This is a genomic window from Luteibacter mycovicinus (assembly GCF_000745235.1).
Lineage (GTDB): Bacteria > Pseudomonadota > Gammaproteobacteria > Xanthomonadales > Rhodanobacteraceae > Luteibacter > Luteibacter mycovicinus.
In genome coordinates this window covers 3,314,847-3,427,921 of sequence record NZ_JQNL01000001.1, presented here as the reverse complement: position 1 = coordinate 3,427,921, position 113,075 = coordinate 3,314,847, and the positions used below count along the sequence as shown (strand labels likewise).

Genomic DNA, 113,075 nt, shown 5'->3' with positions numbered 1-113,075 from the left:
GCCACTGCGGCCGATCCGCAGCTGAAGTCGTATTTCTGTCGGATGGTGTTGCGGAACCGCGCTTCCTTGAGGCTCGTCAACCGGACCGGATACGACGTACCCTGCCCGGTCTGCACATCGGCCTTCATCGCGCTGACGGCGGGAGCCGGGAGCATGACGAGCAGGGCCAGCGCGCAGACGATCTTCATGGATTCATCCGCACGTTGACGATCGTGGCATTCTGGATCAACACATTGTTGCCGGAGTTCTGGATCACCGTGGGCAGGCCCGCCGCGTTGCCGAACGCGCTACCGGACACGATGTTTCCGCCGCTTACGGTGTCCCGTGCCTCCGTGTCACTCATCGTCCCGTTGAGGGTCTGCTGACTGACGTTGTTGGTGACGTTGCTGCCGCCACTCATCGCCTTCAGCGTGTCGGCGGGGACCGCCGCGCCAAAGCCCGGCGGTGGCGTTTTTTCCGCTGGCGGCGCGGCCATCGCCGCTCCGCTGGAAAACGCGATACTGATGAAACTCAGCACCGCGCACCTTCGATACCGGTATTGCTGCCACATGGGTGCTCTCCTGAAGGTCGTTCGATGTCCCTTCGGATCGCCACGGAGCGACACGCGCCCCGTGGCTCCCTTTGCCCACCCGATGCGTCAGGGCGACGAGCCCACGCTGAGATTGGCCTGAACGTTGACACCCTGCTGGATCAGCGACGCCGCGCCGCTGTTCTGCGCAAAGTTCGAGATGCCCGCCGCTGCCGCGCCCGCACTGCCCATGCTATTGGCCATGCTGAAGCTGCCCGCGTCCGCCATCGACGTACCGCCCGCGCCGCCCGCGCCACCGGTCGCGCCGGAACCCGCACCGCCCGTGCCGTCACCCGCCGCCGCGCCCGCACCTCCGGCGCCCGCGGCGGACGTCGCCGTGCCGCCCGCGCCGCCCGTTCCTGTCGATGCGCCACCCGCCGCCATGGCCGTGGCATCGCCCGACGTGCCCGCGCCACCGGTGCTCGCGCTCGCGCCACCCGTGCCGGCCGTGGAACCACCCGTCGGCGCACCGCCGCCCGCGCCGCGAGACCGCGCGGCACCGCCGTCACCGTTGGAGTTGCCGCCGTTGCCGGAGGCGTTCCCGCCTGCCGATGCGGTCAGGGAGCCCGCATCGCCACTGCTGGACGACGCACTGCCGTCGCCGCCGACCGCGCCGCGCGCACGCGCGTTGCCGCCGCTGCCGCCAGCTCCGCCGTCGCCGCCATATCCCGTGGCCCCGTAGCCGGCGCCGCCGGATCCGCCGCGTCCACCGGCTGCGGATCCGTAGTTATAGGCGTTGTTGCCGATGCCACTGACGGTGACGCCGCTGACACTCCCGTTGAGCGTGGTGTCGGAAATGGCATTCGTCGTGTTGTACGAACCCCAGGTGGTGTTCGTCGTCGTGTTGCTGTGAGTCGAGCTATCGGAATAGGTCGAGCTGTCCGAGTACTGATACGCCGTCGAGTTACGCTGGGCGGTGGCGCCCGCTGCTCCGGTCTGGCTGCTGTCCTGGGCAACGGCCGGCAGGGCGAATCCGAGAGCGAGGCAGATCGCCGTGGCAATGAAGGTCTTACGCATGGGAAAGTCTCCTGTGAGCGACGCGAAACCCCTGTTTCGTCGTGATCGCCGGGCGCCCTGCCAACGCGCCGGGTGATAAGGCGCAGCAAGTTGCGTGCCTTGTGTCGTCGCTTGCACGAGACCCTGTTCCGAGGCGGCTTCGGGCGCTTTTCGCACCTGGCCGGAAGACGCGATTTGTAACGGCCGCGATACACGCCGTAACGCCCATGGGTTAGCCCGGTCCTCGTCGGTCATTGCTGCGCCCGCCCTTGCTCCGCGCCCCCGATCCGGTAATCATTCGAACGATCGTTTGAACCGGATCCGACCGTGTCCTATCCCCACCTGCTCGCCCCGCTCGACCTCGGCTTCACCACCCTGCGCAACCGCGTGCTGATGGGCTCGATGCATACGGGCCTGGAGGACAAGGCGGCCGACTACGACAAGCTGGCGGCTTTTTTCGCCGAGCGTGCCCGTGGCGGCGTCGGCCTGATCGTCACCGGCGGCATCGCGCCCAACATCCAGGGCTGGCTGAAGCCGTTGTCGGGAACGATGTCGATGCCCTGGCACGTGGCGCGCCACCGCAAGGTCACCGCCGCCGTCCACGCGGAGGGCGGCAAGATCTGCATGCAGATTCTCCACGCCGGTCGCTACGCCTATCAGCCATTGTCCGTCGCGCCATCGAAGATCAAATCGCCGATCACGCCGTTCACGCCGAGGGCGCTCGGCACACGTGGCGTCGAGCGCACCATCGACGCCTTCGTCCGCAGTGCGAAGCTCGCCCGCGACGCTGGCTACGACGGCGTCGAGGTCATGGGCTCCGAGGGCTACCTCATCAACCAGTTCCTGACCGCGCGGACCAACAAGCGCACGGATCGCTGGGGTGGCTCGGCGGAGAATCGCATGCGCTTCCCTATTGAGATCGTTCGGCGTATGCGTGAGGCGGTAGGGAAGGACTTCATCATCATCTACCGGCTCTCGATGCTCGACCTCGTCGACGATGCGCAGCCGTGGGCGGATATCGTCACGCTCGGCAAGGCCATCGAAGCCGCCGGGGCGACCATCATCAACACGGGCATCGGCTGGCACGAGGCGCGCATCCCCACCATCGTGACCAGTGTGCCGCGTGGCGCCTTTTCATGGGTCACGCGCCGCATGAAAGGCGAAGTCGGCATTCCGCTGGTTACCACCAACCGCATCAACATGCCCGATGTCGCCGAACGGATTCTTGCCGACGGCGATGCGGACATGGTGTCGATGGCACGCCCCCTGCTCGCCGACCCGGAGTGGGTGAACAAGGCGCGCGCCTCACGCCCGCAGACCATCAACACCTGCATCGCCTGCAACCAGGCCTGCCTCGACCACGTGTTCGAGAATCGCCGCGCGTCGTGTCTGGTCAACCCGCGTGCCTGCCATGAAACCGAACTGAAGATTCTCCCCACCACCGCGAAAAAACGCGTCGCCGTGGTAGGCGCCGGTCCGGCGGGACTCGCCGCCGCTACGACACTGGCCGAGCGCGGACACGCCGTCACGCTGTTCGATCGGGCCCACGAGATCGGCGGTCAGTTCAACATGGCCAAACGCATTCCGGGCAAGGAAGAATTCCAGGAAACCCTGCGCTACTTCGATCACCGCCTGACGGAAACGGGCGTCACGCGCCAGCTTGGCGCCGATGCCAGCGTGGACACGCTGGCGGCCGGAGGATTCGACACCGTGATTCTCGCTACCGGCGTGTTGCCCCGCCCCTTGTCGATTCCCGGAGCCGATCATCGCAAGGTGCTCAGCTACCTCGACGTGCTTCACGGCAATGCGCCGGTCGGCGGCAAAGTGGCCGTGATCGGAGCCGGCGGTATCGGCTTCGATGTCTCCGAATTTCTCACCGAAGAAATCCCCTCCCCCACCACGGACATCGCGCGCTGGACGAAGGAGTGGGGCGTCGACATGACGATGGCGACGCCGGGAGGATTGATGCCGGCGTCGCCTGAGAAGCCCGAACGCGACGTGTGGCTGCTGCAGCGCAGTGCGGGACGCCCCGGCGCCCGTCTCAACAAGACCTCCGGCTGGGTGCACCGCGCGACGCTGAAGAACAAGCGCGTGAAGATGATCGGCGGCGTGACCTATGAACGCATCGACGATGCCGGACTGCACGTGATCATCGACGGACAGCCGCAGGTGCTCGAGGTGGACAACATCATCGTATGCGCAGGGCAGGAGCCGAACCGTGCCCTGCACGATGCGTTGCTGGAGCGCGGTATCGACGTGCGACTCGTCGGTGGCGCGGATGTCGCGGCCGAACTGGATGCCAAGCGGGCGATCGACCGGGCGACGCGGATGGCGGCGGAGATCTGAGGTTGTCCGCGGGGTAGCCGGGGCGCGGCGTCATCGCGCTGTCGGCCTTTCGCGCGCAGGGCGCGCTCCTACAATGCGGCTCTCGTAGGAGCGACAACGCGGCTTTGGTAGGAGCGCCCTGCGCGCGAATCAATAACGACGCGGCAATGCCGCCTCGATTCAGCGCTTCTCGATCGGCGTATACACCTGGTCTTCCGGCCCCGTGTAATTCGCGCTCGGACGAATGATCTTGCCGTCCTGACGCTGCTCGATCACGTGGGCGCTCCAGCCCGACGTACGCGCGATGACGAACAACGGCGTGAACATCGCCGTCGGCACACCCATCATGTGGTACGCCGACGCCGAGTACCAGTCGAGGTTGGGGAACATCTTTTTCAGATCCCACATCAGCTTCTCGATCTTCTCCGACACCTCGAACAGACGCGGATTGCCACCGTCGGTGCAGAGCTTGCGCGCGATTTCCTTGATGATTTCGTTGCGCGGATCGGACACGGTGTACACCGGATGCCCGAATCCGATGATGATCTCCTTCCGCTCCACGCGCGCACGGATATCGGCTTCCGCCTCACCGGCATCGCGGTAGCGCGCGATGATTTCCATCGCGACCTCGTTGGCACCGCCGTGCTTGGGACCGCGAAGCGCACCGATGGCGCCGGTGATGGCCGAATACATGTCCGAACCGGTGCCGGCGATGACACGCGCCGCGAACGTGCTGGCGTTGAACTCATGCTCGGCATACAGCACCAGCGAACGGTCGAGCGCGTGCGAGTGCAGATCGCTCGGCTTGCGACCGTGCAGCAGATGCAGGAAGTGCCCGGCGATCGAGTCGTCTTCGGTCTCCGTCTCGATGCGCTTGCCGTTGTGGCTGAAGTGGTACCAGTACAGCAGGATCGAACCGAAGCTCGCCATGAGACGATCGGCGATGTCGCGCGCGCCCGTCACATTGTGATCGTCCTTCTCCGGCAGCACGGTGCCGAGCACCGACGCACCGGTGCGCATCACGTCCATCGGGTGCGTGGCCGCCGGCAGCAGTTCCAGCGAGGCCTTGACGGGCGCAGGCAAACCGCGCAGGCGCTTCAGCTTGGCCCGATAGGCGTTGAGCTCCATCCAGTTCGGCAAGACGCCATGGACGAGAAGGTAGGCCACCTCTTCAAACGAGCCCTTCGCGGCGAGGTCATGGATATCGTAACCACGGTAGTGCAGGTCATTGCCGCTGCGGCCGACCGTGCACAGCGCGGTATTGCCGGCGGCGATGCCGGACAATGCGACGGATTTCTTCGGCTTCGGGCCGGTGGTGGTTGCGGTGTCGCTCATGAGTGACTCTCCTTAACCCTTCTTAGAGAACAGCGCGTCGAGGTGACGCTCGTAGTCGTGGTAGCCGATGCGGTCGTACAGTTCTTCGCGCGTCTGCATCGTGTCGATGACGTTGCGCTGGTGACCGTCGCGGCGGATGCTGGTGTACACGTTCTCGGCGGCCTTGTTCATGGCGCGGAACGCGGAAAGCGGATACAGGACGATGCCGACGCCGACACTCCCGAGCTCCTCGGTGCTGAACAGCGGCGTCTGGCCGAACTCCGTGATATTGGCCAGCACGGGCACGTTGACCGCATCGACGAAACGCTTGTACGTCGGCAGGTCGTAGGCGGCCTCGGCGAAGATCGCGTCGGCGCCCGCTTCCACGCAGGCGATGGCACGGTCGATGGCGGCATCCACGCCGAGCACGGCGATGGCATCGGTGCGCGCGATCAGGAAGAAGTCCGGATCGGTCTTCGCATCGGCGGCGGCCTTGACGCGATCGGCCATTTCCTCGGTCGTGACGATTTCCTTGCCGGGCCGGTGACCGCAGCGCTTCGCGCCGACCTGGTCTTCGATGTGGCAGGCCGCGGCGCCGAACTTGATCAGGCTTTTGACGGTGCGCGCGATATTGAACGCGCTCGGGCCGAACCCCGTGTCGATATCGACCATCAACGGCAGGTCGCACACGTCGGTGATGCGACGCACGTCGGTGAGTACGTCGTCCAGCGTGTTGATGCCCAGGTCGGGCAGGCCCAGCGAACCCGCCGCCACACCGCCGCCGGAAAGGTAGATAGCGCGAAACCCGGCGCGCTTCGCCAGCAACGCGTGGTTGGCGTTGATCGCGCCAATGACCTGCAGGGGCTGTTCCGCCGCAAGCGCGGCACGGAAGCGGCCGCCGGCCGAGGGAAGCTGCGCCATGAAACTCTCCGGGGCAAAGACCGGCATTTTAGCCCAGCCCGTGGTGAAGGCCTTGCTGCGTCGCGGCGTGACAGGCCTCAACCTCCGGGCTTGCCCTGCCCCGGCCGCGCTACCCCGTACATCTCCCAGGCGATCTTCTTCAGCAAGGCCTGTCGGTCATCCCCTTCGGTATAGAGGTCGAAATGCGTCTTTCCGGGCAGGAACCGGAAATCGCTCTTCGCGTGCAGGCCGTCGAGCGTGTCCTTGAGCAACTTCGCCGACCCATCGAGGTAGAACGTGTCGGCCGTGCCGACGATCAGATGGATCTTTCCGTCCAGGTCGGGCCTGAGCGACGGCCACTGTGTGCGCATGCGCTGGGCGATGTCGTAATGGTCGCGCCAGTACGCGACGACATTCGCATCGATCGCGCCGGTATCGCGATTGAACATCGGCTGCGGCCGTCCGTCGGCGCCGCGCGGCGAGAACACCCACTCGAACGATGCCAGCTGGCCACCATAGGCGCCGAGCACGCGCTCGAGATGCGCGAAGGTCTCGAACGTGGCGATCACCTTGCCCTTGTCGCGGATCAGGGGGTACGGCGTGCCATCGGCCGCTTTATAGGCGTTGGCGTGGGGCGCGTAGAGGTCGATGCCGGTGAAGTCGTGGAAATCGCTCGGATCCGGAGAGGTCGACCAGGTGCCGCCGAACACCTTCGGATAACGCGTCTGCAGCCACAGCGTGGCCCAGCCGCCGGACGAATGACCATTGAGGAAGCGACCGCTCACCCTGGCGTCCATCTTGTAGCGGGCCTCCAGCCACGGGATGTATTCCGTGGTCAGCGCCTGGCCCCACGGACCGTTGTTCACCGAATCGGCGAATTCGTGCGTACCCGTAGGACCGGATTCATCGAGCAGGACCCAGATCATCGGTGGCATCTGCTTGTTGGCCATGGCCGACCATACCGACGCGATGGTCCCCGTGAACCGGTCGAAGCCACCCCCGAAGCCGTGTGTCAGATAGACCGTGGGATAACGTGTCGAGGCTTTGGGGTCATAGCCGGGCGGCGTGAGGACCCAGGCACGGATCGACAGGGGGCGACCGGCGAAAGCCGTCAGAGCGGGACTCTCGAACACCTCCGCATGCGCATGCTTGCGCGCCTCGGGCAGCGCGTCGCGGATTGCCTGCGGTGCCGCCGGCGACAGGTTCCAGGGGTCCTTCGCGGGCACGGTGGTATCGAGAGTGAGCGTGGGCAGGCTATCGCCCGGCGTCAGCCTGACGGCCGTGACCGGGCTGATCAGATCGCCGGCATGGCGTCCGCTGTAGTTGTAGTCATGCCCCACGTCGAGCACGGCCTGGATAAGGTAATCGCCTGAAGGAAGGCTCGAAAAGCCCGCGGGGAACGCCTCGCCGTCCGTGTCGAGATCGACCGTCTGGCCGCCACCGATCCAGCCGACGTCCCTGGCCGCGACCGACACCGCGGTCGGCTGGAACGGGTTGGTGTCCACTTCTTCCGCCTTGCCGTCCTTCGCAGCCGAAGCGGGCATGGCGAACAGGATCAGGCGGCCGGAAGTGCCCTGGCTTGCCGCCGGCAGGCCGACGCGCACGATGCGATGCGCCAGCGGCGCGCCGTCGGCATGAACGGCGGAGGCAGCGCCCGCGAGAAGGGCCAGCGCGAGCACCGCGCGAGCCGACGAAACCTTCGACATGTTCATCCCCTTTTCGAGCCGCGAGGTCGCGGCGTGGCAACATGCCGATCCTGCCATGAGACGAGGAGTGATCGCAGTGCCATTGGATTGGATCAGCCGCCACGCCCTGTCGGTCTGGGCGCTCCTTCTGGTCGCCGCCCTGCTGGGCGCCGACGTGGCGTGGCGCCGCGCCGTACGGCGGCGAGAAGGACTGGACCCGGCGGCCCGCGCCTTCCTGCGCCCCACGACCGCCATGGTCGTCATCGTCGCCATGCTGGTGATCGCCACGGCGATCGCGGTGGAGGTTCGCGAGCAGGCAGGCCTGACCGTCTTCGACGCCAGCCTCGCCGCCGACCTGCGCGCCAACCTGCCCCTGCCCGTGCTGCGTGCGATCGCCTGGGTCACCCATACGGGCGATCCCGTCGTCGTCGGCGTGGCCACGGGCGTCGTCTTCCTCGCGCTGTTGCTTCGCCGGCACGTGCGCCTCGCCATCACCTGGATCGCCACGCTGGTCGGCACCGCCGCAATCAACAGTGCGCTCAAGGGCTGGTTCCAGCGCGAACGGCCGCTGCACGACCATGGCTTCATCGTCGAACACAGTTACAGCTTTCCCAGTGGCCATGCATCGGGATCGATGGTGTTCTACGGCATGCTCGCGTATGTCCTGCTGGTGCTTTGCCCACCTCGCTGGCACCGGCTCATCGTGATCGCTGCCGTGGCCATGATCACGGTGGTCGGTATCAGCCGCATCCTGCTCCAGGTGCATTACTTCAGCGACGTGATGGCGGGATACGCCACGGGCCTTGCCTGGGTCACGCTGTGTGTCGGCAGCGCGGAATACCTCCGCCTTCGCGAGGGCCGGCAGGCCAGGACGTAATTTCATGCGGCCGTAACGAGGCGAATGCTTCGATCCAGCGATGTCCAGTCCAGTCTCTTTCGCCATTGTCATGAATGCCGGCTCCGGCCGACAGGACGCCGCGGCGGCACGCGACGAGATCGCCTCGATTCTCGATGCCGCCGGACATCCTCATGCGTTTTTTCTCATCGACGACGAGCACGACATCGTCGACGTCGTCCGCGACGCCGCCGCTTACGCCAGCGAACAGGGTGGCGCGATCGTGGCCGCGGGCGGCGACGGCACCATCAACTGCGTTGCCGCCGCGGCGTGGCGCGAACAGCTGACCATGGGCATCCTGCCGCAAGGTACCTTCAACTTCGTCGGCCGGACGCACGGCATTCCGACGGACACCCGCGGCGCCGCCGAGGCGCTCGTGCGGTCTACGCCGATCAACGCGCAGATCGGCATGGTCAACGATCGCGTGTTCCTGGTGAATGCGAGCCTCGGTCTCTACCCGCAGGTGCTCGAAGACCGCGAGACGTGGAAACAGCGTTTCGGCCGGCACCGCATCGTAGCGTTGTGGTCGGGCCTGTCGACGCTGATGAAGGGTTTCCGGCCGCTTCGCGTCGAAGTGACCGACGGCACGCGGTCGCGTCAGCTGCGCACGCCGACACTGTTCGTCGGTAACAATGCGCTGCAGCTGGAGAAAATCGGTCTGCCCGAGGCGGTGGACGTGCATCGCAACGATGGCACGCTGGCCGGACTCGTGCTCAAGCCCATCGGCAAGCTCACCATGCTCCGCCTCATACTCAGCGGCGCCCTGGGCAAGCTCGGCGAAGCGGACGACGTCGTCAGCTTTCCGTTTCGCGAGATCACCGTCAAACCGAAACACCACCGGGCGAAGATCAAGGTGGCCGTCGACGGCGAGATCGTCTGGCTCGATCCGCCTATCGTCTTCCGCGCCGCGCCGCGCCCGCTCGTGCTGCTTACCCATGGTGAACGCCAGCCAGGGGAGGATCCGGGTTGAGCACGCTGGTACAGATTTCCGATACGCACTTCGGCACCGAGCGTCCCGACGTGGTGTCGGCACTGAGCGAACTGATCATCTCGATGCGGCCGGATCTCGTCATACTTTCCGGTGACGTGACGCAGCGCGCGCGGCGCAGCCAGTTCGATGCCGCCCGCCGTTTCATCGACGGCTACGGGCGCCCTACCCTTGTGATTCCTGGAAACCACGACGTCCCGCTACTGAACGTCTTCGCGCGCGTCTTCGATCCGTTCGGTGGTTTCCGCCGCGTCTTCGGGGCAAACCTGGAGCCCGGGCACACGGACGACGCGTTGCTCGTCATCGGCGTCAACACCGTCCGGGCGCACCGGCACAAGAACGGCGAGGTATCCGATGCGCAGATCGAACGCGTCAGCCAGCGGCTACGCGAGGCCACCGCCGATCAGTTGCGCGTCGTCGTAACGCACCAGCCAGTCCATGTGATACGAGAGAAGGATGTCGAGAACCTTCTGATCAACCACGAGCGCGCGATCGCCGCCTGGGCCGCCGCCGGCGCCGACCTTGTGCTCGGCGGACACATCCACCTGCCTTATGTCAGGCCGCTCAATACCGAACAGCGTGCACTGTCCAGTGAGTTGTGGTCGGTACAGGCGGGCACGGCGTTGTCGACGCGCATTCGCGAGGGAATCAGCAACTCTTTCAATGTCATTCGCCACGACCCGACCACCGATCGCTCGACATGCGTGGTCGAGCAATGGGATTACAACGAGGCCAACGGGCGCTTCGATCCCGGCGGGAAGACGACCGTGCCTCTTCAGCGGTACAGCGGCATCCCATCGTCGGCAGGGCTTCAGACGTAATGCATCTTCCGCGCAACCCCACCGTCGACGGTGAAGTTCTCGCCGGTGATGAACCCCGCCTGCGACGACAGCAGGAATACCGCCAGCGCACCGATGTCCGGCGGGATACCCGCCCGCCCGACCGGGTGCTGCGCATGATCCGCCGCTGACAGCTTCGGCTTATGGCGCGCCGATGGCTTCTTCCAGTCATCCACCACGATCCACCCCGGATTGATCGCATTGACGCGAACCGGTCCCACACTGATCGCGAGCGCGTGCGTCAACGCGACGATGCCGCCCTTGCTCGCCGCATAGGCTTCCGTGTCAGGCTCGGACTGGTGCGCGCGCGACGAGGAAATATTGACGATGGCGCCGTTGCTCTTTTTCAACGCCGGCAAGGCGTGCTTGCTGCAGAGAAAGGTCCCACCGAGGTTCGTATCGATGCGCCGCTTCCATTCGGTCCAGTCGAGCTTCTCGATCGGACCGTTCACAGGGTTGGCGATGCCTGCGTTATTGACCAGGCCATCGATGCGACCGAAGCGTCGCAATGACGAGGCCACGAAACGCCTGACACTCGCTTCCTTCGCGACATCCAGCACGAGAAACGCGGCGCGCTCGCCCGCGTCCCATTCGTCGATACAGGCCTTGCCGGCTTCGGCATCCAGATCGCCGATGACCACGGAGCCACCGGCGGCCAGTACCGCTTCCGCGATGCCCTTGCCCACACCTTGCGCACCGCCCGTCACAAGTACGACCTTGCCGGGCCACTCACTCGTCGCGGCGGAGGGTATAGGCGCGGCTTTCTTTGCTGCCACCATGGGTCATGTCTCTTCAGGGAGTTCGCCGCCGATGCTCTGCGTCGCCCCGTGCAGGGAACGTCACGCTGAGCAACGATCAGAGGCGACAGAAAACCGCGAATTCCTGAACGAAACGCTCAGGCGGCTCGCGCTACGCTTGCTGCCAGGACTACCTCAGGAACGACTATGCAACCGATTCCCACCGGCCTCATCGGCTATGGCACAGCAGGTGCCTTCTTCCATGCGCCACTGATCGCCGCGGCGGAAGGCCTTCGTCTCGCCGCCATCGGCAGTCGCCGTGCGGAACAGATCGCCCGCGACTTTCCCGAGGCCACGGCGTATGAACATCCTCACGACCTGATCGCGGACCCGTCGCTCGAGCTGATCGTGATCGCTTCGCCCAACGAGAGCCATGCGCCACTGGCGCGTGCCGCGCTGGAAGCAGGCAAGCATGTCGTGGTGGACAAGCCGTTCACGCTGAACGCCGCCGAGGCCGATGCCCTGATCGCGCTGGCCGACCGCGTGGACCGCCGCCTTTCCGTCTTCCAGAACCGTCGCTGGGACAACGATTTCCTGACCGTTCGTCGCCTCGTCGACGACGGCCGCCTCGGCGAGGTCGTCTACTTCGAGGCGCACTTCGATCGCTTCCGCCCCGAGATCAAGCAGGGGTGGCGCGAGACCGAAGTCGCGGGATCCGGCCTGCTCTATGACCTTGGCGCGCACCTGATCGACCAGGCCCTGGTGTTGTTCGGCCCGCCTCAGGCGATCACCGCGGATGTCGCGCGCCAGCGCGCAGCCGCAAAGGTGGATGACTACTTCCATCTCGTGCTCGATTACGGCCATCGGCGCGCGGTGTTGCATGCGTCGGTCATGGTCCGCGACCCGGGCCCGCGCTATCTCGTCCACGGCGATGGCGGCAGCTTCGTGAAGTACGGCATCGACGGCCAGGAAGCCGCGCTTCGTGAGGGCCGCCGCCCGGGCGGCGCGAACTGGGGCGAGGACGAGCCGGCGTCGTTCGGCCGGTTCACCGATGCCGATGGCAGCACCACGGTGATCGATACGCTGCCCGGCCGTTACACGGCGTATTACGAAGGTGTGGCCGCGGCGATTCGCCAGGGTGCGACCTTGCCGGTCGTCGCACGCGAGGCCCGCGATGTCATCCGGGTGATCGAGGCGGCGCAGCTGAGTGCACGCGAGCGGCGGACGGTGTCGCTCTGACCCATCGCCGGCGAGGAGCGGACGTCAGCCCTCGCCGGTCGCCACACCGCGCGACCGGTCGCTCACCCAGCCACTCCACGACGGCGCATACAGACGCGATCCGCACAGCCCCGCGTACTCCATGGCCAGCAGGTTATGGCATGCGGTCACGCCGGAGCCGCACATGTGTACGACGTCTTCCGCCGGATGGGGTCCGATCACCCCTTCGAACGCGCGACGAAGGTCCTCCGGCGAGCGAAACCGGCCCTGCGCGTCGAGGTTGTCCGTAAACGGCCGGTTGCGCGCTCCCGGTACGTGCCCCGCCACGGGATCGAGCGGTTCGACGTCGCCCCGGTATCGCGGCGCCGCACGCGCATCCAGCAGAACGAAGCGCCCGCTGGCGACACCATCGGCGAGTTCATCCGCACCGACCGTGCCCGCGTCGTCGAAGGCCGCGTGTACCGCCGTCGCATCACGCGAAGCCACCCTCGCATCGATGGGAAGCCTGGCCGCCTCCCAGGCGGCCCAGCCTCCGTCGAGCACCGCGACATTGTCGAGGCCGGCCAGACGCGCCAGCCACCACAGACGTGCCGCCGCCAGTGCGCCGCCTGCCGCGTCGTAAACGACGACCTGCAAATCGGGGCGCCACCCCGCGCGCGACAGCCACGCCGCGAACGACGCCGCGGACGGCAACGGATGTCGCCCCCGGCCGTTCGCCGGCGTGGCCATGTCGGCGAGGTCACGATCGAGGTCGGCACGCACCGCGCCAGGCACGTGCGCCTGTGCGTAGTCCTCATTCCCCTTCGACGGCTGCGCCAGGTCGAAACGCGCATCGACGAAAAGCACGTCCTGCGCCGGCAGATGGGAAGCGGTGATGGCGTCTATCAGCGTGCGCGAGATCAACATGGGTGATGTCCCATTCGCTTGAGCAGGTTGAGAAGAATGGCCGCCGTGACACCCCAGATGCGGTAACCCGCGTGGAGAAATTCGACCATGTCGCGGCGGTGTCCACGGAAATCCATCGTATAGCGGCGGAGGTTTGCCGGCTCGAGAAAGAAGGCGAAAGGGACCTCGAAGACCTCGGCCACCTCGCCGGGATCGGGCGTCAGTGTCGCCTCGGCCGCGATACGCGCGACCACCGGCGTGACGGAGTAACCGCTGATCGTCTCGAAGGATTCCAGGAACCCCAACGGCGTTACCATGCGCGCATCGAGCCCGATTTCCTCGTGACTTTCGCGCAAGGCCGTGGCGACCGCGTCCTCGTCGTGATCCTCCACCCGGCCGCCGGGAAAGGCGACCTGACCCGCATGCTGCTGCAACGTGTCCGTGCGTACGGTGAGCACCACACGCTGCTCACGGTCGTCACGAATACCGATCAGCACCGCGGCGGCGCGCCTCGGTGCATCGCCGATGAGCTCGGCCATGTCCTCGTGGTTCCAGCCGCGCGGTCCCGGGGGCGCCTCCAGGGGAAGCAGCGCGCCGTGCAGCCGGGCGAGCAGGTCATCCATCAGGCGTCCTGCCTGCCTGGCAGGATCCGGTCCATCAACCAGAGTTTCTGCTCGTCGTCCATCGTGGACCAGCGGGCGATCTCGTCACCCGTGCGCAGACAGCCCTCACAGAGGCCGCGCGCGTCTAGCCGGCACACACCGGTGCAGGGAGTCAGGGGCAGCGAGGAGGAAGAGACGATGGCCATACCGTCGGCCATTCTAGCGCGACGGTCAGGGCTTGACGTCGATGAGCTCGAGGTCGAACAACAACGCCTCGTTAGGCCCGATGCGCGGCAGTTCACCGCGCTCGCCATAGGCCAGCGCCGGTGGAATCACCACTTTCCACTTGTCACCGACATGCATGCGCGGAATGACGTCCTGCCAACCGGGTATGACGCGGTTGACCGTGAAGGTCACGGGTTTGCCGTGCGCGTACGAGCTGTCGAACTCCGTACCGTCGATCAGCGCCCCGCGGTAATTCACCACGACTGTGCTCGTAACCTGCGCCTGTGCGCCGTTGCCCTTGGCGAGCACGGCGTACTGGATGCCGGAGGGCAACGTGGTCACGCCGGGGCGGGTGCGATTGCGGGCGAGGAAATCCGCGCTGCGCTTCGCATTGGCGGTGGCGACACGACGGAATTCGACCGCCGAGTCGCGCTGGACCTTGGCATCGAAGTTGACGAGCTGCTGCTGCATCACGTCGATCGGAACGCCTGGCGCACGCTTGGCATAACCATCCTGCAGTGCCTTGACCAGCACGGCGATGTCCACGTCGGGCTGCGCGCTGTTGGCGAACTGCGTGCCGATCTGATAGCCGATCGCATACGACAGCTTCGTCTTGTCGATGACCGGAGCACCGGACGCAGGCGCCGTCGACGGTGCCTGTGCCAACGCCGGGAGGGCGGGCAGGCACAGCAGTGCGGCGATCGTGACCAGCAAACGCGAGGATGGCATCCCGTTCTCCATGAACCCGGAACCCTGGGCGTGCGTGGAGGATAATCCATCGGTCGCCGCCCCGTCCGTACGCCATAAGACGCCGCGCAGGGGGTAAAGGTTCCCCTGCTACCATCCGCCTCCTCGCCCAACCGCCAGGAACCGCCATGGCCTTTCGTACGCTTACCACCGCCGACCGCGGCGCCGTGCGCCACATCACGGTCAACCGCCCCGACAAGCTCAACGCGCTCAACCGCGAGACCATCGGCGAGCTGACGCTCGCCTTCCGCCAGGCCGCCCAGGACGATGCCGTCCGTGTGGTGGTCCTCGCCGGCGCTGGCGACAAAGCCTTCGTCGCCGGTGCGGACATCTCGGAGATGACCGCCTGGTCTCCGGTGAAGGCGCAGGCCGCTTCACGGGCCGGGCAGGACCTCATGCTGACCGTCGAACGACTCGGCAAGCCGGTGATCGCCAAGATCCAGGGCTACGCGCTGGGAGGCGGCATGGAACTGGCCATGGCTTGCCACTTGCGCGTCGCCAGCGACATGGCGCGCTTCGGTCAGCCGGAAATCGGCCTCGGCCTGATCCCCGGCTTTGGCGGCACGCAGCGTCTCACCCGCCTCGCCGGTCGCGGCATCGCACTGGAGCTGTGTCTGCTCGGCCAGCAGATCGACGCCGCGCGTGCCGAACGCGTCGGGGTCGTCACCCGCGTCGTGGCGGCCGATGAACTGGATGCCGCCGTGGATGCCATGGCCGAACAGCTTGCCGCCGCCGCGCCGCTCGCGCTGAAGGGAATTCTGGAAGCCGTGATCGAGGGTGGTGAGTGCGCGATCGATCAGGGACTGGCTTTCGAGACCCAGGGCTTCGCCATCGCCTTCTCGACGGAAGACATGCAGGAAGGCACCAGCGCGTTCCTGGAGCGGCGCAAGCCGACCTTCAAGGGTGCCTGAGCGCATCCGACGCTGACGCTGGCCTGCCCGTGCGTGGGTGAGCCTGGTGTCAGCCGTGGCCGCCCGCGTACTTCTTCTCGCCCGCCGTCACCCGGACATCCAACCGGTTTTCGGGCGGTGCCAGTGGGCAGGTGGCGTACGGCGTGAACGCACAGGGCGGATTGCGGGCTTCGTTGAAATCGAGCACGAGCTTGCCGTCCTTCGCCAACGGGGTATCGAGGAAGCGTGCCGCGCCGTACGTCTCCTTACCGCTGGTGCGATCGGCGAAGACGAAGAACAGCGAGTCGGGTTCTTCCTGGATCGGGAAGAGCTCGTAGGTGTGCCCGTCGCGCGTGAACACCGCTTTGCCCGGTACCTTTTCCTTGTCGATCGTGCCAAGCACCGAGCCGATCTCGATCTCATGCGGAGGATCGAACGGTACCCACTCCGCTTCGACGCGCCACGACGGATCGACGGGGAAATAGTCGAGGCCGACGAAGTGCGTGCGGGTCTCCGCCTTTTCGTCCTTTACGCGCAGCGCCTTCTTGCCGTCGCGCGCGATGACGAAGAAATTGGCGGAGCCGAAGCGCACTTCGGTCGCCTTGCCACCGTTGCCGCCGTCGTCCACCAGGGTCGCCCGCTGCACCTCGCGACCGTCGACGAGGACACCGCTGCCCCTGGCGACTTCCAGCGTGACGTTGCCGGTGTCGTCCAGCGTGACGACGCCGAGGTGTGCCGGGCCGGCCTTGAGCACGATGTCATTGTCCGCGGCGCTGCCGACGCGATTCGCTCCCGGCTGCAGCCATTCCAGACCGATCAGGCTGAGCCATCCGGCCGGCGCCTTGAGGGTTTCGAGGCGCGACGCGCGGACTTTTTCCACGGCGGCGGTATAGGCATCGCCGGCAATGACACTGCCGGACGTGACCGCCACGACGGAGGCGAAGGCAAACGAACGGATCATGGCGATACCCCGGTTTGGACGTCTATCCGTCCAGCATACACGGATTCAGCGACCGCGCAGAAACAGCCTGTCCAGCTCCCCCAGCGACAACTGCACCCAGGTCGGCCGGCCGTGATTGCACTGACCGGAGCGCTCGGTGGCTTCCATCTCGCGAAGCAAAGCGTTCATTTCAGGAATGCCCAGGCGTCGGCCAGCCCGTACCGAGCCGTGACACGCCATCGTCGAAAGCAACTCGTTTTCGAGCTCCTCGAGACGACGTGAGCTGCCGTGCTGGGCGAGTTCCGCGAGCACGTCGCGGGTCAGCTGCGCCACATCGGCACCTTCCAGCAGCGAGGGGATACGCCGCACCACGACGCCCGACGGGCCACTGCGCGACAGCTCCAGGCCCCATTCACCCAGTGCGTCCGCATGCTCTTCGGCAGCGGCGGCTTCGCGCGCGCTGACCGCGATCGACAACGGCACCAGTAGCATCTGCGAGCGCAGGTTGGCGGTGACGCGACCGTTCTTGAGCTTCTCGTAAGTGATTCGCTCGTGCGCCGCGTGCATGTCGACCAGCACCATCCCGTGCTCGTTCTCGGCGAGTACGTAGATGTTCTTCAGCTGCGCGATCGCATACCCCAGCGGCGGGACGTCGCCACCCGACTCCGGCTCGTTGCCGGCTGGCGGCGTCCACGACGTCGAGGGGCGCGGCGCCGATGCGGTGCTGCCGAACAACGTGGCATAGCCGGCGAGCGGCTCGTCGCGGACGCCGAGTGTCAGGCGCGACTGACTGCCCGCCTGCGGCCAGGCGGCCATCGGAGGAGCCGACGACTGGGTGGCGGTAAAGCCGGGCTGCACGAAGCCCGAGCCCACCGTGCCCACCATGGCCACGGAGCCTTCGCCCGCCGCTGCGGCGACACCGGCGCGTGTCTGCGCGAGCGCCTCGTGCAAAGTCCGGAAAAGAAAATCGTGGATGAGTCGCTGTTCGCGAAAGCGCACTTCACTCTTGGCCGGATGCACGTTTACATCGACGCCGACCGGATCCAGCGTAAGGAACAGCACGAAGACCGGATGACGACCATGAAACAGCACGTCGGCATACGCCTGGCGTACGGCATGCGCGACGATGCGATCGCGGACGAGGCGCCCGTTGACGTAGAAATATTGCTGGTCGGCCTGGGAACGGGATGCCGTGGGCAACCCTACCCAGCCGGACAGGCGCAGACCGGCCGCCTCGTGATCGACCCGCAGCGACTGGCCCGGAAATTCCGGACCGAGGACCTCGGCGACACGGGCCAGCGCGGCATGTTCGTCGCGGGCCGGCTTCAGCAGCCGCACCGGCTTGCCATTGTGCGACAGGCGGATATCGACGCCTTCGCGCGCCAGTGCCAGCGATTTCAGCAGGTCGTCGATGTGAGCGAACTCGGTCCGCTCGGCGCGGAGAAACTTGCGTCGGGCCGGCACGTTGTAGAACAGGTCGCGCACCTCGATCGTGGTACCCGGCGGATGCTGCGCGGGACGCGCTTCCTGCAGGCGACCACCATCCACCTCGATACGCCAGGCAGCGTCTTCACCGGTCGAACGGGACGTCAGCGCGAACCGCGCCACCGATGACACGGAGGCCAGGGCTTCACCGCGGAAACCCATGCTGGCGACGCGCTCGAGGTCGTCGAAGCTGCCGATCTTGCTCGTGGCATGCGAGGCCACGGCCAGGGCAAGTTCGTCGCGAGGAATGCCGCCGCCGTCGTCGCGCACGCGGATCAGGCGGGAGCCGCCCTGCTCGATATCGACCTCGATGCGGCGGGCGCCTGCGTCGATGCTGTTCTCGACGAGCTCTTTGACCACCGAGGCGGGCCGCTCGATGACTTCGCCGGCCGCGATCTGGTTGATCAGCTCGGGCGGCAGGGGGCGAATGGGCATGGCTTACGACCTGACTGCGTTCAGGTCGAAAGGATAGCCCAAGGCGACTCCGTCAGCTTGACGGAATAACCATCACCGACCCGATGCGGACGTTGTTGTCGTTCATCTTGTTGGCGCTCTTGAGCGCCCCGACCGATACGCCGTACTGCTGGGCGATACCGGTCAGCGTCTCACCGCGGTTGACGCGGTGCAGGTCGCGCACGTTGTCATCGGCGCGACCGGCGGGCGCCGCGGGCTTCGGCGGGGCGTCGACGGTCTGCACGACGATGGCGTCGGATGGCGGACGTTTGGCCCCGCCCTTGAGGAGTTCGGGTTCTGGTCGGGATGCGGGCGTCGGTGCCCGGCTGGCGGGCGCTTTCGCGACAGGCTCACGACTGGCGACCACCCGGGTCGTCGCCGCCTTGACCGCGTCGGATGCCACGGCACCGGCGTCCGAGGCCACGGCCGGCGCGGCGGGCGCACTCGCCGCAGTCGAAGCCAGCGACGTGCCGTTGCGCCGCGCGGCCTGCGCGGCAAACCACGTGCCCGGGGGCGGCATGGACTCGAAATAGTTGCGCACGCCGCCGAGCACCGCGGTCGCCAGCTCACGACGGTGACCGTCGTCGCGCAGGCGCTTTTCTTCGGTGGGATTCGTGATGAAGGCCGTCTCCACCAGGATCGAGGGGACGTCCGGCGAACGCAGCACCACGAAGTTGGCGCGCTCGACGTAGCCGCGATGGGTCGGGCCCAGGCGGCCTAGGGCCTTCAGCACGTTGCCGGCAATGGATTCGCTGGCCTGCATCGCGTAGCCCTGCTGGAGATCCAGCAGCACGGCGGCGAGGGAATCGTCCTTGTCGTCCAGCGAGACGCCGCCGACCAGGTCGGCGCGGTTTTCACGGTCGGCCAGCCAGCGCGAGGCCTCCGACGTCTTCCCGCGAGGGGAAAGCACCCAGACCGACGAACCCTTGGCGTCGCCGTTCTTGAACGCATCCGCGTGAATCGACACGAACATGTCCGCGTTGTGCTCGCGAGCGATCTGGTAGCGGCGCTTCAGCGGAATGAAGTAATCGCCGTTTCGGGTCAGGACGGCCTGCATGCCGGGCTGGCGGTTGATCTGGTCCGCGAGCTCGCGCGCCACCTGCAGCGTGACGTCCTTCTCGCGCAGACCTGTGGCGCCCCTGGCACCGGGATCTTCACCGCCGTGGCCCGCATCGATCGCGACGACGACCTTGCGCTCACCGGTCAGCATCGGCGGCGAGCCGGCTGAAATCGTCTTTGCCGTCTTTCCAGCCCTGCCGCGTTTTCCGCCGGAGGGCGCAACCGTCGGCGCATCCGCGGCGGCTTCCGCATCGGCCTGCGCGGCAGCCTTCGCAATCGCGGGCGTGTCGTTGTCCGTTGGACTGTTATCGCCGGGGTCGCTCTGCCCGCCCGGGTAAAGGTCGAGCACCAGCCGGTACCCGTAGTCCCCGGCCGGCTTCAGCAGAAAACTCTTCGGCTTCGCCCTTGCATCGACGCTGGCGACCAGGCGGGCGCCGCCGCCCTGCCTGCCCGTCGTCATCGACTTGAACAGGCCCTGCGCGCCTGGCGCGGAGAAATCCCCCGTCACCGAGCTGCCGGCGATATCCAGCACCACGCTGCCCGGGGTGTCTCCCTGGGACATCTTGTAGGTCGCCGGACCGGAGAGATCGAAAACGACCCGGGTGTATTCCGGGCCCGCCCAGACGCGGGCTGCCTTCACGTCGGCCGCATTCGAGGCGGCAGGAGCCAACGTCGCGACGGCGGTCACGCACGCAAGCAGGCCTAATTTGTTAGTGATTCCCCTCATATGGCCCGGATTGAACTCCATGCGCCCGACGAATGCAATATCTTTTCCCTTGATAATCCATAACCTGCGAAACCTTCGTCAACGCGCGTACAGGAATGCGCTCCAAACAGCGACAGGAAGGTCAGTCGTCGAGGGCTTCCAGAAGTCGCCGACCCGTGGGAGTCCGCGCCTCGAGCCGAACGGCGCGACCGCCGTCGGCATGCCGGAAGTACAGCTCCAGATCGACCGGCGGTAACGCCCCAGCGCCGCGCTCAGGCCATTCCACGAGGACGATGGCGCCGGGCTCGGCCAGGCTGTCGAGGCCCAGCCATTCGAGTTCGCCGGGATCCGCGATGCGATACAGATCGAGATGAAAGGCACGACGATCGCCGATGTCGTAACCCTCGACGAGGCTGTACGTCGGGCTCTTTACGCGCTCGCCGACACCGAGCGCGCGAAGAAACGCTCTGGCGAACGTCGTTTTCCCCGCGCCGAGATCGCCATGCAGGAAGGCGACCAGACCGCCGGGAAACGCCCCAGCCACACTGCGGCCGAGGGTGAGGGTTGCTTCCTCGTCAGGGAGAATCCGCTCGGCGCCGCTCATGCGGGTAACCCGTTGACGAGCCGGCGAAGCGGCTCGAGCAGGTCGCCGGCGAGCAGGCCACGTTCGCCGACACGCGCCGCCACATCCGCGGCGCGCGCATGCAGCCCCACACCGAGGCAAGCGGCTTCATAAGGTTTACTTCCTTGCCCCAGCAAGCCAGCGATGATACCGGTCAGGGTGTCGCCCATGCCGCCGCTCGCCATGCCCGGGTTCCCCCACCGGCACACGGCGACCTCGCCCTCGGGCGAAGCGATCAGGCTGCCATTGCCCTTCAGAACGACGACGGCGCGGTAGCGCCGGGCCAGCTCGCGGACCGCCGCGAATCGATCGGCCTGAATCGCCGCGGTGTCGACGCCGAGCAGGCGTGCCGCTTCCCCGGGGTGCGGGGTCAGGACAATGTGTTCCGGAAGTGCGCGCGGCTCGGCGTGAAGCAGATTGAGCCCATCGGCATCCAGCACCGTGGGCAAGCCGGCGTCCAGCGCGGTGGTCCAGAGAGCGTGCCCCCAGGCCGCCTGGCCGAGTCCGGGACCGAGGGCCACCACCGATGCCTTGTCGAGCATGGGCTGCAACGCCTGCGGGCCGTTGACGCCATGTGCCATCAACTCCGGGCGCGCGGCATTCATCGCCAGCACGTTCTCCTCGCGGGTGGCCACACTGACCAGTCCCGCGCCCGTTCGGAGCGCAGCCTCGGCAGCCATGCGCACGGCACCGCCGGTACCGTGGTCGCCGCCGATCGCGAGGATATGGCCGTTACTGCCCTTGTGCGAATCCCTCGGACGACGCGGCAACGAGGCTTCGATGAGCAGGCACGCGTCCGGCGACTCCAGCGCGCTGTCCGGCAGGTCGAGTGAATGGAGCTCGATATCGCCCGCCACCTCGGCCCGATGCGTATGCAAGCCGCGTTTGTGCACGATGAAGGTCGCCGTGGCGTCGGCGCGGACGACCACACCCGGACAGTCGCCCGTGTCTGCGTTCAGTCCCGAGGGCACGTCCAGCGCGAACACGGCAACCTTCGCGGCATTGAGCGCTTCGATCGCCTTGCAGGCCTCGCCCTCCGGTGCGCGATTGAGTCCCGTCCCGTAGATCGCATCCACGATCAGTTCGGCGGCCGGCAGCGAGGGCCACGCCTCGAAGGCCTCAACGCGGCCGCCCACGGCCTCGAAGGCCTGCCGTGCCTGAGAGGCGTCCGCGCCACTGGGTACGCCGAGTGCCAGGAGGTCGACGGCCAGACCATCCCGCAGCGCATCGCGCGCGACCAGATAGCCGTCGCCACCGTTATTTCCCGGGCCGCACACCACTCTGAGTCGCCGGACCTGCGGCCAGCGCAGCCGGAGCATCCGATAGGCGGCCGCCGCGGCACGCGTCATCAGTTCGAAGCCCGGGATGCCGAGTTCGTCGATCGCGCGCCGGTCGATGGCACGGGCCTGCCCGGACGTGAAGAGGGCGATATCGAGGTTGGGTGCGGTCATCGGAGGATTATAGGAGGGCCAAGTAGAATGCACGTATGCCCGCCACCACCGACACCGACTACGCCGCACTCGCCACCGACATCAAACGTTGGGCGCGCGAGCTCGGCTTCGCGGATGTCGGCATCGCGGGCACGGACCTCGGTCACGACGAGGCATATCTCGAACGCTGGCTGGCCGATGGCCATCACGGGGAGATGGACTACATGGCGCGCCACGGCACACGCCGCAGCCGCCCGGCTGAACTCGAGCCCGGCACCTTACGCGTGGTGTCCGTGCGCATGGACTACATACCGCCCGGCACGTCGAACGCCTGGGACGTGGTCAACGATGGCGAAAAGGCCTACATCGCCCGCTACGCGCTGGGGCGCGACTATCACAAGGTCATGCGCAACCGCCTGCAGAAACTGGCGGCAAAGATTGGCGAACACATCGGCGACTTCGGCTACCGGGCCTATGTGGATTCGGCACCGGTACTCGAGAAAGCGCTGGCCCGTAATGCGGGGCTCGGCTGGATCGGCAAGCACACGGTCCTGATCAACAAGCGCGCGGGCTCGTATTTTTTCCTCGGTGAGCTGTACACCGATCTGCCCCTGCCCGTCGACGAACCCGCGAGCGCGCATTGCGGCAGCTGTCGCCGGTGCATCGATATCTGCCCGACCCAGGCGATCGTGGCGCCGTATCGACTCGACGCTCGTAAGTGCATTTCATACCTGACGATCGAGCTCAAGGGCAGCATTCCCGAGGAGCTGCGCGCACCGATCGGCAATCGTGTGTTCGGCTGCGATGACTGTCAGTTGATCTGCCCGTGGAACAAGTTTGCACAGGAGGCGACGGAGCCTGATTTCGCGCCAAGGCACAGCCTCGACGGCCCCAGGCTGGTCGACCTGTTCGCCTGGAGCGAATCCGAGTTTCTATCGCGCACCGAAGGCATGGCCATCCGCCGCACGGGTTATGAAGGCTGGCTGCGTAATCTGGCCGTCGGCCTGGGCAATGCGCCTACGTCCCGGGAGGTCGTCGAGGCACTCGAGGCGCGTGCCGACGATACCTCGGCGATCGTCCGCGAGCATGTTGCCTGGGCGCGCAAACGTCATTCACCGGCGCGGTAACGAAAAAAGGCTCCGTTCCCGGAGCCTTTTTCACTGAAGTCAGGCCATGCCGCCCGACTTCCTCACGATCAACATCGCCAGCTCGAGCGACTGTTCGTAATTCAGCCGTGGATCGACCATCGACTTGTAAGCGCGATCGAGGTCCGTCTCGACCAGACCGCGCGCGCCACCGAGACACTCCGTGACGTTTTCGCCGGTGAGTTCGAGATGGACACCGCCAAGACGCGTGCCGGCGGCCGCATGGATGTCGAACGCCTGGTCGAGCTCGCCCGCGATATTGGTGAAACGACGCGTCTTGTAGCCGTTGCTGGTGCTTTCGGTGTTGCCATGCATCGGATCGGCGACCCAGAGGACGCGCCGGCCTTCGCGCTTGACCGCCTCGAGCAACGGCTGCAGCTGCGTACCGATCTTGTCGTTCCCCATTCGATGAATCAGGGTCAGACGGCCCGGCTCCTCCGTCGGATTCAGCACATCGATCAGCCGGATGAGTTCGTCCGGCTGAACCGTGGGGCCGACTTTCACGGCGATCGGGTTGCGGATGCCGCGGAAGTACTCCGTGTGAGCGCCGTCGAGTGCCGCGGTGCGCATACCGATCCACGGGTAGTGCGTCGACAGGTTGAACCAGCCGTCCTGACGCGGCACCTGGCGAGTCAGAGCTTCCTCGTAATGCAGGAGCAGCGCTTCATGCGAGGTGTAGAAGTCCACACGCGAGTAACTGGAGATCGACTGACCGGCCAGCGTTTCCATGAAACGCAGCGAGTCGCCGATGGTCGCGACCATGCGCTTGTATTCGGCAGCCAGCGGCGAGTGGTCGACCCAGGCGAGATCCCAGTATTCCGGGTGATGCAGGTCGGCAAAACCGCCGTCGATCAGGGCGCGGACGAAATTCATCGTCATCGCCGAACGCGCGTGCGCCTTGATGAAGCGCTGCGGATCCGGGCGACGCGCCTCCGGGGTGAACTCCGGGCTGTTGACCAGGTCGCCACGGAACGCCGGCAGCGTGACGCCGTCACGGGTTTCCGTGTCCGCCGAGCGCGGCTTGGCATACTGACCCGCAAAACGCCCCACCCGGAGCACCGGCTTCTTCATGCCGTGCACGAGCACGAGGCTCATCTGCAGCAGCACCTTCAGGCGGTTGGAGATGATCGGGCTGTTGCAGTCGGCGAAGCTCTCGGCGCAGTCGCCACCCTGAAGCAGGAATCGCTCGCCGTCCTGCGCCTCGGCAATGCGCTGCTTCAGCGTGAGGATTTCCCACGACGTGACCAGCGGCGGCAGTTCACCCAGCTGACCCAGGGCACGATTGAGCTCCGCCTGATCTTCATAGGTGGGCTGCTGGAGGGCGGTCCTCGACCGCCACGACCCCGGCGTCCATTCGGCGGACGGGGGAACTACGGCTTTGAGGGAGTGCTGCATGACGGCGGTGCCTTCGTAATGGCGCCTTGGCGGCGCGAGAAAATCAGCGAACGGTGCGGCGGATGGCAAGGAGAGCCCAGACGATCAGAATCACGAACCAGAGCAGGGTCCAGCCCGGCATGGGGATGCCCAGGATAGGTTCGATCCTGGCGCACTCACCCGAGCCGGTGAACGCGAGCTTGAGCATCTTCGTGAACGGAAATGCGTCGAACAGATAGCCCAGGCCGGGACCGCACGCGGGGATCTGATCGGCCGGCAGGGATTGCAGCCAGAGATGTCGGCCCGCCGTAGCGATGCCCCAGAGTCCACCCAGCGTGATGAGCGTCGCATAGACGACACGGCCTGATCGGCTCTTCGGCGAATGAAGGCCACCGATGAGGAAGAACAGACCCATCGTGCAGACGGCGATGCGCTGAAAGATGCACAGCGGGCACGGATCGAGATGCATGACGTACTGTGCGTAGAGCGCGAAGGCCATGAGGCCGGCACACACGACGAAACCCAGCAGGAAACGCGAACGGAGCGACAAGGTAGAGAGGGCCATGGGGGGTTGGTGCGTTGCGGGACACCCACGTTAACCCGATGTGCATGCCCTTGTCAGTAGGCGCGTGAAGTTTCTTTTGTAACCATAGATCAAGCACTTGCGTAGCTGACAGCCCACCGGGCATAAAAAAAGCCCCGGCAGGTTACCCGGCCGGGGCTTCTTCACTTTCAGCCGCGAGGCTTACTCGGCGTCGGCAGCCGAAGCGGCGGCCGGGCGATCCACCAGCTCGACGTACGCCATCGGAGCGTTGTCGCCCGGGCGGAAGCCGCACTTGAGGATGCGCAGGTAGCCACCGGGACGCTGCAGGTAGCGGGGACCGAGCTCGACGAACAGCTTACCGACGGCCTCTTTGTCGCGCAGACGCGCAAACGCGAGACGACGGTTGGCAACGCCATCGGTCTTGGAGAGCGTGATGAGCGGCTCAGCAATACGACGGAGTTCCTTGGCCTTGGGAAGCGTGGTGCGGATAAGCTCGTGCTTGATCAGCGACGCGGCCATGTTCTTGAACATGGCTTCGCGGTGGCTGCTCGTGCGGTTGAGCTTGCGACCGGATTTCTGGTGACGCATGGCGATAACTCTCTATGTCTGTTGTTATGAAAAGCCGGCCAGGATGAGCCGACTTCCCGCGGTTACCCGCTGATGCGAGGCTGTCATAACGCCTCGCTGTAAGAGCACGGCCTCTTTGGACCGCTTTGAAGATCCGGAGGAAGTGCGCGACGGCATCCACCGGATGGAGCAAAGAATCGGGGCGATCGAAATGCGATCGCCCCGTTTGAATCAGCCCAGCTGCATACCGTGCGACAAGCCCGGCGGCGGCCAGTTTTCGAGCTTCATGCCCAGAGCGAGACCACGCCCGCCCAGGACATCCTTGATTTCCGTCAGCGACTTCTTGCCAAGGTTCGGCGTCTTTAACAGCTCGACTTCGGTCTTCTGGACCAGGTCGCCGATGTAGTAGATGCTTTCGGCCTTGAGGCAGTTCGCGGAACGGACCGTCAGTTCGAGGTCGTCGATCGGACGCAGCAGAAGCGGGTCGAAACCGCCCTTCTCCGCCTTGGTCGAATCGCTCTCGCGGCGCGAGAAGTCGCCGAAAACCGACAGCTGATCGTTGATGATTTCAGCCGCCTTGCGGACAGCGTCTTCAGCACCGATCGTGCCGTTCGTTTCGATATCGAGCACGAGCTTATCGAGGTTGGTGCGCTGCTCGACACGAGCGGCGTCCACTTCGTAAGCGACGCGCAGGACCGGCGCGAACGACGCGTCGAGCTGCAGACGGCCGATCGGCCGCGTCTCGTCATCCGGGTGCTGGCGGGCGCTGGCCGGCTGGTAGCCGACACCGCGACGCACCTTCAGACGCATGTTCAGTGCCACATCCTTGGTGAGGTGGCAGATCACGTGATCCGGATTGACGATTTCAACGGAGTGGTCGACGGCGATATCGCCTGCCGTGACCACGCCCTTGCCCTTCTTCGACAGCGTCAGGGTGACTTCGTCACCGCTGTGCTGACGGATGGCGACATCCTTGAGGTTCAGCAGGACTTCGATCACGTCCTCCTGCAGGCCTTCCAGAGTGGTGTACTCGTGCAGTACGCCGTCGATTTCGACCTCGACGATCGCGCTGCCCGGAATCGAAGAGAGCAGCACGCGACGCAGCGCGTTGCCCAGGGTGTGACCAAAGCCACGCTCGAGCGGCTCGACCACCACCTTAGCGCGGTTCGCTCCAAGCTGCTCGACGCTGAGGCCACGAGGCCGCAGCACACTAGTTGACGAAACTGCCATGCAAGGCTCCGGTGAAGATTACTTCGAGTAAAGCTCGACGATCAGGGCTTCGTTGATGTCGGCCGGCAGATCACCGCGATCCGGCACAGCCTTGAACGTGCCTGCGAACTTCTTGCTGTCGACCTCGACCCAGGACGGACGAAGGTCCATCGTGTCGAAAACCGTCGCTGCTTCCTGGACTCGCAGCTGAGTGCGAGCCTTTTCGGTCAGCGAGACTTCGTCGCCCGGACGGACGTGGAAGGAAGGCACGTTGACCTTCTTACCATTGACCGTCACGGCCTTGTGGGCCACGAGCTGACGAGCCTGGGCGCGGGTGACCGCGAAACCCATACGGAACACGACGTTGTCGAGACGGCTTTCCAGGAGGCGCAGCAGGTTTTCACCCGTATTGCCCTTCTGGGTCGAAGCCTTGGTGTAGTAGTTGCTGAACTGACGCTCAAGCACACCATAGATGCGCTTGACCTTCTGCTTCTCACGCAGCTGGACTGCGTAATCGGAAAGACGGGCGCGCTTGTTGGCGCCATGCTGACCGGGTTTGTTTTCGAGCTTGCACTTGGAATCAAGCGCGCGGGCCGGGCTCTTAAGACCGAGGTCGGCACCTTCACGACGCGCAAGTTTGCAGGTAGCTCCACGATAACGGGCCATGGGTATGCTCCTTAGACGCGACGCTTCTTGGGGGGACGGCAGCCGTTATGCGGAATCGGCGTGACATCGATAATGTTGAGCACTTTGTAGCCCAACGCATTCAGTGAACGCACGGCCGACTCACGGCCCGGGCCGGGGCCCTTGATGCGAACTTCCACAGTTTTCACACCGTAGTCGCCTGCAGCGCGGCCGGCCTTTTCGGCGGCAACCTGGGCAGCGAACGGGGTCGACTTACGGGAGCCGCGGAAACCCGCGCCGCCTGCAGTCGCCCACGACAGGGCGTTGCCCTGACGATCGGTGATCGTGACGATGGTGTTGTTGAAAGAAGCCTGCACGTGTGCCACGGCATCCGTGACGACGCGCTTGATCTTCTTCTTGGTTTTAACCGGCTTAGCCATAATCGGTATCCGTTACTTCTTGATCGGACGACGCGGACCCTTACGGGTACGGGCGTTGGTACGCGTGCGCTGGCCGCGCACCGGCAGGCCACGACGGTGGCGCAGGCCACGGTAGCAACCCAGGTCCATCAGGCGCTTGACCGCCATGCCGACTTCGCGGCGGAGGTCACCTTCGACCGTGTACTTAGCGATTTCAGCTCGGATCTTTTCGACCTCGCCTTCGCTAAGCGACTTGATGGGCGTGGTCGGAACCACGCCTGCATCCACACAAACCTGCTTCGCCCGCGAACGGCCGATTCCGAAAATGCTCTGCAGGCCGACCCAGACATGCTTCTGGACTGGCAAATTGACACCCGCGATGCGCGCCATGATGTACTGTCTCCGATGCGTTTCGTGCGCGGTAAACGCGCAATTTTAACCTGAATTAACCTAAACGGGAAGTCCTGCGGCGCTGGGCGCCAAGGCCTCCCCTACTTGGGGGCTTATCGTCCAATCTCAGCCACGGCGGAGATTGGACTTCTTGAGCAGACTCTCGTACTGGTGGCTGACGAGATGGGCCTGGACCTGAGCCGTGAAGTCCATCACCACCACCACCACGATCAGCAGCGAAGTGCCGCCGAAATAGAACGGTACGTGCCAGGCGTTCTGCATGAACGTGGGCACCAGGCAGACCAGCACGATGTAAATCGCGCCAACACCGGTAAGCCGGGTCATGACGCCATCGATGTAGTCAGCCGTCGCGCGACCCGGACGAATACCCGGAATCAACGCGCCCGAACGCTTGAGGTTATCCGCCGTTTCCTGCGAGTTGAACACGATCGCCGTATAGAAGAAGGCGAATCCGATCACCAGCACCGCGAACACGATGTCGTGGACCGGCTCACCCGGGCTCAGCGCCGTGGTCAGCCACTGCAACCAGCGCGACTGATTGGCTGAGCCAAACCAGGTCGCGGCGGTTGCCGGAAAAAGCAGAAGGCTCGTCGCGAAGATCGGCGGAATGACGCCCGCCATGTTGATCTTCAGCGGCAGGTGCGAGGTCTGGCGCTGGAACTGGCGCTGGCTGCCCTGCTTCGCGTAGTTCACGGTGATGCGCCGCTGGGCGCGCTCCATGAACACCACGAACGCAGTCACCGCCAGGATCAGTGCCGTCACCATGAGCAACTTCAGAACCGACAGCTCACCGTTGTTCGCCATGGTCAGCGTGTGCGCGATGGCACCCGGCAGACCCGCGACGATACCGGCGAAGATCAGCATCGAGATACCGTTGCCGATACCGCGTTCCGTGATCTGCTCACCCAGCCACATCAGGAACATCGTGCCGGCGGTGAGGCCGACAACCGATGCCATGACGAAGCCGGCACCCGGCATGTAGACGACCGGACCGCTGGCGCCGACCTGCTTCTGCAGGGCGACCGCGATACCGAAAGCCTGAAATGCCGCCAGACCGACCGTGCCGAAACGCGTGTACATAGTCATCTTGCGACGACCCGACTCGCCTTCCTTACGCAGAGCCATGAGCGACGGAATGACCGAGCCCATCATCTGCACCACGATCGATGCCGAGATATACGGCACCACACCGAGCGCGAACACCGAGAAACGCGACAGCGAACCACCGGAGAACATGTTGACCATGTTCAACAGGCCGCCGCCGCCTTCCACCAGGCTCGTCATCGCCTCAGGATTCACGCCCGGAACCGGGATGAACGAACCGAGGCGGAAGACGATCAGCGCACCGATCAGGAAGAAGATGCGCTGACGCAGTTCCGTCAGTTTGCCCAGCGAGCCGAGCGTTGTGCCCTGCGCTGCAGCCACCTGATTACTCCACGCTGCCGCCGGCGGCTTCGATAGCCGCCTTGGCGCCGGCTGTCGCAAGCACGCCCGAGAGCTTGATCGCGCGATTGATTTCACCCTTCAGGACAATCTTGACCTTCTTCGCGCGGCTGGTCACGAGACCGGCGGCGTGGAGAGCGATCAGATCGATCGTGTCGGCTTCGATGACGGCGAGCTGGTACAGCATGACCTGCTGCGTGTCGGCCTTCTTCAGCGAGCGGAAGCCCACCTTCGGAAGACGACGCTGCAGCGGCATCTGGCCGCCTTCGAAACCCACGCGGTGCGTGTTACCCGCACGGGCGTGCTGACCCTTGTGACCACGGCCGGCCGTCTTGCCGAGGCCGGAGCCGATACCGCGAGCGACGCGGGTACGGGTCTTGCGAGCGCCCTTACCGGGCCTGAGATCGTTAAGACGCATGACTTACTCCTCGACCCGAACCAGGTAGTAGACCTTGTTGATAAGGCCACGGACCTGCGGGCTATCCTTCAGTTCGCGGACGTCGTTGAGCTTGCCGAGGCCGAGGGCCTTGACGCTCAGACGATGACGACCCTGCACGCCGCGCAGACCCTTGACCAGGCGCACGCGGACGGTACCGCCAGCGGCGGTTTCATTCTTCTTAGCCATTGCCGAGAACCTCTTCGATCGTCTTGCCACGCTTGGCGGCGATGCGCTTCGGCGAAGCAACGGCCTGCAGACCCTTGATCGTCGCGCGGACGAGGTTGATCGGGTTGCGCGAGCCGACAGCCTTGGCGAGCACGTCCTTCACGCCAACCACTTCGAGGACAGCGCGCATGGCGCCGCCGGCGATGACGCCGGTACCCTGCGAAGCAGGCTGCATGTAGACGCGAGCCGCACCGTGGTTGGCCTTGATGGCGTACCACAGCGTGCCGTTGTTGAGTTCGATGGACACCATGTTGCGGCGGGCGCGCTCCATGGCCTTGGAGATGGCAACCGGCACTTCACGCGCCTTGCCATAACCAAAACCGACGCGGCCTTCGCCATCGCCGACAACCGTCAGCGCGGTGAAGCTCATCTGGCGGCCACCCTTGACGGTCTTGGCCACGCGGTTGACGGCGATAAGCTTTTCAAGCATGCCGTCCGAATTTTCGCGATCTGTCGAGGACATCTCTTTTCCTGATAGCCCGGCATGGTAGTTAGCCGGGACTTCTGTTTACGGCTCGGTCGCCGCTTGGAGTTGTAGTTACAGCGGGCGGCACCGGCCCCTGAGGACCGATACCGTGGCCTGACGCCTCTTAGAACTTGAGGCCGGCCTCACGAGCCGCATCGGCCAGAGCCTTGATGCGACCGTGATAGCGGAAACCCGAGCGGTCGAACGCGACAGCTTCGATACCGGCGGCCTGGGCGCGCTCGGCAACGATGCGGCCCACCGTGGTGGCGGCTTCGATGTTCTTCTTGCTCTTGAGACCTTCGGCAACCGAGCTCTGCACGGTCGAGGCGGCTGCCACGACGGTGCCGTTCGGCGCGAAGACCTGGGCGTAGATGTGCTGACCGGTGCGGTGCACGCTCAGGCGGGCGACGGCGAGCTCACGGATGTGGGCACGGGTCGACTTGGCGCGGCGCAGGCGGGATGTATTCTTGTTCATCGTCTGGTCTCCAGAAAGCGGATAGGCCGATTAGGCCTTCTTGGCTTCCTTCAGGATGATCTTCTCGCCGGCGTAGCGAACGCCCTTGCCCTTGTAGGGCTCCGGCGAACGGAAAGCACGGATCTTGGCGGCCGTCTGGCCCACGAGCTGCTTGTCGGCACCCTTGATAAGGATTTCCGTCTGCGTCGGGACTTCGATGGTGATGCCTTCCGGCGCGTCGAACACGACCGGGTGCGAGAAGCCGAGGGAAAGGTTTACGGCCTTGCCTGCCAGCTGCGCGCGGTAACCGACGCCGACGAGCTCGAGCTTCTTCTCGAAGCCGCTGGCCACGCCAGTCACCATGTTGGCGATGATCGCGCGGGCGGTGCCGCCGAACTTGTCGTCTGCACCGTCGGCCAGAACGATCGTAAGGACGCCATTGTCCTGCGAGAGCGAGACGCCCGGCAGCTCGTGGGTCGTCAGGGTGCCCTTCGGGCCCTTGACCGAGACCGTGCCATTGGCGACGGAGACTTCAACGCCCTTCGGGAGGGTGATGGGGAGCTTGGCTACGCGTGACATATCGGGACTCCTTACGCCACCTGGCCGATGACTTCGCCGCCCAGACCCTTCGAACGGGCCTGCGCGTCGGTCAGGAGACCGGCGGAAGTCGAGATGATCGAGATACCCAGGCCACCGAGGACCTTCGGCAGCTCGTCCTTGCCGCGGTAGACGCGGAGACCGGAACGGCTGACACGGGAAATGGTTTCAATGGCCGGACGGCCTTCGAAATACTTGAGCTTGATCTCGAGGACCGGCTTGCCCGCTTCGTCAGCGGTACGGGCGTCGAGGATGTAGCCTTCGTTCTGAAGAAGCTTGGCCAGGGCCAGCTTCACTTTCGACGACGGCATACGTACAACCGCTTTGCCAGACGCCTGGCCGTTGCGGATGCGCGTAAACAGATCGGCGATGGGATCAGTCATGCTCATAAGAAAAACCCTTGAGAGTACCGATATCCGTATGACCGGAAATCTTAAATTGTAGTGCCGACAAATCGTCGGTCTGCATTGCGCAGACCGACGACTATAGCAGCATGAGGCGGCCTGGACAAGTTTTGTCCAGGACCACCCTCCCCCGCCGGAGCGGAGGCTGTTTTTTACCAGCTAGCCTTGCGCAGACCCGGGACGTCACCACGCATGGTGGCTTCGCGGAGCTTGTTGCGGCCGAGGCCGAACTTGCTGTAAACGCCACGCGGGCGGCCAGTCAGTGCGCAGCGGTTACGCTGGCGCGACGGGCTCGCATCACGGGGAAGCTTCTGCAGCTTCGTCTGGGCTTCCATCTTCTCGTCGTACGAAGCGGTCGCGCTCAGAACGATCGCCTTGTATTCCGCACGCTTGGCAGCGTACTTCTTGACGAGCTTGGTGCGCTTGAGGTCGCGCTCGACCATCGAGGTCTTGGCCATGTTCTACCTGTTGATCAGTTGCGGAACGGGAAGCTGAAAGCTTCCAGCAGCGCCTTGGCTTCTTCGTCGGTCTTCGCGGTCGTGGTGATGGAGATATCCATACCGCGCAGCGCGTCAACCTGATCGAAGTCGATTTCCGGGAAAATGATCTGTTCCTTGACGCCGAAGTTGTAGTTACCACGGCCATCGAAGGCACGGCCCGAGACACCACGGAAGTCGCGCGTACGCGGCAGCGAGATGTTGATCAGGCGGTCCAGGAATTCCCACATCTGGGCACGACGCAGCGTGACCTTGCAACCGATCGGCCAGCCATCGCGGATCTTGAACGAAGCGACCGACACGCGGGCCTTCGTCGTGATCGGCTTCTGACCGGCGATCTTCGTCATGTCGGCAACGGCGTTATCGAGGATCTTCTTGTTACCGGCAGCTTCGCCGACGCCCATGTTGAGCGTGATCTTCGTAATGCGCGGAACCTGCATCACATTCTGGTAACCGAAGCGCTCAGTGAGCTTCTGCATTACCGACTCTTTGTAAAACGTTTCAAGACGGGTCATGACTTCGGTTCCTTACGCGTCGACTACTTCGCCGGAGCGGAACACGCGCACCTTGCGCCCGTCCTCGAGCGTCTTGGTGCCAGCGCGCTCGCCCTTGTTCGTGGCGGAGTTGAAGAGCTGTACATTGGAGATATGGATCGAGGCCTCACGCTCGACGATCCCACCCGGCTGGTTGGCCTGGGGGTTCGGCTTGGTGTGGCGCTTGACCAGGTTGACGTTCGAGACGACAACGCGGTCGCCATCGACGCGCAGCACGTCGCCGCGCTGCCCCTTGTTCTTGCCGGTGATGACGACGACGTTGTCACCCTTGCGGATACGGTTCATGTCTGGCCTCCGCTCAGAGCACTTCGGGCGCGAGCGAGACGATCTTCATGAACTTCTCGTTGCGCAGCTCGCGGGTAACCGGCCCGAAAATACGGGTGCCGATCGGCTCGAGCTTATTGTTGAGGAGGACGGCCGCGTTACCGTCGAAACGGATAACGGAACCGTCAGCGCGGCGCACACCCTTGGCGGTACGAACCACCACGGCGTTGTACACCTCACCCTTCTTGACCTTACCGCGAGGAATGGCGTCCTTGATGGTCACCTTGATCACATCACCGACGCTGGCGTAACGGCGCTTCGAGCCGCCCAGCACCTTGATGCACATCATTTCCTTCGCACCGCTGTTGTCCGCTGCGGAAAGCGAGCTTTGCACCTGAATCATGGCTGCTCTTCTCCTTAGACTTCAGCGCGCGTGACGATTTCGACCACGCGGTGATGTTTGGTCTTCGACAGCGGACGGCATTCCGCGATCCGCACCAGGTCGCCCTCGTTCGCACCGGTCTCGTCATGTGCGTGGAGCTTCGTGGAGCGGCGGATGATCTTGCCGAGCAGCGGATGCTGCACCTGACGCTCGATCAGAACCGTTACGGTATGGTCCATCTTGTTGCTGATGACACGACCCGTGAGGGTGCGCGCCGTCTTCGTGTTATCACTCATGTCCGCCGTCCTTACTTCTTAGCGCCGAGCACGAACTTCGTGCGGGCGATGTCACGCCGAACGCGGCGCAGCTGGTGCGGCTGAGTGAGCTGACCGGAGCCCTTCTGCATGCGCAGATTGAACTGCTCCTTGCGAAGGTCCAGCAGATCCTGCTTAAGCTCTTCCGCCGACTTCTGATTGATATCTTTGCTGGCCATTACATCACCGCCCTGGAGACGAACTGGGTCTGGACGGACAGCTTTGCTGCGGCCAGACGGAACGCTTCGCGTGCCGTCGTCTCGTCGACACCTTCGATTTCATAAAGCATGCGACCGGGCTGGATCGGAGCGACCCAGAACTCGACGCTACCCTTACCGGCGCCCATTCGAACTTCGATCGGCTTGCGGGTGATCGGCTTGTCCGGGAAGACCCGGATCCAAAGCTTGCCGCCACGCTTGACGAAACGCGTGATGCAACGACGGGCCGCTTCGATCTGACGTGCGGTCAGCTGACCGTGCGTCGTCGCCTTGAGGCCGTACTCGCCGAAGCTCACGAGATTGGAGTTGAACGCCAGGCCGTCATTGCGGCCCTTGAACTGCTTGCGGAACTTAGTGCGCTTAGGTTGCAACATGGCAACGCTCCTTACTTGGCCGTCCGCTCGCGGCGGTTTTCACCACCGTCGCGGCGCGACTGCTGAGGCTGCTGTTCTTCCTTCGACTCGGCCGTAGCTGCCGCCAGATCGAAGATCTCGCCCTTATAGACCCATACCTTGACACCGATGATGCCGTACTGGGTCTTGGCTTCGGCGGTGCCGTAGTCGATGTCCGCACGCAGCGTGTGCAGCGGAACGCGACCTTCACGGGCCCACTCGGAGCGAGCGATCTCGGCGCCATTCAGACGGCCGGAGACGTTGATCTTGATGCCCAGGGCACCGAGGCGCATCGCGTTACCAACCGAGCGCTTCATGGCGCGGCGGAACATGATGCGACGCTCGAGCTGCTGAGCGATCGATTCAGCGACGAGCTGGGCATCGAGCTCCGGCTTACGGACTTCGCTGACGTTGATGTGCGTCGGGACGCCCATCATGTCGGTGACTTCCTTACGCAGCTTCTCGATGTCCTCACCCTTCTTGCCGATCACCACGCCCGGACGGGCGGTGTGGATCGTCACGCGGGCGGTCTTGGCCGGGCGCTCGATCTGGATCTTCGAGATACCCGCGGCGGCGAGCTTCTTGCGGAGCATCTCACGGACCTTCAGGTCCGCTGCGAGATACACAGCATACTCACCCTTGTTTGCGTACCACTTCGAGTTCCAGTCCTTGGCAATGCCGAGGCGGATACCGGTGGGATGAACTTTATGACCCATCGTCTCTTACCCCAGTCAGTTGCCAACAACCACAGTGATGTGGCTGGTGCGCTTCAGGATGCGCGAACCGCGGCCTTTGGCGCGGGCGTACATACGCTTCATCGCCGGACCTTCGTCGACGAAGATGCGTGCGACCTTCAGCTCGTCGACGTCGGCACCGAGATTGTTCTCGGCATTGGCGACGGCGGAGAGCAGCACCTTGCGAACAAGGTGAGCGGCCTTCTTGTTGGTAAAGGCGAGCACGTCGCTGGCTCGGCCCACGGGCAAACCGCGGACCAGGTCAGCCACCAGGCGTGCCTTCTGCGCCGAGATGCGGGCGCTGCGCAGGATCGCTTTGGCTTCGGTGCTCATCACTTGCCCTTCTTGTCGCCGGCGTGGCCCTTGTACGTGCGGGTCACCGCGAACTCGCCGAGCTTGTGCCCGACCATGTTCTCGTTGATCAACACAGGCACATGCTGGCGGCCGTTGTGGATGGCGATGGTCAGACCGACCATCTCCGGCAGGATCATCGAACGACGCGACCAGGTCTTGATCGGACGCTTGTTATTGGCGGAAACGGCGGCTTCCACCTTTTTCACGAGGTGCAGGTCGACGAACGGACCTTTTTTTAGAGAGCGCGGCATGATCGTTTCCTAATTACTTGCGACGACGCACGATGAACTGTTCGGTGCGCTTGTTGTTGCGCGTCTTGTAGCCCTTGGTCGGCGTGCCCCACGGCGAGACCGGATGACGGCCACCGGAGGTCTTGCCTTCACCACCGCCATGCGGATGGTCGACCGGGTTCATGACGACGCCGCGGACGGTCGGACGAATACCTGCCCAACGCTTCTTACCGGCCTTGCCGAGCTTGCGCAGGCTGTGTTCGGAGTTGCCGACTTCACCGATGGTGGCGCGGCATTCAACCGGGACGCGACGCATTTCGCCGGAGCGAAGACGCAGCGTGGCATAGCCCTGCTCGCGAGCGACCAGCTGGACCGAAGCGCCGGCGGAGCGTGCGATCTGCGCACCCTTGCCCGGCTTCATCTCGATGCAGTGGATCGTGGAACCGACCGGGATCGAACGAAGCGGCAGGCAGTTGCCCGGCTTGATCGGGGAGTCGGAACCCGACACGAGACGATCGCCAACCGCCACGCCCTTCGGCGCGATGATGTAGCGGCGCTCGCCGTCGGCGTAGCACAGCAGCGCGATGTGCGCGGTGCGGTTCGGATCGTATTCAAGACGCTCGACAACGGCGGCAATGCCTTCCTTGTCGCGCTTGAAGTCGATGATGCGGTACGCCTGCTTGTGACCGCCGCCGCGATGACGGGTGGTGATGCGACCGTAATGGTTGCGACCGCCGGTCTTCGACTGCGATTCGGTCAGGGGCGCGTAAGGAGCGCCCTTGTACAGACCTTCGGTCCGCACGCTGACAGCGTCGCGGCGGCCCGGGGAGGTCGGCTTGTGAGTGATCAGTGCCATCTCAATTCAACTCCTGGCTCAGGCCTTGGCCGACACGTCGATCGTATGACCGTCGGCGAGGCGCACGTAGGCCTTACGCTTGCCCTGGCGGTTGCCAGTGCGGAAGCGGAACGACTTGACCTTGCCCTTCGTGTTAACGAGGTTCACATCCAGGACTTTGACGTCGAAGAGATGTTCCACCGCTGCACGGACATCGGCCTTGGTCGCCTCAGGCGCCACGACGAAAACGTACTGGTTATTCTCAGCAAGGCGAGCCGACTTCTCGGAGATGTGCGGCGCGCGAAGCGTATTAAGCGTGCGTTCGGTGCTCATGCGAGCCACTCCTCGACCTTCTTGACCGCGTCCACCGTCATGACGACGTAGTCGCTACCGACCAGGCTGACCGGATTCAGGGCCAGCACGTCGACGACGTGGATGTACGGAATGTTGCGAGCGGACAGGTACAGCGCTTCAGTGGCGTCTTCCGACACCAGCAGCACGCGACCCTTGACTTCGAGCTCGGCCAGCTTGGCGATCATGCCCTTGGTGCTCGGGGCTTCCATCGACAGCTCGGACACGACCTTCAGGCGATCCTGACGGTTGAGTTCGGCGACGATCGAACGGATCGCGACGCGGTAAGCCTTGCGGTTGACCTTCTGCTCGAAGCTGCGCGGCTTGGCCGCGAACGTCACACCACCGCCGACAAAGATCGGGGCGCGGTAATCGCCGTGGCGTGCGCCGCCACCCTTCTGCTTCTTGAACTTCTTGGTCGTACCGGACATCTGACCGCGAGACAGCTGAGCCTTCGTGCCGGCACGGCCAGCCGCCTGATAGGCGGTGACGACCTGATGCACGAGGGCCTTCTTGTACTCGCCGCCGAACACGTCGTCCGACACGGTGAGCGCCTTGGCGCCAATAACGTTGAGTTCCATGGCGTCTCTCCTCAGCCCTTGGTCGTCGGGCGGATCACGACATCACCACCCGGCGCGCCCGGGACTGCGCCCTTGACTGCGATGAGGTGACGCTCGGAATCGACCTTGACCACTTCGAGGCCCTGCTGGGTGCGGTTGACCGCGCCCATGTGGCCCGACATCTTCTTACCAGGGAACACGCGGCCCGGCGTCTGACGCTGACCGATCGAGCCAGGGGCGCGATGCGACAGCGAGTTACCGTGCGTGGCGTCGCCCATCTTGAAGTGGTGACGCTTGATGGTGCCCTGGAAACCCTTACCCTTCGACACGCCGGCGACGTCGACCGTCTGACCGACAGTGAACACGTCGTCAGCCTTGATCTCGGTGCCGATCGCGTACTTGCCTGCGTCTTCCGCGGAAACGCGGAACTCCCACAGACCGCGGCCGGGCTCGACCTTGGCGTTAGCGTAGTGACCCTTCAGCGGCGAGGTGAGGAGCGAGGCGCGCTTGGCACCCGTCGTCACCTGCACGGCGCTGTAGCCGTCGTTTTCTTCGGTCTTCACCTGCGTCACACGATTCGGGGTCGCTTCAATCAGCGTCACCGGAATCGAGCGGCCGTCTTCGGTGAAGAGCCGGCTCATGCCGCACTTGCGGCCAACCAGTCCGATACTCATCTTCGTATCCTTTTATCCGCTCAGCCGAGCTTGATCTGCACGTCAACGCCAGCCGCGAGATCGAGCTTCATGAGCGCGTCCACGGTCTTGTCGTTGGGGTCGACGATGTCCAGAACGCGCTTGTGCGTACGGGTCTCGTACTGGTCGCGGGCATCTTTGTCGACGTGCGGCGACACCAGAATGGTGTAGCGCTCAATCTTGGTCGGCAGCGGGATCGGGCCGAGGACCGTAGCGCCGGTGCGCTTGGCCGTCTCGACGATTTCGCTGGCCGAACGATCGATCAGACGATGATCGAACGCCTTGAGCCGGATGCGAATCTTTTGGTTCGCCATAAAAACCGTGTCCTGTTATCGAAAGAACGTTCTTGTGATTCGGAATGGCTTCTCGCCACCCCGCACAACCCTTGTTACTGACTTACGGGTGTCGCAACGGGCCGAACTGGAACGGTGTGGCACCGCCCGGAACGACCCGAAAAAGTCAGGCAGGCCGTATAAACGGCCCGCCTAGACAGAAAAGTATAGAATACACAACGACATCGGTCAACAGAGCTCGCGCCCGTTGGCCTGGCTGGCACTCTATGCGGCATCCTTGCCTGCGAACTCGAAGCACATTCCGTGCGCCTCATTTCGCGGTGAGCCCGTCCCGAAGGACTTAGGGCTGATATAACTCGGCGAATATAGCCGGTCTACCGGAGAAAAGGAAGCCCCTGCTCAAAAAATAACCAAAAAAAAGCGGGAGCTTTCGCTCCCGCCTCTTCAACAGCCGGACAGGTCACCCTGCCCCGGCGATTTCTTACTTGTTGATCTTGGCGACGACGCCGGCGCCGACGGTACGACCGCCTTCGCGGATCGCGAAGCGCAGGCCTTCGTCCATGGCGATCGGGAAGCCCAGGGTCACCGAGATCTTCACGTTGTCGCCCGGCATCACCATCTCGACGCCTTCCGGCAGCTTGATCGAACCGGTCACGTCCGTGGTACGGAAGTAGAACTGCGGACGATAGTTGCTGAAAAACGGCGTGTGACGGCCACCCTCGTCCTTCGACAGGATGTACACCTCACCCTCGAACTCGGTGTGCGGCGTGACCGACTTCGGAGCAGCCAGCACCTGGCCGCGCTCGACGTCTTCACGCTTCAGGCCGCGAACCAGCACGCCGACGTTGTCACCGGCCTGACCCTGGTCCAGCAGCTTGCGGAACATTTCCACGCCCGTGACCGTCGTCTGCTGGGTGTCCTTCAGACCGACCACTTCGGCCGGGTCACCCACCTTCACGATGCCGCGCTCGACGCGACCGGTCAGCACCGTGCCGCGACCCGAGATCGAGAACACGTCTTCGACCGGCAGCAGGAACGGCTTGTCGATCACGCGCTCCGGCTCCGGAATCCAGCTGTCCAGCGCATCGACCAGCTTGATGATCGACGGCACGCCGATTTCCGACTGGTCGCCGTCCAGCGCGAGGCGGGCCGAACCGTGAACGATCGGGGTGTCGTCGCCCGGGAACTCGTACTTCGACAGCAGCTCGCGGACTTCCATCTCGACCAGCTCGAGCAGCTCGGCGTCGTCGACCATGTCGGCCTTGTTCAGGAACACGACGATGTACGGCACGCCGACCTGACGCGAGAGCAGGATGTGCTCGCGGGTCTGCGGCATCGGACCGTCAGCGGCCGAGCACACCAGGATCGCGCCGTCCATCTGCGCCGCACCCGTGATCATGTTCTTCACATAGTCAGCGTGGCCCGGGCAGTCGACGTGACCGTAGTGACGGTTCGGCGACTCGTATTCCACGTGCGCGGTCGAGATCGTGATGCCGCGTGCCTTCTCTTCCGGCGCCGCATCGATCGAACCGTAGTCCTTGAACTCGCCACCGAAACGCTCGGCGCCGATCTTGGTCAGCGCGGCGGTCAGCGTGGTCTTGCCGTGGTCGACGTGACCGATGGTGCCGACGTTGACGTGCGGCTTCTTACGCTCGAACTTACCCTTTGCCATGACTCTGAAACCTCTGAAAAATCGTTAAAAGTTTTTATGAAGAAGCCCGATCAGGACTTCTTCATGACCTCGTCGGCGACATTCTTCGGCGCCGGCTCGTAATGATCGAATTCCATCGTGAACGTCGCACGACCCTGGGTCTGCGAACGCAGCGAGGTCGCGTAGCCGAACATTTCGCCGAGCGGAATCATCGCATTGACGGTCTTACCCGACGGCGTCTCTTCCTGACCGGTCAGCATGCCACGACGGCGGCTGATGTCGCCCATGACGTCACCGACATAGTCTTCCGGCGTCACGACCTCGACCTTCATGATCGGCTCGAGCAGAACCGGCTTCGCCTTGGCAAAGCCCTGCTTGAACGCCATCGATGCGGCGAGTTTGAACGCCATTTCCGACGAGTCGACGTCATGGTACGAACCGAAGACCAGCTTCACCTTGACGTTGACGACCGGGAAGCCCGCGAGCGGACCGCTGGTGATCGTCTCACGGAGGCCCTTCTCGACCGAGGGAATGAATTCCTTCGGGATAACGCCGCCGGTGATGTCGTTGATGAACAGGAAGTCGTCTTTGATGACCAGCTTCGGATCGGCGCGATCAGCATCGGTGATCGGCGACAGCTCGATCACGACGTGACCGTACTGACCCTTACCACCGGACTGCTTGGCGTGCTTGTAATCCGACTTGACGTCCGAATCCTGAATCGTCTCGCGGTAAGCGACCTGCGGCTTGCCGACGTTGGCTTCGACGTTGAACTCGCGACGCATGCGGTCCACCAGGATGTCCAGGTGAAGCTCGCCCATGCCCGAGATGATCGTCTGGCCCGACTCTTCATCCGTCTTGACGCGGAAGGACGGATCTTCCGCGGCCAGACGGCCGAGGGCGATACCCATCTTTTCCTGGTCCGACTTGGTCTTCGGCTCGACCGCCATCGAGATCACCGGCTCCGGGAACGTCATGCGCTCCAGAGTGATGATGTGATCCTGCGCGCACAGCGTGTCGCCGGTCGTGACGTCCTTCAGGCCGACCGCGGCGGCGATGTCGCCCGCGCGGACTTCCTTCAGTTCGTGACGCTCGTTGGCGTGCATCTGCAGGATGCGGCCGATGCGCTCCTTCTTCGACTTGACCGGGTTGTACACCTGGTCACCGGCATTCAGCGTGCCCGAGTAGACACGGAAGAACGTCAGCGCGCCGACGAACGGGTCGGTCATGATCTTGAACGCGAGCGCCGAGAACGGAGCGTCGTCCTTGGCCGGACGGGTATCCGGCTTTTCGTCCTCGTCGATGCCTTCGACCGGCGGACGGTCGAGCGGCGACGGGAGCAGATTGACGACCGCGTCGAGCATCGCCTGGACGCCCTTGTTCTTGAACGCCGTGCCGCAGAACACCGGGATGATCTCGCTCTTGAGCGTGCGCAGGCGCAGGCCCTCGATGATCTCTTCCTCCGTCAGCTCTTCGCCGCCCAGGTACTTGTCCATCATCTCTTCCGTGGCCTCGGCCGCGGCTTCGATCATGGCGGTACGGGCCGACTCGGCCTTTTCCTGGAGGTTCGCCGGGATGTCCTGGTACTCGAACTTCATGCCCTGGGACTCCATGTCCCAGATGATCGACTTCATCTTGAGGAGGTCGACGACGCCCTCGAAGCCATCTTCGGCACCGATCGGGACCTGCATCTCGACCGGGTTGGCGCCGAGACGAGCCTTCAGCTGGTCGACGACCTTGTAGAAGTTCGCGCCGGTGCGGTCCATCTTGTTGACGAACGCAAGGCGCGGCACCTTGTACCGGTTGGCCTGACGCCAGACGGTTTCGGACTGCGGCTGCACGCCACCCACGGCGCAGAGCACGAACACCGCACCGTCGAGGACGCGGAGCGAGCGCTCCACTTCGATGGTGAAGTCGACGTGTCCCGGGGTGTCGATGATGTTGAAGCGGTGCTCGGGCAGCGAACGATCCATGCCCTTCCAGAATGCCGTGGTGGCAGCGGAAGTGATGGTGATGCCGCGCTCCTGCTCCTGCTCCATCCAGTCCATCGTAGCGGCACCGTCGTGCACCTCGCCAATCTTATGACTGACACCGGTGTAGAACAGGATGCGCTCCGTGGTCGTGGTCTTGCCGGCGTCGATGTGAGCCATGATGCCGAAGTTGCGGTAGCGCTCGATGGGCGTAGTGCGTGCCACGGTCTTTCCTCAATCTGGAGCTGTAATTACCAGCGGTAATGCGAGAAGGCCTTGTTGGCCTCCGCCATGCGGTGCGTTTCTTCGCGCTTTTTGACGGCGCCGCCACGGGATTCCGAGGCTTCGAGCAGTTCAGCGGCCAGCTTGCGCGGCATGGACGTCTCGCCGCGCTTGCGCGCCGCGTCGATCACCCAGCGCATGGCAAGCGCCATACGACGGCCCGGACGGACTTCGACCGGCACCTGGTACGTAGCACCACCGACACGACGCGACTTGACTTCGACGGCCGGGGCGATGTTGCCCAGGGCCTTCTCGACAAGCTGCACCGGCTCGGCGTGCTTTTCACCGATGTGCTGCAGGGCGCCGTACACGATGGATTCGGCGACGGACTTCTTGCCGGACTTCATCACCATATTGATGAAGCGGGCGATCAGCTGGCTTCCGTGCTTCGGGTCCGGGAGGACCACACGGGCGGGATGGGAACCTTTACGCGACATAATTCTTGTCCTTTACTCAGCTCTTCGGGCGCTTGGCGCCGTACTTCGAGCGCGACTTGCGACGCTTGGTCACGCCGGCGCAGTCGAGACTGCCGCGAACCGTGTGATAACGCACACCGGGGAGATCCTTGACGCGACCGCCACGGATCAGGACCACCGAGTGCTCCTGGAGGTTGTGACCTTCGCCACCGATGTAGCTGATGACTTCGAAACCGTTGGTCAGGCGCACCTTGGCAACCTTACGCAGCGCCGAGTTCGGCTTCTTCGGGGTGGTCGTATACACGCGCGTGCAGACGCCGCGGCGCTGCGGGCTGCTCTGCAGGGCCGGCGAGGCGCTCTTGTACGCCTTCGGGCTGCGGGATTTGCGCACCAACTGGTTGACTGTCGTCATGCGAAGCTATTCCTGAGAAACATAAAGGCAGACCGAAAGATCGGCCCGCCATAAGAACGTTGTTGACGTGCGCCGCCCGCGAAGCGAACTGGCGCCCATCGTCCTTGAATCCGAACACGAGGCGCGTCCCTGCGCCTCATTTCGTATGTACAAGCAAAACCCGCGATACGGGCCTTACTCAGCGCTATCGTTGGACCCGGCAGCGGATTCAGCGAACGTGACGGTCGATGCCGAACCCGAGAGGGTTTCGAGCTCCGAAGCCGTCAGACCGCCCTGGCTACGACGCGAAGCGTGGTATGCCAGACCCGTACCTGCAGGGATTAGCCGCCCAACAATAACATTTTCCTTCAGGCCCCGCAACGTATCCCGGGTACCGCGAACCGCTGCCTCGGTGAGGACGCGGGTGGTCTCCTGGAACGATGCCGCCGAGATGAACGACTCGGTGGCCAGCGATGCCTTGGTGATGCCCAGCAGGACCGATTCGAAGCCGGCGCGACGCTCACCACGAGCCTCCGCGCGGTCATTCTCTTCATTGATCCGGACGCGCTCCACCTGCTCACCGCGCAGGTAGGTGCTGTCACCCGCCTCGGTGATCTCGACCTTACGCAGCATCTGGCGAATGATCGCTTCGATGTGCTTGTCGTTGATTTTCACGCCCTGCAGGCGATAGACGTCCTGAATTTCCTTGACCAGGTACGAAGCCAGCGGCTCCACACCCAGCAGGCGCAGGATGTCGTGCGGATTCGGCTCGCCGTCGACGACGGTTTCGCCCTTCTCCACGTGCTCGCCTTCGAAGACGATGACCTGACGCCACTTCGGAATCAGCTCTTCGTGCTCGTTGCCGTCCACGTCCTTGATGATCAGGCGCTGCTTGCCCTTGGTGTCCTTGCCGAAGCTGACGATACCCGAGCGCTCCGCGAGGATCGCCGGTTCCTTCGGCTTACGGGCTTCGAACAGATCGGCAACGCGCGGCAGACCACCGGTGATGTCGCGGGTCTTCGAGGTCTCCTGCGGGATACGAGCGACAACGTCGCCCACGCCCACTTCGGTACCGTTCTGGATCGACACGATCGCGCCGGCCGGCAGGAAGTACTGAGCCGCGATGTCCGTACCCGGCAGCTTGAGCTCGCGGCCCTTGCTGTCTTCCAGGCGAACGATCGGGCGCAGATCCTTGGCCTGCGTACCGCGACGCTTCGGATCGGTGACCACCGCCGACTCGAGGCCGGTGAGTTCATCGGTCTGCGACTGCACGGTGATGCCGTCGATGAAGTCGATGAAGCGCACCACGCCCGCCACTTCCGTAACGATCGGGTGGGTGTGCGGATCCCAGTTGGCGACGGTCTGACCGGACTTGACCGGGTCGCCGTCCTTCACCGAAATCGTCGCACCGTAAGGCACCTTGTAGCGCTCACGCTCGCGGCCGTTGGCATCGATGACGCTCACTTCGCCCGAACGCGAGACGGCGACCAGGTGACCCTGATTGTGCTCGACCGACTTCAGGTTGTTGAACTTCAGCGCGCCGGTGGTACGAACCGTGACGTTATCGACCGCTGCCGCACGAGACGCCGCACCACCGATGTGGAACGTACGCATCGTCAGCTGGGTACCCGGCTCACCGATCGACTGAGCGGCGACCACACCCACGGCCTCACCCATGTTGACCAGGTGACCACGGGCCAGATCGCGGCCGTAGCAGAGTGCGCAGACACCGTGGCTCGCACGGCAGGTGATCGGCGAACGGACCTTGATCAGCTGCACCGAGGCCTTGTCGAGCTTGTCGACCAGGTACTCGTCGAGCAGCGTGTCGCGGGTCACGATGGCCTGGTCGTCGTCGCCGGGGGCGTAGACGTCCTCGACCACCACGCGACCCAGCACGCGCTCGCGCAACGGCTCGACCACGTCACCGCCTTCGACGATCGGGGACATCATGACGCCGTCTTCCGTGCCGCAATCGTGCTCGGTGATGACGACGTCCTGCGCCACGTCGACGAGACGACGGGTCAGGTAACCGGAGTTGGCGGTCTTCAGCGCGGTATCCGCGAGGCCCTTACGAGCACCGTGGGTCGAGTTGAAGTACTGCAGGACGTTCAGGCCTTCGCGGAAGTTCGCCTTGATGGGCGTCTCGATGATCGAGCCATCCGGACGGGCCATCAGGCCACGCATACCCGCCAGCTGACGAATCTGCGCCGCACTACCACGCGCACCGGAGTCCGCCATGATGTACAGCGAGTTCATCGACTTCTGATTGACCGTCTTGCCTTCCGGGTCCTGGACCTTCTCGGTACCGATACCGTCGATCATCGCCTTGGCGACGAGTTCGTTGGTGCGGGACCAGATGTCGACGACCTTGTTGTAACGCTCGCCGGCGGTCACGAGACCCGACTGGTACTGCTCCTGGATCTCGACGACTTCCTTCTCGGCTTCCTCGAGGATGCCCTTCTTCTCAGCCGGGATCTTCATGTCGTCGATGCCGATGGAGATACCGGCGCGCGTCGCGAAACGGAAGCCGGTGTACATCAGCTTGTCGGCGAACACGACCGATTCCTTCAGACCGAGCAGACGGTAGCTCTGGTTGATCAGGCGCGAGATGTTCTTCTTGGTCAGCTCGGTGTTGACCAGCGCGAACGGGAGGCCGTCCGGGATGATCTCCATAAGCAGCGCACGGCCCACCGTCGTGTCGACGATGGCGGTACGCGACGACGTCGCACCCTCCGCGTCCTGCTCGGTGATGTGAACGCGGACCTTGACCTTGGCGTGCAGCTCGACGGCGCGGTTGTCGTACGCACGACGCACTTCGCCGACGTTCGCGAACACCATGCCGGCGCCCTTCGCGTTGATCAGCTCGCGGGTCATGTAGTACAGACCGAGCACGACGTCCTGCGACGGCACGATGATCGGCTCGCCGTTGGCGGGCGACAGGATGTTGTTCGACGACATCATCAGGGCGCGCGCTTCGAGCTGTGCCTCGATCGACAGCGGCACGTGGACGGCCATCTGGTCACCGTCGAAGTCGGCGTTGAACGCCGTGCAGACGAGCGGATGCAGCTGGATCGCCTTGCCTTCGATGAGGACCGGCTCGAACGCCTGGATGCCCAGACGATGCAGGGTCGGGGCGCGGTTGAGCATGACCGGATGTTCGCGGATCACGTCTTCCAGGATGTCCCAGACCTGTGCCTCTTCGCGCTCGACGAGCTTCTTCGCGGCCTTGATCGTCGTGGCTTCGCCACGAGCCTGCAGCTTGGCGAAGATGAAGGGCTTGAACAGCTCGAGCGCCATCTTCTTCGGCAGACCGCACTGATGCAGACGCAGCGTCGGGCCGACCACGATGACCGAACGGCCCGAGTAGTCGACGCGCTTGCCGAGCAGGTTCTGACGGAAGCGACCCTGCTTGCCCTTGATCATGTCGGCGAGCGACTTCAGCGCCCGCTTGTTCGTGCCGGTAATGGCACGACCGCGACGGCCGTTATCGAGCAGCGCATCGACCGACTCCTGCAGCATGCGCTTCTCGTTGCGGACGATGATGTCCGGCGCGGCGAGTTCGAGCAGACGCTTGAGGCGGTTGTTGCGGTTGATCACACGACGGTAGAGGTCGTTCAGATCGGAGGTGGCGAAACGACCGCCGTCCAGCGGGACGAGCGGACGCAGATCGGGCGGCAGCACCGGCAGGACGGTCATGACCATCCATTCCGGCTTGTTGCCCGACTCGAGGAACGCCTCGATCAGCTTCACGCGCTTGGTGAGGCGCTTGAGCTTGGTCTCGGAATTGGTCGAAGAGATCTCTTCCTTGAGGCGAATGACTTCGCCCGGCAGGTCGAGACTCTTGAGCAGCTCGTAGACGGCCTCGGCACCCATGCGGGCATCGAACTCGTCGCCGTGCTCTTCGGTCGCTTCCAGGTACTGGTCTTCGCTGAGCAGCTGGCCGCGCTCGAGCGCGGTCAGGCCTGGATCGATAACCACGAAGGCTTCGAAGTACAGGATGCGCTCGATGTCACGCAGCGTCATGTCCAGCATGAGGCCGATGCGCGACGGCAGCGACTTCAGGAACCAGATGTGCGCGGTCGGGCTGGCCAGCTCGATGTGGCCCATGCGCTCGCGACGGACCTTGGCCAGGGTGACCTCGGTACCGCACTTTTCGCAGACCACGCCGCGGTGCTTCATGCGCTTGTACTTGCCGCACAGGCACTCGTAGTCCTTGATCGGACCGAAGATGGCGGCGCAGAACAGACCGTCACGCTCAGGCTTGAACGTGCGGTAGTTGATGGTTTCCGGCTTCTTCACTTCGCCGTACGACCACGAACGGATCAGCTCCGGCGAAGCCAGAGCGATCTTGATCGCGTCGAAGTCCAGCGTCTGTCGCTGCTGGTTGAACAGATTGAGCAGGTCTTTCATGCGTAATCTCCGGTAGCCGCGACGATCACTTGATCTCTTCCAGCTCGATATCGATAGCGAGCGAACGGATTTCCTTCACGAGCACGTTGAAGGATTCCGGCATACCCGCGGACATCTCGTGGTTGCCGTCGACAATGTTCTTGTACATCTGGTTGCGGCCCTGCACGTCATCCGACTTCACGGTCAGCATTTCCTGCAGGGTGTACGCGGCGCCGTAGGCCTCGAGCGCCCAGACTTCCATTTCGCCGAAGCGCTGGCCACCGAACTGCGCCTTGCCGCCCAGCGGCTGCTGGGTAACGAGCGAGTACGGGCCCGTCGAACGCGCGTGCATCTTGTCGTCGACGAGGTGGTTCAGCTTCAGCATGTGCATGTAGCCCACGGTGACCGGGCGATCGAATGCCTCGCCGGTACGACCGTCGAAGAGCACCGTCTGACCGGATTCCGGCAGGCCGGCGAGCTTCAGCATGTGCTTGATCTCGGTTTCTTCCGCGCCGTCGAAGACCGGGGTGGCCATCGGGACGCCGTCGCGCAGGTTGTCGGCGAGCTGGATGATCTCGGCGTCCGTCATCGACTTGAGGTCGACGTGGCGCACCGCACCTTCCGCACCGGCATTGCCGTGGTTGTAGACCTCGTCGAGGAACTCGCGCAGCTTCGCCGGCTTCTCGTTGGCTTCGATCATGGCCGAGATCTTGTGGCCCAGGCCCTTGGCGGCCCAGCCCAGATGGACCTCGAGAATCTGACCGATGTTCATACGCGAAGGCACGCCCAGCGGGTTCAGGCAGATGTCGACCGGACGGCCGTCGGCGGAGAACGGCATGTCTTCGACCGGAACGATCATCGACACGACACCCTTGTTGCCGTGGCGGCCTGCCATCTTGTCGCCCGGCTGGATGCGGCGCTTAACGGCGAGGTACACCTTGACCATCTTGAGCACGCCCGGAGCGAGGTCGTCGCCCTGGGTGATCTTGCCCTGCTTCTCCTTGAAGCGCTTGTCGAAGGCCTCGCGGTGACGCTTGACCTGGTCGGCCGCGCGCTCGAGGAACTCCGAGACTTCCTCTTCCTTGACGTTGATCTTGAACCAGTCGTCTTTCTTCAGCGTATCGAGGTAGGCGTCGTCGATGACGGTGCCGCGCTTGAGACCGCCCGGACCGCTCATCGCGGACTTGCCGACGAGCTGCGCACGCATACGTGCGTAGATGGCGCCTTCGAGGATGCGGAACTGATCGTCCAGATCCTTGCGGATCCGCTTCAGTTCGGTCTCTTCGATCTGCTTGGCGCGCTTGTCCTTCTCGATACCGTCGCGGGTAAAGACCTGCACGTCGATGACATTGCCGTCCATGCCCGGGGGCACGCGCAGCGAGCTGTCCTTAACGTCCGAGGCCTTCTCGCCGAAGATGGCGCGGAGGAGCTTCTCTTCCGGCGTCAGCTGGCTCTCGCCCTTGGGCGTGACCTTGCCGACGAGGATGTCGCCCGCTTTCACTTCCGCACCGATGTACACGATGCCGGATTCGTCCAGACGAGCCAGCGCCTGCTCACCCACGTTCGGGATGTCGGCGGTGATTTCCTCGGCACCCAGCTTGGTGTCACGGGCGATGCAGGTCATTTCCTCGATGTGGATCGAGGTGTAACGATCTTCCTGGACCACGCGCTCGGAGATGAGGATCGAGTCTTCGAAGTTGTAGCCGTTCCACGGCATGAACGCGACGAGCATGTTCTGGCCGAGCGCGAGCTCACCGAGGTCGGTCGAGGAACCGTCCGCCAGGGTGTCGCCCACCGCCACGATGTCACCGACGTTCACCAGCGGACGCTGATTGAGGTTGGTGTTCTGGTTGGAGCGGGTGTACTTGGTCAGCGTATAGATATCGACGCCGGCGTCGTTCTCGTCCACTTCCGCTTCGTTGACGCGCACGACGATACGGGCGGCATCGACCTGGTCGATGACACCGCCGCGCTTGGCGGACACGGTAACGCCCGAGTCACGCGCCACGGCGCGCTCGATACCCGTGCCGACGAGCGGCTTCTGGCTGCGCAGGGTCGGAACGGCCTGACGCTGCATGTTCGCGCCCATCAGAGCGCGGTTCGCGTCATCGTGCTCGAGGAACGGCACGAGTGCCGCCGCGACCGACACCGTCTGCATGGGCGAAACGTCCATGTAGTTGATCTCGGCCGACGGACGCAGCTCCGACTCACCGCGGAAGCGGCAGGAGACGAAGTCTTCGAGGAACTTGCCTTCCTTCGACAGCGGCGAGTTCGCCTGCGCGATGACGTGGTCGCCCTCTTCGATCGCGGAGAGGTAATCGACCTTGTCGGTGACCTTGCCGTTCTCGACCTTGCGGTACGGCGTCTCGAGGAAGCCATAAGCGTTGGTGCGGGCATACACGGCCAGCGAGTTGATCAGGCCGATGTTCGGACCTTCCGGCGTTTCGATGGTGCAGACACGGCCGTAATGGGTCGGGTGAACGTCGCGGACTTCGAAGCCGGCGCGCTCACGGGTCAGGCCGCCTGGTCCGAGCGCCGACACGCGGCGCTTGTGGGTCACTTCGGACAGCGGGTTGTTCTGATCCATGAACTGCGAGAGCTGCGACGAACCGAAGAACTCCTTCACCGCCGCCGCGACCGGCTTGGCGTTGATCAGTTCCTGCGGAGTCAGGCCTTCGGATTCAGCCAGCGACAGACGCTCGCGAACCGCGCGCTCGACACGGACGAGACCGATGCGGAAGGTGTTTTCCGCCATTTCGCCGACCGAACGCACGCGACGGTTACCGAGATGGTCGATATCGTCGACCGTGCCGGTGCCGTTGCGAATGTCGATCAGGACGCGCAGGACGTCGAGGATGTCGGAGGTCTCGCCCTGCTCGGCGACCAGACGCTGCGACTCTTCTTCCTTGCGCTCGGAGAAGTACTTGTGATCGTAGAGCACGCCCGGACCGATGACGTCCTTGCGGCCGACACGGCGATTGAACTTCATGCGGCCGACGCCCGAAAGGTCGTAACGGTCGAAGGTGAAGAACAGATTGAAGAACAGGTTCTGCGCGGCATCCTTGGTCGGCGGCTCGCCCGGACGCATCATCCGGTAGATTTCGACCAGGGCCTCGAGCTGCGTGCGCGTGTTGTCGATGCGCAGCGTGTTCGAGATGTACGCACCACGATCGAGATCGTTGACGTACAGCGTCGGCACGGTTTCGATACCGCCCTTGCGGAACTTCTCGAGGTGCTCGAGGGTGAGCTCGTCGTTGGCCGCGGCGATGATCTCGCCCGTGTCCTTGTCGATCATGTCGATCGCGACGATACGGCCGACCGGGTAGTCGTCCGGCACTTCGAGGGTGGTGATCTTCTCGCTGGCCAGCTGACGGACGTGGCGCGCGGTGATGCGCTTGCCGGCCTCGACCAGCACCTTGCCGTCGACCAGCAGGTCGAACGAGAGGGTCTCACCGCGCAGGCGCTCGGCGACGAGATCGAGCGTGACGCCGCCCTTCTTGCCCAGGTGGAACACGTTGTGCTCGAAGAAGATGTCGAGCATCTCTTCGTTGCCGTAACCGAGCGCGCGCAGGAGCACCGTCACCGGCAGCTTGCGGCGACGATCGATACGGGTGAACAGCGCGTCCTTCGGGTCGAACTCGAAGTCGAGCCACGAGCCACGGTAAGGAATGACGCGAGCCGAGAACAGCAGCTTGCCCGAGCTGTGCGTCTTGCCGCGGTCGTGATCGAAGAACACGCCCGGCGAACGATGCAGCTGCGAGACGATGACGCGCTCGGTGCCGTTGATGATGAAGGTGCCGGTGTCGGTCATGAGCGGGATCTCGCCCATGTAGACCTCCTGCTCCTTGACGTACTTCACGGCCTTCTTGGAAGCCGGGCTGTCCTTGTCGTAGATCACCAGGCGGACCGTCGTGCGCAGCGGCGCACCGAACGTCATGCCACGGTTGCGGCATTCACGTTCATCAAACGCGGGTTCGCCGAGCCTGTAGTCGACGTACTCGAGCGCGGCATTGCCGGAATAGCTGGAAATCGGGAACACCGACTTCAGGGCGGCGTGGAGGCCCTTCTCTTCGCGCTGCTTGGAGCTCAGCTGCTCCTGCAGGAATTCCTTGTACGAGTCAGTCTGGATGGTCAGCAGGTTGGGCACGCCCAGCACGGGCGGGCGCTTGCCGAAGTCCTTACGGATGCGCTTCTTCTCGGTAAACGAGTAGGTCATGGTAGGTACCGCCTCGACTCAGTAATGGGTCAATCAAAAATCGGATGGATCGAAAATCGGAGATCGAGATTCGTACCGCAGGGCATCGCTGCCCTCGACTCCCGATGTCCCATTTCCGACAGGGACAGCGTGGAACATGACGCGTGACGCTTCGAACAGGCCGCTGAACGGCCAAAGCCCGGGGGCTTACGCCCCCAGGCTCACTTGACGCTATGTCGAACTACTGGCGCGCAAGGCGCCGATTACTTGAGTTCGACCGTGGCGCCGGCAGCTTCCAGATCCTTCTTGAACTTGGCAGCGTCGTCCTTCGAAGCGGCTTCCTTCACGACGCCACCGGCTTCGGTCAGGTCCTTCGCTTCCTTCAGGCCGAGGCCGGTGATGGCGCGGACAGCCTTGATGACGTCGACCTTCTTGTCGCCAGCGGACTTGAGGATCACGTCGAACTCGGTCTGCTCTTCAGCGGCCGGGCCGGCAGCGGCCGGGCCAGCGGCGGCAACCGGAGCGGCAGCCGAGACGCCAAAGGTGTCTTCGATCGACTTAACCAGTTCCATGATTTCCATCAGGGACTTGGCCTTGATGGCTTCGACGATCTGTTCGGTGGTCAGGGTGGACATTGTTTCTTACCTTTAAATGGTTTCGATGAGAAAAGTCGGCGAACTTAGGCGGGTTCGGCTTCGGTCGGGGCGTCGGCGGCGACTTCGCCACCACCCTGCTGATCGGCCACTGCCTTGACGGCGCGTGCGAACATCGCAGCCGGTTCGGACAGGACGCGGGCCAGCATGGCAAGCGCTTCCTGGCGGGTCGGCAGCGACGCGAGAACGTCGACGTGCGCCGGGGGAAGCAGCTTGCCTTCCACCGAAACGACCTTCGGGATGAGCTTGTCGTTAGACTTTGCGAATTCCTTGATCACGCGCCCGGCAGCGCCGGGTTCTTCGAGCGAGAACGCATAAAGCAGCGGACCGACGAGAGCGTCCTGGACGACCTCGAACTCGGTTCCGGCGACAGCGCGGGCGGCAAGCGTGTTCTTGACAACTTTCAAGAAAACGCCCGACTCGCGTGCCTTCTTACGCATCGCGGTCATCTGAGAGACCGTGGTGCCTGCGTACTCGACAGCGACCAAGGAGTGAGCCTTAGCGGCGATTTCTGCCAGCTCTGCGACTACTTCTTGCTTCTGGGACAGATTGAGAGCCATTGCACTCCTCCAATTGAACTCCGCTCACGACTCCTGCCGTTTGCGGTCCTGGGCGACATCGTCCTGACGTCGGGGACACGACGTGTCCCGGGTGGTGGCCTTTCCCCATTCGAAACGAATACGGAAGGGGCTACACCATCTACGCAGGCCGGACACCGCGAGGTATCCGATTAAGCGAACCCGCTAACGACGACGGCGTTTCCATGCCAACACGAGCTCCCTGCTCGTCGCCGTCGCGCGCTGAACGCGCCTACGGTCTTTGACGGCTACCGTGGACTTGCGTCCCCGGCTGCCCTCAAAAACGTTCCCCCGCCGGCGAACCGGCGGGGGCCGTAAAACGGATTACTTGGCCGAGGTGTTCACGGTCGAGGTATCGACCGGCACGCCCACGCCCATGGTGCTCGACAGCGCGACCTTCTGGATGTACTGACCCTTGGCTGCGGAAGGCTTGGCCTTCAGCAGGTCGGCGATCAGGGCATTCAGGTTGTCGGCCAGCTGGGCGGCTTCGAAGCTCGCCTTGCCGATGGTGGCGTGGATGATGCCACCCTTGTCGTTACGGAACTTGACCTGGCCGGCCTTGGCGTTCTTGACGGCCGTGGCGACGTCGGCGGTGACCGAGCCGTCCTTCGGGTTCGGCATCAGGCCACGGGGACCGAGGACCTGACCGAGCTTACCGACAACGCGCATCGCGTCCGGCGTAGCAATGACGCGGCCGTAGTTCAGATCGCCAGCGGCCATCTTCTCGGCGAGGTCGTCCATACCGACAGCGTCGGCGCCGGCGGCGAGAGCGGCGTCAGCCTTCTCACCCGGCGGCACGAACACGGCCACGCGAACGGTCTTGCCGGTGCCGTGCGGCAGCAGCGAGGAACCGCGAACGCCCTGGTCGGACTTCTTCGCGTCGATGCCGAGACGGACCGAGACGTCGACCGACTCGCCGAACTTGGCCTTGGCGTTGTCCTTGACGATCTTCAGCGCTTCGTCGAGACCATAGGTCTTGCCGGGCTGGACAGCGGCCGATGCGGCCTTCATACGCTTAGTGAGCTTTGCCATGACTTAACCCTCCACCACCAGACCCATGGAACGCGCGCTGCCGGCGATCGTACGCACGGCGGCTTCGAGATCAGCAGCCGTGAGATCCGGCTCCTTCTGCTTCGCGATTTCCTCGAGCTGGGCGCGGGTGACCTTACCGACCTTGTCGGTGTTCGGCTTCTGCGAGCCCTTGGCCACGCCCGTGATCTTCTTGAGAAGGATCGAGGCCGGCGGGGTCTTCGTGATGAAGGTGAAGGTACGGTCCGAGTAGGCCGTGATCACGACCGGGATCGGAAGACCCGGCTCGAGCTTCTGCGTGGCGGCATTGAACGCCTTGCAGAACTCCATGATGTTCAGGCCGCGCTGACCGAGGGCCGGACCGACCGGCGGCGACGGGTTAGCCTGACCGGCCTTGACCTGCAACTTGATGTAACCAATGACTTTCTTTGCCATTTAACTTTCCTCGCGAGTGCTGACGCCTTGCGGCTCCTCGCTGTTGACCTTCCGTGGTGGTGAGGGGATCCGCACCTGCGAACCCCTGAAACGCGGACACGCCGAAGCGCAAGGCTCCAGCGTGGACCGGGCATTATAGGCGTCCGACCCGGGCTAAGCAACCCGATGCCGAATGGGCGGGAGCGATCCCGCCAGGAGGCCCTTAGGCCTTCTCCACCTGGCCGAACTCGAGCTCGACCGGGGTAGAACGACCGAAAATGAGCACCGCGACGCGCAGGCGGCTCTTTTCGTAGTTGACTTCTTCGACGACGCCATTGAAGTCGTTGAACGGACCTTCGGTGACGCGAACCATCTCGCCCGGCTCGAAGAGAACCTTCGGACGGGGCTTTTCGACACCCTCGCGCACGCGGCTGAGGATAGCGTCAGCCTCGGTATCGCGGATCGGGTGCGGACGATCGGCGGTGCCGCCGATGAAACCCATGACCTTCGGGGTTTCCTTGACCAGATGCCAGCATTCGTCGTCGATGCGCGGCACCTTGCCGCTCGTATCGGTTTCGATCTGGACCAGAACATAACCCGGGAAGAACTTGCGCTCGCTGCGACGCTTCTGGCCGCCGCGCATCTCGATGACTTCCTCGGTCGGGACCAGGATCTCACCGAACTTCTCTTCCATACCTTCGCGCACGACGCGCTCGGTCAGGGCCTTGCGAACCTGCTGTTCGAAACCCGAATAGGCGTGAACCACGTACCAGCGCTTGCTCATGCCTTACCTCAATGTCCGAGCTTAAGCAGCCAATCGAGCACGATGGTTTTAAGCAACCAGTCGATCAGCCCCATCAGCAGCGAGAGAATGATGACGACCACGATGATGATGCCGGTGGTCTTCAACGTTTCGTCGCGCGACGGCCAGACGACCTTGCGCAACTCGAACTGCGATTCGGAGATGAAACCACGCAGCTTGCGGCCGGGCACCGTAAAGGCACCGATCGCCATGGCGGCGACGACCGCGGCGATAACGCCGACGACGCGCGCGAAGGACGGCACGCTCGGGTTATCGCTGAAATAGTAGAAACCGACGATGCCGGCGACGAGCACCACCAGCGCGAGCGCCAGCTTGCCGAAATCGGCCGGGCCCATACTCTTGGCTTGTTCTGCCTTGGTGTTCATGCGCGCTTGGCCTGGTGCCTGACGGACGTAGCGAGCGAAACCGCCTGCTTGCGCCCGGCGTCAACCGCCGTCGTTCCTCGAAAAGTGGCACGCCAGGAGGGACTCGAACCCCCAACCTGCGGTTTTGGAGACCGCTGCTCTGCCAATTGAGCTACTGGCGTACAAATGAAACCGTTGAACCGCGGGGCGGGCAGTCAAAGACCGACCCGCCCCGCGACCGGGTGCCGACCCCGAGGGGCCGGCATCACTTATCTTACTTGTTGATCTTGGCGACGACGCCGGCGCCGACGGTACGACCGCCTTCGCGGATCGCGAAGCGCAGGCCTTCGTCCATGGCGATCGGGAAGCCCAGGGTCACCGAGATCTTCACGTTGTCGCCCGGCATCACCATCTCGACGCCTTCCGGCAGCTTGATCGAACCGGTCACGTCCGTGGTACGGAAGTAGAACTGCGGACGATAGTTGCTGAAAAACGGCGTGTGACGGCCACCCTCGTCCTTCGACAGGATGTACACCTCACCCTCGAACTCGGTGTGCGGCGTGACCGACTTCGGAGCAGCCAGCACCTGGCCGCGCTCGACGTCTTCACGCTTCAGGCCGCGAACCAGCACGCCGACGTTGTCACCGGCCTGACCCTGGTCCAGCAGCTTGCGGAACATTTCCACGCCCGTGACCGTCGTCTGCTGGGTGTCCTTCAGACCGACCACTTCGGCCGGGTCACCCACCTTCACGATGCCGCGCTCGACGCGACCGGTCAGCACCGTGCCGCGACCCGAGATCGAGAACACGTCTTCGACCGGCAGCAGGAACGGCTTGTCGATCACGCGCTCCGGCTCCGGAATCCAGCTGTCCAGCGCATCGACCAGCTTGATGATCGACGGCACGCCGATTTCCGACTGGTCGCCGTCCAGCGCGAGGCGGGCCGAACCGTGAACGATCGGGGTGTCGTCGCCCGGGAACTCGTACTTCGACAGCAGTTCGCGAACTTCCATCTCGACCAGCTCGAGCAGCTCGGCGTCGTCGACCATGTCGGCCTTGTTCAGGAACACGACGATGTACGGCACGCCGACCTGACGCGAGAGCAGGATGTGCTCGCGGGTCTGCGGCATCGGGCCGTCAGCGGCCGAGCACACCAGGATCGCGCCGTCCATCTGCGCCGCACCCGTGATCATGTTCTTCACATAGTCAGCGTGGCCCGGGCAGTCGACGTGACCGTAGTGACGGTTCGGCGACTCGTATTCCACGTGCGCGGTCGAGATCGTGATGCCGCGTGCCTTCTCTTCCGGCGCCGCATCGATCGAACCGTAGTCCTTGAACTCGCCACCGAAACGCTCGGCGCCGATCTTGGTCAGGGCAGCCGTGAGCGTGGTCTTGCCGTGATCGACGTGACCGATGGTGCCGACGTTGACGTGCGGCTTCTTACGTTCGAACTTACCCTTTGCCATGAGCGCTAAACTCCGCTGGAGCCAATGAGATAGTAAAAAAGGAACCGCCGCGGGCGACGAAGATGGTGCTCATGACTGGAATCGAACCAGCGACCTCTTCCTTACCAAGGAAGTGCTCTACCGACTGAGCTACATGAGCACGAAACGCAGCGCGCGTAAGATCAATGGAGCGGGAGACGGGAATCGAACCCGCACAATCAGCTTGGAAGGCTGAAGTTCTACCATTGAACTACTCCCGCACTGCGCGGAACTCGTTTGGTGGAGGAAGGTGGATTCGAACCACCGAAGGCGTAAGCCAGCAGATTTACAGTCTGCCCCCGTTGGCCGCTTGGGTATTCCTCCAACATAGAACGCCTATTGTCGCGAGCGCCCCGGAAACTGTCAATAACTTCCGCACGTAAAATACACATGCCTTGACCGCTTACCGACGCCCGGACAGCCCACCGATACGGGTTGTCGGTGAGCGAGCCGCGCAGTGTAACGAGGCGGGTCGCCCTTGGGAAGCGTTTTGTCAGGCCTCCCGCGTGGCGAGCACCAGTGGCTCCATCGCACGCGACATTTCCATCAGCTTGAGGGCGTACTCCTGCAGGCGCAGATCCCTCTCTTCAACCGGCTTCCAGGGCGGAACCGGGGTCGGCTTACCGCCGTCCGCCTTGTCCATGGCCACGAAGACCATCACGCAACTGGTGGCCAGACGCTGTTCGCCGCTACGGAGGTCCCGTGCGAGGACGTCCACCGCGAGGTGCATGCTCGACGTGCCGGTATGGATCAGACGGGCGCGGACGGTCACGAGGTCGCCGATGAGAATCGGTGCAAGGAACTGGATGCCACTGACCGAAACGGTCACGCAATAGGCGCCACTCCAGCCCACCGCACAGGCGTACCCTGCCTGATCGAGCCACTTCATGACCATGCCGCCGTGGACTTTGCCGCCGAAGTTCACATCGGTCGGTTGGGCCAGGAAACGGAATTCGACTTCTCGCTGGGTGCCGGACATGCCGCTACCTTGCTGGGGAAAGTCACATTATGGCCGCTGGGCGGCTTGTCGGACCGCCCCGCGCGGCATAGATTCGAAGCCATCGTCCCCGGGAGCGCCCCATGGTTCTTCGCAGCGTCGCCTCGCGACTCGCCCTGGCTATGCTTTTGGGGTCGGCGATCATCATGATCGTGACCGGCGGACTGCTGCTATCCCACACCCGTGAGCAGACGCTGGCCCAGACCCAGCGCGAAGCGGCCGCCGTCGTCCAGTCCGCCGCCGTCCGCATCCAGGGACGCATCGACGGGGTCGCCACCATCGGACGCACCCTCGCCGCCCTCCTTCACGACCGTCGGGACCAGGCCCCCGCCCTCATTCGCGACACGCTCGCCGCGAACCCGGAGATCGTCGACATCAGCGCCGCCTTCGTACCGCGGGACAGCTCGGCGGTACGCGATCAGGACGCCCCGGTAGTACGTCGCGGTCCCGGTGGCTCGCTCATCGCCAGCAGCCGTAGAACGGATCCGGAGCCGTACTGGAGTTCCGACTGGTTCGTCCAAGGCCTGAACTGCGACAGCGGCTGTTGGCAAGCGCCATTCCGGATGGCCGGTCGTCCCGAGACCCTGGTGGGCTATTCGGTCGCGATACCGGGCACGAGCCGCATCCCGGTCATCGGCGTCGCCGACGCGACCATCAGCCTCGACTGGCTCCAGCGACTCCTCAGCCAGCTTGGCAAGCCTGAACACGCTTCCGCGTTCGTGGCCGACAGCGACGGCATCTTCCTCGCGCATGACTGGACGTCGTACATCGGCAGCCGGGCCAGCCGCCCTCTGAGGGAGGCCATGGCGACGGGAAAGAACCCGATACGGCTGACGCCCGAGATGGGCGCGCGCGTGAGCGAGCCCGTCTGGGTCTACTACGTACCGATTCGTGGGACCGGCTGGATCTTCGGACTGAGCATGCCTGAGCGCGCCGTGCTGGCCGACCTCCGGCGCACCTACATGGTGGACATCCTGCTGGGATTGCTGGCGCTCGCCGGCGTCTCTCTCATCGCACTCATCGTCACACGCCGCCTGATGGCTCCACTGGGCGTCCTCGCCGAGCGCGCGGAAAACGTGGCGCGAGGCGACCTGGATTTCGCCCTGCCCGACGTCCGGCGGAACGACGAGGTAGGTCGCCTCACCCGGGCCTTCGACCATATGCGGCATCAGCTCGCGGGCCATATCGATACCGCGAAGCGCACCGCCCGTGAGCAGGAGCGTATCGCCAGCGAGCTGGAGATCGCCCGCCAGATCCAGCTTGCCCTCATCCCGGAACCGCGCTGGCTCGCCGCGGACGGTCGTATCGAGCTGTTTGCCGCGCTGCGCCCGGCCAGTGCGGTGGGCGGCGATCTGTACACGTATTTCGCGCTCGGCGCGAAGCACGTCTGCGTCATGGTCGGCGACGTCTCCGACAAGGGCGTGCCGGCCGCCCTGTTCATGGCGCGGACGATCACTCTCGCGCGCACCATCGCCACGCACGCACGGTCGCCGAGCGACATCCTCGCCGCGCTCAACCGTGAGCTGTGCAAGGGCAACGACACCTGCATGTTCGTCACCCTGCTATGCGGTGTCGTGGAGACCGAAACCGGGATGCTCAGCATGGCCAGCGCCGGGCACGAACAGCCCGTACTGCACGCCGGCGGAAGCGCCATCCTCGTCGACGTCGAAACCGGCCCCGCCCTCGGCCTCGATCGCGAAGCGCGCTACCCTGTGCGGGTGATGACACTGCTGGGGGGCGACACCGTAATCATGTACACCGATGGCGTCAGCGAAGCGCACGCAGGCAATCAGCGCCTTTATGGCGCGGATGCCTTGCTCGACAGCGTCTCGCGCATCGGCGAAGGCGCGACACCGGAGGCGCTCGTCACCGGCGTTCTGAACGACGTCGATGCTTATGTCGAGGGCGCCCCCGCTTACGACGACATCGCACTGCTCGCGCTGACCTGGCACGACGCCGGGGCGAAAGGAGTCCGCCTCGATGCGGTTGCGCATTCCTAATCGTCTCGAGGACGTGTTTCTTGCCCTCGACCGCGCCGGGAGCGCGCTCGAACGCGGCGACGTCGATCCCGCCTGTCGCACGGACGTCCGCCTCGTGCTCGAAGAGCTGCTGGTGAATACGGTCCGTCATGGCTATCCCGACGGGCGCGACGGCAGCATCGAGATTCAGCTGGACATCGGCAACGACATGGTCCGACTCGAGCTGCGCGACGATGCCATGCCCTTCGATCCGCTGGAACCGGAACCGCCGGACCTCCCTGGCGATATCGCCCTGCGCGACATCGGCGGACTCGGCTTGCATCTTGCACGCAGCATCGCCAGCGATTTCCACTATGCACGCGACGAACATGGCAACCGTGTCGTCATCCGCTTCGATCCATCCCTGTCCGACGAGCCTGCCCCATGACCCTGATCGTTCGCAGTGAATCCCCGACCACCGACCGCAGCACCGTGTGGCTGGAAGGCCGCCTCGATGCGGCGACCTTCGGCGAATTCGACGACGCACTGCGCGATATCACCCCGCTCGTGGACAACGGGGGCACGCTGATCATCGATCTGTCCGCGCTCGATTACATCAGCAGCGCCGGCCTGCGCAGCCTCGCGCAGCTACGCAAACAGATGCAGGATCGTGCCGGCCGCACGTTGCTGCTGAACCCGCAGCCGCAGGTGAAGAAGGTTTTCGAGATCGTGAAAGCGGTGCCGGTGGCGGAAGTATTCGCCAGCGTGGCCGAGCTGGATCAGTACCTGGATCACATGCAGCGGCAGATCACCGGCTGAGGTCCGTTAGCCGCTCTTCGCGGTATCGATCAGGCTCGCGCGCAGCGTTTCCAGCTGCGCCTTCAGACCGACGAGCTCATCGATCTCGCAACCGGTCGCGCAGAACACGTCGACGGGAACATGCCCGGTTTTCTCGCGCAACGCCCTGCCTTCGTCGGTGAGCGTGACGAGGACCTGCCGCTCATCGCGCGTACCGCGCGTGCGCACCACGTGGCCCGCTGCCTGCAAGCGCTTCAGCAGCGGGGTAAGCGTGGCCGAGTCGAGAAACAGCCGGTCGCCCAGTTCCGACACGGTGATGCCGTCGCGCTCCCACAGCACGAGCATGACGAGGTATTGCGGGTAGGTAAGGTCCAGCTTTGCCAGCAGCTGGCGGTAGAGCTTCCCCATCGCGAGGTTTGCGGAATACAGCGAAAAGCACAGCTGCCCGTCGAGGGTACGCGGGGCTTCGACGCCTTCCGGAAGGGATTTCCTGCTCATGCCCTGAATGTAGGGTTGTGAATATTGAATTGCAAGCGATTGAATTGCGCGGCGCGAAAAAAAGGCCTCGCGTGAGCGAGGCCTCTCGTTATCACCGATGAACAGCCGGAATCAGACGTTGAAGCGGAAGTGCAGAATGTCGCCTTCCTTCACCAGGTATTCCTTACCCTCGAGACGAAGACGCCCGGCTTCCTTCGCACCCTGCTCGCCGTTGAACTTGATGAAGTCGTCGTAGCCCACCGTTTCGGCGCGAATGAAACCACGCTCGAAATCAGTATGGATGACGCCGGCCGCCTGCGGCGCGGTGGAACCGGCGCGGACCTGCCAGGCACGGACTTCCTTTTCGCCGGCGGTGAAATACGTCTGCAGGCCGAGCAGCGTGTAGCCTGCGCGGATGACGCGGTTGAGGCCCGGCTCTTCGAGGCCGAGATCCTTAAGGAACTCGTCGCGATCGGCGTCTTCGAGCTGAGAGAGCTCTTCTTCGATGGCGGCGCAGATGGGCACGACCTCGGCACCCTCTTCCACGGCACGCGCACGCACGGCGTCGAGGTGCGGATTGTTCTCGAAGCCGTCTTCCGCCACGTTGGCGATGTACATCAGCGGCTTCATCGTGATCAGGAACATGTCGCGGACGAGGGCTTTTTCCTCGGCATCGAGACCAGCCGCACGGGCCGACTTGCCCTGATCGAGCGCGACGCGGAGCTTCTCCAGCACCGGTTTCTTCGCGATCGCGTCCTTGTCGTTGGCCTTGGCCGAACGGGTGGCGCGGTCGAGCGCCTTCAGCACGGCCTCGAGATCGGCCAGCGCCAGCTCGGTATCGATGGTCTCGATATCGGCGATCGGGTCCACCTTGTTCGCCACATGAATGACGTTGCCGTCTTCAAAGCAGCGTACGACGTGCGCGATGGCGTCGGTCTCGCGGATGTGCGCGAGGAACTTGTTGCCCAGACCCTCGCCCTTCGATGCGCCCGCCACGAGACCGGCGATGTCGACGAATTCCATGGTGGTGGGAATGACGCGCTGCGGCTTCACGATGCCAGCCAGCGCGGTCAGGCGCAGGTCGGGCACGGGGACGATGCCGGTGTTCGGCTCGATCGTGCAGAACGGGAAGTTGGCGGCGGCGATGCCCGCCTTGGTCAGCGCATTGAAAAGGGTGGACTTGCCGACGTTAGGCAGGCCGACGATGCCGCATTTGATGCCCATGGCGATCTTGGTCCGGTAAAGGTAATTGGTGCGGTCAGGCGACCGTGTGCAGGCGCTTCATCGCCTCTTCGAACTTGCCATCCAGCGCCAGCGGCAGCACGTCGAACGCGCGCCCGATGCCGTGCATGATGGCGTCCTCGTCGGCCGCGTTGGGACGACCGAGCACCCACGGGGTGACCTTGTCCTTGTGCCCGGGGTGGCCGATGCCGACCCGCAGGCGGTGAAACTTGCCGTGCCCGAGGTGGGCCACGATGTCACGCAAGCCGTTCTGGCCGCCGTGGCCACCATCGAACTTCATGCGGACGGTGCCAGGCGGGAGGTCCAGTTCGTCGTGGGCGACGAGGCACTCTTCCGGCGCGATCTTGTAGTAGCGCAGCGCCGACGCGACGGCGATGCCACTCTTGTTCATGAATGTCGCAGGCTTGAGCAGCCAGACGGTCTCGCCACCGATACGCAGCTTGCAGGTCTCGCCATGCAGCTTGCCGTCGAAGGTCCAACGCTCCCCCTGGTCCATGGCCAGGGCGTCGACACACCAGAACCCGGCATTGTGCCGGGTCCTGACGTATTCGGCCCCGGGGTTACCGAGGCCGACGATAAGACGAAGTGTCGCCATAGACCGAAGCGGGTGCGGCCCGCGGCGCCGGAGCGCGCGGACCGCCGCCGATTACTTCTTGTCTTCGGTCGAAGCGTCGCCTTCAGCGGCCGGCGCTTCCGGATCGACTTCTTCCTGGATCGAGGCGACGGTCACGACGGCGACGTCGTGTTCCTTGCCCAGGGCCAGTTCCGGGATTTCCACGTTGGCCGGCAGCTTGAGGTCGGACAGGTGGATGATCGAGCCGGCGTCGAGCGTGGCCAGGTCGAGTTCGATGAACTCCGGCAGGTGCTTCGGCAGGCACGAAACCACGACTTCCGTCAGGTTGTGCGAGATGACCAGACCCGAGGTCTTGCCAGCCGGCGACTTTTCCTGGTTGAGGAAGTGGATGGGCACGGCGACCTTGACGGCCTCGTTCTCGTTAACGCGCAGGAAGTCCATGTGCAGCATGAGCTGACGGAACGGGTGCTTCTGCCAGTCCTTGATCAGGACCTTCTGCTTCTTGCCGTCGACCGTGAGGTCGATGACCGAGGAGTAGAACGACTCGAAGCGCGAGCCGAGCAGCACGTCGTTGTGGAGAACCTGGATAGCCTGCGGAGCCTCGTTGGCGCCGTAGACGATAGCCGGCACGTAACCCGCGGTACGAAGGCGGCGGCTCGCACCCTTCCCTTCGATCTTGCGGCTCGTGGCGGTGAGCTGATGATTGGTAGCCATGGTGTTGCCTCAAGTAAACCGCCTCACGGCGGTGGTAAAGGGCTTCCCCGCGACCAGGGAAGCCCGAAAAATCAGATACTTAGTCGATATAGAGCGAACTGACCGATTCACCGAAGGCGATCCGGCGGATGGTCTCCGCAAGCAGTTCCGCGACCGACAACTGACGGATTTTCGCACAGTTACGGGCGTTGTCGCGCAACGGCAGCGTATTGGTGACCACCAGCTGGTCGAGCGAGGAGCCTTCGATGTTGGTGATCGCGGCGCCCGACAGCACCGGATGGACGCAGTAGGCGACGACCTTGCGGGCGCCCTTTTCCTTCAGCGCGGCCGCGGCGGCGCACAGGGTGCCGGCGGTATCGACGATGTCGTCGACCAGAATGCAGGTCTTGCCTTCGACGTCGCCGATGATGTTCATGACCGTGGCCACGTTCGCCTTGGGCCGGCGCTTGTCGATGATCGCGAGATCGGCGTCGTCCAGGCGCTTGGCGAGCGCACGCGCGCGCACCACGCCACCGACGTCGGGGCTGACCACGATCAGGTCGTCCATGCTGTGATGGCGCCAGATGTCCGCCAGCAGTACCGGCGAGGCGTACACGTTGTCGACCGGAATATCGAAGAAGCCCTGGATCTGGTCGGCATGGAGGTCGATCGTCAGCACGCGGTCGGCGCCGGCGGTCGCGATCATCTTGGCGGCCAGCTTGGCCGTGATCGGCACGCGCGACGAGCGCGGGCGACGATCCTGGCGGGCATAGCCGAAATACGGCATGACCGCGGTGACGCTGCCGGCCGATGCGCGCTTGAGCGCGTCGATCATGACCAGCAGGTCGAACAGATTCTCCGCGCTGGGGGCACCCGTCGGCTGAATGACGAAAACCTCCTGCTTACGGACGTTTTCTTCGATCTCGATCTGCGCCTCGCCATCGCTGAACCGGCCGATGAGGGCCTTGCCGAGCGGGATGCCGAGCCGCGCGGCGACATCGTCGGCGAGCGCACGGTGCGCATTGCCGGTAAACAACATCGGGGTGGACGTGTCCACGGAGGAACTCCTGGCGTGAGATGGGTGGGTATCGGCTATGTGCCACCGCGAGGTGGCTGGGGCGGCAGGATTCGAACCTGCGCATGCGGGAATCAAAATCCCGTGCCTTAACCAGCTTGGCGACGCCCCAACAATTCGTTCCGGCGAGCCATCCGGCCCACCTTGGCTTTGCCGCAGCCCGCGGCCCTTCCCGTCCTTACGACATGTGTCCTTGAGCAGCGTCGATCCGGTCCCGCGTCACCAGGAGCGGGGAAGGATCGACGCCCACCGCCACGTGGGCGACGAAGCCCGCGGGACAGCGTGAGGCGATGCCGAGCGCCGCCTCGTGGGTTCTTGTTTCGAGAAAAATGCAACCGCCGCTGCCGGAAAGCCGCGCGCGACCGAAGCCGCCCAGCCAGTCCAGTGCCGCCGCCACCCGCGGGTGACGCGCGCGAACCACAGGCTCGAAGGCGTTCTCCGCGGAATCCCCGGAAACAAAGGCCGAAATTGTCGCCTGAGGGGCATGACGTGTCAATTCGGGCGCGGCAAAAAGTGCCGCGGTGGGCACATGCTCGCGGGGATCGACGACGACGTACCAGCGGCGGGGCAGACGGATAGGCGTCAGCTGCTCGCCCACGCCCTCGGCCCAGGCGGAGCGGCCCCTGACGAAGACCGGCACGTCGGCACCGAGGCGGACCGCCAGGGCCGCCAGGGCGTCTTCATCCAGGCCCGTTTTCCACAAGGCGTTCAGGCCCACCAGGACGGTCGCGGCATCGGAACTGCCCCCGCCGAGACCGCCGCCCATGGGTATCCGCTTGAACACCTCGATGTCGGCGCCCAGGACGGTGCCGGTCTCGGCGGCCAGGAGGCGCGCCGCGCGAACCGTCAGATCGGCGTCCTCGGGGACACCCGCCACCGGGGTCGGACGCGCGATCCTTCCATCGTGGCGCACGCGCAGGCGAACCTCGTCGCCCCAGTCCAGCAGGCGGAACACCGTCTGCAAGGCGTGGTAACCGTTGTCGAGACGGCCGACGATCCGCAGAAAAAGATTGAGCTTGGCCGGGGCCGGCCAGACCGTCCAGTCGCCCGGCGCCAGCGGGGCCAGGTCGCGACTCATGAACACGCGCAGGTGATCGGGGAAACCGTTCTCGCGATCGCGTTCGAGTGCCCGGGCGAAGCCGGGCGCGTGCTTGTCGACCACCACGAAGCCATGCTTCGCGTAGAAAGGCGCATTCCACGGCACGTCGGCCAGCGTGCCCAGATCGACGCGACGGAAGCCGGCCTCGCGCGCCCACCGACAGGCATGCTCCAGCAGCGCCGCACCGATGCCCCGGCCACCGAAAGCGGGAAGCACGTCGATTTCAGCGATGCCGATCGCGTCCGGGCGCCCATCGGTCTCGAGGCAGACGAAACCGACGACCTCGTCATCCACCGTGGCGACCCAGACACGCCCCCGGGAGATCAGTTCGTGGACGATCTCGCGCGGCAAGGCCATGGACGAATACGACGGCCACGCCGGATGTCCACGGAACAACGCCACGGCGGCACGCTCGATGTCGCACAGCCGCTCGGCGTGATCCGCGACGGCGCGGGTGATCTCAAAGTTCATCGCGGGAGCCGGATGTGCACGGGGCGCCGAGTATAGCGGCCACCTATTTCGCGAAGGACCAGTCCTCGATCGCCAGGCGCACCTTGTATGGCGCCTTCTCGGCGAAGACGCGGGCGGGCATGGCCGGCTGACGCGTGGCGTCCCACGTCTTGTAGTCGACGGTCCAGCCGTCCTGGATGAGACGTGACGGCAAGCGGTCGGCGCCAAACGTCATCTCGGCTGGCCCCGTATCGGCGCGCAGCCCCAGGGCCCAGCGCTTCAGTTCGCCCAGAGGGATCTGCCAGCCTACCGTGCTCGCCATGAGCGACTCGGCGTCGGCGCCATGACGGGTACCGCCGTCGAGGCCTTCGAGATCGGCACCATCGGGGCCACCGGTCAGGCGGAACGTGCGGCCGGTGATCGGCCCACGCACCGTGAACTCGTAGCGCTCACCGTCCTGACGCCATGTGAGGCTGCCGGAGTTGCTGTCCTTGCCGTCGGAAACCGACAACTTGCCCTGCAGGGTCCAGTGGTCGGTATCGGCGAGACTGCGTTCGCGCTGCTCCTGCATGCCCAGCGTGGCGGCGTCGCCCACGTTGCGCACGGGAGCGCGAGTGGTCGCGCAGGCGGTAAGGAGCAAAAGGGGCAGTGCGGCAAGGAGCGTTCTGGCGGTCTGGCGCATGAATACGGGATCTTCTGCAGGAGCGCGCCATGCGCGCGATCGGGGCGGACGCGGCCTACGGACGCAGCTTTTGTTCGGTCTTCCGCAGCGCCGCGTTTTTCGGGTCGAGGCGGCGCACTTCGTTGAGCACCTTACGTGCCTCATCGTGCTCGCCCCGTGTCCACAGGACTTCGGCGAGGTGCACGCCGATGTCGCCGTCTTTGTGCTGTGTCCAGGCGCCACGCAGGGTGGTCTCGGCCTGGTCCAGCTGCCCTTGCCGGTATTTCAGCCAGCCCCACGAGTCGGCCACGGACGGATCGTCGGGTCGCGCGGCACGGGCGGCCTGGATCAGATTCTGGGCTTCCGGCAGATCGCGGTCGTTGTCGGCGAGGGTGTAGCCCAGCGCATTGCTCGCCTCGATGTCGCCGGGCTTCAGCTCGAGGACCTTGCGAAAGTCGGCCACGGCCTGATCGACCTTGCCGGCCTCGGCGTTGGCGAGCCCGCGCGAATACAGCATGTCGGTGTCATCGGCCTTGACCTGCAAGGCCTTGTCATAGGCGTTGACCGCCGCGTCGAACCGACGCGCATCCATGTAGAGCTCGCCGTCGAGGGCGAACGCCTTGCGCAGCTGATCGGGGCGATCGGCGTACTGGGTCTGCAGCTCAGCCACGATCTCGTGCGCGTCGTCGTCCTTGCCCTGCAAATGCAGGATGACGGCGCTGCGGACGGACGCATCGAAGATGCGCGGATCGTCGTCCCCGACCGCGGCATACCAGTCCAGGGCGTCTTCCTGCTTGCCCAGCAGTTCGGCCAGCTGTCCGAGGGTGAAGGCGTTATCGGCCTGTACGTCATCCGGTTGCCGGCGGATCTCGTCATAGAGCTTGCCCTCGGCCGCCTTGTCGCTGGCACGCGCGGCGAGCGTCATCCGCATCAGGTAGGTGTCGACGTCCTGGGTTCCCCCGGCGAGCACGCGGGCGGCGGACTTCTCGTCATTGCCCTGCGCCAGCAACGTGGCGTAGGCCAGGCGGAGGTGCGTGTTTTTCGGGTCCCTGGCGACCGCCTTGGCGAACAGCCGCTTCGCGCCTTCCTTGTCGCCCGCGCGGAATTTCTGCTGCGCCGCCCAGCCGTAGGTGGTGGCGTCGTGGAAACGGGCCTGCGCGCCCTCCCCGATCGTTTTCGCGTAGTCATGCCGACCCAGGTTTTCGCCCAGCTCGGCCATGGCCAGCCAGGCGGCGGAGTCGTTGGGAAGCCGCTGCGGCGTGGCGATGCGCTCGAGCAGCTGCCCGGCCTGGGCGGCATCCCGGGCGGTGACCAGGGTGCGGCCGAATTCACGCCAGGCATCGGGGTCGCCGGTGCCGACCATGATCTCCATCTGACGCTGCGCCTCGGCGGTATCGCCGCGATCCAGAGCCATCCGCGCGCGGGATTCGGCAAGCTCGAGCGGCTTCGCGCCGAGCCTGGCCCAGCGATCCAGCGCTTTCGCGGCGGCGTCCTGGTCATGCACGGCCAGGGCCAGCTCGGTCGCCCGGGCAGCCACACGGGGGTCGTCGCCCAGCTGGGCCGCGCGGCCGTAAGCGTCCGACGCCGCCTTGAGATCGTTGGCGGCAAGGGCGAAGTCGCCCGCCATCAGTTGTGCCTGAAGGTCGCGTTCGGGGGGCAGAATCGCCACCTGAAGCCGGTCGAGGGGTTGAACGCCCGTGCGTACGGCCTGGGGCGCGGTCCGCGGCGCCGTGGCGCAACCGGACAGGGCCGCGAGGGCACCGACGACCACATATTGACGCACTCGCTTGAACTTGGACCGACCGCTCAGCACACTACTCTCCGATTTCGTCCGATAGCCGATGCAATAAGCCCGGCCCTTGTGAGCGCACAATGCGCCCTTAGCTTAGCCGACGCCACCGAAGCCGACTCCAGCCCGTCATGCCACTCATCGCCCTCGGGCTCAATCACCTCACCGCGCCGGTCAGCCTGCGTGAGCAGGTGGCATTCGACGCCACGGCAACGCCGGAGGCGCTCGATGAGCTTGTCCGGCAACCCGGTGTCGAAGAGGCGATGATCCTCTCCACCTGCAACCGTACCGAGCTGTACTGCAGTGTGACCGAGGGTTTCGAGGGGGTACCCGGCCAGTGGCTGTCCCGACAGCATCGTCTGACCCCGCAACGGCTGGACGAGTTCCTCTACCGCCATGACGAACACGACGCGGTGCGCCACATGTTCCGGGTGGCGACCGGACTCGACTCCATGGTGCTGGGCGAGCCGCAGATCCTCGGCCAGGTCAAGGACGCCTACCAGCATGCGCGCACCGCCCAGTCGCTGCGCGCCCCGATGGAACGCCTGCTCCAGCACACCTTCGCGGTGGCCAAGCGGGTCCGGACGGACACCCGTATCGGTGCACACACGGTCTCCGTCGCCTACACGGCGGTGCGCCTGGCCGAACAGGTCTTCACGGATCTGCGTCAGGCCTGCGTCCTGCTGATCGGCGCGGGCGAGACGATCGAACTGGCGGCGCGCCATCTGACCGACAAGAAGGTGCGCCGGCTGATCGTGGCCAACCGCACCCTCGAGAACGCCCAGGAACTCGCCAGCCGCTACAGCGGCTATGCCATCTCACTGGCCGACCTGCCCCGCCACCTGGCCGAGGCCGACATCGTGATCACCTCGACGGCCTCGCGGCTGCCGGTGGTGACGAAGGCGATGGTTACCGATGCCATCGCCGCCCGCCGCCGCCGTCCGATGTTCATGGTCGATATCGCCGTGCCACGCGATATCGAGGCGGAGGTGGCGCAGCTCGACGACGTGTACCTCTACGGCATCGACGACCTGAAACAGGTCATCGACGAGAACCGCCGGTCCCGCGAAATGGCGGCCCGCGAAGCCGACGCCATCATCGACCTTCAGGTCGAACGCTACATGTCCTGGCGCCGCGCACTCACCCTGCGTAACCCTGCCGTGGACATGCGCCTCGCGGCCGAGACGCAGCGCGACGAAGTGCTGGCCAAGGCGCAGGCCATGCTGGCCAGAGGACGTCCCGCGGAAGAAGCCCTCGCGTTCCTGGCCAATACCCTGACCAACAAGCTGCTGCACGCACCCAGCGCACGCCTGCGCGATGCCGCCCTATCAGGCGATCTGGACCTGCTTCACGCCGCCGGCCGGCTGTATGGACTGGACCCGGACGACGACGTTTCCGCATGATGTCGGGCTATAGCCCTCTGTCGTGCCTTTGATGACTCCCTCGATCCGCCGCAAACTCGAAGCCCTCGCCGAACGTCACGAGGAAGTCGGCCGCCTGCTCGCGCAGCCGGACGCCCTCGCCGACAACCAGCGCTTTCGCGATCTTTCGAGGGAGTATGCCCAGCTCGAGCCTGTCGCCCTGTCGCTGCGGGAGCACGACGAGGCCCAGCGCGAGCTGGCCGAGACCCGAGCCATGCTCGACGATCCCGAGATGCGCGACATGGCCGCGGACGATATCGAGCGGATCGAGGGCCGCCTGACCGAGCTGGATGGCGAGCTGCAGATCCTCCTGCTGCCGAAGGACCCGCGTGACGAGGGCAATCTCTTTCTCGAAGTACGCGCCGGCACCGGTGGCGACGAGGCCGCCATCTTCGCCGGTGACCTTTTCCGCATGTACGCCCGCTATGCGGAGCGACAGCGCTGGCACGTCGAGATCCTCAGCGCGAACGACGGAGAGCATGGCGGGTACAAGGAAATCGTCGCCCGTATCGAGGGCCGCGGCGCCTATTCGAAGCTGAAGTTCGAATCGGGCACCCATCGCGTGCAGCGTGTGCCCGAAACCGAGTCGCAGGGCCGTATCCACACCTCGGCGGCGACCGTCGCGATCCTGCCCGAGCAGGACGACATCGACGAGATCGAAATCCGCGACGGCGACCTCAAGGTCGACACCTTCCGGGCCTCCGGCGCCGGTGGCCAGCATGTGAACAAAACGGACTCGGCCATCCGCATCACCCATCTGCCGACGGGGACGGTGGTCGAATGCCAGGACGAGCGCAGCCAGCACAAGAACCGCGCCCGGGCGATGAGCCTGCTCAAGGCCCGCCTTCTGGACGCGGAGCGGAGCAAGCAGAGTGCCGCGCAGGCCGAATCCCGCCGCCTGCAGGTCGGCTCGGGCGATCGCAGCCAGCGCATCCGCACCTATAACTTCCCGCAGGGGCGGATCACCGATCACCGCGTCAACCTCACGCTGTACCGGCTCACCGAGGTACTGCAGGGCGATATGGACGAGCTGATCGATACGCTGACCCGCGAGGCGCAGGCCGACGAGTTACAAAGTCTGACGGCGGGATGACATTTTCTGCCCCACAATCGGTCACCCTCCCCGCGTGGAACGAACCGATGGGCAAGAAAAAGAAGAAAGCCTACGAACACGACCTCGAAGCCCTGCAGATCGAACTGATCGGCCTGACCCGATGGCTGCGCCGCACCGGCAAACGCATGGTCGTCCTCTTCGAAGGCCGCGATGCCGCCGGCAAGGGCGGCACCATCAAGGCCATCACCGACAAGCTCGACACCCGCGCCGCGCGCGTCGTCGCCCTGGGCAAGCCGTCGCAGGACGAACAGACCCAGTGGTACTTCCAGCGCTACGTGGCACACCTGCCATCGGCGGGCGAGCTGGTCCTGTTCGACCGCAGCTGGTACAACCGCGCCGTCGTCGAGCCGGTGATGGGCTTCTGTACCGACGAGCAGTACGACGCTTTCATGAAAGCCTGCCCGGCCTTCGAGAAACTGCTGACCGACGACGGCATCATCCTGCTCAAGTACTGGCTTTCCGTGGATCAGCAGGAGCAGGAGGAGCGCTTCGCCGAGCGCGCGGAAGATCCGTTGAAACGCTGGAAGCTGTCACCCGTCGACCTCAAGGGACGGGAGAAATACGCCGAGACGGGCGACCTGCGTGACGCGATGATCCAGCGCACGCACACGGCCGACGCGCCGTGGTTCGTGGCCGACTTCAACGATCAGAAAACCGGGCGGCTCAATCTGATCCGCCATCTGCTCGACCAGATCCCCGATCAGCTCGTGCCCAATGAGGAAATCGAGTTGCCGCCGCTGAAGGGCAAGCCGAAGAAGGACAAGGTCACCGCCAAGGCGGACAAGGTGGCGAAGGTCTACTGACGCGCCGCCACGCGACGCACGGGCGCCCGTCGTGGCAGGCGCCCGGCGCGCGAGAGGCGCAGCCACTGGCGCATCGCGAGCAGGCCGCCCGCGGATTCGATCATCGCCGCGGGCACCCACATGATCACTCCTCCGATCAGCTGACCCGTCAGCACGTTGAGCGTGAACGCGCGACCGCAGATCTCGAAGATCGGGTAGAGATCGGTCTTCGAGAAGGTGACGATGGCGCCGGCGACGATCTGCGGCGTCATCGTGATTCCGGGTGACAACACGCGCCATCCGGGCGACATGCGACCGGGTGGCTTCGGCCGGTGGTCGAGCACCAGCCACCAGTAGGCCAGGCCGGACAGCACCATCGACCAGTTCATCGCGCGGTAGATGCGCCAGTCCAGCATGGCGAGCGTCTGCATGTCGGGAATCAGCCAGACGACGATCAGCGCGACAAAAAGGAGCGTGACGACGGCCGGGTGTAGCAGTATCGCCGACAGTGCGCGCGATACCGGCGAACGCCCGGCGCGACGCAGCCGGACGCGCCACGTCGGCGGAAGGCCGGCCCGCAGCACCGTTCCCGGATAGGAGGCGATGATCAGCAAGGGCGCCAGATGATGGAGAAGCACTTGCTGGATGCGGTGCATGAAAAACTCGTGCTCCGCGAAGTAGTCGAAGTAGGTATGCAGCGCGACGTAGATCATCGCCATACCGACCCAGAACGCCGCCTTGCGCGCCATCGACACCCGCAGTCGCCGGCACCCCGCCGCATACAGCAGCGCCGTCGCGACGAACACGATCACGAAGACCCAGGAGAACTCCCAGGGCACGATCCACTTCAGCGCGCCGGCGGCCACCGTCAGGCCGCGCGGCGACCGCGACGGGTGCGTCGCCAGCCGTAGATCAGGCCGATGAGCGCAACCAGCCCCGGGACGAGCACGATGTTGATGAACTTCAGGCGCAGGCCCAGCGCGTCGATCTCGGCGTTGAGCTGGTGCTGCACGTCGCGCAGCTCCTTACCGATCGCGAGTTTGCGCTGAAGATACTGCTCGACCTCGCGCCGCTGCTCCGCGGTGGCCGTACCGCCACTCCCACCCTTGCTGGGCTGCAGTTCGGCCAGACGCCGCTGGGTATCGTAGAGCTCGTTCTCCAGCTCGCGTTTCTTCGTCAGGAACTTGCGGTCCGCCGCGGCCTGCAGCGCGCGCACCCGGGTGAACGGCCGCTGCGCGTTGACCCGTCCACGAATGGACAGCAAGGCGGTGGACCCGCCAAGGTTGTCGACGATGTTCGAGACGAAGTCGCCGTTATTGGCAAACGGCGTCAGCTGCTGCTGCCCAAGCAACGGCTGCACGTCGATCCACAAGCGATCCGAAAGCAGGTCGGTGTCGGCGACGAGCACGATCTCGCCGGGGCCGGCCGCCTGGTCGAGATGCCCCTTTCCCGCACGTTCGGGGAACGCCGTGTGGAAGGTGTCGCGCAGCCGCGCAGCCAGGACGTAGCGCTCGTGACTGGGCTCGTAGTTCTCCATGAGGGTGGTCGGATCGTTCGCGGCATCGCGCACGCGCTGCGCGGCGACAACAGCCGCCTCGTCGGACGTCTGCACCAGAGGTACCAATCGCGCCTTCGTGTCCTGCGCAAGCTCGAAGTGGCCCGCTGTCGAGAAATTCACGCGCTGCAGGCTCGCCGTCACCACATCGTCGTGATTGAGGTCCTGCGTCCCCAGCCCGAGCATCGCCGGATGGCCGATATTGTTGCCGTTGAGGTCGATCGTCAGCGCATGCGAACGGTCCAGCACGACCTGAGTCGGGTCGAAGACCACGCCCCAGGCCTCGAACAGACGATGCAGATCGGAATCGTGATCGTCCACCGTCCCCCGCGGATCGATCAGCGGCGCGCTATCCATTTCCGAGTCGGGATCGACGAAGACGACAAGGTGTCCGCCGCGCAGCACGTACTGGTCGATCGCATACTGCGCGTCGTCCGACAGACGCTTGGGATGGACCAGCAGCAACACCTTGATCGACGGATCGATGTGGGTGAGTCCCTCGGGATCGATCGTCGTGACGTCCGCGATCTGGTCCAGCTGATGGAACAGTGTCCACGGCGCTTCTCCGATCACCGGATTGCCTTCCACCGGCAGCGAGCTCACCACCCCGAGTTTCGGCTTCTGCGGCATGCCAAGCTCATAGAGCAGTTTGGCGATGTCGTATTCGACAAACGACTCGCGCGCGGGGTCGAAGAACGGGATCGCCTGGGGCGGCACTTCACCGGTCCCGTCCATGCCGACGAGACCGAAGAACACGCGCTCGCCATTGCTGCCACCGGTGGCAGGCGTCAGCCCGTAGCCTTCGGCAGCGTCTTCATCGTCGGAATAAGGCACCGGGTCGATGACGCGGAACCGTACCCGGCCGTGGGCGCGAACCGCGATCTCTCGCAGCATCTCCTGCACACGCTGCTCGTAGCTGCGCAACTGCGGAAGGTCGCGCGTGGCGTGGTCGGAGAAATACAGCGTGACAGTCAGCGGCTTGCGCAGGGCGTCGACGATCTGCAGCGTGCCCGGCGTCAGGGTGTAGATACGGTCGGCCGTGAGGTCGACGCGTGCCGTGCGCAACGACATCGAACTGATCGCCACCGCCGCAAGGAAAAGCACGGCGATCGCCACCAGTGCCGCGCGCAGGCGCAACGAACGGGTGATCCTGAAGCGACGGGCCATCTCAGCGCGTCCTCTTCAGGTCGAGTACCACGACACTCGCGCCGAGCCAGGCGACGATGGTGGCGAAGAAGTACACCAGGTCGCGCAGATCGAGTACCCCGCGGGCGATAGCGTTGGCGTGTCGCGCCATGCTCAGCTGCCCCATGGCGCCGATCAGCTTCGGCGGCACCGAGTCCTGGAAAAAATCGAGCACCTGGGGCTGTCCGACCAGGAGCAGGAGGAAGCACACCGATGCGGTCAAAATGAACGCGACGATCTGGCTCCGGGTAGCGGTGGACATGCACGCCCCGATGGCGATGAACGCACCGGCCATCAGCCAGCTACCGACGTAGCCGGCGAGGATCACCCCGTTGTCGGGATCCCCGAGGTAATTCACCGTGATCCAGATCGGAAAGGTCAGGACCAGACAAACACCGATGAAGGCCCAGGCGGCCAGGAACTTGCCCAGCACGGCCTGCGAAATCGACACCGGCAGCGAGAACAGCAGTTCGAGCGTGCCGGACGCCCGCTCCTCGGCCCACATCGACATGGTCACGGCGGGCACCAGCACGAGGTACAGCCAGGGATGCATGTCGAAGAAAGGCTGCAGGTCGGCCAGGCCGCGATCGTAGAAATCGCCGCTGTAAAACGTCAGCGTTCCGGCCAGCACCAGGAAGATGACCATGAAGACGTAGGCCACAGGCGTCACGAAGTAGCCCCACAACTCGCGGCGCGCGATGGCGGTGACGGCGCTCATGCGTGGCCTCCGCGCGGCTGCGTCGTGATCTGCCGGAAGACTTCGTCCAGCCTGCCCTGCTCCAGCTGAATCTCTGAAACCCGCAGGTTCTGCGTGCGAAGAAGCGCCTGCACCTCGTCGAGGATCGGCTGCCCCGGTTTCGGGAACACGGTGACCCGCCCATCCAGCGGATCCACTTCCACCATCGACACGCCCGGAATGCGCGCAAGCATCTCGCGGGACACCGCACTGCCCTGCGCGCTGAAGGAAACGGCACCGTGATACCGCGAGCGCGCCTCCAGCTCGGCCGGTGTCGCGTCGGCGAGGAGCTTGCCGTTGGCGATGATCGCGACGCGATTGCACAAAGCGTGCACCTCTTCGAGCAGATGCGTGGAAATCAGGATGGTGCGCTCCCGCGCCATGGCATCGATGAGCATGCGCACGGAATGCTTCTGGTTGGGATCCAGGCCGTCCGTTGGTTCGTCGAGCATCAGTACCGGAGGATCGTGCAGGATCGCCTGCGCGAGGCCGACCCGGCGGCGCAGGCCCTTGGACAGGGTACCGATGGTCTGCTCCAGCACGTCTTCCAGTTCGAGACGGGCGACGACCTCATCGAAGCGCCGATACGCGATGTCGCGGTCCAGGCCACGAACCCTGACGATGAACGTAAGGAACTCACGGACCGTCATCTCGCCATAGCTGGGCGCACCCTCCGGCAGGTAGCCCAGGGCGCGCTTGGCCGACAGGGGCTCCTTGCGGACGTCGTGGCCACAGACGCGGGCGGTGCCGGACGTCGGAGTGAGGAACCCCGCGATCATGCGCATGGCCGTGGACTTCCCGGCGCCATTGGGGCCGAGCAGCCCCAGCACCTGGCCCGGTTCGGCACGCAGGGAAAGGGCATCCACCGCGATCAGCGGGCCATAGCAACGGGTCAGTCGGTCGGTCTCGATCATTGACGACAATTAACGCATAAAAAAGCCCCGGGGTTACCGGGGCTCTTCGTGTCGCATGGCTTACGAGGCTTACTGGGCCATCGTCGGCGCGGTGCCCGCTTCGGCCGGAGCCGCAGCGGTACCCGCCGGAGCGGGGGCGGAGGACGAGCCGGCCGGAGCCGATTCTTCCAGGCCCGGCTGCTTCAGGCCGGCTTCCTGTTCCGGAGTCTGCTCCGGAATGTTGTCGCCCTGCAGCGGCAGGTAGATCTCGAACTTCTGCTCGTCGTAACCCTCGATCGTACCGTGGTTGTTGGTCGGCGCCTTCACCTGGATGTCGTAGGGACGGAAGGTGACGTCGTCGAACTTGTAACCATGGGTCTGCGAGTAGGCTTCGAGCATCTGACGCGTCTGCGGCAGGCCGGCACCGGTGCCGTTCCACTCCGCCTTGAGCGCCTTGCCACCGAAGGCGAGAACAGCCTTGACGTTGCCGTCGACGATGACGCGGCCGAGCTTGTCCTTGCTACCCGGCGCGGCCGAATCGGCAGCGGCCGGAGCGGCGGCCGTCGAGGCGGCAGCCGGAGCGGCGGCGTCGAGCGAAGGACGCTGGGCGGCCGTCAGTTCGACGTCCTGACCGTTGATCTTCAGCGTGGTGGCGTCGATCTCGGCGGCGACGTCGAACGTATAGTTCTGGTCGCCCCAGTTCGTGGTGAAGGTGATGCGCGGGCTGACGATGTTCACGCCCAGCTTCTTCGCCGCGGCCTGCAGTTCGCCCCAGGCCTTATCCGACGCGGTGTCGACGTCGTCGAGGGTGCGCGGGGCCGTGGTCGACACGAAGAGGATCGGCTTGGCCGGCTGGTCGGCGATGGCCGGAACCATCTTGCTGTAGTCGATGTTCGGGATCGCAGCCATCAGGTTCTGAAGGTTGGACAGGCTGAACTGAATCAGCGCGTCCGGATCGCCGTGGATATAGAGGTTGGAGAAGCGGTTGACCAGGTTGAAGCCGTAGTCGACGTCGTAAGCCCACTTGACCTTGACGAGCTTCTGGCTGCGGCCAGTGCGCTCGAGGTTGATGGTGAACTTCTTGTCGTTACCGCGCCAGGCGTTGTCGACGTTCCAGACGATGGTGCCCTTGCCGGCATCGGACACCTTGGAGAAATCCGGGTCGATCGAGGCGATCTCGAGCGAGCCGTCACCGACCTTCTTGTCGTCAGCCTTCCAGGCGATCTTGGCACCCGGACCGTAAGCCTTGCCCGAAAGCTCGAACTGGACCTTGGGATCGAAGGAGCGAAGGACAGTGTAGTCAGGGAAACGACGGAAGTTGCTGAAAACGTCGTAAACCTGGCGCAAGTCCTTGCTGATCAGCATTTCGCGCTCGACGTGTCCGGCCGAGGGCATAGCCAGCCCGACAACGACGCCCAATACGGCGACGATGACGAGGGCAACGATAAATTCTAACAGACGCGTCATTCCACGGTTCTCCGAACGTCTTACGAACAGGCTCCGCACACGGCCATGGACGCCGCATGGTCACCCCTGAAGAATCGGCCGTGGCTTGGGGTTCGCCAGCGCCGAAAGAGCCGATGGTAGCTGCTCACGACAGGGAACGCCATTGGGTCCCCTGCCCTTTTTCGCAAGCCTGCACAAGCGGATTTTCGGCCGGAAGCTCCCGGACGATGCCGCCCGGTCGAGTCGGGCTCAGACGATCCCGAGCTCCAGCGCCTTCAATACGGCGCGCGTGCGGTCCCGGACGCCCAGTTTGGAAAGGATGTTGGACACATGGTTTTTCACCGTCCCCTCGGCGACCCGCAGGGAATTGGCGATTTCCTTGTTGCTGTAGCCGCCCGACAGCAGTCGCAGGATCTCGGTCTCGCGTTCGGTCAGCGGATCCGGCTGCTCGAGGCTGGAAAACTGGTTCTGGATGCGACCCACGCCGGCCAGCAGGCGCTGGGTAACCATGGGCGCCACCAGCGAACCGCCGGCGGAGACGGTGCGCACGGCCTCGACGAGCTGATCGAGCGACACGTCTTTCAACAGATAGCCACGGGCGCCGGCCTTCAGGCCGGACAACACCAGCTGGTCGTCGTCAAAGGTGGTCAGGATGATCGTCGGCGGGAGCTCATTGCGGCCACCCAGGGTCTGCAGGACCTCCAGGCCGCTCATGTTTGGCATGCGCAGATCGAGCAGCACCACGTCCGGCCGTACCTGGGGGATCGTCTGCACCGCCTGGGCGCCGTCGGCGCATTCCGCCACGACGCGGATATCGCCGGCGAGGTCCAGCAAGGAGCGGATGCCCTGGCGCACCAGGTTCTGATCGTCAACGAGGCAGACGGAAATCATGGGTGGTCCTCGGAAGGAACGGAAAGTGTGGCACGCGGGAGGGCCTCGGCGTCATCCGTGACCTCCAGCGTGTGACGAGCCGGGGCGTGGGCCAGCGTGGGCTCCTCACCCAGCGGCAGGCGGGCGGTCAGGGCGAATCCGCCCTGCGTCCCACCCCCGAAGGTGACCGTCCCGCCGAACTCGGCGAGACGTTCGCGCATGCCGTTCAGGCCGTTGCCCGGGTGGAACTGGGTACTGCCGCGACCATCGTCGCGCGCGTCCAGACAGAGTTCGTCCGGTCCGGTGTGACGGAAGGTCAGCCAGAGATTGCGAGCGTTGGCGTGACGGACCGTATTGGTGAGGATCTCCTGGGCGCAACGCAACAGCATCTGCGCCCGACGCGGATCCTCCACGCCGAAACGCGGCGGGACGCTCAGGTGTACGGCCAGCCCCGGCACGCCTTCCGTGAGACTGCGCAGGGCCTGGGTGAGGTCGATGGCGTCGTCCTGACGCAACTCGCTGACCACCTCCCGCACGTCCGCCAACAGCTGCTTGGCGGTTTTCTGCGCCTTCAGCACATGCTCGCGGGCCGTGTCGTTGGTCAGGTGGCTCGCGACCTCGAGATTGAGGCTGAGCGCCGTGAGGTGGTGACCGACCAGATCGTGCAGGTCGCGCGCGATGCGCATGCGCTCCGCGATGCGGGTCGACTCGGCCAGGAGCGCGCGGGTCGCGCGTAGCTCCGCGTTCAGATGGCGCAATTCCTCGCGCTCGTCCGCCTGCTGGCTGGCGATCAGCGAGGCGATGAACATCAGGGCCGAGAACCCGAAATAGAGGACCGCCTGCATGACCGAGGCGACCAGCGACCAGCCGACCGCGGCATAGAACAGGGGTATCAGGGCGACGTGCGCCAGCACCATCCAGGCCATCGCCAGGGGCAGGCTGATGATCCAGGGAACCACGGCGGCGACGATCACCAGCAGGAGCGCACTGACGCCGCTCTTGCTCAGCCCGCCCACGGCGAGCGCGGTGCCGGTCAGGATCAGCAGGACGGCGACGCGCGTGAAACCGTCCACGCGCGAACCCAGCTGGCGGGTCAGGAGCCAGTAGACGACGCCAAAGACGAGGTAGCACGCGATCCAGGCCAGCAAGGCCATGTCGCCGATCTGGCCCGGCTGATTACCGGCGCGCTGGATCGACAACGGCAGGCCCGCGCAGAGGTAGGCCAGATAGGTGGCGTACCGCAGCAGCCGGACGTGATTGAACTGAAGCTTGGACATGGCCTCATCATAGGGCCTCGCGCGCCGCCCACCACCTGATAGAAGTCACGCTCCGGCAGGCGGCAAGCGTTGGCTTTACAACGGTTTTACATCCGCGTCGCGCTCCCCGGCGAGTCGCGGGCATGCCATAATGCCGCGCATTCGGCGGCCTGGGGGTCGCTTTCCAAGAACACTCAAGCGGAGCAACGAATGGCCCTTGCCATCCGCGACGTGCGCGAGCACGACCTGGATGCCGTGCTCGCACTCAATAACGAGGCAGGCACCGGCATTCTCGCCACGGACATGTCCCGCCTGCGCTACCTGTACGACATCGCGCATTACTTCCGCGTGGCCGAACAGGGCGGTCGCATCCTCGGCTTCCTGATCGCCATGCGCCAGGACGCCGACTACACCAGCCCCAATTTCCGCTGGTTCCAGGCCCATTACGAAAGCTTCGTGTATATCGATCGCATCGTGATCGCATCCGAATCGCGCGGGCATGGTCTGGGCCGCATTTTCTACTGCGATGTACAAAGTTATGCCGAGGTACGTGTGCCGCTTTTGACCTGCGAAGTCTTCCTTGAACCCCGCGACGACCAGACCGTGCTGTTCCACGGCACCATGGGCTTCCAGGAAGTCGGTCAGCAGAAAATGGGGGAGACCGGCCCGAAGGTGAGTCTGCTCGCCCGCGAACTACCCAGTTTCCCGTTCGTGCGCGAGCGTTACCTCGAGCAGGACGGCCTGCCCGCCGTCGCATGGCTGGGTGAGCGGCAACGCCCGGCGGATGCCGCAGGAGTACGCGCATGAACGCCCGCGCCGAATCCCTCGAAGCCGCCTGCGACCTCCGCTTCGGCCAGGTCGGTATCGCCTGCGTGCGCCTGCGCCGGGTCGATGCCGCCGCGCTGGTCGAAGAACTCGAACGCCGCGTGCGCTCCGCGCCGCAGATGTTCAACCGCGCCGCGGTGGTCCTCGACCTCTCACACCTGCCGAAGCTGCCGGACGACGGCATGGTCGACGCGCTGCTCGAAGCCATCCGCAGCGCGGGCATGCTGCCCGTCGGCATTGCTTACGGAACCGCGGAGACCGAAGCGCTCGCCGAGCGCATGAATCTCCCGCTTATCGCCAAGTTCCGTGCCCAGTACGAGCCCGCGTCGGGCGATGCCGCCGTGCAGGTCGCGCCGCCCGCACCGGGCCGCGCCGAACCGGCCCGCGCTCCGCTGGATAACGACGAAGACACCGGCGGCGCCACGACAGCCCAGCACCACATCGGCAGCGCCGTGCGCTCCGGCCAGCAGATATACGCCCGCGACCGCGATCTCGTGGTCATGGCTGCCGTCGCCAATGGCGCGGAAGTCATCGCCGATGGCTCCATCCATGTCTACGGCAGCCTGCGCGGCCGTGCCATGGCCGGGGCACAGGGCGACGAGTCGGCGCGCATCTTCTGCTCGGATTTCCGTGCCGAGCTGGTGGCTATCGCCGGTCACTACCGCGTGTTTGAAGACATGCCCAAAGAATTCGAGGGCCAGGCCGTCCAGTGCTGGCTCGACAGTGGAAAACTCATGGTCGCACGGCTCTGATGCCGTCCGTCGCAGCAACACTCGGAGACATCTCTTGACAGAAATTATCGTCGTCACCTCCGGCAAGGGCGGAGTCGGCAAGACCACCACCAGCGCCTCCCTCGCCACCGGCCTCGCCATGCAGGGCAAGAAAGTCGCCGTCATCGACTTCGACGTCGGCCTGCGCAATCTCGACCTGATCATGGGCTGCGAGCGGCGCGTGGTTTACGACTTCGTCAATGTCGTTCACGGCGAAGCCACGCTCAAGCAGTCGCTGATCAAGGACAAGCGCCACGAAAACCTCTTCGTGCTCGCCGCCTCGCAGACGCGCGACAAGGACGCCCTGACTCAGGAAGGCGTGGAGAAGGTCCTCGACGAACTCACGAAGGAAAACTTCGACTTCGTCGTCTGCGACTCCCCCGCCGGCATCGAAAAGGGCGCGCACCTGGCGATGTACTTCGCCGACCATGCCGTCGTGGTCGTCAATCCGGAAGTCTCCTCGGTCCGAGACTCCGACCGCATCCTCGGCCTGCTTTCGAGCAAGACCCGTCGTGCGGAAAAAGGCGAGGCACCGATCAAACAGCACCTCCTGCTCACGCGCTACAACCCGAACCGGGTCGAAGCCGGTGAGATGCTCAGCGTGAAGGACGTCGAGGAAATCCTCGGTATCAACGTCGTCGGCGTCATCCCGGAATCGGAGAACGTGCTCGCCGCGTCCAACGCGGGCGTGCCGGTCATCCTGGATGACAACTCGAACGCGGGTGCGGCCTATAAGGACACCGTCGCGCGCATTCTGGGCGAAGAGCGTCCGCTTCGCTTCCTCGAGCCGGTCAAGAAGGGCTTCCTCAAGCGCGTATTCGGAGGCTGAGCATGGGTATCCTCGATTTCCTGAAGCGTAAACCCGAACCGAGCGCCGGCGTCGCCAAAGAGCGTCTGCGCATCATCGTCGCCCAGGAGCGCTCGACGCGCGGCGGTCCCGACTACCTGCCGCTGCTGCGCAACGAGCTGCTCGAAGTGATCCGCAAGTACGTCAACGTCGACGTCGAGGCAGTCAACGTGACGCTCGAACGTGACAGCGGCCACGAAGTACTCGAACTCTCCGTCGCCTTGCCGGACGGCAAGTCCGCGATATGAGTCCGGCCGATCCCGCCGACGCGGTCCTCCGCGTCGGCGACATCGGTTTCGACGAACCGCGCCAGCTGCTGAAAGGGTTCGGCCTCAGCCTCGTCGAGGTCTCCCTCGGCGAAGCCATACCGGGCAGTTACTGGGGCGACACCGAAGCCGGCATCATCGGCACGACGGTCTACGCGCGCACCGACACCCCGGTCCACTCCCTCCTCCACGAAGCCTGCCACCTCATCGTGCTGCCGGAGGACAAGCGTGCGCTCGTCCACACCGATGCGACGGATTCCATCGAGGAAGAGGACGCCACCTGCTACCTGCAGATCGTGCTCGGCGGACACCTTCCCTCGGTAGGCAGTGCACGCATTATGGAAGACATGGATCGCTGGGGTTACACCTATCGTCTGGGCTCCACGCTCGCCTGGTTCGAGCAGGACGCGCCTGAAGCGCGCGCGTTTCTCCGTGACCGCGGACTGCCTGTCGACTAACTGGCACAAACCAGGCGCTTTTTTCAGATTTATCCGATTCTAAAGGCGGATCGGCTCCCTTAGCCTTGGATCAGGCATCGCCCGACGTTACCGCGGAGACATCCGCGGGGTTTCGAGGTGCGTGAGCCTGTCGGCAATGGAGAAACAACGATGAAGTACGTCATCCCCGGTCCACGGGAGACTCCCCCCGCTCGCGGCAACACGGGCGGCGTCGCAGCTGCTACGTCGTCTCACGGTGGCGATATCGGAAAAAGAATCGACCGCCTGGAAACCGACAGCCGGTTCATTCGCCGCGACCTGGATGAGATGCGGGGCGACACGCGCGCCATCAAGGACCAGCTCCATTCGATAGATAAGAGACTCACCGTCATAGAACAATCGAGCGACGCGGGATTCGGATCCATCGGCCAGAAAATGGACGCGGAATTCGCTTCCACCCAACAGAGAATGGACGCTGGATTTGCTGCCGTCGACCAGAAATTCGTTGCTGTCTACGAGAAAATGGATGCGGGCTTCGCTGCTGTCGATCAGCAGTTCGTTGCCGTCTACCAGAAAATGGATGCGGGGTTCGCTGCTGTCGATCAGCAGTTGGTTGCCGTCTACCAGAAAATGGATGCGGGCTTCGCTGCTGTCGATCGGCAGTTCGCTGCCGTCTACCAGAAAATGGATGCGGGCTTCGCTGCTGTCGATCAGCAGTTCGCTGCCGTCTACCAGAAAATGGATGCGGGCTTCGCTGCTGTCTACCAGAAAATGGATGCCAACTTTTCATCCATCCACCAGACACTGTCAACGGTCCCGACAAAGCTTCAGCTGGCGCTGATGGCTCTCGCCGGCCTCGCGATGATCCTGGGCTCGGCTTTCGCCGTCGTCGCCGTATTGTTGAGGTCCACAGGCCATGCGGAAGTGGCGAATGTACTGGACGCGGCACGAGGCTGAACGTGCTCTCCCCCATTTTGCCGCCGGGCCGATACTCAGCCCGGTTCGTTGCGCTCGATCTGCGAAACCACGCTCGACGCCGCCCCGGCCTTCGCACGCGCCAGGCGGCGGCGCTCCAGCGAGACGTACCACATCCACGCCGCGAGACCGATCAGGCAGATCGTTGTGGCGCCGATGGCAAGAGTCAGCATGTTGTCGGACAGCGCCGGCGAAAGCACGCCGGCCACGAGAGCCGTGAGGATCAGACTGCCGAACGCCTGGACCGATGACACGCCGCCGCGCTGCTCAGGAAAACGGTCCAGCAACAACAACGTCAGCGTCGGGAAGGCCAACTGGACCCCGCACCCATACAGAGCCAGCGGCAGCGTCGACCACGGCACCCGTGGGTGATCCAGCGTCACCGCCAGGATCAGGTTCAACGCGCAAGACGACAGCATCGACGCATAGCCCCATGACACGGTGCGGGCCGCGCTGGCCCTTCCCGCCACGCGCCCTGAAACGAAGGCACCGGCAACCATACCGCTGACCACCGGCACGAACAGCCACGGAAACCCGCTCGCGCCCAGACCCAGCAGGTCGCGAATCAGATGCGGCGCCGACGCGATATAGAGAAACAAACCGGAGAAATTGACCGACGCCGCGATCGCCAGTGGCCAGAACGGCAGGTCGCTGAGGATCGCCCTATAGCCGCGCAACAGCGGTCGCGGACGAAATACCGTGCGATGCGCAGGCGGATGCGACTCGACCAGGAAATACGAGACGCCCAGGGTCAGCAACGTCGTGAAGCCGGTCAGCGCCCAGAAGATGCCGCGCCAGCCATCGATGCCCAGCAGCCACGCGCCGACGATAGGCGCGATGGCCGGCGCCACGCCGAAGATCATCATCACCTTGGACATCATGCGCTGGGCTTCTTCGCCGTGCATGGTGTCACGCACGACGGCCCGACCCACGACGATGCCGGCGCCGCCGCAAAGACCCTGCAGGATGCGGCAACCCAGCAGGAAGCTGAAGCTCGGCGCCAGGGCCGCACCGACGGACGCCACGGTGTAGACAGCCATCGCGATGACGATTACGGGCTTACGGCCATAGGCGTCCGACAACGCGCCGTGGAACAGACTCATGACCGCATATGCCAGCAGGTAGACGCTCAGCAACTGCTGGAGAGCGACGGCGCCCACCCCGAAGTCGCGGCCGATGTCCGGGAAGCCCGGAAAGATCGCATCGATCGAGAACGGCCCGATCATCGACAGAGCGGCCAGCAGAAACGGCAGGTAGCGCCTCGGGTCGCGCGTCGCGGAGGTCATGGGAGCGGCCATGGCGTTCAGGGGAACGATCAGTATAGCGGCAAGCCTTCGATCCCCTCGCCCGGCTCACCGCAAAGCCCCATAATCGAACCGCCACATCGCATCGAGGGTCACATGGGCTATAGCGGGTTTCTTGCTGTGGGGATCGGCGGCGCCGTGGGCAGCCTGCTGCGCTGGTGGCTGGCCGTGGCGCTCAATGCCCTCGTTCCCAACATCCCGCTCGGGACGCTTTGCGCCAATCTGGCCGGCGGCCTGCTGATGGGCGTCACGCTCGGCGTGTTCGACCACTTCCAGACGTTGCCGGTTGAACTGCGTCTGCTCATCGCCACCGGCTTTCTCGGCGGGCTCACCACGTTCTCGACGTTCTCGGCGGAATCCACCGGGTTGCTGCTGCGGCAGCAATACGCCTGGTTCGCCGCGCATGTCGCACTGCACCTGATAGGTTCGATCGGGCTGACGGTTGCCGGGCTGGCGATCGCCCGCGGAGTGCTTCGCCACGTTTGACGAGGATCCAAAGGAGTTCCATCGATGACTCACGATGTTTCTTCCCTCAAGGCACGCGCACAGATCCTCCTGCAAAAAGCAGGCATCACGCTCGGCGGACAACGCCCGACCGACCTGGTGATCCACGACGAGCGCACCTACGCGCGTGTCTTCGCCCACGGTACGCTCGGTTTTGGCGAGGCCTATATGGATGGCTGGTGGGATGTCGGCGACCTGCCCGCTTTTTTCGCTCGCGTGCTGTCGTCGCACCTCGACGAGTCGGTGCTCACGCTGGACACCCTGATGACGCATCTCAGGGCGCGGCTGATCAACCGCCAGCGGGGCGCGCACGCCTGGGACGTCGGACGACGTCATTACGACCTGGGTAACGATCTCTTCGAGGCGATGCTTGGCAAACGCATGGTGTATTCCTGTGCCTATTGGGCGCACGCCGACAATCTGGATGACGCGCAGGAAGCGAAGCTCGACCTGATCTGCCGAAAGCTGGCCCTGCGGCCCGGCCAGCGCATCCTAGACATCGGCTGCGGCTGGGGCGAGGCACTGAAGTTCGCCGCCGAGCGCTACGGCGTCAGCGGGGTGGGCGTGACCGTTTCGAAGGAGCAGGCCGCCTACGCCCGTGAGCTATGCCACGGCCTGCCGGTCGAGATCCGCCTGCAGGACTACCGCGACCTCGACGAGCCTTTCGACGCGATCCTTTCGGTCGGCATGTTCGAGCACGTCGGCGGCAAGAACTACCGCACGTGGTTCGAAGTGGCCCGACGCTGCCTGCGCAAGGATGGCCTCGTTCTGCTGCACACCATCGGCAGCAACGGCGCACCGGGACGGCCGGACCCATGGATCGACAAGTACATCTTTCCCAATTCGGTGATTCCCTCGATGAGCCAGGTGGCTGGCGCGCTCGAGGGGCTTTTCATCGTGGAGGACTGGCACAATTTCGGCGCGGACTATGACCGCACGCTGATGGCATGGCGTGCCAACGTGGAGGCGGCCTGGCCAAAACTGGCCTCACGTTACGACGAGCGATTCCGCCGGATGTGGAATTTCTACCTGGGCTGCTCCGCCGGTGTCTTCCGCAGCCGCCGCGACCAGTTGTGGCAGCTGACCCTGTCGCCGCACGGCAGGCCGGGCGGGTACCGCGTGCCGCGCTGACGGAATGACCACTTCCTGCCTCGTACGGTCGGAGCATGGATCCCAAGGCCACGCTCCCCGACGGTATCGTCGAGACCGATGTTCCCGCGCGGCTCGACCGGCTGCGCTGGGGGCGCTTTCATACCCTGGTGGCCGTTGGCCTCGGGATCACCTGGGTGCTCGACGGGCTCGAGGTGACCATTACCGGCTCGATCGCCGGTGCGCTCAAATCCAGCCCGGTCCTCCACCTCACCGACGGTCAGGTGGGACTGGCGGGCAGCCTTTATCTCGTCGGTGCCGTGCTGGGCGCGCTTTTCTTCGGGTGGCTTACCGACCGACTCGGGCGGAAGAAGCTGTTCACGGTGACGCTGGGCCTGTATCTGACGGCCACGGCCGCTACGGCCTTCTCACCGGACTTCCTCACCTTCGTGATCTTCCGCGCGCTGACCGGCGCGGGCATCGGCGGCGAGTACGCCGCCATCAACTCGGCGATCCAGGAACTGATTCCGGCACGCTATCGTGGCCACACGGATCTGGTCATCAATGGCAGTTTCTGGATCGGCGCCGCACTGGGCGCGCTCGCCGCCGTAGGCCTGCTCGACATGGGCTGGGTATCGGCCGAGATCGGCTGGCGACTGACCTTCGGGTTGGGTGCCGTGCTGGGCCTGGGCATTCTTTTCCTGCGGCACTGGATTCCGGAGAGCCCGCGCTGGCTGATGCTTCATGGTCGCATCGAGGAGGCCGAGGCCGTGGTCGCCGACATCGAGAAGCGCCTCGACGTCGCTCCCCCTTCCGAACCGCTGCCACGGTTGCGTCTGCGTCCGCGCGGACTGACCCTTGCGGACGTTGCCCGTACATTGTTCCGTCTCTATCCGAAGCGGACCGTGCTGGGCCTGGTACTGATGGCCACGCAGGCGTTCTTCTACAACGCGATCTTCTTCACCTATGCGCTGGTGCTCGGCCGCTTTTACGGCGTGGCCGATGCGGATGTCGGTCTCTATCTGCTGCCATTCGCCGCCGGTAATTTCCTCGGCCCGCTCCTGCTGGGACGGCTGTTCGACACGCTGGGCCGGCGGACGATGATCGTGGCGACCTATGCACTGTCCGGACTGCTGCTGTTCGTCACCGCCTGGCTCTTCGTCCACGGCCACCTCGACGCGCGAACGCAGACGATCGCCTGGAGCATCGTGTTTTTCTTCGCCTCCGCGGCCGCCAGCTCGGCCTACCTCACCGTCAGCGAGAGCTTCCCACTGGAGTTGCGCGCCCTGGCCATCGCCCTGTTCTACGCCTTCGGCACGGCACTCGGCGGCGTCGCCGGCCCGTGGCTGTTCGGCCGCCTCATCGGCAGTGGCGAGCGCATGTCCATCGGCTGGGGCTACGCGCTGGGTGCTTCGCTGATGCTGATCGGGGCGGCAGCCGCGTGGTTACTTGGCATCGCCGCCGAGCGACGGTCCCTCGAAGATGTCGCCGCCCCGCTCGGCAGGGCCGACTGACAAACCGAACCGTTTACGCAGCAAGCCGCGGATGAAATGCCATGCAGGCCATGGATCGTCGCGGCGGAACACGTGCAGATCAGCACCGACCCACTCCATCAGCAGGCGGATCCAGCCCGGATGCCTGGCCGCCGGGGTAGAACGAATGCTGGCGATATCGTGATACAGGTCCACGCAGGCGACGCCGTCGCGATAGGCACGCGTCGCGCGTTTCACCGGCAGGCCCTGCGCGTCTTGCCAGGCCATTTCGCAGACGTTGACGCCGCTGCGCGCCGCGAACTCCACATAGGTCCAGGCGCGCGTATTCACCTCGATCAGGCGGAACGCGCCGTCGCGCGCATCGCGCTTGAACTCCGCGCTGAAGATGCCCCGGTAGTCCAGTCCATCGAGGACGCGACAGGTGCTGCGCACCGCGTCCGGCACGATCGCGAGCGGCACGGCCTGAGAGCACGAACTGTTGCCGAAGTCCGGAGGCGACATCCGGCGGCGACGACGGGCGAAGAGCCCGGTATACGCGCCCTGCCCGTCACGAAACCCGTCGATGAAGAAATGTTCGCTGGGTGGGCCGGGAACGTACTCCTGCGCCATGACGCGAAACCCCTGCGCGTGGAACCGGGCCCAGGCGTCACGCAATGCGCTCCGTCCTTGCACCCAGACGCCTTTGACGCCCGTGACATCACTGAATTTCTGCGAATTGACCGGCTTGAGGAAGACCCTGTCCAGGGTTTCGAACGGAATCGCCTCCACGTCCGCTGCGTCGGCCAGGCGGAAGGTGCGCGGATGTGGCACATGGATCGCCGCCAGATAGCCGGCAAACAGTGACTTGTCCTGAAGCAGGGCCTGCGCATCACGTCGCGCCGTGCTTGCAAGGAAACGCCAGCCGAGCACGCTGTGCGGAAGATCGGCGAGCCACAGCGCGGCATCGTCGGCACCCGGGATGATCACGGCCCGGGCCAGCGGCAGTGCCGCCAGTGCCTCGATGGCTTGCGGCCCCGGACTACCGTCCCAGCCCCGACAGCCGGGTAACGCCCTGAAATAGCGCGATCGCGTGACGATGTCGTCCGGCGGACACGCGACATAGGCAGGGATGCCGGCCAGATGAAGGCTGCGCAGAATGCCCAGTGCGGTGGGGCCACGCCCCATCACGATGGCAGGCAACCGTTGATCCGTTTGCATCACGCCCCCTGTCGGGCACCGCGCCGGAGTGGCGCACCCTGCAGGTCCAATGTGACATCGGTATCGACCGGGGCACAGATCGCCACACGATCTATGCCGTGCGGACGAGGGCGTCAGACCGGAGCGTCAGCCACGGCGAAGGGGAGCACGCCCGGTTCCCGGCCTTCCGCCTGGCGACGCGGCGGGGCCTGACGCGGTACGGATGGCGAGGTGCGCCCCAGTGTGATGTTCTTGGAAGCGCGGACTTCGCGATTGGCGAATGTCCAGATCTCACCCGTGGCCGTGATGAACACCGTCCAGTACAGATCGGACTCCGGGCCATAGTCGAGCAGGAAATGGGCAAATCCCTCGCCTTTCGGCGTATTCATGGGCAGCGGCGGATTCAGTTGCAGCATAGGGCTTCTCCTCGTGCCATGGATTTACAAGGAGGCGCCGTCGTGGGCGGGTGAACGTGTCGTGGGTCACGCGTCACCGTACGCGGACAGCATTTTCCTCGCCGGGCCCGCTAAAATGCACCGGACACACAGACAGCCAGTTCACCAGGGGTAACCAGCGCGTGCAGTCACGTAATTTCCGGGTATCGGTCGTCCAGCCCGGTGGCAAACTCGCCATCGAGGTCGAATTCAATGAGAAAGTGCATGGCCTTTCCGGCGACACGCTATGGCTGTCCCTGGAGGATGACACCCGTGTGGAGGACGCCGAAGCGCTTCGCGCGCTGCTGGAGCGGGTGGGTCACCGCATCACGGTAACGAACGTACGCTCCTGACCGGCGCGCTGGCACCGTCCTTAACGGCCACCGCCAGCGGCACCACGGTCGGCAGCAGCCGGTGGTTGGTGCCATGCACCTTGCCGCAACCCATGCATTCGCGCGTCGTCCCAAGCCCGCGGCGTGCCGCCCGCGGAGACGCCAGCAGGCAGCCGCAGACGTAGCAACCCGCGATGACGCCGCGGTCCCAGAGGCGCAGCCTCAGCAACTGGATGGCAGCCGAGCCGACGGCCACGAAAAGACCGCCGGCGAAGAGCCAGGCGGGCAGATTGGAATAAAGAGACACCAGTCCAAAATCGCCCGGCGTCTGCTGGGCGGCCCGGGTCACGCCAGCGGCCAACGATCCCGTACCGAAGGCGAGAAGGCTCGGCATGAACAGTCGAAGATACATACGCCCGGCGTAAGACATGTCTGAAAACCCTCCCCCGCCGGCCCTTCCGGCGCGAGGAGAGTGTCGTTACCGGGGTCTAGCCGCCGTGAATGGGGTCAGATGCCAGGCGACGCGGTGTACTGCGCCCATAACGTATCGACATCCGCGCCCGTCAGCTGTGCCCAGGTCTGGTCGGTGTACGACCGCCCGCGCAACGCCGCGTCAAGACCCTGCACGGTTCCCGCGTGATGCTCCTCGACCCACACGAGGAACCGGGCGGTGATGCGGTAGCTGTCGGTGTAGTTCTGCCCGGGGGCGTAATCGGGTAGCGACCAGCCCGCGGCCGCGTTGTTCACCCCATAGCGGTTACGCGCGTAATCCGCGATACCCTCGACCAGCCATCCGGGAATATTCTGCTGCCCATAGTCCTGCACGATATGCATCGACTCATGTGTGACCGTATCGGTGTCGTTCGGATTCGCGATCATGTACGCCGCGCCGTACGTCTCGGTCGCATTAGCCGTCGCGGCCACGCCGTCGTAGGACGGATCGAGGACGATGTTCACCGTCTTCGACGTATTCGGATTGAAGTCGGCCGCTTCTTTGGGATAGATCGTGAAGAAGGTGCTTATCATGGTATCGACGGTGGACTGCGCGATGCCCGAATTCTTGTCGGTCACGGTAAGCGTGTAACCGTTCTGCTGATACGAGTTCACCGTGTCGGCAAATGTGGGCCCCGCGGCGACGAGCGAGGCGATGATGAGCGCGCGAGCGCCGAAGCGCTTCGATGGCTGCATGAGCGTGACTCCTGCGTTGTAGGGTCGTTCGATGGTGGACCCATGGCGCGGGATGTTTCGGTGCAGGTGTCACACTTTGCGGTTTGGACGTCTATACATACGTGAAGATTACGGATGACATGGGGCGCTTCCACAAGCACCCCATCGCCATCACGGTCGCTCCCGCCGTTAGCGGCAAAACCTTACGCGCTGGGGGCGCTACCGAAGGATGGTGGGCGGTCCGCAAGGGCCTTGCCGAATTCGACGTTGGGCTTATCCCCCATCGCGAAGCTCAGCGTGCCGCCCGCCTCGAGGTCCTTGTGGGCGATCCAGCTCTTCGTCCACGGCTTGCCGTTCCACGACACCGACTGGATATACGGGCGCCCGGGTCCGTTGTCTTTCGCCTCGATCACCAGCGTGCGGCCCGCACCCACCTGCACTTCCGCACGATCGAGCAGCGGGCTGCCGAAAACGTAGTGGGTGCTGACGGGATCCACGGCATACAGACCCATCGAGCTCATGATGTACCACGCGCTCATCTGGCCACAGTCTTCGTTGCCCGGAAGGCCATCGGGCTCCGGCAGGTACATGGTCTCGAGCAGCATGCGCACGCGCGCCTGGGTCTTGTGGTGCGAACCGGTGTAAGCGTACAGGTAGGGCATGTGGTGCCCCGGTTCGTTGCCAAAGGCGTACTGGCCCACCATGCCGGCGATATCCGGCGGCGCGTTTTCCGGCAGCGTGGGATCGGCATTGAACAAACCGTCGAGCTTGGCCTCGAACGCCTGCTCACCACCGAACAGCCGCATGTAGTTGTACAGATCGTGCTGATTGAGGAACGTAGCCTGCCAGGCATTGGACTCGGTGAAATCGCGCCAGCGCTTCGAATGCCCGATGGCGATGGGATCGAACGGCTGCAGCCATGAGCCGTCTTCCGCACGCGGACGAACGAACTGCATGTCCTTGTCGAACACGTTGACGTAATTCTGCGAGCGCTTGCGCAGCAGCTTCGCCTCGTCGGCGTGACCCAGAGCGTCGGCCATGTGCGCTACCGCCCAGTCGTCGTACGCGTACTCGAGCGTCTTGCTGGCGGCCTCGCCTTCCTTGTCGCTGGGAATGAAGCCGAGCTTGCGGTAGTACGTCAGGCCGAAGTAATCGTCCTGCATGGCACGACGCTGGAACACCGGCCAGGCCTTGGCATAATCGATACCCTTGAAGCCCTTGGCCTGCGCCTCCGCTACGACCACGGCGGAGTGATAACCGATCATGCAGACCGTCTCGATCCCCTGCAGCGGCCAGACCGGCGCGCCACTGGGGCTTTCCACCGCGAGACGGACCAGACCGTCGACCAGGTCGGGTACGCGATCGGACTGGTAGAGCGTGAACAACGGGTGCTCGGCCCGATAGGTATCCCACAGTGAGTACGTGCTGTAGTTGTGCCGCCCCTCAGGCAACGTGTGCACGGCCTTGTCCATGCCACGATAGCGCCCGTCGAAGTCGCTGAAAACCGTGGGCGCCAGCATCGTGTGATACAGCGAGCTGTAGAACGTCCGCTTGATCTTGTCCGACGACGATTCGATGCGGATCTTCGACAGTTCCTGGATCCACTCGGCCTCGGCCGACGCACGAACACCGTCGAAGTCCCAGCCGGGAATCTCGTTGTCCAGGTTGCGCATCGCGCCGTCGATGTCCACGCCGGAGATACCGACCTTGACCAGCAGGGGCTCGGATGAGGCCTTGTCGAAGTGCAACGCGGCCTTGAGGTGATTGCCCTTCGCCGTCGTCGACCCCTTGGGCAGCGCCTTGTCCTCGTCATACAACGTGACGCTGGCGGCGGGACGCGACAGCTTCATCGCGAAGTAGATCACCCGGCCGGAGGCCCATTGCCATACGCGACGACCGCCGACCAGCGTGTCGTTACCGACCAGGGTCAGCTCGGCATCGGTCACGTTGGCGGGCTTGTCCATCGCATCGCCGTAGCCATGCGCCAGATCGAACAGGATGTGCGCGTCGCCTTCCTTGCCGAACGTATAACGATGGATGCCGGCGCGCAGCGTCGCGGTCAGTTCGGCGAGGATGTCGAAGCGGGTGAGCTTGGCGCGGTAGTAACCCGGGTGGGCCTGCTCGCCGGTGTAGTGCGAGCGGTAACCCTTTACGCCACTGCGATAGCCCTTCTCGGGCTTACCGTCGCCCTGCTTCTTCGCATCGAAGCGCGACACGTAATTGACGCCGTCGAAATCGCGGTCGCCAGGCTGCAGCAGCACGGGGCCCATCGAGGGCATGACCAGGAAATCGAGCATGTCGGCTGCACCGGTACCGCTCAGGTGGGTGTGCGAGAAGCCCATGATCGAGCCGTCGCCCTGGTGGTAACCGGACGAACCATCCCACTGCGCGTTGTACGTGTCCGGGCTCAGCTGGACCATGCCGAACGGTCGGGTGGCACCGGGATAGGTGTGACCGTGACCGCCCGTGCCGACGAAGACGTCGACGTAACGCAAGACGCTGTCACCGACGGTGCCGCCGCCGGATGGTGGCGTTTTCAGGCTTTCTTGTACGCCACCGGCCAGCGCGGTGAGGGAGCCTAGCTGACCGATGGCGGTGAAGGCAGCCATCCCTTGCAGAAAACGTCGACGGTTGACCATGAATCGCTCCAGCTCGGATGTCGCGTCAGACGCGACGCAGGGTGTCGGGGTGCTTGTCGGCGAGATGAACGATCAGCTCGCCGAAAAGGGTGTTGGCCCACGCGAACCAGGCTCGCGTGAACTTCTTCGGATCATCCTGATCGAAGGCTTCGTGCATGAAGCCAGTACCGTTGTGCGTGGTCTTGAGCCAGTGCAGGCACTGGCGGATTTCAGCCGCGTCATCCGTCGTGAAGGCCTTCATCATGATCGACATCGGCCAGATCATACGCAGACCTTCATGCGGACCGCCGATGCCTTCACCGGCCGTGCCCTTGAAGAAATACGGATTGGCCGTGCTCCAGACGCGCTGACGCGTGCGTGCATAGCGAGCATCATGCTTCGCGCTCTCCAGGTACGGCAGCGCGAGCAGGCTGGGCACGTTGGCGTCGTCCATGAACAACTGGTTGCCATAGCCGTCGACTTCGTAGGCCCAGAAATCGTCCTGGCCGTCGTGCATCACGCCGTACTTTTCGACTGCCTCCTCGACCTCATCGGCCAGCGCATTGGCCTCGCTGGCGAACGCCTGGTCACCGAACAACGTGCCGTGCATCTGTGCAAGGCGACGCAGCGTCACCACCGCGAACAGGTTGCCGGGGATATTGAACGGATAGACCGTCGCATCGTCCGAAGGGCGGAACATGGCGTGGATCATGCCGACCGGACGCGTCGGCTGACCGTAGCCATCGAGGAACTGGCTCTCGGTCGGCTTCGGCGACGGGCGCTGAAACTGGTACGGGCCGTGACCGTCCTTGCGCTGCTGTTCGCGGAAGGTCGTCACGATACTGCGTGTGGCGGCGCGCCACGATTCGTCGAACGGCTCGCGGTCGCCCGAGGTCTGCCAGTAGCCATGTGCGAGGCGTACGGGGTAGCAGAGCGAATCGATCTCCCATTTGCGCTCGGCCACGCCGGGACGCATGTCGGTGATGTCGGCCTGCGCCCAGTCCATCTTGCTCTTGCCCTTGGTATCGGGCAGGAACGCGTTGGCATAGGGGTCGATGAGTATGCAGCGTGCCTGGCGGCGGATCAGGCCACGAAACAGCTTGCGCAGCCCCTCGTCTTTCGGGGTCAGCGGAAGATAAGGCCAGACCTGCGCGGACGAGTCACGCAGCCACATGGCGTCGATATCGCCGGTCACCACGAAGGTATCTTCGTAGCCGTCCAGGCGGCCGAGCTCGACCGTGGTGTCCAGCGTGTTCGGGAAGCAGTTCTCGAAGATCCAGGCGAGCTCGGGATCGGCGATTTTCTTCTTCGTCGCGGCGATGAGGTGTTCCACCGCATCACTGGTGAACTTGCGCTTGCCCACCGGTGGACGCTGACTGGTGAAGCGCGACGCAGCGGCGGCGCCCATGCTCATGCCCCCCATCATCGCGACGCCCGGTGCGAGCGAAAGCCATTTCATCACATTGCGACGGGAGGGATTCACGGCGTGGTCTCCTTCAGGGCATCGACGAGCGAGCGAACGGTAATCGCCCGGCGAAGGGCTTCGGTATCGGTGCTGCCATCGACCTCGATGTCGATGCTTTCACCGGGCAACAGGTCGAACGCGTTCTGCGAAAGACGGACGTCGATATCGCCCGTATCGACCCAGACCGCGCGGGCAAGACGTTTCGCGCTCACCGTCAGCACCAGGCCGTGTGCGCCATCATGCAGTGACGTGGTCAGCTCCGGCGTGGGCAATGCCAGCGTCCGGGCGGCGCCGAAATACAGGAGGTGATGCGCCGCGGGCTTGCCATCCTCCAGCAGATCGAAGGCGGCGACCGTCTTGCGCGGATCGGCCCCCTTGAGCAGCGTCGCATCGTCCACGGTCGCCGCCCGGGTGCTGGACAGCGCCGTCGCGTGCACAGGAATACGGGCCTCCCGCAGCAGCTTGCCGCCCATGTCGTAGACACGAGTGCGCAGGACGGCGTCGAAGTCGCTCGTGCGGTCGGACACGGCGAAGACATCCGTCTTACCATCACGACGCAGCGGCACGACATCCACCGGCGCATAGAAACGCTTCGCGTGGAACTGCAGCGCCTTCCAGCGGTTGAAGTAGTCGACGCTGGCCCAGGACGCGCCCGGCCACACATCGTTCAACTGCCAGTACAACGTACCCATGTTGCGCGGGCGGGCGCTGCGCAGGTGCTCGGCGGCCAGTTCGATCCCTTCGGCCTGCATGACCTGACTGAGGTAGACGAACGACGGGAAATCCTTCGGTTCGCCGTACTCCTGGCGGATGTACAGCAACAGACGCTGGTTGCCGTCGCCGTTGGCGAACTTCTGGTGCGCGCGCATCACCTTCGACTCCGGCTGCATGTCCTCCGGCTGGGCGAAGGCCTTGATCGTGGCCATCACCGGGAAGGACTGCAGACCGTATTCGGACTGGAAGCGCGGCGTGATGTCGAGGTAGTGCGAGATAGGCTCAGAACCCGACCACACTTTCCAGTAATGCATGTCGCCGTCGGTCTCGACATTGGCCGGACCGTCGAAGTCCGTGCTCGGCGAGCTGGCCCAGTACGGCACCTGCGGCGACAGATCCGACACGACCTTGCGCAGCGTCTTGTCGAAGATCGTACGCATGCCGTCTTCGACCTTCTTCACTTCATCGGCGTTGACGAATTTCTGGAAGTCGATGCGATCGGGCCATTCCTCCCAGCCCGTCTGCACTTCGTTGTTACCGGCCCAGAGTACGATCGAGGGGTGATCGCGCAGGCGCGTGACCTGCTCCTCGGCTTCGATGCGGGTGCTCTCGCGGAACGCATCGTCGTACGGCGTCACCGCGCCGCCGAACATGAAGTCCTGCCAGATCATCACACCCAGACGGTCAGCCGCCGCGTAGAACGCGTCGTCCTGGTAGGTGCCGCCGCCCCACATGCGCAACATGTTCATGTTGGCGTCCTTCGCGGATCGAAGGATGGCTTCCAGCCGCTCGCTGGAGACGCGCGAAGGGAACGCATCGTATGGAATCAGGTTGGCGCCCTTGGCGAAGACCGGCACGCCGTTGACGACAAACGCGAAGCCCCTGCCCCACTGGTCCTTGTCGCGACGCAGCTCGACCTTGCGCAGGCCGGTTTCGCGATCGGCCCCGGCAACCGTCGATCCGCCGGAGTCGACGCTGGCGTGGAACCGGTAGAGATTCGGTTCGCCGTAGCCGACCGGCCACCAGCGTTGCGGATGGTCGATGCTCAGCGGCACCCCGACGTGGTTCTCGCCGGCCTTCAGGGCGACCTCACGCTGTTCGCTACCGGTCTTGCCGTCCGGCCCGGTCCACTCGACCTTGAGGGTGACCGCGCCCGCCTTGTCGGCACGCACGTCGAGTTGCGCGTCCAACCTGGCCACGTCCGCTTCGACCTCGGTCTGAGCGATATGGAAGTCGGCGACGCGGAGGTCATCCCAGCTTTCCAGGCGCACGGGGCGCCAGATACCGAGCGTGACGTAACGCGGACCCCAGTCCCAGCCGTACTGGTAGTTGGCTTTGCGGACGTAGTTGGAGGTCTGCTTACCCTTCGGCTCATCGCCGAAGGACGAATCGAATTCGCCCGGCAACGCATACGGCTGTTTCAGCAGCCACGGCTGCACGCGTGCGATGGGGGACTGCAGGTGCACGGTGAGCGTATTGCTTCCCGCGTGCAGGGTGTTCTTTACCGGCAGGCGCCAGCGGCGGAACATGTTGTCCGCCGAGAGCAGCTTCTTACCGTTGAGGCTGACCTCGGCGAAGGTGTCGAGGCCGTCGAAAACGAGATCGACGTGACCGCGCCTGAGCGTGGCCGCGTCGACGTCGAAGCTGAGCTGGTAGTCCCAGTCGGAGAGGCCGATCCATTGGAGGCTGGCCTCGTTGTCGCGCCAGAACGGGTCGGGGATGTTCTTCCGGGCGAGCAGGTCGGTCTGGATCGCGCCGGGGACGGTGGCGGGTTGCCACTCATCCAGCCGCTCGCACGATGACGTGCATTGCCTCAGTCGTTTCAGCTGGGCTGAGGGTTCGCCAGCAGGGTTGGCTCCCGCCGGCGTGGCGGTATGGGACAGACGGAATTGCCAGCCGACGGAGAGGTCTCTCTCCGTCGGCGTGGTCGCGCCGGCGGCGCCGACGACTAGCCAGGCCGCCAGTGCCAGCGACGCGCGGGGCGTCACAGCTTGAAGCCCATCGTCACCATGTAGGTGCGGCCGTTCTTGTATGCGTTGAGCGGCTGGGCCGGCGTGTTGTTGTAGACCATATACGTCTCGTCCAGCAGGTTGGTGGCGTCGAGCGAAAGGCGGATATGGTCATTTAGCTGATAACCCACCGTCGCGTCCAGTTCACGGAAGATGCCCGTGATCTGCTGCGACTGGAGCTGGGCGATCGACGTGAAGTACGACGAACGCCAGCTATAGGTCAGGCGCGCGCTCCACGGACCCTGCTCGAAGAACGGCGACAGGTTGAACGAATTCTTCGAGTTGTACGGCAGCGGGAAATCGTTGCTGGTGTCCGCGTCGGAGTAGGTGTAGTTCGCCAGCATGCCGAAGCCATACGCGAAGTTCTGCTGGTAGGTCAGCGAGGCTCCCTTGACCTTGGCCACGCCTGCATTGGTCGGCACCTGCATCTGATACACGTCGTCGTGCTGCTCGGTCAGGTTGTACTGCGTCTGGGCGACGTTGGTGTTGAGGATGTAGCCCGAGATACGACGGTAGAACAGCTCAGCGGACAGCACGCTGTTTTCCGAGAAGTACCACTCGGCCGAAGCGTCGTAGTTGGTCGACTTGTACGGCTTGAGGTCGATGTTGCCCGCGGAGCCGGTCAGGGTACGGTCGTCCAGTGCCACGTACGGGGTCATCTGCTGATAACGCGGACGCGCGATGGCCTTCGCCGCGGCGAAACGCAGCGTCACGTCTTCGGCGGCGTCGAACGCGATGTTGAACGACGGCAGCCAGTCGTGATACGCGCTGCGCTTGTTCACGGCGGCGTAATTGCCGTTACCGATGCTGTTGTAACCGTCCACCGTGTCACGCGTGCGGAAGTAGCGCGCACCGATGTTGCCGCGATAACCGTCGCCAGCGAAGTCGCCCTGCACGTAGAACGCGCGGTTCTGCTCGGCGATGCTGTACGTGGCTTTCGGGTCGAGCGACGTGTTCGTGACCAGACTCGACACATAGGCCTTCATCAGGCCCGGATCGATCGTGGTCCAGTTGCCCGTGTTGCCGGCCGAGTCGAGCCCGTCGAGGTAGCCGCCCGGCGTGCCGCCGTTGGCAAGGTCGGCGAGGCTGGTGCCGGCGTAAGCCGTGGCCGGAATATTGGCCGTGTATGCGTCCTGACCATCCAGATGATTGGTCGCCTTGATGCCGACCGAGATCTGGTTCAGCGGACCCCAGGCGACGTCGTGCGAGAAGTCGAACTGGAAGTAACGTTCGCGGTCGTAGCTCGGTGCGTAGCTGTAACCGGCACCGTGAGCGAGCGCGGCGGACGGGTTGTCCGGGCTGTTGTAGTTGATCTGCGGATGTTCGCCGTCGAGCGCGTAATTGAAGCCGCCGAAGTTCTGGAACTGCATGTTCCAGATGCCATCCGAACCGCCGGTGGAGCCGGTGTAACCGACCTGGCTCGACGCCGTCCAGCCGTCACCGAACCAGTCGGCGCGAAGGTTCGCCACACCGGTGTTCACCGTCGAATCGCGCTCGTAACCGTCCAGATAGGTCGACGTGTTCGCGTCGTAGCTACCCGTGGTCGCGACACCGTTCTGGAAACCGAGCGCCGTCGCATTCGCCGCCGAACCGGACCATTCGCCGTAATGGCTCTGGTTGAAGTTGTTGAACTTCTCGGTGACGTAGAGGCCGGTGAAGTTCAGCTCGAATGCATCGTTCGGCTTCCACTGCAGACCGGTCGACACGCCGTCGCGCTTGCGGCGCTGCTGGAACCACGCGGTATTGACGGCGGTCGGGTAGACGCCCTGCTGGTTCGGCGACACCACGGCCGGATTGAACTGGTGGTCCGGGTTGGTATCGGTCGGATCGTTGACGCGCTGGTAGCCGAAGACTTCGGTGCCCTGGCGGTCGATGATCTTGTCGGAGTGCATGATGGAGCCGAGCACGCCGAAGGTGTTGTCCTGGTTCTTCCAGCTGTAAAGCACCGACGCGTTCGGCTTGCCCTTGTCCGCGCGATCGTTGTAACCGTAGCTCACGGTACCGGTCAGCGTGTTGGCCTTGAGATCCAGCGGACGACGCGTGTTGACGATGACGGTACCGCCAATCGAGCCCTCGTCGATGTTCGCCTGCGGCGTCTTGTAGACCTGCGCATTACCGATGATTTCCGAGGTCAACAGGCTGTAGTTGAACGAGCGGCTGTCGGGATTGTTCGGATCGGACGTCCAGTTGGTCGAGGCGACGGTCTGGCCGTTGAGCAGCAGGCGGTTGAGCGCCGGATCGGTACCCAGGATGCTGACCTTGTCGCCTTCGCCGAAGTTGCGGTCGACGCTGATACCGGGCAGATGCGAGAGCGATTCGGCCACGTTGGTGTCCGGGAACTTGCCCACGTCTTCGGCCGAGATGGCGTCGACGATGGAGTCGGCGTTGCGTTTCAGGTCGAGCGACTTCTGCAGGCTGGCGCGAATGCCGGTGACCGTCACGGCGCCCAGGTTAGCGGCGTCCTGCGGGTTGGCGTTCGGGTCGGCCGGCTTGGCGGCATCGGTCTTCTTCGTCGTGCTGGCGGCCGGGGCGGGGGAAGCCGCGTCCTGTGCGATCGCGTTGCCGGTGGCCAAGAGGCCGGCGAGGATAGCCATGGAAAGTACGCTGATGCGGGGGTTCACATCGTTCTCCTGAGGAATGCCTGGTGTTTTCGCGAGACGCACGACACCGCGCGGGCTATTGCCCGCGTTGATCGTCATGCGTATCGCCGGATTTCTTTCTGCCCTGCGCCCTGTCGCCGATGCGCCGCCTTCCGGCCCTGCGCTGATCGCGCTCATATCGCGATTGCAACGGTATTACCGAGCGGATTTTTAGGGGCCGCTGACAACGTTGTCAACCGCTTTTTTAACTCGATCTAAAGTCATACAAATGAGCACAAGTCTTTGTCTTAAAAGCATTTAACCGAATGACGAAAATACTGCACTGCGGTATATCTCAAGAATCATTTGGATCGATCCATGCGCTTTTCAGGCCGGGTCGCGGTTACGAGAAACGGCGCTGTGACGCGGTTTTTATCGAACGGAACGTTCGGCGCCGCGCTCGGTCGGCGCGATGGCGTCGCTTTGCTGCACTGCAACCAGAAATGCGACGGATTTCACACGTCGGCAGGATCGCTGGACCGCGAATTTGGACGATTCAAGCGCGCGACCTTGCGGAAAACACCGGTTAAACCCGCAGTTTCTCGCGAAGACCGACGGGCGCATGAACGGGTTCCTCGCAACCGCGCATCGAACCGGCGACAGACAGCGACCAGTCACCCTTCCGGAACGAATCTGCTGGCGACACGTCGGCCCCCCCGATTTTCTGCAAGGACCTCCCATGAAGCGCGTGAGTCTGCACCTCGTCCGCACCACCCTGCTTTCCGCCTCGCTGGTCGCCGCGCTCGGCGCCTGCAACCGCACGCCGCCCGACGAGGCGCCCGCCGCTGCCAGCGCGCCGGCAGCGCCAGCCAGCGCCGCACAGGCTACGGCCGATCCCGGCTATGCGCGTCCTACGGCCGACCAGCTTTACGCGCTGGTGTCGCCCATCGCCCTGTTCCCTGACAAGTTGGTCGCACTCACACTCGCCGGCTCGACGCATCCCGATCAGGTCGATGCCGCACGCGGTTTCCTGGACAGCAATCGCAACCTCAACGGCGGAGCGCTCATCGACGCCGCCGACGCTCAGCCGTGGGATCCAAGCGTGAAGTCCCTCGTGGCCTTCCCCGCCGTGCTCGATCAACTGGCGAACAACCGCGACTGGACCGCCGCGCTCGGCGACGCTTACGCCAACGAGCCGACCGACGTACTGAATGCGATCCAGGTGATGCGCGACCGCGCACGGTCGCATGGTTCTCTGAAGAGTTCGTCGCAGCAGGTTGTCCAGATCGACGAGGCGCCACCCGTGGACGAAGCTGCGAGCGTGGCCTCGATCGTTCCCGCGCCCGCCCGCACGATCGTCATCGAGCAGGCGCAATCCGATGTGGTCTACGTGCCGCAGTACGACCCCGACGTGGTTTACGGCGAACCGGTGTACTCCCGCGTGTACCGCACGCACTGGTACGAAGCGCCCGCCACGCGTGGCGACGTCGTCACCGCCGGACTGGTGTCCTTCGGCGCGGGCATCCTGGTGGGACAGCTGTTCGCCTCGCACGATCATTACGACCGTCCGCACGGCGGCTGGAACGAGTGGAACACCGCGTGGGGACGTGGGCCGCGGGGCGACTATCGCGGTCGTCCCGCCGTGGTCTACGACAACCACCCCTATGTCGTGAATCGCACCACGATCAACCGCACCGTCAACAACACCTACGTCAATCGTCCGGTGAACATCGACAACCGCCACGACAACGACAACGTCGCGATTCACAACGCGCCACCCCAGGCTCAGCAGCGAGCGCCGCAGCGTCCCGACTTCGACCACATGCAGCGCCCGAACTTCACGGCCGCCATGGCGCATCCGACCGCAGCGAACGAACGACCGGCGCTTCCGCCTCAGGCGCGGCCGGGCCCGTCAGCGCCGCAGGCTTTCGCCCGGCCTGAGCAACAGCCGCCCATTCACGCCATGCAGCACGAAGACCCGCGCGTCGCCAACGTGCATGCCGTCGGCGCCCGTACGCAACCCTTCGACGACCGTCATGCGCAAGCCGCCGAAGCGCCACGACCCGCTGCGTTCCAACACTCCGCGGAAGCGTCGCGACCGGCCCCGACACCTCGCGTCGAGCAGCCGAGGCGTCCGGAACCGGCGTTCCAGCAGGAAGCCCGCCCGCAGGCTCAGCGGGAACCGCAGGTCGAGCGGGAGCCGCGGCCGCAGCGGGAGGCGCAGCCGCCGCGTGAGGCGCAGCCGCCGCGTGAGGCGCAGCCGCAGCGTGAGCCTCTGCCGCAGCAACGCAGCGAACCACCGCGTGAGCGCCCCGCGCCTCAGCAGCACCAGCAGCAAGCCGCGCAGCATCCGCAACCCCGGCACGAAGATCACGCGCCGCCTGCGCACCACGATCACGACAAGCACGACTGAGCAAAAAAAGCCCCGGATTGACCGGGGCTCGTGATGACGTCGGTTTACTGCTTACGTGGTCGCTTCGCAGCCGCCGCCCTGGTGGGCGACGCCTTACGCGCGGCGACCACCCGCTTTGCGGGCGCTTTTTTCGCCGTCGCCTTTTTGACCGCGACCTTGCGCGCGGAGACGGTCTTCTTCGCCGGCGCCTTTGCCACCGCCGCCGACTTGCGCGCAGGCGCCGTCTTCTTCACCGACGTCGCACGCAACGACTTCTTCGCCGCCGCGCGCTTCTTCGTGGCGCGACCTTCCGCCGACTTCGTCGACGAAGGCAACACGTCCGACTTCGGCTTGGCCGTACGACGCGCGTTGAGCTCAGCCGCCGAGTTCAGCGGACGCCACGAGCGACCGCCCATGGCCAGGAGCGTGTCCGACGAGGCCGGACCCGCGCTGCCCGACGCATAGTTCGGGAAGTCCGCCGGCGTGCGCTGCGCCCAGTCGTCGAGAATCGGCTGCACCGCGCGCCAGCAGGCTTCGACCATGTCGGCGCGCTGGAACAGCGTGGCGTCACCGGTCATGCAGTCATACAGCAGCGTTTCGTAGCCCACGTTCGGCTCGGCGCGGAACCAGTCCGCGTACTTGAAGTCCATCCGCACCGGCGCGAGTTCCACGCGCGGGCCGGGACGCTTGACGTCGAACTGCAGCGAGATGCCTTCATCCGGCTGAATCTGCAGTACGAGCCAGTCGGGACCGAACGCATCCATGCCCGTGCCACGGAACGGGGCGAAGGGCGCGGACTTGAAGCGGATGGCGATTTCCGTCGTGCGACGACCCATGTGCTTGCCGGTGCGCAGATAGAACGGCACGCCCGACCAGCGCCAGGTGTCGATCGACAGCTTCATGGCGACGAAGGTCTCGGTGACCGAGTCCGGCGCGACGTTGGGCTCGTCGCGGTACGACGTGGCCAGTTCGTTGTTCACCGCGCCCGGACCGTACTGGCCGCGGACGGCATCTTCCGGCTGGATCGGACGGATGGCTTCGATGGTTTCCGCCTTGCGCGTACGTACGGCTTCCGCGTCGAAGGAGGTCGGCGGCTCCATCGCGACCATCGCCAGCAGCTGGAACAGATGATTGGGCACCATGTCGCGCAGCGCGCCGGTCTGCTCGTAGAACGAGCCACGACGCTCGACACCGACGGTCTCGGCCACGGTGATCTGCACGTGGTCGATGCGGTCGCGGTTCCAGATCGGCTCGAACAGGCCGTTGGCGAAACGGAACGCCATGATGTTCTGCACCGTCTCCTTGCCGAGGAAGTGGTCGATGCGATAGATCTGGTCTTCGCGCAGCACCTTGAGGATGCGCTCGTTCAGCGCGTGCGCCGAGGCGAGATCGTGGCCGAATGGCTTTTCGATGATGACGCGGCGCCAGAACTCGCCGTCGGCACCGCCGTCGTCCACGAGGCCGGCGTTCCGCAGCTGTTCGATCACGTCGCCGAAGAAGCGCTCGGGCGTGGCGAGGTAGAACAGCACGTTGCCCCGGGTGCCGCGACGCTTCTCGGCGTCTCGCAGCTTGACCGCCAGGCTCTGGAACGCCGACAGATCGTCGAAGTCGCCCGCGTGGTAGGTCATCTGAGAGCTCAGCCAGCCCCAGGCCTCTTCGTCGAGCTTGCCGCCGCCATTGCTGACGTACTTCTCGAGCGACGTGTGCAGGCTCTTGCGCCAGGCGTTGTCGGTCATCTTGCCGTGGTTGAAGCCGATGATCGAGAAGTTATCGGACAGCAGTCCGGTGCGGCGCATGTTGTAGAGCGCGGGAACGACGAGGCGGCTGGTGAGATCACCGGCGGCGCCGAAAATCACGACGGTACACGGGTCGGCCGGGTGAGCGCGCGAGGTAACGCGCTTCGTGGGGGCGGGGCTCATGCACGGACTCCTTGGGGATGTTGGGCTTCGGGGGTGGCGTGGATGTCGGCGGTCGCGCTGTAACCATGCGCCAGGCTAAAGGCGGCATTAATCAACGCGACGTGCGAAAAGGCTTGTGGGAAATTGCCCAACAGCCGTTTCGACCGTGGATCGTACTCCTCCGCGAGCAGTCCGAGGTCGTTCGTGAGGCCGATCAGACGCACGAAAAGCTCGCGCGCCTCGTCCAGGCGCCCCAACAGGACATAGTTTTCCACCAGCCAGAAACTGCACGGCAGGAACTCGCCCTCGCCCGGCGGCAGCCCGTCGACGCCGCTGCGTGTGTCGTAGCGACGCACGAACCCTTCGACCAGCAGATCCTCTTCGATGGCCCGCACCGTCGCGACGATCCGGGGGTCGTCAGGCGGCAGGAAATCGGTGAGGGTGACGATCAGCAGGCTGGCATCGAGTTCTTTCGAGCCATACGACTGCACGAAGCAGCCGCGCTCGGGATCCACGCCCTTGGCGAGGATGTCGGCCTTGACCTCGTCGGCGATGGTGCGCCACCGCTGTGAAAAAGTCGGATCACGGCCTTCGCGGTTTTGTTCGGAAGCCCGCTGGAAGGCCAGCCACGCCATCACTTTCGAATGGACGAAGTGGCGCGGCTCGCCACGGATCTCCCAGATGCCTTCGTCGGGATGGCGCCAGATGCTGGCGAGATGCTCGAGGAAGACGTTCTGTACCTCGTCGGCCTCGGGCTGCATCGCGACCCCATGCTTCACCGCGTGCGAGAACGCACCCACCAGCTCGCCGAAGATGTCGAGCTGGAACTGGTTCGAAGCCGCGTTACCCACGCGTACCGGCTTTGCGCCCTCGTAACCGTCCAGCCAGTCGAGTTCGTATTCCTCGAGGCGGCGCTCACCGGCGATCCCGTAGAGCACCTGGAGCTGGTCCGGCGACCCGGCCACCGCACGACGCACCCAGTCGCGCCAGGCGCTGGCTTCATCGTGGTAGCCCGCGTTGACCAGCGCGGAGAGGACGAAGGTGGCGTCGCGGGCCCAGCAGAACCGGTAATCCCAGTTACGCTCGCCGCCGAATTGTTCCGGCAGCGACGTGGTGGGCGCGGCCACGATGCCGCCGGTGGGAAGATAGCTCAGGCCTTTGAGGACGACCAGCGAGCGGCGGACGATCTCACTCCACTCGCCGGCGCCATTGCAGCGCCCCGACCAGTCTTCCCAGAAGGCCAGCGACTTCTCCAGCGCGTCGTAAGGATCGATCGCTTCGGGAGGGGACAGATGCGACGGGCCCCAGGCCATCACGAAGGGAATGGAATCACCCCTGGACACGGCGAAGCGGGCCACGCTGTGCATCCCTTCCCCTTCGACCGAGACGGGACTGCGGACGACCAGCATGTCCGGCCCGGCGACCGCCGTCACCGTCCGCTCGTCGACCCGCGTCACCCAGGGCATGGCGTTGCCGTAGTCGAAGCGGATGGTCAGCACGGCCTCGAAATCGACCCGGCCTTCGACTCCCTCGACGATGCGTGTCACCCCGACCTGATCACCGGCGAACGGCATGAAGTCGATCACGCGGGCGACACCGGTGGCTGTGCGCCATTCCGTTTCGAGGATCAGGGAGCCGTCGACGTAGCCGCGCCGGACCGTGGCATCCGGGTCGGCGGGGGCGATGCGCCAGCGCCCGTTGTTCTCGTTACCCAGCAAGGCGGCGAAGCAGGCGGCGGAGTCGAAACGCGGCAGGCACAGCCAGTCGATCGATCCGTCCTTCGCCACCAGCGCCGCGCTGCGGCAGTTGCCGAGCATCGCGTAGTCTTCGATCCGGGATGCCATCGTGTCCTCGTCGCCAGCCGGTAGTCCCTTTTACGGTAGCCAGCGACGCGTTAGAACGACGTATCCGAGGCCGGCTTCAGTGCCCCGATGGCGCCCGCTGCGGGAGCGACGCGTTGAACATGCTGTGGGCCACTTCCTGCTCGCCGTAGATGACCTGCGTGGCACCCATGCCATCCATGTGAGCCACACATTCTTGCGAATGGGCACGCGCGACGATCGGCAGGTCGGGGCGCAACGCACGCGCCGCACGTACCACCTGCCCCCCTTCGAAGGGATCCGATACCGCCACGATCAGGGATCGCGCGCCGGCAAGGTTGGCCTCGGCCAGCACGAGCGCGGCGGCCGCATTGCCGATGACGATCTCGGCACCGTGCTGCTCGCGCAGTTCGCGCACGGCGTCCTCGTCGGTCTCGATCACGAGCGTACGCGTACCCGTGGCCTGCAACTCGGCGAACACGCGGCGACCTACCCGGCCGAACCCGACCAGCACGGTGTGACCCGCCAGCGATGGATCGGTGTGCTCGTCCGGCGCATCGCGGTCATGTCGCGCGATCCACCTGTCGAGCGCCCCGAACAGCAGCGGATTGACCAGAATCGAGACGATGGCCGCGGCGAGCAGAATGTCGCGCGCCTCCTCGCTGAGCAGATGCAGGGATACGCCGAGCCCCGCCAGGATGAAAGAGAACTCGCCGATCTGGGCGAGACTGGTCGCGATGGTCAGCGCGGTCTTCTTCGGGCGACCGAATGCACGAACGATGGCGAAGGCGGCGACCGACTTGCCGATGATGATGATCAGGCAGGCGGCGAGGACGATCCACGGCTGCTCGACGAGGATATGCGGGTTGAACAGCATGCCGATGGAAACGAAGAACAGCACCGCGAAAGCGTCGCGCAGCGGCAGTGTTTCTTCCGCGGCCTGCTGCGAGAGCTTGGACTCGCCCATCATCATGCCGGCGAAGAACGCGCCGAGTTCGAAGGAGACGTCGAACAGGTGCGCCGCGCCGAAGGCGATACCGAGGGCGATGGCGAGAACGGCCAGACGGAACAGTTCACGCGAGCCGGTGCCGGAGACGGCCTGCAACGTCCATGGGATCACGCGCTTCCCGACGATCAGCATCAGCGCCACGAACACGATGACCTTGCCGATGGTCCAGGCCACGGTCTCGGCCAGCGCCATCATGCTCGGCGGGTGATCGCCCTGCTCCGCCCCGAGAAAGCCGCCGATGGCGGGCAGCAGGACCAGCGCCAGCACCATGGCCAGGTCTTCGACGATCAGCCAGCCGACGGCGATACGTCCGCGATCGCTGTCGAGCAGGCGACGTTCTTCCATCGCACGGAGCAGCACCACCGTACTGGCGACGGAAAGCGCCAGACCGAAGACGAAGCCCTGCGCCACCGGCCACCCAAGACCCCAGCCAAGCAGCATGCCAAGGCCGGTCGCCACGCCCATCTGCACCGCGGCGCCGGGGATGGAAATCGCCTTCACCGCGAGCAGGTCCTTGAGCGAGAAGTGCAGACCCACGCCGAACATCAGCAGGATCACGCCGAGGTCGGCGAGCTCCTGAGCGATGCCCGCGTCGGCTACATAGCCCGGGGTGAACGGCCCGGCGACCACACCGGCGACGAGGTAACCGGCCAGCACCGGGAGTCGCAATCGGTGAGCGATGGCGCCAAAGATAAAGGCGAGTACGAGACCACCGACGATGGTGGCGATGAGTGGCGTGGCGTCGTGCATGGGCATCTCCTGGGCATGCACCCTCGTCTCGTCACGTCGATCAGACGAACGTATCGATGTCGGGCAATCCCCATAGAGTTGGGGATCGCGCGGCGTGCACGCAAGCGTTTCCGGCCATTTTTTTCAATCGCGGCGAGGACTTGAGGATAATCTCAATCGCACCCGCGCAGGTAGGAGCGCGCCTTGCGCGCGATGGGTGGTGCCGCGTCATCGCGTTGTTGGCTTTTCGCGCGCGGGGCGCGCTCCTACGGGTCAGCCGGGGCCATTCAACACCGCCAGAAAATCCTTCCCGTAACGCTTCAGCTTGTTCTCGCCGACACCACTGATCGACCCCAGTTCGTCCTCGTTCTCCGGCAGCGCCCGCAACATCGCCAGCAAAGTCGCATCATGGAAAATGACGTATGCCGGCACCCCATGCGCCTTTGCCAGTTCCGCGCGGACGCGACGCAGTTCGTTCCACAACGGCATCTCGATCTCTTCGATGCCCAGGGAGCCGCCGGCGACGGCAGGCGACGGACGCGAGTTGCGCTTGCCTTTCGACGGCCGCGCGTCCTCGCGCAGCCACACCTTGCGCTCGCTTTTCAGGACGGGTCCGCTTTCCTTCGACAAACGCAGCGTACCGAAGCCTTCGGGATCCGCTTCGACCAGGCCCGCAGCCAGCAGCTGGCGGAACACCGAGCGCCACTGCGTTGCATCCATGTCCGCGCCGATACCGAACACGCTCAGCTTGTCGTGACCGAGATCGCGTACCCGCTCACCCGCCTCGCCGCGCAGGATCTCGATCAGATGGCCGGCGCCATAACGCTGACCGCTGCGATAGATGCATGACATCGCCTTCTGCGCCGCGGTCGTGGCATCCCAGGTCCTGGGCGGCACCAGGCAGTTGTCGCAGTTGCCACAGGGCTCGGGATACACCTCGGCGAACGCCTCCAGCAGAAGCTGGCGACGGCAGCGTGTGGCCTCGGCATAACCGAGCAGCGAGTCGAGCTTGAGGCGCTCCACACGCTTGCGGTCGTCGCCCGAGTCCGACTGGGAAATCATCTGACTCATGGTCACGACATCGCCCAGGCCGTAAATCATCCAGGCTTCCGCCGGCAGGCCGTCACGACCGGCACGGCCGGTCTCCTGGTAGTAGCCTTCCATGCTGCGCGGCAGATCGAGGTGGGCGACGAAGCGGACGTCCGGCTTGTCGATGCCCATGCCGAACGCGACGGTGGCGACCATGACGATGCCGTCTTCGCGCAGGAAGCGCTGCTGGTGGCGCTGGCGTACTTCGCCATCCAGACCGGCGTGATACGGAAGCGCGTCCACGCCCGCTTCGGCCAGCCAGGCGGCGGTCTCATCGACCTTGCGGCGGCTGAGGCAATAGATGACACCGGCTTCGCCCCGATGGGCGTCGAGAAAATCGAGCAACTGGCGCCGTGCGTTCTGCCGTGGTGCCACGCGATAACGGATGTTCGGCCGGTCGAAGCTGGAAACGAAACGGCGCGCCTGGTGCAGGCCGAGGCGCTCGACGATTTCTTCGCGGGTGCGCTCGTCGGCCGTCGCGGTGAGCGCGATGCGCGGTACTTCCGGAAAGCGCTCGTGCAGGATCGCGAGTTCGCGGTATTCGGGACGAAAATCGTGTCCCCACTGCGAGACACAATGGGCCTCGTCGATAGCGAACAAGGCAATGGGAATGCGATCCAGCAGGCCGAGGAAGCGGCCCGTGAGCAGCCGCTCGGGCGCGACGTACAGCATGTCGAGTTCGCCGGCGAGCAGGAGCTCCTCGATCTCGCGCTGAGTGGCGGCGTCGAGACTGGAATTCAGGTAACGCGCCTTGACGCCGGCTTCCGTCAGCGCATCGACCTGGTCCTGCATCAGCGCGATCAGTGGTGAAACCACGATGCCTGTGCCATACCGCATCAGCGCCGGAATCTGGAAGCACAGCGACTTGCCGCCGCCGGTGGGCATCAGGACGAGGGCGTCGGCGCCGCCGGCGACCTCCTCGACGATGGCCTGCTGCTGGCCGCGGAACTCGGGGTAACCGAAAACGGAGTGAAGGAGATCTAGGGCCTGGGACTGCATCCGCACATGCTAACAAACGGACGTGCCGGATCGGCCTTTACCTGCGCCTCAAGCCTCGGTAGGCCCACGCCGTTAACGGAAGAAGGTGATGTCCCCGGGTAGCGGACGGGCACCTAATGAAGCCACATCGCCCGAGGGGGAGCGCCACATGAACACTGCCATAGCCCTTTCCGCCGCCGTCGCGGTCAGCCTGTTCGCCAGCGCCCTCCCGGCCCGGGCGCAGCAAGGCGGTATCCGCTTCGAAGGCCGCGTTGTCGAACGGACATGCGGGATGCGCGCGGAACGCCCCGACTGTCCACCGGACCGCGCCGCCACCGCAACCGTCCGTGTTTTGCGTGAGATGTCCGCACTGACGTCCCTGCACGCCGACCTTCTGGACTACGCGATGCAACGCCGACCCGGGGAAACCTGGGAACTGGTCGAGGTCAGCTACCGCTGATCGCGCTCAGCCGCCCCAGATCGCACGGTCGAGGTCGTGGTCCAGACCGAACGCGCTCATGGGGACGCGGCCGTCCTTCACGGTGACGCCCTCGGCCTTGAGCAGCCGACACTGCTCGCGATAACCCCGCGTTCCCACGGGTATCCCGATGCGGCCGTCCGCGCGAAGCACGCGGTGCCAGGGTAGCTTCATCCGGTCGGGCGCATCGCCGAGCACCCGGCCGATCAGTCTGGCGCGTCCGGGATACCCGGCGCGAGCCGCGATCGCGCCATAACTGGCGACCCTCCCACGCGGAATGGCGGCGACCGTTTCGATGATCCGCGTCGCCCGGAGGGCGCGGGCCTCGTCGTCGTCGAGTTCATCGGCCATGGTCGTTTCGTGCATGTTCGGAAGAGGCGTTGAGCGTACCATCGGTGGTCCCCGGACAGATTCACAAGGCGACCATGCGGCACTTCGAAGCGATTCGCTCCCATGTCGGCGGCATCCACAAACTCCGCCACAATGAGC

114 protein-coding genes and 5 tRNA genes (2 of these 119 cut by a window edge) are annotated in these 113,075 nt (G+C 64.6%); 26 read left to right on the top strand and 93 right to left on the bottom strand.

All coding sequences use genetic code 11. The annotated features are described in order from the left end of the window. The 3 genes from FA85_RS15125 to FA85_RS15115 all read right to left on the bottom strand — a co-directional run. A protein-coding gene (locus FA85_RS15125) for a C39 family peptidase (RefSeq protein ID WP_036115380.1) crosses the window boundary here: on the bottom strand, positions 1-188 show its beginning. Its footprint begins 496 nt before the window's first position; only the first 188 of its 684 coding nucleotides appear in the window; its start codon is at positions 186-188; the stop codon falls past the left edge of the window. Next, positions 185-550 carry a hypothetical protein gene (locus tag FA85_RS22445; RefSeq protein WP_240003823.1) on the bottom strand — a complete coding sequence of 122 codons (366 nt, stop codon included), beginning with the start codon at positions 548-550 and terminating at the stop codon, positions 185-187. Before FA85_RS22445 ends, FA85_RS15125 begins: the two co-directional genes overlap by 4 nt. Before the next feature lie 87 nt (positions 551-637). After that, positions 638-1,585 (bottom strand): hypothetical protein, encoded by a 948-nt coding sequence (locus FA85_RS15115; RefSeq protein ID WP_036115382.1) that lies wholly within the window; start codon positions 1,583-1,585, stop codon positions 638-640. 306 nt (positions 1,586-1,891) lie between these two features. On the opposite strand from FA85_RS15115, the gene FA85_RS15110 reads away from it, so the two are divergent. Beyond that, on the top strand, positions 1,892-3,910 hold the full coding sequence (locus FA85_RS15110; RefSeq protein WP_036115385.1) for an NADPH-dependent 2,4-dienoyl-CoA reductase: 2,019 nt from the start codon (positions 1,892-1,894) through the stop codon (positions 3,908-3,910). Positions 3,911-4,069: 159 nt separating this feature from the next. Here FA85_RS15110 and prpC read toward each other — a convergent pair whose 3' ends face one another. The 3 genes from prpC to FA85_RS15095 all read right to left on the bottom strand — a co-directional run bounded on the left by prpC (position 4,070) and on the right by FA85_RS15095 (position 7,809). Then, on the bottom strand, positions 4,070-5,224 hold the full coding sequence (gene prpC, locus FA85_RS15105) for a bifunctional 2-methylcitrate synthase/citrate synthase (protein WP_036115388.1): 1,155 nt from the start codon (positions 5,222-5,224) through the stop codon (positions 4,070-4,072). A 12-nt stretch (positions 5,225-5,236) separates the two neighbouring features. Continuing rightward, positions 5,237-6,124 carry a methylisocitrate lyase gene (prpB, locus tag FA85_RS15100; protein ID WP_036115390.1) on the bottom strand — a complete coding sequence of 296 codons (888 nt, stop codon included), beginning with the start codon at positions 6,122-6,124 and terminating at the stop codon, positions 5,237-5,239. Positions 6,125-6,201: 77 nt separating this feature from the next. Then, on the bottom strand, positions 6,202-7,809 hold the full coding sequence (locus FA85_RS15095) for an alpha/beta hydrolase (protein ID WP_428977050.1): 1,608 nt from the start codon (positions 7,807-7,809) through the stop codon (positions 6,202-6,204). 76 nt (positions 7,810-7,885) lie between these two features. Between FA85_RS15095 and FA85_RS15090 the strand changes: the two genes are divergently transcribed. The 3 genes from FA85_RS15090 to FA85_RS15080 are packed head-to-tail and all read left to right on the top strand — an operon-like array spanning position 7,886 to position 10,492. Then, the gene (locus FA85_RS15090) at positions 7,886-8,665 is read left to right on the top strand and encodes a phosphatase PAP2 family protein (protein WP_239708976.1); all 780 of its coding nucleotides are present in this window, start codon (positions 7,886-7,888) and stop codon (positions 8,663-8,665) included. A 40-nt stretch (positions 8,666-8,705) separates the two neighbouring features. Then, on the top strand, positions 8,706-9,653 hold the full coding sequence (locus FA85_RS15085; protein ID WP_036115397.1) for a diacylglycerol/lipid kinase family protein: 948 nt from the start codon (positions 8,706-8,708) through the stop codon (positions 9,651-9,653). Next, positions 9,650-10,492: a metallophosphoesterase family protein gene (locus tag FA85_RS15080; RefSeq protein ID WP_051943915.1), complete on the top strand. Its 843-nt coding sequence runs from the start codon at positions 9,650-9,652 to the stop codon at positions 10,490-10,492. The genes FA85_RS15085 and FA85_RS15080 overlap by 4 nt, the downstream gene beginning before the upstream one ends. Here FA85_RS15080 and FA85_RS15075 read toward each other — a convergent pair. Beyond that, the gene (locus FA85_RS15075) at positions 10,483-11,289 is read right to left on the bottom strand and encodes an SDR family oxidoreductase (RefSeq protein ID WP_051943916.1); all 807 of its coding nucleotides are present in this window, start codon (positions 11,287-11,289) and stop codon (positions 10,483-10,485) included. The two genes, FA85_RS15080 and FA85_RS15075, sit on opposite strands and share 10 nt — an antisense overlap. A 165-nt stretch (positions 11,290-11,454) precedes the next feature. Here FA85_RS15075 and FA85_RS15070 point away from each other — a divergent pair, with 165 nt between their 5' ends. After that, the gene (locus tag FA85_RS15070) at positions 11,455-12,486 is read left to right on the top strand and encodes an oxidoreductase (protein ID WP_036115400.1); all 1,032 of its coding nucleotides are present in this window, start codon (positions 11,455-11,457) and stop codon (positions 12,484-12,486) included. A 24-nt stretch (positions 12,487-12,510) separates the two neighbouring features. Here the strand turns inward: FA85_RS15070 and FA85_RS15065 are convergent, their stop codons facing one another. Genes FA85_RS15065 through FA85_RS15050 form a run of 4 tightly spaced genes read right to left on the bottom strand, consistent with a single transcriptional unit; the run spans position 12,511 to position 14,906 of the window. Then, entirely contained in the window at positions 12,511-13,371 is an 861-nt protein-coding gene (locus tag FA85_RS15065) for a sulfurtransferase (protein WP_036115402.1), read from the bottom strand. Continuing rightward, positions 13,365-13,973 carry a CoA pyrophosphatase gene (locus tag FA85_RS15060; RefSeq protein ID WP_036115405.1) on the bottom strand — a complete coding sequence of 203 codons (609 nt, stop codon included), beginning with the start codon at positions 13,971-13,973 and terminating at the stop codon, positions 13,365-13,367. Before FA85_RS15060 ends, FA85_RS15065 begins: the two co-directional genes overlap by 7 nt. Continuing rightward, a complete protein-coding gene (locus FA85_RS22750) occupies positions 13,973-14,158 on the bottom strand; it encodes a DUF1289 domain-containing protein (protein WP_036118241.1) in 186 nt (61 codons plus the stop codon). Before FA85_RS22750 ends, FA85_RS15060 begins: the two co-directional genes overlap by 1 nt. 25 nt (positions 14,159-14,183) lie before the next feature. After that, positions 14,184-14,906, bottom strand: coding sequence for an FKBP-type peptidyl-prolyl cis-trans isomerase (locus FA85_RS15050; protein WP_239708973.1), 723 nt, complete (start codon positions 14,904-14,906; stop codon positions 14,184-14,186). Positions 14,907-15,052: 146 nt separating this feature from the next. Here FA85_RS15050 and FA85_RS15045 point away from each other — a divergent pair, with 146 nt between their 5' ends. Further along, entirely contained in the window at positions 15,053-15,835 is a 783-nt protein-coding gene (locus FA85_RS15045; protein WP_036115408.1) for an enoyl-CoA hydratase/isomerase family protein, read from the top strand. A 49-nt stretch (positions 15,836-15,884) separates the two neighbouring features. Here the strand turns inward: FA85_RS15045 and FA85_RS15040 are convergent, their stop codons facing one another. From FA85_RS15040 to FA85_RS15020, 5 genes are all read right to left on the bottom strand, one after another. Continuing rightward, a complete protein-coding gene (locus FA85_RS15040; RefSeq protein WP_036115410.1) occupies positions 15,885-16,775 on the bottom strand; it encodes a DUF1684 domain-containing protein in 891 nt (296 codons plus the stop codon). Between the two features lie 45 nt (positions 16,776-16,820). Continuing rightward, positions 16,821-18,674: a DNA mismatch repair endonuclease MutL gene (gene mutL / locus FA85_RS15035; RefSeq protein WP_036115414.1), complete on the bottom strand. Its 1,854-nt coding sequence runs from the start codon at positions 18,672-18,674 to the stop codon at positions 16,821-16,823. A gap of 52 nt (positions 18,675-18,726) precedes the next feature. After that, the gene (locus tag FA85_RS15030; RefSeq protein ID WP_036118245.1) at positions 18,727-20,478 is read right to left on the bottom strand and encodes an N-acetylmuramoyl-L-alanine amidase; all 1,752 of its coding nucleotides are present in this window, start codon (positions 20,476-20,478) and stop codon (positions 18,727-18,729) included. Between the two features lie 121 nt (positions 20,479-20,599). Further along, entirely contained in the window at positions 20,600-21,061 is a 462-nt protein-coding gene (tsaE, locus tag FA85_RS15025; RefSeq protein ID WP_036115416.1) for a tRNA (adenosine(37)-N6)-threonylcarbamoyltransferase complex ATPase subunit type 1 TsaE, read from the bottom strand. Continuing rightward, positions 21,058-22,530 carry an NAD(P)H-hydrate dehydratase gene (locus FA85_RS15020; RefSeq protein WP_036115419.1) on the bottom strand — a complete coding sequence of 491 codons (1,473 nt, stop codon included), beginning with the start codon at positions 22,528-22,530 and terminating at the stop codon, positions 21,058-21,060. Before FA85_RS15020 ends, tsaE begins: the two co-directional genes overlap by 4 nt. Before the next feature lie 35 nt (positions 22,531-22,565). On the opposite strand from FA85_RS15020, the gene queG reads away from it, so the two are divergent. Further along, positions 22,566-23,636, top strand: coding sequence for a tRNA epoxyqueuosine(34) reductase QueG (gene queG / locus FA85_RS15015; protein ID WP_036115422.1), 1,071 nt, complete (start codon positions 22,566-22,568; stop codon positions 23,634-23,636). 39 nt (positions 23,637-23,675) lie between these two features. On the opposite strand, the gene FA85_RS15010 is transcribed toward queG, so the two are convergent. From FA85_RS15010 to FA85_RS14780, 47 genes are all read right to left on the bottom strand, one after another. Continuing rightward, positions 23,676-25,049, bottom strand: coding sequence for a class II 3-deoxy-7-phosphoheptulonate synthase (locus tag FA85_RS15010; protein WP_036115425.1), 1,374 nt, complete (start codon positions 25,047-25,049; stop codon positions 23,676-23,678). Between the two features lie 43 nt (positions 25,050-25,092). Beyond that, complete coding sequence (locus tag FA85_RS15005; RefSeq protein WP_036115428.1) at positions 25,093-25,593, bottom strand: disulfide bond formation protein B; 501 nt, start codon at positions 25,591-25,593, stop codon at positions 25,093-25,095. A gap of 180 nt (positions 25,594-25,773) precedes the next feature. Continuing rightward, positions 25,774-26,160 carry a 50S ribosomal protein L17 gene (gene rplQ / locus FA85_RS15000; RefSeq protein WP_036115431.1) on the bottom strand — a complete coding sequence of 129 codons (387 nt, stop codon included), beginning with the start codon at positions 26,158-26,160 and terminating at the stop codon, positions 25,774-25,776. Between the two features lie 210 nt (positions 26,161-26,370). Continuing rightward, positions 26,371-27,369 (bottom strand): DNA-directed RNA polymerase subunit alpha, encoded by a 999-nt coding sequence (locus FA85_RS14995; protein WP_036115434.1) that lies wholly within the window; start codon positions 27,367-27,369, stop codon positions 26,371-26,373. An 18-nt stretch (positions 27,370-27,387) separates the two neighbouring features. Then, positions 27,388-28,014 (bottom strand): 30S ribosomal protein S4, encoded by a 627-nt coding sequence (rpsD, locus tag FA85_RS14990; RefSeq protein ID WP_036115436.1) that lies wholly within the window; start codon positions 28,012-28,014, stop codon positions 27,388-27,390. A gap of 11 nt (positions 28,015-28,025) precedes the next feature. Then, on the bottom strand, positions 28,026-28,412 hold the full coding sequence (gene rpsK, locus FA85_RS14985; RefSeq protein WP_007513384.1) for a 30S ribosomal protein S11: 387 nt from the start codon (positions 28,410-28,412) through the stop codon (positions 28,026-28,028). 12 nt (positions 28,413-28,424) lie between these two features. Next, a complete protein-coding gene (gene rpsM, locus FA85_RS14980; protein ID WP_036115440.1) occupies positions 28,425-28,781 on the bottom strand; it encodes a 30S ribosomal protein S13 in 357 nt (118 codons plus the stop codon). Between the two features lie 126 nt (positions 28,782-28,907). Next, on the bottom strand, positions 28,908-30,227 hold the full coding sequence (gene secY, locus FA85_RS14975; RefSeq protein WP_036115442.1) for a preprotein translocase subunit SecY: 1,320 nt from the start codon (positions 30,225-30,227) through the stop codon (positions 28,908-28,910). 4 nt (positions 30,228-30,231) lie between these two features. After that, the gene (gene rplO / locus FA85_RS14970; RefSeq protein ID WP_036115445.1) at positions 30,232-30,663 is read right to left on the bottom strand and encodes a 50S ribosomal protein L15; all 432 of its coding nucleotides are present in this window, start codon (positions 30,661-30,663) and stop codon (positions 30,232-30,234) included. Between the two features lie 3 nt (positions 30,664-30,666). Then, positions 30,667-30,870 carry a 50S ribosomal protein L30 gene (gene rpmD, locus FA85_RS14965; protein WP_036115449.1) on the bottom strand — a complete coding sequence of 68 codons (204 nt, stop codon included), beginning with the start codon at positions 30,868-30,870 and terminating at the stop codon, positions 30,667-30,669. Further along, positions 30,863-31,372: a 30S ribosomal protein S5 gene (rpsE, locus tag FA85_RS14960; protein ID WP_029213879.1), complete on the bottom strand. Its 510-nt coding sequence runs from the start codon at positions 31,370-31,372 to the stop codon at positions 30,863-30,865. The genes rpmD and rpsE overlap by 8 nt, the downstream gene beginning before the upstream one ends. 127 nt (positions 31,373-31,499) lie before the next feature. Next, positions 31,500-31,850 (bottom strand): 50S ribosomal protein L18, encoded by a 351-nt coding sequence (rplR, locus tag FA85_RS14955; protein ID WP_036115451.1) that lies wholly within the window; start codon positions 31,848-31,850, stop codon positions 31,500-31,502. 30 nt (positions 31,851-31,880) lie between these two features. Continuing rightward, positions 31,881-32,408, bottom strand: coding sequence for a 50S ribosomal protein L6 (gene rplF / locus FA85_RS14950; protein ID WP_036115453.1), 528 nt, complete (start codon positions 32,406-32,408; stop codon positions 31,881-31,883). A gap of 11 nt (positions 32,409-32,419) precedes the next feature. Beyond that, positions 32,420-32,815: a 30S ribosomal protein S8 gene (rpsH, locus tag FA85_RS14945; protein ID WP_036115455.1), complete on the bottom strand. Its 396-nt coding sequence runs from the start codon at positions 32,813-32,815 to the stop codon at positions 32,420-32,422. Positions 32,816-32,982: 167 nt separating this feature from the next. Next, positions 32,983-33,288: a 30S ribosomal protein S14 gene (rpsN, locus tag FA85_RS14940; protein ID WP_036115457.1), complete on the bottom strand. Its 306-nt coding sequence runs from the start codon at positions 33,286-33,288 to the stop codon at positions 32,983-32,985. Between the two features lie 14 nt (positions 33,289-33,302). Further along, positions 33,303-33,842, bottom strand: a complete 540-nt coding sequence (gene rplE / locus FA85_RS14935) for a 50S ribosomal protein L5 (protein ID WP_036115460.1) — start codon at positions 33,840-33,842, stop codon at positions 33,303-33,305. 12 nt (positions 33,843-33,854) lie between these two features. Next, positions 33,855-34,166, bottom strand: a complete 312-nt coding sequence (rplX, locus tag FA85_RS14930; protein WP_036115464.1) for a 50S ribosomal protein L24 — start codon at positions 34,164-34,166, stop codon at positions 33,855-33,857. Between the two features lie 13 nt (positions 34,167-34,179). Then, positions 34,180-34,548, bottom strand: coding sequence for a 50S ribosomal protein L14 (gene rplN / locus FA85_RS14925; RefSeq protein WP_036115467.1), 369 nt, complete (start codon positions 34,546-34,548; stop codon positions 34,180-34,182). Between the two features lie 14 nt (positions 34,549-34,562). Continuing rightward, positions 34,563-34,823, bottom strand: coding sequence for a 30S ribosomal protein S17 (gene rpsQ / locus FA85_RS14920; RefSeq protein WP_036115469.1), 261 nt, complete (start codon positions 34,821-34,823; stop codon positions 34,563-34,565). A gap of 11 nt (positions 34,824-34,834) precedes the next feature. Next, on the bottom strand, positions 34,835-35,020 hold the full coding sequence (gene rpmC, locus FA85_RS14915; RefSeq protein ID WP_036115473.1) for a 50S ribosomal protein L29: 186 nt from the start codon (positions 35,018-35,020) through the stop codon (positions 34,835-34,837). After that, positions 35,020-35,433 (bottom strand): 50S ribosomal protein L16, encoded by a 414-nt coding sequence (gene rplP / locus FA85_RS14910; protein WP_036115475.1) that lies wholly within the window; start codon positions 35,431-35,433, stop codon positions 35,020-35,022. Before rplP ends, rpmC begins: the two co-directional genes overlap by 1 nt. Before the next feature lie 11 nt (positions 35,434-35,444). Next, complete coding sequence (gene rpsC / locus FA85_RS14905) at positions 35,445-36,167, bottom strand: 30S ribosomal protein S3 (protein ID WP_036115478.1); 723 nt, start codon at positions 36,165-36,167, stop codon at positions 35,445-35,447. Positions 36,168-36,182: 15 nt separating this feature from the next. Next, positions 36,183-36,518 (bottom strand): 50S ribosomal protein L22, encoded by a 336-nt coding sequence (gene rplV / locus FA85_RS14900; RefSeq protein WP_036115481.1) that lies wholly within the window; start codon positions 36,516-36,518, stop codon positions 36,183-36,185. Beyond that, positions 36,518-36,790 carry a 30S ribosomal protein S19 gene (gene rpsS, locus FA85_RS14895; RefSeq protein ID WP_029213892.1) on the bottom strand — a complete coding sequence of 91 codons (273 nt, stop codon included), beginning with the start codon at positions 36,788-36,790 and terminating at the stop codon, positions 36,518-36,520. The genes rplV and rpsS overlap by 1 nt, the downstream gene beginning before the upstream one ends. Positions 36,791-36,803: 13 nt before the next feature. Continuing rightward, a complete protein-coding gene (gene rplB, locus FA85_RS14890) occupies positions 36,804-37,625 on the bottom strand; it encodes a 50S ribosomal protein L2 (protein WP_036115484.1) in 822 nt (273 codons plus the stop codon). An 18-nt stretch (positions 37,626-37,643) separates the two neighbouring features. Further along, complete coding sequence (gene rplW / locus FA85_RS14885; RefSeq protein WP_036115487.1) at positions 37,644-37,937, bottom strand: 50S ribosomal protein L23; 294 nt, start codon at positions 37,935-37,937, stop codon at positions 37,644-37,646. Beyond that, positions 37,934-38,536, bottom strand: coding sequence for a 50S ribosomal protein L4 (gene rplD, locus FA85_RS14880; protein ID WP_036115490.1), 603 nt, complete (start codon positions 38,534-38,536; stop codon positions 37,934-37,936). Before rplD ends, rplW begins: the two co-directional genes overlap by 4 nt. Before the next feature lie 11 nt (positions 38,537-38,547). After that, the gene (gene rplC, locus FA85_RS14875) at positions 38,548-39,189 is read right to left on the bottom strand and encodes a 50S ribosomal protein L3 (protein WP_036115493.1); all 642 of its coding nucleotides are present in this window, start codon (positions 39,187-39,189) and stop codon (positions 38,548-38,550) included. 20 nt (positions 39,190-39,209) lie between these two features. Then, positions 39,210-39,521 carry a 30S ribosomal protein S10 gene (gene rpsJ, locus FA85_RS14870; RefSeq protein WP_014402136.1) on the bottom strand — a complete coding sequence of 104 codons (312 nt, stop codon included), beginning with the start codon at positions 39,519-39,521 and terminating at the stop codon, positions 39,210-39,212. A 460-nt stretch (positions 39,522-39,981) separates the two neighbouring features. Further along, a complete protein-coding gene (gene tuf, locus FA85_RS14865; protein WP_036115500.1) occupies positions 39,982-41,172 on the bottom strand; it encodes an elongation factor Tu in 1,191 nt (396 codons plus the stop codon). Positions 41,173-41,222: 50 nt separating this feature from the next. Then, positions 41,223-43,346 carry an elongation factor G gene (fusA, locus tag FA85_RS14860; protein WP_036115501.1) on the bottom strand — a complete coding sequence of 708 codons (2,124 nt, stop codon included), beginning with the start codon at positions 43,344-43,346 and terminating at the stop codon, positions 41,223-41,225. A gap of 26 nt (positions 43,347-43,372) precedes the next feature. Beyond that, positions 43,373-43,840 (bottom strand): 30S ribosomal protein S7, encoded by a 468-nt coding sequence (rpsG, locus tag FA85_RS14855; RefSeq protein WP_036115503.1) that lies wholly within the window; start codon positions 43,838-43,840, stop codon positions 43,373-43,375. Between the two features lie 16 nt (positions 43,841-43,856). Further along, positions 43,857-44,231, bottom strand: coding sequence for a 30S ribosomal protein S12 (gene rpsL, locus FA85_RS14850; protein WP_036115505.1), 375 nt, complete (start codon positions 44,229-44,231; stop codon positions 43,857-43,859). A gap of 174 nt (positions 44,232-44,405) precedes the next feature. Continuing rightward, the gene (gene rpoC, locus FA85_RS14845; RefSeq protein WP_036115508.1) at positions 44,406-48,620 is read right to left on the bottom strand and encodes a DNA-directed RNA polymerase subunit beta'; all 4,215 of its coding nucleotides are present in this window, start codon (positions 48,618-48,620) and stop codon (positions 44,406-44,408) included. A 25-nt stretch (positions 48,621-48,645) separates the two neighbouring features. Next, positions 48,646-52,815 carry a DNA-directed RNA polymerase subunit beta gene (gene rpoB, locus FA85_RS14840; RefSeq protein ID WP_036115511.1) on the bottom strand — a complete coding sequence of 1,390 codons (4,170 nt, stop codon included), beginning with the start codon at positions 52,813-52,815 and terminating at the stop codon, positions 48,646-48,648. A gap of 242 nt (positions 52,816-53,057) precedes the next feature. Next, positions 53,058-53,429 carry a 50S ribosomal protein L7/L12 gene (gene rplL, locus FA85_RS14835; protein ID WP_036115514.1) on the bottom strand — a complete coding sequence of 124 codons (372 nt, stop codon included), beginning with the start codon at positions 53,427-53,429 and terminating at the stop codon, positions 53,058-53,060. Between the two features lie 44 nt (positions 53,430-53,473). Beyond that, positions 53,474-54,007, bottom strand: coding sequence for a 50S ribosomal protein L10 (gene rplJ, locus FA85_RS14830; protein WP_036115517.1), 534 nt, complete (start codon positions 54,005-54,007; stop codon positions 53,474-53,476). Between the two features lie 342 nt (positions 54,008-54,349). Next, positions 54,350-55,057 (bottom strand): 50S ribosomal protein L1, encoded by a 708-nt coding sequence (gene rplA, locus FA85_RS14825; RefSeq protein WP_036115519.1) that lies wholly within the window; start codon positions 55,055-55,057, stop codon positions 54,350-54,352. Positions 55,058-55,060: 3 nt separating this feature from the next. After that, positions 55,061-55,489 carry a 50S ribosomal protein L11 gene (gene rplK / locus FA85_RS14820; RefSeq protein WP_036115523.1) on the bottom strand — a complete coding sequence of 143 codons (429 nt, stop codon included), beginning with the start codon at positions 55,487-55,489 and terminating at the stop codon, positions 55,061-55,063. Positions 55,490-55,691: 202 nt separating this feature from the next. Then, positions 55,692-56,252 (bottom strand): transcription termination/antitermination protein NusG, encoded by a 561-nt coding sequence (nusG, locus tag FA85_RS14815; RefSeq protein WP_036115527.1) that lies wholly within the window; start codon positions 56,250-56,252, stop codon positions 55,692-55,694. An 8-nt stretch (positions 56,253-56,260) separates the two neighbouring features. Beyond that, complete coding sequence (gene secE, locus FA85_RS14810; protein ID WP_051943919.1) at positions 56,261-56,656, bottom strand: preprotein translocase subunit SecE; 396 nt, start codon at positions 56,654-56,656, stop codon at positions 56,261-56,263. A gap of 85 nt (positions 56,657-56,741) precedes the next feature. Further along, positions 56,742-56,817: transfer RNA gene (locus FA85_RS14805), tRNA-Trp, on the bottom strand. A gap of 92 nt (positions 56,818-56,909) precedes the next feature. Continuing rightward, entirely contained in the window at positions 56,910-58,100 is a 1,191-nt protein-coding gene (tuf, locus tag FA85_RS14800; protein WP_036115500.1) for an elongation factor Tu, read from the bottom strand. A gap of 63 nt (positions 58,101-58,163) precedes the next feature. Then, positions 58,164-58,239 (bottom strand) — tRNA-Thr (locus tag FA85_RS14795). A 26-nt stretch (positions 58,240-58,265) separates the two neighbouring features. Continuing rightward, positions 58,266-58,339, bottom strand: a tRNA-Gly gene (locus tag FA85_RS14790). Positions 58,340-58,356: 17 nt separating this feature from the next. After that, a tRNA-Tyr gene (locus tag FA85_RS14785) sits at positions 58,357-58,442 on the bottom strand. Positions 58,443-58,611: 169 nt separating this feature from the next. After that, on the bottom strand, positions 58,612-59,097 hold the full coding sequence (locus tag FA85_RS14780) for an acyl-CoA thioesterase (protein ID WP_036115531.1): 486 nt from the start codon (positions 59,095-59,097) through the stop codon (positions 58,612-58,614). A 101-nt stretch (positions 59,098-59,198) separates the two neighbouring features. Here FA85_RS14780 and FA85_RS21040 point away from each other — a divergent pair, with 101 nt between their 5' ends. The 3 genes from FA85_RS21040 to FA85_RS14765 are packed head-to-tail and all read left to right on the top strand — an operon-like array spanning position 59,199 to position 61,892. After that, on the top strand, positions 59,199-61,115 hold the full coding sequence (locus FA85_RS21040; RefSeq protein WP_051943921.1) for a SpoIIE family protein phosphatase: 1,917 nt from the start codon (positions 59,199-59,201) through the stop codon (positions 61,113-61,115). Further along, complete coding sequence (locus FA85_RS14770; protein ID WP_051943922.1) at positions 61,096-61,521, top strand: ATP-binding protein; 426 nt, start codon at positions 61,096-61,098, stop codon at positions 61,519-61,521. Before FA85_RS21040 ends, FA85_RS14770 begins: the two co-directional genes overlap by 20 nt. Next, positions 61,518-61,892 carry an STAS domain-containing protein gene (locus tag FA85_RS14765; protein ID WP_036115534.1) on the top strand — a complete coding sequence of 125 codons (375 nt, stop codon included), beginning with the start codon at positions 61,518-61,520 and terminating at the stop codon, positions 61,890-61,892. Before FA85_RS14770 ends, FA85_RS14765 begins: the two co-directional genes overlap by 4 nt. 6 nt (positions 61,893-61,898) lie before the next feature. Here FA85_RS14765 and FA85_RS14760 read toward each other — a convergent pair whose 3' ends face one another. The 9 genes from FA85_RS14760 to FA85_RS14720 all read right to left on the bottom strand — a co-directional run bounded on the left by FA85_RS14760 (position 61,899) and on the right by FA85_RS14720 (position 69,955). Beyond that, the gene (locus tag FA85_RS14760) at positions 61,899-62,369 is read right to left on the bottom strand and encodes a MarR family winged helix-turn-helix transcriptional regulator (RefSeq protein ID WP_036115536.1); all 471 of its coding nucleotides are present in this window, start codon (positions 62,367-62,369) and stop codon (positions 61,899-61,901) included. A gap of 111 nt (positions 62,370-62,480) precedes the next feature. Beyond that, entirely contained in the window at positions 62,481-63,572 is a 1,092-nt protein-coding gene (gene ychF, locus FA85_RS14755; protein ID WP_036115538.1) for a redox-regulated ATPase YchF, read from the bottom strand. Positions 63,573-63,606: 34 nt separating this feature from the next. Beyond that, complete coding sequence (pth, locus tag FA85_RS14750; RefSeq protein WP_036115540.1) at positions 63,607-64,185, bottom strand: aminoacyl-tRNA hydrolase; 579 nt, start codon at positions 64,183-64,185, stop codon at positions 63,607-63,609. 51 nt (positions 64,186-64,236) lie between these two features. Further along, a complete protein-coding gene (locus FA85_RS14745) occupies positions 64,237-64,878 on the bottom strand; it encodes a 50S ribosomal protein L25/general stress protein Ctc (RefSeq protein ID WP_036115544.1) in 642 nt (213 codons plus the stop codon). A 79-nt stretch (positions 64,879-64,957) separates the two neighbouring features. Then, positions 64,958-65,896: a ribose-phosphate diphosphokinase gene (locus tag FA85_RS14740; RefSeq protein ID WP_036118253.1), complete on the bottom strand. Its 939-nt coding sequence runs from the start codon at positions 65,894-65,896 to the stop codon at positions 64,958-64,960. Between the two features lie 71 nt (positions 65,897-65,967). Further along, positions 65,968-66,044 (bottom strand) — tRNA-Gln (locus tag FA85_RS14735). Positions 66,045-66,110: 66 nt separating this feature from the next. Beyond that, positions 66,111-67,502 carry a 4-(cytidine 5'-diphospho)-2-C-methyl-D-erythritol kinase gene (gene ispE, locus FA85_RS14730; RefSeq protein WP_036115545.1) on the bottom strand — a complete coding sequence of 464 codons (1,392 nt, stop codon included), beginning with the start codon at positions 67,500-67,502 and terminating at the stop codon, positions 66,111-66,113. 43 nt (positions 67,503-67,545) lie between these two features. After that, the gene (gene lolB / locus FA85_RS14725; RefSeq protein WP_036115548.1) at positions 67,546-68,163 is read right to left on the bottom strand and encodes a lipoprotein insertase outer membrane protein LolB; all 618 of its coding nucleotides are present in this window, start codon (positions 68,161-68,163) and stop codon (positions 67,546-67,548) included. Between the two features lie 55 nt (positions 68,164-68,218). Then, on the bottom strand, positions 68,219-69,955 hold the full coding sequence (locus tag FA85_RS14720; RefSeq protein WP_081907569.1) for a tetratricopeptide repeat protein: 1,737 nt from the start codon (positions 69,953-69,955) through the stop codon (positions 68,219-68,221). Between the two features lie 107 nt (positions 69,956-70,062). Between FA85_RS14720 and hemA the strand changes: the two genes are divergently transcribed. The 3 genes from hemA to ppk2 are packed head-to-tail and all read left to right on the top strand — an operon-like array spanning position 70,063 to position 73,269. Then, complete coding sequence (gene hemA / locus FA85_RS14715) at positions 70,063-71,334, top strand: glutamyl-tRNA reductase (protein ID WP_036115550.1); 1,272 nt, start codon at positions 70,063-70,065, stop codon at positions 71,332-71,334. A 31-nt stretch (positions 71,335-71,365) separates the two neighbouring features. Beyond that, positions 71,366-72,445, top strand: coding sequence for a peptide chain release factor 1 (gene prfA / locus FA85_RS14710; protein WP_036115553.1), 1,080 nt, complete (start codon positions 71,366-71,368; stop codon positions 72,443-72,445). A 47-nt stretch (positions 72,446-72,492) separates the two neighbouring features. Then, a complete protein-coding gene (gene ppk2, locus FA85_RS14705; RefSeq protein ID WP_036115555.1) occupies positions 72,493-73,269 on the top strand; it encodes a polyphosphate kinase 2 in 777 nt (258 codons plus the stop codon). Here the strand turns inward: ppk2 and FA85_RS14700 are convergent. The 7 genes from FA85_RS14700 to FA85_RS14670 form a co-directional block, all read right to left on the bottom strand. Next, positions 73,263-74,114 carry a cytochrome c oxidase assembly protein gene (locus FA85_RS14700; protein ID WP_036115559.1) on the bottom strand — a complete coding sequence of 284 codons (852 nt, stop codon included), beginning with the start codon at positions 74,112-74,114 and terminating at the stop codon, positions 73,263-73,265. The genes ppk2 and FA85_RS14700 overlap by 7 nt on opposite strands. A gap of 2 nt (positions 74,115-74,116) precedes the next feature. After that, the gene (locus FA85_RS14695) at positions 74,117-75,970 is read right to left on the bottom strand and encodes a GldG family protein (RefSeq protein ID WP_036115562.1); all 1,854 of its coding nucleotides are present in this window, start codon (positions 75,968-75,970) and stop codon (positions 74,117-74,119) included. A gap of 1 nt (position 75,971) precedes the next feature. Next, positions 75,972-76,706, bottom strand: coding sequence for an ABC transporter permease subunit (locus FA85_RS14690; RefSeq protein ID WP_036115567.1), 735 nt, complete (start codon positions 76,704-76,706; stop codon positions 75,972-75,974). Continuing rightward, positions 76,703-77,638: an ABC transporter ATP-binding protein gene (locus FA85_RS14685; protein WP_036115569.1), complete on the bottom strand. Its 936-nt coding sequence runs from the start codon at positions 77,636-77,638 to the stop codon at positions 76,703-76,705. The genes FA85_RS14690 and FA85_RS14685 overlap by 4 nt, the downstream gene beginning before the upstream one ends. 69 nt (positions 77,639-77,707) lie before the next feature. Continuing rightward, positions 77,708-79,084, bottom strand: a complete 1,377-nt coding sequence (locus FA85_RS14680; RefSeq protein WP_036115570.1) for an SRPBCC family protein — start codon at positions 79,082-79,084, stop codon at positions 77,708-77,710. A 228-nt stretch (positions 79,085-79,312) separates the two neighbouring features. Then, positions 79,313-79,954 (bottom strand): response regulator, encoded by a 642-nt coding sequence (locus FA85_RS14675; RefSeq protein WP_036115573.1) that lies wholly within the window; start codon positions 79,952-79,954, stop codon positions 79,313-79,315. Beyond that, entirely contained in the window at positions 79,951-81,210 is a 1,260-nt protein-coding gene (locus FA85_RS14670) for a sensor histidine kinase (protein WP_081907570.1), read from the bottom strand. Before FA85_RS14670 ends, FA85_RS14675 begins: the two co-directional genes overlap by 4 nt. Before the next feature lie 189 nt (positions 81,211-81,399). On the opposite strand from FA85_RS14670, the gene FA85_RS14665 reads away from it, so the two are divergent. The 6 genes from FA85_RS14665 (at position 81,400) to FA85_RS14640 (ending at position 85,291) form a co-directional block, all read left to right on the top strand. Then, the gene (locus tag FA85_RS14665; RefSeq protein ID WP_036115575.1) at positions 81,400-81,996 is read left to right on the top strand and encodes a GNAT family N-acetyltransferase; all 597 of its coding nucleotides are present in this window, start codon (positions 81,400-81,402) and stop codon (positions 81,994-81,996) included. Then, a complete protein-coding gene (gene minC / locus FA85_RS14660; RefSeq protein ID WP_036115577.1) occupies positions 81,993-82,766 on the top strand; it encodes a septum site-determining protein MinC in 774 nt (257 codons plus the stop codon). Before FA85_RS14665 ends, minC begins: the two co-directional genes overlap by 4 nt. A gap of 34 nt (positions 82,767-82,800) precedes the next feature. Further along, positions 82,801-83,613: a septum site-determining protein MinD gene (gene minD, locus FA85_RS14655; protein WP_036115578.1), complete on the top strand. Its 813-nt coding sequence runs from the start codon at positions 82,801-82,803 to the stop codon at positions 83,611-83,613. A gap of 2 nt (positions 83,614-83,615) precedes the next feature. Beyond that, complete coding sequence (gene minE / locus FA85_RS14650) at positions 83,616-83,879, top strand: cell division topological specificity factor MinE (RefSeq protein ID WP_036115579.1); 264 nt, start codon at positions 83,616-83,618, stop codon at positions 83,877-83,879. Further along, a complete protein-coding gene (locus tag FA85_RS14645; protein WP_036115581.1) occupies positions 83,876-84,355 on the top strand; it encodes a hypothetical protein in 480 nt (159 codons plus the stop codon). Before minE ends, FA85_RS14645 begins: the two co-directional genes overlap by 4 nt. A gap of 150 nt (positions 84,356-84,505) precedes the next feature. Then, positions 84,506-85,291 (top strand): MotE family protein, encoded by a 786-nt coding sequence (locus FA85_RS14640; RefSeq protein ID WP_036115582.1) that lies wholly within the window; start codon positions 84,506-84,508, stop codon positions 85,289-85,291. Between the two features lie 35 nt (positions 85,292-85,326). On the opposite strand, the gene FA85_RS14635 is transcribed toward FA85_RS14640, so the two are convergent. Further along, positions 85,327-86,595, bottom strand: coding sequence for a multidrug effflux MFS transporter (locus tag FA85_RS14635; RefSeq protein ID WP_036118263.1), 1,269 nt, complete (start codon positions 86,593-86,595; stop codon positions 85,327-85,329). Between the two features lie 114 nt (positions 86,596-86,709). On the opposite strand from FA85_RS14635, the gene crcB reads away from it, so the two are divergent. From crcB to FA85_RS14620, 3 genes are read left to right on the top strand one after another with little or no spacing between them, the layout of a single operon-like run. Next, positions 86,710-87,099 carry a fluoride efflux transporter CrcB gene (crcB, locus tag FA85_RS14630; RefSeq protein ID WP_036115584.1) on the top strand — a complete coding sequence of 130 codons (390 nt, stop codon included), beginning with the start codon at positions 86,710-86,712 and terminating at the stop codon, positions 87,097-87,099. A gap of 24 nt (positions 87,100-87,123) precedes the next feature. Beyond that, positions 87,124-88,248 carry a cyclopropane fatty acyl phospholipid synthase gene (cfa, locus tag FA85_RS14625; protein WP_036115586.1) on the top strand — a complete coding sequence of 375 codons (1,125 nt, stop codon included), beginning with the start codon at positions 87,124-87,126 and terminating at the stop codon, positions 88,246-88,248. Positions 88,249-88,283: 35 nt separating this feature from the next. Further along, on the top strand, positions 88,284-89,720 hold the full coding sequence (locus tag FA85_RS14620) for an MFS transporter (RefSeq protein ID WP_036115589.1): 1,437 nt from the start codon (positions 88,284-88,286) through the stop codon (positions 89,718-89,720). Here the strand turns inward: FA85_RS14620 and FA85_RS14615 are convergent. Both FA85_RS14615 and FA85_RS14610 read right to left on the bottom strand, forming a co-directional pair. Further along, positions 89,652-90,896, bottom strand: a complete 1,245-nt coding sequence (locus FA85_RS14615) for a carboxylate--amine ligase (protein WP_156108792.1) — start codon at positions 90,894-90,896, stop codon at positions 89,652-89,654. The genes FA85_RS14620 and FA85_RS14615 overlap by 69 nt on opposite strands. A 113-nt stretch (positions 90,897-91,009) precedes the next feature. Continuing rightward, the gene (locus FA85_RS14610; protein WP_197056550.1) at positions 91,010-91,291 is read right to left on the bottom strand and encodes a hypothetical protein; all 282 of its coding nucleotides are present in this window, start codon (positions 91,289-91,291) and stop codon (positions 91,010-91,012) included. 161 nt (positions 91,292-91,452) lie between these two features. On the opposite strand from FA85_RS14610, the gene FA85_RS14605 reads away from it, so the two are divergent. Beyond that, positions 91,453-91,662 carry a hypothetical protein gene (locus tag FA85_RS14605; RefSeq protein WP_036115595.1) on the top strand — a complete coding sequence of 70 codons (210 nt, stop codon included), beginning with the start codon at positions 91,453-91,455 and terminating at the stop codon, positions 91,660-91,662. Here FA85_RS14605 and FA85_RS14600 read toward each other — a convergent pair. The 6 genes from FA85_RS14600 to FA85_RS14575 form a co-directional block, all read right to left on the bottom strand. Next, positions 91,637-92,035 (bottom strand): hypothetical protein, encoded by a 399-nt coding sequence (locus FA85_RS14600; RefSeq protein WP_156108793.1) that lies wholly within the window; start codon positions 92,033-92,035, stop codon positions 91,637-91,639. The genes FA85_RS14605 and FA85_RS14600 overlap by 26 nt on opposite strands. Positions 92,036-92,148: 113 nt before the next feature. After that, complete coding sequence (locus tag FA85_RS14595; RefSeq protein WP_036115599.1) at positions 92,149-92,829, bottom strand: basic secretory protein-like protein; 681 nt, start codon at positions 92,827-92,829, stop codon at positions 92,149-92,151. A 182-nt stretch (positions 92,830-93,011) separates the two neighbouring features. Further along, positions 93,012-95,447: a GH92 family glycosyl hydrolase gene (locus tag FA85_RS14590; protein WP_036115601.1), complete on the bottom strand. Its 2,436-nt coding sequence runs from the start codon at positions 95,445-95,447 to the stop codon at positions 93,012-93,014. 25 nt (positions 95,448-95,472) lie between these two features. After that, positions 95,473-96,885: a glycoside hydrolase family 125 protein gene (locus tag FA85_RS14585; RefSeq protein ID WP_036115602.1), complete on the bottom strand. Its 1,413-nt coding sequence runs from the start codon at positions 96,883-96,885 to the stop codon at positions 95,473-95,475. Positions 96,886-96,905: 20 nt separating this feature from the next. Continuing rightward, positions 96,906-99,593 carry a beta-mannosidase gene (locus FA85_RS14580; RefSeq protein WP_239739874.1) on the bottom strand — a complete coding sequence of 896 codons (2,688 nt, stop codon included), beginning with the start codon at positions 99,591-99,593 and terminating at the stop codon, positions 96,906-96,908. Continuing rightward, positions 99,590-102,313, bottom strand: coding sequence for a TonB-dependent receptor (locus FA85_RS14575; RefSeq protein WP_051943924.1), 2,724 nt, complete (start codon positions 102,311-102,313; stop codon positions 99,590-99,592). Before FA85_RS14575 ends, FA85_RS14580 begins: the two co-directional genes overlap by 4 nt. A gap of 619 nt (positions 102,314-102,932) precedes the next feature. Between FA85_RS14575 and FA85_RS14570 the strand changes: the two genes are divergently transcribed. After that, positions 102,933-104,606, top strand: coding sequence for a DUF3300 domain-containing protein (locus FA85_RS14570; RefSeq protein WP_051943925.1), 1,674 nt, complete (start codon positions 102,933-102,935; stop codon positions 104,604-104,606). A 44-nt stretch (positions 104,607-104,650) separates the two neighbouring features. Here FA85_RS14570 and zwf read toward each other — a convergent pair whose 3' ends face one another. From zwf to recQ, 4 genes are all read right to left on the bottom strand, one after another. Then, positions 104,651-106,504, bottom strand: a complete 1,854-nt coding sequence (zwf, locus tag FA85_RS14565) for a glucose-6-phosphate dehydrogenase (RefSeq protein WP_051943927.1) — start codon at positions 106,502-106,504, stop codon at positions 104,651-104,653. After that, a complete protein-coding gene (locus tag FA85_RS14560; protein WP_051943929.1) occupies positions 106,501-108,327 on the bottom strand; it encodes a glycoside hydrolase family 15 protein in 1,827 nt (608 codons plus the stop codon). The genes zwf and FA85_RS14560 overlap by 4 nt, the downstream gene beginning before the upstream one ends. A gap of 76 nt (positions 108,328-108,403) precedes the next feature. Continuing rightward, positions 108,404-110,062, bottom strand: coding sequence for a YbaL family putative K(+) efflux transporter (gene ybaL / locus FA85_RS14555; protein WP_197056549.1), 1,659 nt, complete (start codon positions 110,060-110,062; stop codon positions 108,404-108,406). 252 nt (positions 110,063-110,314) lie between these two features. Then, positions 110,315-112,129, bottom strand: coding sequence for a DNA helicase RecQ (gene recQ, locus FA85_RS14550; RefSeq protein ID WP_036115609.1), 1,815 nt, complete (start codon positions 112,127-112,129; stop codon positions 110,315-110,317). Between the two features lie 148 nt (positions 112,130-112,277). On the opposite strand from recQ, the gene FA85_RS14545 reads away from it, so the two are divergent. Beyond that, positions 112,278-112,568 (top strand): hypothetical protein, encoded by a 291-nt coding sequence (locus FA85_RS14545; RefSeq protein ID WP_036115610.1) that lies wholly within the window; start codon positions 112,278-112,280, stop codon positions 112,566-112,568. 6 nt (positions 112,569-112,574) lie between these two features. On the opposite strand, the gene FA85_RS14540 is transcribed toward FA85_RS14545, so the two are convergent. Beyond that, complete coding sequence (locus tag FA85_RS14540; RefSeq protein WP_156108794.1) at positions 112,575-112,937, bottom strand: MGMT family protein; 363 nt, start codon at positions 112,935-112,937, stop codon at positions 112,575-112,577. Between the two features lie 74 nt (positions 112,938-113,011). On the opposite strand from FA85_RS14540, the gene FA85_RS14535 reads away from it, so the two are divergent. Next, a protein-coding gene (locus tag FA85_RS14535) for a hypothetical protein (protein WP_036118298.1) crosses the window boundary here: on the top strand, positions 113,012-113,075 show its start. It continues 341 nt past the right edge of the window; the window shows 64 of its 405 coding nt (coding positions 1-64); the start codon lies at positions 113,012-113,014; its stop codon lies beyond the right edge, outside the window.

Coding starts and splice junctions, on each gene's coding strand:
- FA85_RS22445 (WP_240003823.1), bottom strand. CDS start 550: ATGTGGCAGCAATACCGGTATCGAAGGTGCGCGGTGCTGAGTTTCATC.
- FA85_RS15115 (WP_036115382.1), bottom strand. CDS start 1,585: ATGCGTAAGACCTTCATTGCCACGGCGATCTGCCTCGCTCTCGGATTC.
- prpC (WP_036115388.1), bottom strand. CDS start 5,224: ATGAGCGACACCGCAACCACCACCGGCCCGAAGCCGAAGAAATCCGTC.
- prpB (WP_036115390.1), bottom strand. CDS start 6,124: ATGGCGCAGCTTCCCTCGGCCGGCGGCCGCTTCCGTGCCGCGCTTGCG.
- FA85_RS15095 (WP_428977050.1), bottom strand. CDS start 7,809: ATGTCGAAGGTTTCGTCGGCTCGCGCGGTGCTCGCGCTGGCCCTTCTC.
- FA85_RS15085 (WP_036115397.1), top strand. CDS start 8,706: ATGTCCAGTCCAGTCTCTTTCGCCATTGTCATGAATGCCGGCTCCGGC.
- FA85_RS15075 (WP_051943916.1), bottom strand. CDS start 11,289: ATGGTGGCAGCAAAGAAAGCCGCGCCTATACCCTCCGCCGCGACGAGT.
- FA85_RS15070 (WP_036115400.1), top strand. CDS start 11,455: ATGCAACCGATTCCCACCGGCCTCATCGGCTATGGCACAGCAGGTGCC.
- FA85_RS15065 (WP_036115402.1), bottom strand. CDS start 13,371: ATGTTGATCTCGCGCACGCTGATAGACGCCATCACCGCTTCCCATCTG.
- FA85_RS15060 (WP_036115405.1), bottom strand. CDS start 13,973: ATGGATGACCTGCTCGCCCGGCTGCACGGCGCGCTGCTTCCCCTGGAG.
- FA85_RS22750 (WP_036118241.1), bottom strand. CDS start 14,158: ATGGCCATCGTCTCTTCCTCCTCGCTGCCCCTGACTCCCTGCACCGGT.
- FA85_RS15050 (WP_239708973.1), bottom strand. CDS start 14,906: ATGCCATCCTCGCGTTTGCTGGTCACGATCGCCGCACTGCTGTGCCTG.
- FA85_RS15045 (WP_036115408.1), top strand. CDS start 15,053: ATGGCCTTTCGTACGCTTACCACCGCCGACCGCGGCGCCGTGCGCCAC.
- FA85_RS15040 (WP_036115410.1), bottom strand. CDS start 16,775: ATGATCCGTTCGTTTGCCTTCGCCTCCGTCGTGGCGGTCACGTCCGGC.
- mutL (WP_036115414.1), bottom strand. CDS start 18,674: ATGCCCATTCGCCCCCTGCCGCCCGAGCTGATCAACCAGATCGCGGCC.
- FA85_RS15030 (WP_036118245.1), bottom strand. CDS start 20,478: ATGAGGGGAATCACTAACAAATTAGGCCTGCTTGCGTGCGTGACCGCC.
- tsaE (WP_036115416.1), bottom strand. CDS start 21,061: ATGAGCGGCGCCGAGCGGATTCTCCCTGACGAGGAAGCAACCCTCACC.
- FA85_RS15020 (WP_036115419.1), bottom strand. CDS start 22,530: ATGACCGCACCCAACCTCGATATCGCCCTCTTCACGTCCGGGCAGGCC.
- queG (WP_036115422.1), top strand. CDS start 22,566: ATGCCCGCCACCACCGACACCGACTACGCCGCACTCGCCACCGACATC.
- FA85_RS15010 (WP_036115425.1), bottom strand. CDS start 25,049: ATGCAGCACTCCCTCAAAGCCGTAGTTCCCCCGTCCGCCGAATGGACG.
- FA85_RS15005 (WP_036115428.1), bottom strand. CDS start 25,593: ATGGCCCTCTCTACCTTGTCGCTCCGTTCGCGTTTCCTGCTGGGTTTC.
- rplQ (WP_036115431.1), bottom strand. CDS start 26,160: ATGCGTCACCAGAAATCCGGTCGCAAGCTCAACCGCACGAGCAGCCAC.
- FA85_RS14995 (WP_036115434.1), bottom strand. CDS start 27,369: ATGGCAGTTTCGTCAACTAGTGTGCTGCGGCCTCGTGGCCTCAGCGTC.
- rpsD (WP_036115436.1), bottom strand. CDS start 28,014: ATGGCCCGTTATCGTGGAGCTACCTGCAAACTTGCGCGTCGTGAAGGT.
- rpsK (WP_007513384.1), bottom strand. CDS start 28,412: ATGGCTAAGCCGGTTAAAACCAAGAAGAAGATCAAGCGCGTCGTCACG.
- rpsM (WP_036115440.1), bottom strand. CDS start 28,781: ATGGCGCGCATCGCGGGTGTCAATTTGCCAGTCCAGAAGCATGTCTGG.
- rplO (WP_036115445.1), bottom strand. CDS start 30,663: ATGCGTCTTAACGATCTCAGGCCCGGTAAGGGCGCTCGCAAGACCCGT.
- rpmD (WP_036115449.1), bottom strand. CDS start 30,870: ATGGCTAAGAAGAATGAAACCGCCGCTGGCGGTACCGTCCGCGTGCGC.
- rpsE (WP_029213879.1), bottom strand. CDS start 31,372: ATGTCCTCGACAGATCGCGAAAATTCGGACGGCATGCTTGAAAAGCTT.
- rplR (WP_036115451.1), bottom strand. CDS start 31,850: ATGAACAAGAATACATCCCGCCTGCGCCGCGCCAAGTCGACCCGTGCC.
- rplF (WP_036115453.1), bottom strand. CDS start 32,408: ATGTCACGCGTAGCCAAGCTCCCCATCACCCTCCCGAAGGGCGTTGAA.
- rpsH (WP_036115455.1), bottom strand. CDS start 32,815: ATGAGCATGACTGATCCCATCGCCGATCTGTTTACGCGCATCCGCAAC.
- rpsN (WP_036115457.1), bottom strand. CDS start 33,288: ATGGCCAAGACCTCGATGGTCGAGCGCGACCTCAAGCGCACCAAGCTC.
- rplE (WP_036115460.1), bottom strand. CDS start 33,842: ATGACCCGTCTTGAAACGTTTTACAAAGAGTCGGTAATGCAGAAGCTC.
- rplX (WP_036115464.1), bottom strand. CDS start 34,166: ATGAACCGTATCCGCAAGGGTGACAACGTCGTCGTCATCACCGGCAAG.
- rplN (WP_036115467.1), bottom strand. CDS start 34,548: ATGATTCAGGTGCAAAGCTCGCTTTCCGCAGCGGACAACAGCGGTGCG.
- rpsQ (WP_036115469.1), bottom strand. CDS start 34,823: ATGAGTGATAACACGAAGACGGCGCGCACCCTCACGGGTCGTGTCATC.
- rpmC (WP_036115473.1), bottom strand. CDS start 35,020: ATGGCCAGCAAAGATATCAATCAGAAGTCGGCGGAAGAGCTTAAGCAG.
- rplP (WP_036115475.1), bottom strand. CDS start 35,433: ATGTTGCAACCTAAGCGCACTAAGTTCCGCAAGCAGTTCAAGGGCCGC.
- rpsC (WP_036115478.1), bottom strand. CDS start 36,167: ATGGGTCATAAAGTTCATCCCACCGGTATCCGCCTCGGCATTGCCAAG.
- rplV (WP_036115481.1), bottom strand. CDS start 36,518: ATGAGCACCGAAGCCAAAGCGATCCTGCGCAGCGCCCGCATCTCGGCG.
- rpsS (WP_029213892.1), bottom strand. CDS start 36,790: ATGCCGCGCTCTCTAAAAAAAGGTCCGTTCGTCGACCTGCACCTCGTG.
- rplB (WP_036115484.1), bottom strand. CDS start 37,625: ATGGCACTGATCACTCACAAGCCGACCTCCCCGGGCCGCCGCGACGCT.
- rplW (WP_036115487.1), bottom strand. CDS start 37,937: ATGAGCACCGAACGCACGCTTAATACGCTTCGCGCGCCGCACATCTCC.
- rplD (WP_036115490.1), bottom strand. CDS start 38,536: ATGGAACTCAACGTTATTGGCGCCAAGGCGCTCACCGTGTCGGACGAC.
- rplC (WP_036115493.1), bottom strand. CDS start 39,189: ATGAGTATCGGACTGGTTGGCCGCAAGTGCGGCATGAGCCGGCTCTTC.
- rpsJ (WP_014402136.1), bottom strand. CDS start 39,521: ATGGCGAACCAAAAGATTCGCATCCGGCTCAAGGCGTTCGATCATCGT.
- tuf (WP_036115500.1), bottom strand. CDS start 41,172: ATGGCAAAGGGTAAGTTCGAGCGTAAGAAGCCGCACGTCAACGTCGGC.
- rpsG (WP_036115503.1), bottom strand. CDS start 43,840: ATGTCGCGTAAAGGTTCCCATCCCGCCCGTGTGGTCCTCCCGGACCCG.
- rpsL (WP_036115505.1), bottom strand. CDS start 44,231: ATGACGACAGTCAACCAGTTGGTGCGCAAATCCCGCAGCCCGAAGGCG.
- rpoC (WP_036115508.1), bottom strand. CDS start 48,620: ATGAAAGACCTGCTCAATCTGTTCAACCAGCAGCGACAGACGCTGGAC.
- rpoB (WP_036115511.1), bottom strand. CDS start 52,815: ATGACCTACTCGTTTACCGAGAAGAAGCGCATCCGTAAGGACTTCGGC.
- rplL (WP_036115514.1), bottom strand. CDS start 53,429: ATGTCCACCCTGACCACCGAACAGATCGTCGAAGCCATCAAGGCCAAG.
- rplJ (WP_036115517.1), bottom strand. CDS start 54,007: ATGGCTCTCAATCTGTCCCAGAAGCAAGAAGTAGTCGCAGAGCTGGCA.
- rplA (WP_036115519.1), bottom strand. CDS start 55,057: ATGGCAAAGCTCACTAAGCGTATGAAGGCCGCATCGGCCGCTGTCCAG.
- rplK (WP_036115523.1), bottom strand. CDS start 55,489: ATGGCAAAGAAAGTCATTGGTTACATCAAGTTGCAGGTCAAGGCCGGT.
- nusG (WP_036115527.1), bottom strand. CDS start 56,252: ATGAGCAAGCGCTGGTACGTGGTTCACGCCTATTCGGGTTTCGAACAG.
- secE (WP_051943919.1), bottom strand. CDS start 56,656: ATGAACACCAAGGCAGAACAAGCCAAGAGTATGGGCCCGGCCGATTTC.
- tuf (WP_036115500.1), bottom strand. CDS start 58,100: ATGGCAAAGGGTAAGTTCGAACGTAAGAAGCCGCACGTCAACGTCGGC.
- FA85_RS14780 (WP_036115531.1), bottom strand. CDS start 59,097: ATGTCCGGCACCCAGCGAGAAGTCGAATTCCGTTTCCTGGCCCAACCG.
- FA85_RS21040 (WP_051943921.1), top strand. CDS start 59,199: ATGGTTCTTCGCAGCGTCGCCTCGCGACTCGCCCTGGCTATGCTTTTG.
- FA85_RS14770 (WP_051943922.1), top strand. CDS start 61,096: ATGCGGTTGCGCATTCCTAATCGTCTCGAGGACGTGTTTCTTGCCCTC.
- FA85_RS14765 (WP_036115534.1), top strand. CDS start 61,518: ATGACCCTGATCGTTCGCAGTGAATCCCCGACCACCGACCGCAGCACC.
- FA85_RS14760 (WP_036115536.1), bottom strand. CDS start 62,369: ATGAGCAGGAAATCCCTTCCGGAAGGCGTCGAAGCCCCGCGTACCCTC.
- ychF (WP_036115538.1), bottom strand. CDS start 63,572: ATGGGCATCAAATGCGGCATCGTCGGCCTGCCTAACGTCGGCAAGTCC.
- pth (WP_036115540.1), bottom strand. CDS start 64,185: ATGGCGACACTTCGTCTTATCGTCGGCCTCGGTAACCCCGGGGCCGAA.
- FA85_RS14745 (WP_036115544.1), bottom strand. CDS start 64,878: ATGGCTACCAATCATCAGCTCACCGCCACGAGCCGCAAGATCGAAGGG.
- FA85_RS14740 (WP_036118253.1), bottom strand. CDS start 65,896: ATGTTGTTTACCGGCAATGCGCACCGTGCGCTCGCCGACGATGTCGCC.
- ispE (WP_036115545.1), bottom strand. CDS start 67,502: ATGAACTTTGAGATCACCCGCGCCGTCGCGGATCACGCCGAGCGGCTG.
- lolB (WP_036115548.1), bottom strand. CDS start 68,163: ATGCGCCAGACCGCCAGAACGCTCCTTGCCGCACTGCCCCTTTTGCTC.
- hemA (WP_036115550.1), top strand. CDS start 70,063: ATGCCACTCATCGCCCTCGGGCTCAATCACCTCACCGCGCCGGTCAGC.
- prfA (WP_036115553.1), top strand. CDS start 71,366: ATGACTCCCTCGATCCGCCGCAAACTCGAAGCCCTCGCCGAACGTCAC.
- ppk2 (WP_036115555.1), top strand. CDS start 72,493: ATGGGCAAGAAAAAGAAGAAAGCCTACGAACACGACCTCGAAGCCCTG.
- FA85_RS14695 (WP_036115562.1), bottom strand. CDS start 75,970: ATGGCCCGTCGCTTCAGGATCACCCGTTCGTTGCGCCTGCGCGCGGCA.
- FA85_RS14690 (WP_036115567.1), bottom strand. CDS start 76,706: ATGAGCGCCGTCACCGCCATCGCGCGCCGCGAGTTGTGGGGCTACTTC.
- FA85_RS14685 (WP_036115569.1), bottom strand. CDS start 77,638: ATGATCGAGACCGACCGACTGACCCGTTGCTATGGCCCGCTGATCGCG.
- FA85_RS14680 (WP_036115570.1), bottom strand. CDS start 79,084: ATGACGCGTCTGTTAGAATTTATCGTTGCCCTCGTCATCGTCGCCGTA.
- FA85_RS14675 (WP_036115573.1), bottom strand. CDS start 79,954: ATGATTTCCGTCTGCCTCGTTGACGATCAGAACCTGGTGCGCCAGGGC.
- FA85_RS14670 (WP_081907570.1), bottom strand. CDS start 81,210: ATGTCCAAGCTTCAGTTCAATCACGTCCGGCTGCTGCGGTACGCCACC.
- FA85_RS14665 (WP_036115575.1), top strand. CDS start 81,400: ATGGCCCTTGCCATCCGCGACGTGCGCGAGCACGACCTGGATGCCGTG.
- minC (WP_036115577.1), top strand. CDS start 81,993: ATGAACGCCCGCGCCGAATCCCTCGAAGCCGCCTGCGACCTCCGCTTC.
- minE (WP_036115579.1), top strand. CDS start 83,616: ATGGGTATCCTCGATTTCCTGAAGCGTAAACCCGAACCGAGCGCCGGC.
- FA85_RS14645 (WP_036115581.1), top strand. CDS start 83,876: ATGAGTCCGGCCGATCCCGCCGACGCGGTCCTCCGCGTCGGCGACATC.
- FA85_RS14640 (WP_036115582.1), top strand. CDS start 84,506: ATGAAGTACGTCATCCCCGGTCCACGGGAGACTCCCCCCGCTCGCGGC.
- FA85_RS14635 (WP_036118263.1), bottom strand. CDS start 86,595: ATGACCTCCGCGACGCGCGACCCGAGGCGCTACCTGCCGTTTCTGCTG.
- crcB (WP_036115584.1), top strand. CDS start 86,710: ATGGGCTATAGCGGGTTTCTTGCTGTGGGGATCGGCGGCGCCGTGGGC.
- cfa (WP_036115586.1), top strand. CDS start 87,124: ATGACTCACGATGTTTCTTCCCTCAAGGCACGCGCACAGATCCTCCTG.
- FA85_RS14620 (WP_036115589.1), top strand. CDS start 88,284: ATGGATCCCAAGGCCACGCTCCCCGACGGTATCGTCGAGACCGATGTT.
- FA85_RS14615 (WP_156108792.1), bottom strand. CDS start 90,896: ATGCAAACGGATCAACGGTTGCCTGCCATCGTGATGGGGCGTGGCCCC.
- FA85_RS14610 (WP_197056550.1), bottom strand. CDS start 91,291: ATGCTGCAACTGAATCCGCCGCTGCCCATGAATACGCCGAAAGGCGAG.
- FA85_RS14600 (WP_156108793.1), bottom strand. CDS start 92,035: ATGCCGAGCCTTCTCGCCTTCGGTACGGGATCGTTGGCCGCTGGCGTG.
- FA85_RS14595 (WP_036115599.1), bottom strand. CDS start 92,829: ATGCAGCCATCGAAGCGCTTCGGCGCTCGCGCGCTCATCATCGCCTCG.
- FA85_RS14590 (WP_036115601.1), bottom strand. CDS start 95,447: ATGGTCAACCGTCGACGTTTTCTGCAAGGGATGGCTGCCTTCACCGCC.
- FA85_RS14585 (WP_036115602.1), bottom strand. CDS start 96,885: ATGAAATGGCTTTCGCTCGCACCGGGCGTCGCGATGATGGGGGGCATG.
- FA85_RS14575 (WP_051943924.1), bottom strand. CDS start 102,313: ATGACGATCAACGCGGGCAATAGCCCGCGCGGTGTCGTGCGTCTCGCG.
- FA85_RS14570 (WP_051943925.1), top strand. CDS start 102,933: ATGAAGCGCGTGAGTCTGCACCTCGTCCGCACCACCCTGCTTTCCGCC.
- zwf (WP_051943927.1), bottom strand. CDS start 106,504: ATGAGCCCCGCCCCCACGAAGCGCGTTACCTCGCGCGCTCACCCGGCC.
- FA85_RS14560 (WP_051943929.1), bottom strand. CDS start 108,327: ATGGCATCCCGGATCGAAGACTACGCGATGCTCGGCAACTGCCGCAGC.
- ybaL (WP_197056549.1), bottom strand. CDS start 110,062: ATGCACGACGCCACGCCACTCATCGCCACCATCGTCGGTGGTCTCGTA.
- recQ (WP_036115609.1), bottom strand. CDS start 112,129: ATGCAGTCCCAGGCCCTAGATCTCCTTCACTCCGTTTTCGGTTACCCC.
- FA85_RS14545 (WP_036115610.1), top strand. CDS start 112,278: ATGAACACTGCCATAGCCCTTTCCGCCGCCGTCGCGGTCAGCCTGTTC.
- FA85_RS14540 (WP_156108794.1), bottom strand. CDS start 112,937: ATGGCCGATGAACTCGACGACGACGAGGCCCGCGCCCTCCGGGCGACG.